Raw genomic sequence first — 115,343 nt, 5'->3', positions numbered from 1 at the left:
CGCGACGCACAGCCTGCCGATATGGTGCAGCGCGGGCGTTGGTGGGAAGTATTGCAAGATCCCTTGTTAAATCAACTCGAGACGAAGCTCCTTAGTAGCAATCCTGATTTGCAGGCCGCGGCTGAAGCCTTCACACAAGAGCGAGATATTGCTCGGGAAACAGAAAGCCAGCTCTACCCTCAAATATCAGGGTCGGGGCGTATGAGCCGCAATAAAAGCTCAAGGAGGCGCCTCTATTTAAGCCGCAACAGTACATCACCCATTTATGAATCAAATGTGATGTATAGTGGGGCAGCAACGTGGGAACCAGATTTCTGGGATTCTATTCGTAACTCTACGCGCATGCAGAAGAATATGGCCCAAGCGAGTGCTGCAGAATATGCACTGACGCGATTGAGCCTTGAGGCAGAATTGGCGTCTCACTATGTAGCTCTACGTGGGCTTGATGCACAGCTTGCTGTTTATGCCGATTCCATTCGTTACTTCCAAGATGCTGTTGAGATAACGCGCCTTCGTCAAGGGGGAGCTATTGGTGATGGGTTGGATGTATCGCGTGCGGAAAATCAACTTTATGCGGCACAAGCCGGACAGAGCCGACTATTGGCACAGCGGCAGGTAGAGGAGCATGCGATTGCCGCCTTATTAAACACGGTGCCAGCAGGTTTTCATATCGAACCGATCAATGATGTAAGAATGCATTTTGCGACCGTGCAGATTAAGACCGGTCTTCCCTCAACACTATTGGAGCGTCGTCCAGATATTGCGATGAGTGAGCGACAAATGGCGGCAGCGGCTCGTTCTATCGGGGTGTCACGTGCGGCCTTTTATCCGCATATTACATTCAGTGCGACGGGTGGATTTGAAGATAGCGGGTTCGATCTGGCAAGTATTTCGCGGGCCTTTTGGACTGTCGCGGTTCAAGCTGTAGAGCCTTTGTTTACAGGAGGTATGCGCCGGGCTGCCCTCCAACGGGCTTGGTCGCAATATCGAGAAAGGGTTGATGACTACCGCTCTGTCGTGCTGGGTGCTTTTCAAGATGTTGAAGATGGTATCAGTCAGACACGTCTTTTTCATCAAGAGCAATTGCAACAAAAACGGGCCGTTGAGGCTGCTTTGCGAACACAAAGCATGACGATGTCCCTCTATACAGGAGGGTTGACGAACTATTTGGATGCTCTCGTTGCGCAGCAGGATGCATTACGTGCTCGATTGCTTGAGGTTCAAGCGCAGATGTCGCAAATCCAAGCGACGGTTCGTTTGGTAAGAGCTCTTGGTGGAGGCTGGGATTCAAGCGTTCTACCGAAAGTGAATGAAATAGATCCGTTTGGTCCTTTCCAATATGATAACCTCCATCATGCGCGTGCTGCGGGAGAGGTTCCTGTTAAGGGACAGGGGAAAGAGAATGGATTGGAACCGTCGAAGGAAGATAGTGATTTGACGGGGCATGATATAGGGCATCCTTAAAGGCTATTCTTGACAGTATGCCCAAATCGGTCTAGGGGAGCCATCCATGTCGAACGCGGGAGGGGGCTATTGGTTGGCCTCCGTATAGACCGCGGTTCGGGAACTAAAAATTAGGGAGTCCCGGATATGGCCAAAAAAGTTGTTGGCTACATCAAGTTACAGATTCCGGCTGGTAAGGCGAATCCGTCTCCACCAGTTGGTCCCGCGCTCGGTCAGCGTGGTCTGAACATCATGCAATTCTGTAAAGAATTTAATGCTAAGACGCAGAGTCTTGAGCCAGGTATGCCGATTCCAGTCGTCATCACGGCCTATGCGGATCGCACTTTTACCTTCATCACGAAGACTCCGCCAAACACCTACTTTCTTCTGAAAGCAGCGAAGATCACCAAGGGTAACTCTGAGGTCGGTAAGACGGCTTCTGTTGGTTCTGTAACGGTGGCTCAGCTTCGTGAGATCGCAGAAACCAAGTTCAAAGACATGAACGCGAATGACATTGATGGGGCTGTCCGTATGTTGGCAGGTTCTGCAAAGTCAATCGGTCTCGATGTGGTGGAGGGCTAAGACTGTGGCAAAAAATAAGCGTTTAGCCGCTCTGCGTGCCAAGGTAGACAGCAACAAGGTATATCCTCTGACAGAGGCTGTTTCTTTGGTAAAAGGTAATGCCGTTGCGAAGTTCGATGAGACCATTGAACTTTCTGTTGGCTTGGGTGTTGACCCACGTCATGCGGACCAGATGGTAAGGGGACTGATTTCTCTGCCAAATGGTACGGGTAAGACATTGCGCGTTGGCGTTTTTGCACGAGGCGCTAAAGCTGAGGAAGCTTTGGCTGCTGGCGCAGAAGTCGTAGGTGCAGAGGACCTTGCCGAAAAAATTCAGGCTGGTGAGCTGAATTTTGATCGCTGCATTGCAACGCCTGATATGATGGCTCTTGTTGGTCGTCTGGGTAAGATCCTTGGTCCACGTGGTCTGATGCCAAACCCACGTTTGGGGACCGTGACAATGGATGTTAAGGGTGCTATTGCGGCAGCTAAATCCGGGCAGGTTGAATATCGTGCAGAGCGTGCCGGTATTGTTCATGCTGGGGTTGGTAAAGCGTCCTTTGACGAAGCTAAGCTGGTTGAGAATATTAAAGCGTTGATTGATGCTTTGCAGAAGGCTCGTCCTTCTGGTGCTAAGGGTACATATCTCAAGAATGCTTCACTAACGTCCACGATGGGGGTTGGTGTTCGTTTGGATGTGACGAATTTAGAGGGTTAACAGTCTAATAGGAATCGCCGCCTTCGGGTGGTGTCGGGGAGGTGTTCATGCTTCCCCTTCCTGTCCAAGAGCGCACGTAACGGTCGTTTTAATGCTTCGAAAGAAGCGCGGGTGTCAGACGGGTGAGGTCGTATTTTCATGTATTTTATAGTGCATGGTGCGGGTTCCCTTCTATGGACAGGCGAGCGGATCTCGTTGTGAGGAGATATTCTCGGGGCGAGATCTATGGGTAACTTAGTTTGAGTGATCAGACTGACGAGGAGACAGGTTTTGGACCGTACGGAAAAACGGGCCTTTGTCGAGTTCCTCACAAACGTGTTTGGTAGCACGTCGACGGTGATTGTCACCCATAATAAAGGGTTGACCGTTGCAGAGGCGACAGAGCTGCGTCAGCGCGTTCGTGCAGTGGGAGCGACATATAAGGTTGCGAAGAACCGGCTGGTCAGCCGTGCTCTGGATGGGACCCAGTTCGACGGCCTAGAGCCGCTGTTCAAAGGGCCGACTGCCATTTCATGGGCAGACGAGCCAGTTGGCGTGGCGAAGGTGTTGGTCGAGTTCGCCAAGAAGAATGAGAAGTTGGAGGTGCTTGGTGGCGCCCTTGGTAACCAGGTGCTTGACGCCAATGGAATCAAGGCTCTTGCCGAGTTGCCATCTCTGGATGAACTGCGTGGCCAGTTGGTTGGTATGATCAGTACCCCAGCAACACGTCTTGCAGTCCTCAGTCAGGCTCCGGCCGCCCAGCTTGCTCGTGTTCTTGGTGCCTATGCCAGAACCGGCGACAAGGAAGCCGCTTAATTAACTTAGGTTCCCTTTTTGTGGGGGGCCTGTTTAACATGCATTTATAGAGGAAAATACCATGGCCGACCTGGCGAAATTGGTTGACGAACTATCCGCTCTTAGCGTTCTTGAAGCTGCTGAACTTTCCAAGCTTCTAGAAGAGAAATGGGGCGTTTCAGCGGCTGCTCCAGCTGCTGTTGCTGCTGCTCCTGTCGCTGCTGCTGAAGCTGCTGTTGAGAAGACAGAATTTGACATCATCTTGGCAAAAGCTGGTGACAAGAAGATCAACGTTATTAAGGAAATCCGTGGCATTACAGGTCTTGGCCTGAAGGAAGCTAAGGATCTCGTTGAGGGTGCTCCAAAGACCGTTAAGGAAGGGGCAACCAAGGAAGAAGCTGATAAGATCAAGAAAGCTCTTGAGGATAACGGCGCTACAGTCGAAATCAAGTAAGAGTCGATCTAAAGCGGCCTTTGATATCAAAAGGTTGCTGAAGGTAGGTGGGCGGGTGCTGCATAGCGGTCCCGCCCCATTTGCCGTTGACGGGAAAAGCGCTTATATAATGAAGCGTTTCGTTATGCGTCACAGATATGGATAAATCAGCCGTTCAAGTCGTCTGACGTTTTGGCAGAGTTCTTTATAGATTTTATGCCAGACGAAGGCGGGCGACTCGGAGGTCTGGTGCAGGGGCAGGATGAGATGAACGCGATCACAAAATCGTTCACAGGGCGTAAGAGGATCCGCAAGAGCTTCGGGCGTATTCCCGAAATTGCGCCGATGCCAAATTTGATTGACGTGCAGCGAGCTTCTTATGAGGCTTTCTTGCAAATGAATATTCGCCCTGAGAGCCGTGAAATGGCTGGCCTTCAGGAGGTATTCCGTTCTGTTTTTCCAATTCATGATTTTGCTGGTCGTGGGCGACTGGATTTTCAGTATTATGAATTTGAAGAACCAAAATATGACGTTGAAGAATGCATTCAACGTGGTTTGACATATGCGGCGCCGCTGAAGGTTGTTTTACGTCTGACGACGTGGGATATCGACGAGGATACAGGGTCTCGTTCTATTCATGATTTGAAAGAACAGCCTGTTTACATGGGTGATATGCCACTCATGACCGATAACGGTACGTTCATTATTAACGGAACTGAGCGTGTTATCGTTTCTCAGATGCACCGTAGCCCTGGTGTTTTCTTTGATCATGATAAAGGTAAGACACATTCGTCAGGTAAATATCTTTTTGCCGCACGTGTGATTCCTTACCGTGGGTCATGGTTGGATTTCGAGTTTGACGCGCGTGATATCATCCATGTTCGTATTGACCGTAAGCGGAAATTGCCCGTCACGACCCTGCTTTATGCCTTAGAAGGGGAAAACTCTCGTAAGGCTCGCGAGGCGAAGCTCGCGGCTGGTGGTGATGTTGATATCCTTGAAGTAAGCGGCATGGATGAGGATGAGATCCTCTCGAGCTTCTACGGTATCGTGCCGTTCACACGTGCAGGGAATGAGTGGGCGCGTCCATTTGATCCTGATGCATTCCGTGGTCTAAAATTGCTGAGCCCCTTGGTGGATGCGGACACTGGAGAAGTGGTTGCTGAGGCCGGGACAAAGTTAACAGCACGCGTTGTAAGAAAAATTGCAGAGAAAACGCGTGTTGTGCATGTTGGTCGCCTGGATATCTTAGGCCGTTTCATTGCTCATGACTTGGTGAATGAGCAGACGGGTGAGATCTATGCGGAAGCGGGTGAAGAGTTAACAGAAGAAAATCTGACAGCTCTAGAAGAGTTGGGTCTGACAGAGCTGCCCATTCTTGCGATTGATGGGGCGCACGGCCCTTGGATCCGCAATACATTGATGGCGGATAAGAATACGTCGCGTGAAGAAGCATTGATCGATATTTATCGTATCATGCGTCCGGGTGAGCCCCCAACGCGCGAAACGGCGGAAGCTATGCTGCGTGGTCTGTTTTTTGAGTCAGATCGCTATGATCTTTCTGCTGTCGGCCGTGTGAAGATGAATATGCGTCTCGATGTAGATGCTCCCGACACACTTCGGACATTGCGTAAAGAAGACATCATCCGCACGGTTAAGGTTCTTTGTGATCTTAAGGATGGGCGTGGTCAGGTTGATGATATTGATAATCTAGGAAACCGTCGTGTTCGCTCCGTCGGCGAGTTGATGGAGAATCAGTATCGTATTGGTTTGCTTCGTATGGAGCGTGCCATCCGCGAGCGTATGGGGTCTGTGGATATTGACACGGTCATGCCACATGATCTGATCAACGCGAAACCAGCAGCGGCGGCTGTGCGTGAGTTCTTTGGTTCTTCGCAGCTTAGCCAGTTCATGGATCAGACCAATCCGCTCTCAGAAGTAACGCATAAGCGTCGTCTATCGGCCTTGGGGCCGGGTGGTCTTACGCGTGAGCGTGCGGGCTTTGAGGTGCGTGACGTTCATCCAACGCACTATGGACGTATCTGCCCGATTGAAACGCCTGAAGGGCCAAATATTGGGTTGATTAACTCGCTGGCAACGTATGCGAAGGTCAATCAATACGGATTTATTGAAACGCCTTATCGCCTGGTAAAAGATGGTGTTCTTCAAGATGGTTGGAAATATCTTTCCGCCATGGAAGAGGAACGGCTGATTGTTGCACAGGCCGATGCGAAGCAGCAGGATGGTCGCTTGGTTGACGAGCTTGTAGCTGTTCGTCAGACAGGTGACTTCCGCTTGGTGCCGCCGGCTCAAGTAACAGCGTGCGACGTTTCACCAAAGCAATTGGTTTCTGTCGCTGCTGCATTGATCCCGTTCCTTGAGAACGATGACGCGAACCGTGCGCTCATGGGATCCAACATGCAACGTCAGGCTGTGCCATTGGTGCGTGCTGATGCGCCGTTGGTAGGGACTGGAATGGAAGGCCCAGTTGCTCATGACTCCGGTGCTGCTATTGTTGCGAAGCGTGGCGGTATCGTAGATCAGCTTGATGGTGCGCGTATCGTTATTCGTGCGACCGATGAAAACGGCTCTACCCAAGGTGTCGATATTTATCGTTTGCGCAAATATATGCGCTCTAACCAGTCAACATGTTTGAATCAACGTCCTTTGGTGAGGGTTGGTGATCGTGTTGGCGCGGGTGATATTATTGCTGATGGTCCGTCTACAGAGTTGGGCGAATTGGCGTTAGGGCGTAACGTTCTGGTCGCCTTTATGCCGTGGAATGGGTACAACTTTGAAGATTCCATCCTGATTTCTGAGCGTATTGCGCGTGATGACATCTTTACTTCAATTCATATTGAAGAATTTGAGGTCATGGCTCGTGATACGAAGCTTGGACAGGAAGAGATTACGCGCGATATTCCTAACGTCGGTGAAGAGGCTCTTCGGAATCTTGATGAGGCGGGGATCGTTTACGTCGGTGCCGAGGTCAATCCTGGGGACATCCTCATCGGTAAAGTGACGCCTAAGGGTGAAAGCCCAATGACGCCAGAGGAAAAACTCCTGCGAGCCATCTTCGGTGAAAAAGCGTCAGATGTGCGTGATACCTCATTGAAATTGCCACCAGGAACGAGTGGTACAGTTGTCGATGTGCGTGTCTTCTCCCGCCGCGGTGTGGATAAAGATGAGCGTGCGATGGCGATTGAGCGCGCAGAGATTGAGCGTTTGGCAAAAGATCGTGATGACGAGCGTTTGATCCAGGAGCGTAGTTTCTTTAGCCGATTGCGCGAGCATTTGCTTGGTCAGAAGGCGGCTGCAGGTTTCAAGGGTATTCGTGCAGGGACGGATATTACGCCGCAAGTGCTGGATGAGCACCCACGTCGTGCATGGCGTAATATTCCGGTGGCAGATCCGGCTGTAAGTGCCGAGTTGGAAACGCTGTGCCGTGAGTTTGATGAAGCCGTACGCTCTATCAATGGCCGCTTTGACAACAAGGTTGAGAAGCTTCAGCGAGGTGATGAATTGCCTCCTGGCGTGATGAAGATGGTAAAAGTCTTCATTGCTGTGAAGCGTAAGCTTCAGCCGGGCGATAAAATGGCGGGTCGTCACGGGAACAAGGGTGTGGTTTCCCGCGTTGTTCCTGTAGAGGACATGCCATTTTTGGAGAATGGGCAGGCGGTTGACTTGGTACTGAACCCACTTGGCGTGCCGTCACGTATGAATGTGGGGCAGATTCTCGAGACGCATTTAGGTTGGGCTTGTGCCAATATTGGCCAGAGCATCGCGACTATTGTCGATGATTACCAGAGAACTGGTGAGCGTCGACAGGAGCTCTTGGATCGCTTGAAAGAGGTCTATGGTGAGCGTGTCTATCAAGATGATATTGCGACTATGTCCAATGATGAGCTTATCGAGCTTGCTAACAACCTGCGTAAGGGTGTGCCGATTGCGACACCTGTGTTTGACGGTGCCTCAATACCCGATATTGAAGAGATGCTGGTTAAGGCAGGGGTGGATAAATCAGGTCAATCCCAGTTGATTGATGGGCGGACGGGTGAGAAGTTTGAACGTCAAACAACGGTCGGCTATATCTACATGCTGAAGCTTCATCATCTTGTTGATGATAAGATTCATGCTCGTTCGATTGGTCCATATTCGTTGGTTACACAGCAACCACTCGGCGGTAAGGCTCAGTTCGGTGGGCAGCGTTTTGGTGAGATGGAGGTCTGGGCTCTGGAAGCTTACGGAGCGGCCTATACACTTCAAGAAATGCTGACAGTGAAGTCGGATGACGTGTCTGGTCGTACGAAGGTTTATGAAGCGATTGTGCGTGAGCAAGATGATTTTGAAGCTGGTATTCCAGAAAGCTTCAATGTCTTGGTTAAAGAGCTGAAGTCGCTTGGTTTGAATGTTGAACTTGAGCAAGGGGCATCGTGACAACGGTGCTTCCTTCTCTTTCGTTATAGTTCATTTTTAACGTGCCGGCGGGACGCCGTGCGGCACAGTGGGGTTTCGGCGCATGAACGAACTCATGAAGATTTTGGGGCAATCTGGTCAATCTGTTAGCTTTGATCAGATTCGAATTCAGCTCGCGTCCAGTGAGCAGATTCGTTCCTGGTCTTATGGTGAAATTAAAAAACCAGAGACAATTAACTACCGCACCTTTAAGCCCGAGCGTGATGGTCTTTTTTGCGCACGGATTTTTGGTCCAACAAAGGACTATGAGTGCCTGTGCGGTAAATATAAACGAATGAAATTTCGTGGCATCGTGTGTGAAAAATGCGGTGTCGAGGTTACGTTGGCAAAAGTGCGCCGCGAGCGCATGGGGCATATCGACCTTGCAGCGCCAGTAGCGCATATTTGGTTCTTGAAGTCGCTCCCTAGCCGTATTGCGACGATGCTTGACCTGCCTCTTAAAGATGTCGAGCCTGTCCTATATTTCGAGAAGTTTCTTGTTCTCGATAAAGGGGTCTGTGAGTCCGACCAGGTTGATTCTTATAAGCACGGGAAGCGCCGCGATCAGTACCTCTTGGATGAGGTTCGCTGTGAAGAGCTTCTGGATGAATATGCTGATTCCGGCCTAGATGTTGGTATCGGTGCTGAGGCGATTAAGCGCGCTCTTTCCAGCTATGATTGGGGTATACCCAACGAGCAAGAGCGTGCGTTAAGTCGAGCTGCACGTGAGCGTGGCGATCCAGACCCGTTCGACTATGACACAGAAGTCATGGAGGGCGATTCCGAAAAAACCATCATGCGTAAGAAATTGCGCAAAGCGACGTCAGAGGCAGCGCGTAAAAAGCTGGTGAAGCGTCTCAAGATGGTTGAGTCGTTTGTGGAAAGTGGTGCGCGTCCTGAGTGGATGATCATGGACATTGTTCCTGTGATTCCACCGGAATTGCGTCCACTGGTTCCACTGGATGGCGGGCGTTTTGCAACATCCGATCTGAACGATCTCTATCGCCGTGTTATCAACCGTAACAATCGTTTGAAGCGTCTCATGGAGCTTCGTGCGCCTGATATTATCGTGCGCAACGAGAAGCGTATGCTTCAAGAAGCTGTGGATGCCTTGTTTGATAACGGTCGTCGGGGACGGGCGATTACGGGAGCTAACAAGCGTCCGTTGAAGTCTCTTTCAGACATGCTGAAGGGGAAGCAGGGGCGCTTCCGTCAAAACCTTTTGGGTAAGCGCGTCGATTATTCAGGCCGTTCGGTGATCGTTGTCGGGCCTGAGTTAAAGCTACATCAATGCGGTTTACCAAAGAAGATGGCGCTTGAGCTCTTCAAGCCATTTATTTACTCCAAATTGGAGAAATATGGTCACGCAACAACCATCAAGGCTGCAAAGCGGATGGTGGAGAAAGAGCGTCCAGAGGTTTGGGATATTCTCGAAGAGGTCATTCGTGAACATCCCGTGATGCTCAATCGTGCTCCGACCTTGCATCGTCTTGGTATTCAAGCTTTTGAGCCAAGCTTGGTTGAAGGTAAAGCTATCCAACTTCATCCGCTTGTTTGCACCGCTTTTAATGCTGACTTCGATGGCGACCAGATGGCTGTTCATGTGCCATTGTCTCTCGAGGCGCAGCTTGAAGCGCGTGTGCTGATGATGTCGACCAACAATATTTTGAGCCCGGCTAATGGTAAGCCCATTATCGTGCCTTCTCAGGATATTGTTTTAGGGTTGTATTATCTCAGCTTAGAGGTACCAGAATATCGCCTGACGCCAGATGAAGCAGTGATCGAGGATGGTAAGGTTGTTAAGGCTGGTCCTCCTGCTTATGCAACGGTGTCAGAGATTGAAGCCGCTATGGCAGCGGGTGCTTTGAAGCTGCATGATAAAATACGTCTTCGCCTCGAAACGATGGGTGAAGATGGTAAGACTGTGCGTCAAACATTATTGACGACACCAGGGCGTGCTTTGGTTGCTCAGATTTTGCCACGTCATCCGGCCATTCCTTTCAGCTTGGTGAATAAGCAGCTGACGAAGAAAAATGTCTCTGACGTGATCGATACCGTTTATCGTCATTGCGGTCAGAAAGAGGCGGTTATTTTCTGTGATCGCTTAATGAGCTTGGGTTTCCGTCATGCTGCTATGGCGGGTATTTCCTTTGGTAAGGACGATATGATCGTTCCAAAGGAAAAGGCTGGTTTGGTGGACCGTACTGCGGCTGAGGTAAAAGAGTTCGAGCAGCAATATCAGGAAGGTCTGATTACGGCTGGCGAGCGTTATAACAAGGTTGTGGATGCGTGGTCTCGTTGCACGGATGAAGTGCAGGCGGCGATGTTGAAGGAAATCTCCAAGCAAGTCTTAGGGAAACCGACCAATTCTGTGTGGATGATGAGCCACTCAGGGGCTCGTGGGTCACCAGCACAGATGAAACAGCTGGCCGGTATGCGCGGACTGATGGTGAAGCCATCAGGTGAAATTATTGAGCAACCTATTGTGGCGAACTTTAAAGAAGGTTTGTCGGTTCTCGATTACTTTACCTCAAGTCATGGTGCGCGTAAGGGCTTGGCAGATACGGCTCTGAAGACCGCAAACTCGGGTTACCTGACACGCCGTTTGGTTGATGTTGCACAAGATTGCATCATTACCGAGGTGGATTGTGAAAGTGAACGTGGTCTTGTCGTTCGCGCGGTGATGGATAGCGGGGAGGTGGTTGCCTCCTTGGGTGAGCGTGCATTGGGTCGTACGTTGGCTCGCGATGTCCTGCATCCAACGTCGGGTGAGTTACTCTTGCCACGTAATACGCTTTTGGCAGAAGCTGACGTTGAACTTCTGGAAAGCGCAGGTGTTGAAAGTCTTGAGATACGGTCAGTTCTGACATGTGATAGTCAGGCGGGTATCTGTGCTCATTGCTATGGGCGCGACTTGGCGCGTGGAACACCTGTTAACATTGGTGAGGCTGTCGGCGTTATTGCGGCTCAGTCCATTGGTGAGCCTGGAACGCAGCTGACGATGCGTACCTTCCACATTGGTGGGGCCGCAACACGCGGTGCTGAACAGTCCATGGTTGAGGCTTTCCGTGAAGGTAAGGTGACGATCCGGAATCGGAATGTGGTGGAAAACTCACAAAACGTTCCGGTTGTGATGTCTCGAAACTGTGAAATCCTGATAACGGATGAGAATGGTGCCGAGCGGGGCCGTTATCGCGTTCCTTATGGGGCACGTTTGATGGTGTCCGAAGGGCAAGAGGTGGAGCGCGGCCATAAAATGGCTGAGTGGGATCCATACACATTGCCAATCATCACAGAGCAAGCGGGAACAGTTGAATATCTCGACTTGATCGACAGTATTACCCTTGTCGAGCGTGTGGATGAGGTAACGGGTCTGACATCGCGTGTGGTCGTTGACTACAAGCATGCCGCTAAGGGCGTGGATCTGCGTCCCCGTTTGCAGCTTAAAGATGCTGATGGGAATGTTGTGCGTCTGGCGAATGGTAACGAAGCGCGTTACTTCTTGTCTCCAGATAGTATTCTATCAGTGGAAAACGGGGCGCAGGTGCATGCAGGGGACGTATTAGCGCGTATTCCGCGTGAGGGCTCCAAGACACGTGATATTACCGGTGGTTTGCCACGTGTTGCTGAGTTGTTCGAGGCGCGTCGTCCGAAGGATCATGCGATTATCGCCGAAGGTGATGGACGTGTTGAATTCGGTAAGGATTATAAATCCAAGCGCAGCATCATTGTGAAGAATGATGAAACCGGAGAACAGACAGACTATCTAATTCCAAAGGGTAAACATATTTCTGTTCAGGAAGGTGACTTCGTACAGAAAGGTGACCCATTGGTTGATGGTCCTCGTGTTCCTCATGATATTTTGAAAGTCATGGGGATGGAGGCCTTGTCGGATTACCTGGTGAATGAAATTCAGGATGTTTACCGACTGCAGGGTGTGAAAATTAACGACAAACACATCGAAGTGATTGTTCGTCAGATGCTGCAAAAGGTTGAGATCTTAGAGCCGGGTGACTCGACATATCTCATTGGTGAGACGGTGGATCGGGTTGAGTTCGAGATCGAGAATAAAGAACTTCTCGCGAACGGACGTGAGCCAGCGAAGGCGATGCCGATTCTCCAGGGTATCACTAAGGCGTCTCTCCAGACGCAGTCCTTTATCTCTGCAGCATCCTTCCAAGAAACCACGCGTGTCCTCACTGATGCCGCGACATCAGGTAAGGTGGATACACTTGGTGGATTGAAGGAAAACGTCATCGTGGGTCGCCTCATCCCTGCAGGGACGGGTGGAACGATGCGCCGGTTGCGGAATCTGGCTGTAGGAGAGAAGCCAGCTCGGGTGAAGAAGAGTACACCTGCAGTTGAAGACGCAGCGGAGTAATGTTTTTTGATGATCAAGTCTCTCTCTTTTTAGGGAGAGACTTGACTCTTAGGACGACTCAACTTAGGCTCCGCGGCCTAGACAGTTCCCGCTCATTAGAGATGAAGGAATCGTCCCAAGAAAAAGAATCACGTCTGGTGCTACTTTCTTTTCAGAAGAAAAGGGGTTAAGCCCAGGGGTATGGAGTGTGGAAAGAGAGTGAGTGTCACTTTCTTTCTTTCGTGTTGTGCGAAGGCAGGCGGTTCAGCCGCGTGTCGGTTTGAACGGATGTCGAGACAGGAGAATGACTTCTGTCCGCATATGGACAAGGATTGGGAAGGGCGCATGCCGACCATCAACCAGTTGATCGCAAAGGGCCGCGAGCCGGCCGCCAAGCGGAACAAGGTTCCTGCTCTGCAGGGATGTCCGCAGAAGCGTGGTGTTTGTACACGTGTCTATACCGTAACACCGAAGAAACCGAACTCCGCCCTGCGTAAGGTTGCCAAAGTGCGTCTGACCAACGGGTATGAGGTGGTGAGTTATATTCCTGGTGAGGGACATAACCTCCAGGAGCATAGTGTTGTGCTCATCCGTGGTGGTCGCGTGAAGGATCTTCCCGGTGTGCGGTATCACATTCTTCGTGGTGTGTTGGATACGCAAGGTATCGCAAAACGTCGTCAGCGTCGTTCGCTGTATGGCGCTAAGCGGCCGAAATAAGGGGTATTTGGAATGAGTCGCCGTCATCGCGCTGTTAAGCGTGAGATCCTTCCCGATCCGAAATTTGGAGATGCCGTCATCACGCGTTTCATGAACGCGTTAATGTATGATGGTAAGAAATCCACTGCTGAACGTATTGTTTACGGGGCGTTGGAAGTGTTGCGTCGCCGTGGTGGTTCTTCAGCGGATCCAGTGGCTATGTTTCATTCAGCATTGGATAACGTAAAGCCGGCTGTTGAGGTGCGTTCCCGCCGTGTTGGTGGTGCAACCTATCAGGTGCCGGTTGAGGTTCGTGCAGAGCGTCGTCAAGCACTAGCGATTCGCTGGTTGATTGATGCATCTCGTAAGCGTGGTGAGAACACCATGCAGGACCGTCTTTCCAATGAGCTGATGGACGCGGTCAATAATCGCGGTTCTGCCGTCAAAAAACGGGAAGACACGCATCGTATGGCTGAAGCCAATAAGGCATTCAGTCATTATCGCTGGTAATTTGAACCAGTAATAGGGCTTCCAGTGTTTCTTTTGTTGAATGAGAAGCACTGGCATGAAGTTTCAGTCATACCTTGAGTTCATATGAGAGCTAAGGTTTTGGAGAGAGACGATGGCAAAGGCTAAGTTTGAGCGTAATAAGCCGCATTGCAATATCGGCACCATCGGTCACGTTGACCACGGTAAGACCACGCTGACCGCTGCAATCACGAAGACGTTGGCAGAGACCGGTGGCGCGACCTTCAGTGCTTACGATATGATCGATAAGGCTCCTGAAGAGCGTGCTCGTGGTATTACGATTTCTACAGCTCACGTTGAGTATGAGACGGAAAATCGTCACTATGCTCACGTGGACTGCCCAGGTCACGCTGACTATGTGAAGAACATGATCACCGGTGCTGCTCAGATGGATGGTGCGGTGTTGGTGGTGTCTGCTGCTGATGGTCCAATGCCACAGACACGCGAGCACATCCTGCTTGCACGTCAGGTTGGTGTGCCAGCGCTGGTTGTCTTCCTGAATAAGGTTGATCAGGTTGACGATCCAGAGCTTCTTGAGCTTGTGGAAATGGAAGTTCGTGAACTTCTTTCTTCTTACGACTTCCCAGGTGATGATATCCCCATCATCAAGGGATCTGCTTTGGCTGTTCTTGAGGATAGCAATGAAGAGCAGGGTAAGAAGGCTGTTCGTGAGCTGATGGCTGCTGTTGACAGCTATATTCCACAGCCAGAGCGTCCAATTGACCGTCCATTCCTGATGCCGATTGAGGACGTGTTCTCAATTTCCGGTCGTGGTACGGTTGTGACAGGTCGTGTTGAGCGCGGTGCGGTTAACGTTGGTGACGAAGTTGAGATCGTTGGCTTGCAGCCTACGGTTAAGACAACAGTTACGGGCGTTGAAATGTTCCGTAAGCTTCTTGATCGTGGTGAGGCCGGTGATAACATCGGTGCTCTTCTACGTGGAACGAAGCGTGAAGATGTGCAGCGTGGTCAGGTTTTGGCAAAGCCAGGAACGATTACGCCACACAGCAAGTTCAAGGCTGAGGCATACGTTCTAACGAAGGAAGAGGGTGGACGTCACACCCCATTCTTCACGAACTATCGTCCGCAGTTTTATTTCCGTACGACAGACGTTACAGGTGTTGTAACTCTGCCAGAAGGCACGGAAATGGTGATGCCTGGTGATAACGTTACCATGAATGTCGAGCTCATTGCTCCGATTGCCATGGATGAAGGCCTCCGTTTCGCTATCCGTGAGGGTGGCCGTACGGTAGGTGCAGGTGTTGTGGCTGACATTTCAGCCTAAGTCCTCTCTGGCCGTTATTTATGGAACCCCGGCTGAATTTTTTTCAGCCGGGGTTCCATTTCAGATGGAATAGCAGTAGGACAGCACCCGGTTTACTAAGTTGGATGAATTAAAACATGGACGACCAGAACATCCGCATTCGCCTTAAGGCGTACGATCATCGTGTGTTGGACAACAGCACGAAAGAGATCGTCAATACGGCGAAGCGTACGGGTGCGCGGGTTCGGGGTCCTATCCCTTTGCCAACGCACATTGCACGGTTTACCGTGAACCGTTCACCTCATGTGGATAAGAAAAGCCGCGAACAGTTCGAGATGAGAACTCACCGTCGGTTGCTTGACATTGTTGAGCCAACTCCGCAGACCGTGGACGCCCTCATGAAGCTCGACCTCGCCGCTGGCGTTGATGTCGAGATTAAACTTTAAGGTCCAGACGATGCGTACCGGATTGATTGCAAAAAAGCTGGGTATGTCCCGGCTCTTTAAGGAAGACGGCACACATGTGCCGGTGACGGTGCTGCACCTCGATAATCTTGAGGTTGTGGATGCCCGTACAAAGGAGCGCGACGGTTATACAGCCGTTCAGCTTGGTACGGTAAATGCTAAAGCAAAGCACGTTACAAAAGCGAACCGTGGGCATTTTGCTCGTGTGAAGGTTGAGCCAAAACGGAAGCTTGTTGAGTTCCGTGTGGCCGAAGATGCTGTGCTTGAGCCAGGCACTAAGCTTTCTGTGAACCATTTTGTGGTTGGTCAGAAAGTTGATGTGACGGGGCGCAGTAAAGGTAAAGGGTTTGCGGGTGTTATGAAACGCCACAACTTTGCCGGTCTAGAAGCCTCGCACGGTGTGTCCATTAGTCACCGTTCAGCAGGGTCGACGGGTCAACGTCAAGATCCTGGTAAGGTGTTCAAGGGCAAGAAGATGGCTGGTCACATGGGTGACGAGCGCGTGACGACGCAGAACCTTGAGATTGCAGCTGTTGATGAAGAGCGTAACCTGATTATGGTGCGTGGCGCCATTCCAGGCGCTAAAAACAGCTTTGTCCTGGTTCGCGATGCAATCAAGAAGGCCCGTAATACGGACGCGCCATATCCGGCAGCGACCGTTGAGGCCGCCGGGTGAGGGATATGGAATACGATATCAAAACCCTCGATAACGGGAGTGCTGGCAAAATCGCACTGCCGGAAGAGATTTTCGGGATTGTTCCGCGCAAAGACATTATGGCGCGTGTTGTGAACTGGCAATTGGCGAAACGCCGTGCAGGTACGCATGCGACCAAGGGTCTAAGCGCTGTTTCTGGAACGACTAAGAAGCCATACCGTCAAAAAGGCACAGGCTCTGCCCGTCAAGGGTCTTTGCGTGCGCCTCAGTTCCGTACAGGTGGCGTCGTCCACGGTCCGGTTGTTCGGGATCATGGTTTTAGCTTGCCAAAGAAAGTGCGTCGTCTAGGCCTGGCATCTGCCCTGGCTCAGAAAGCTGCTGAAGGTAAGCTTGTTGTGTTGGAGAACCTTTCCGGAGTTGAGAAAACACGGGATGCTTCTGTGCGATTGAAAGCATTAGGCTTCACATCTGCGTTGTTTGTAGATCAGGTTTCTGATCAACCATTTGCACGTGCAGTAGCTAATCTGCCTAAAATTGATCTGCTGCCCACGGTTGGTGCAAATGTTTATGACATTCTCAAGCACGATGTGCTGGTAATTACCCGCGCTGCTCTTGAGGGTCTCAAGGAGCGTCTGGCATGACAACGAAAATCGTTTTGAATGCACGTAAGACAGCGGCGAACCTGTCTGAAGAAGCTCTGTACGATGTGCTGCGTGCACCGTTGATTACTGAGAAAGCAACCATGCTCTCTGAGCGTAACCAGGTTGTATTCAAGGTAGCGTTGGGTGCGACAAAACCGCAGATCAAGACCGCTGTTGAGAAACTTTTTGACGTAAAAGTGGCTGGTGTCAGCACGCTGGTTCAAAAAGGGAAGACGAAGCGCGTCAAGGGTCGTCCAGGTCGCCGTTCTGACATTAAGAAGGCGTATGTTCAGCTTGTTGAAGGTCAGTCCATTGACCTTACTGCAAAGCTAGGTTGACGCGCGGGGTAGATAACCATGGCATTAAAGCACTTTAATCCCACGACGCCGAGTACTCGTGGCACGGTGCTGATTGATCGCAGCGAACTCTGGAAAGGGAAGCCGATCAAGCAGCTCACGGAAGGTAAGAGCAAGTCAGGTGGCCGTAATAACTACGGTCGTACGACGGTTCGTTTCCGTGGTGGTGGACACAAGCAGTCTTACCGTTATGTTGATTTCAAGCGTCGTAAATTTGACGTAGCGGGAACGGTAGAGCGTTTAGAGTATGATCCTAACCGGACGGCTTTTATCGCGCTCATTCGTTACGAAGATGGTGAGCTTTCCTACATTATTGCGCCACAGCGCGTTAAAGTAGGTGATCGAGTTGTTGCAGGACATCATGTTGATGTGCGTCCAGGCAATGCGATGCCGCTTGGCTCTATGCCGGTTGGTACGATTGTCCACAACATTGAGCTGAAGCAGGGTGCTGGCGGTAAGTTGGCTCGCTCAGCAGGGACATACGCGCAGCTCGTCGGTAAAGATGCTGGTTACGCTCAGGTGAAGTTGCAATCTGGCGAGCTACGTCTTGTTCGCGGTGAGTGCATGGCGACTGTTGGTGCGGTTTCTAACCCAGACAACATGAACCAGCATATGGGTAAGGCCGGTCGTAGACGTTGGTTGGGTCGTCGTCCACATAACCGTGGTGTCGTGATGAACCCAGTTGACCATCCACACGGTGGTGGTGAAGGACGTACTTCAGGTGGTCGTCATCCTGTGACGCCATGGGGTGTACCAACTAAGGGCTACAAGACACGTGTAAACAAGAAGACGGACAGTCTGATTATCCGTCGTCGTAAGTCCGGCAAGTAAGAGAGGGCAAAACAGAGATGGCACGTTCCGTCTGGAAAGGCCCGTTCGTCGACGGGTATCTGTTCGGTAAGGCTGAGAAGGCTCGCGCCTCAGGCCGGAATGAAGTGATCAAAATCTGGTCACGTCGTTCTACTATTCTTCCGCAGTTCGTCGGACTGACGTTCGGTGTTTATAATGGTCATAAGTTCCTGCCCGTGCAGGTCTCGGAGCATATGGTTGGTCATAAGTTCGGTGAGTTTTCACCGACACGTACTTATACCGGTCATGGTTCCGATAAGAAGTCAAAGCGAGGCTGATCATGAGTAAGCCGAAGCATATTCGTACCCTTGCTGACACTGAAGCTCAGGCTGTCGCACGTAACATCCGTGTAAGTCCGCGTAAGCTCAACTTGGTCGCTGCTACGATTCGCAATCAACCCGCTGATAAGGCAATTGCGGCATTGACGTTCTCACGTCGGCGTATTGCCCAGCAGGTGAAGATAGCTCTCGAGAGTGCTGTTGCGAATGCAGAAAACAACCATCAGCTTGATGTTGATCGCCTGGTGGTTAAGACGGCAGAAGTTGGCAAATCAATCGTCATGAAGCGTTTTCATGCACGTGGTCGTGGTCGTTCAGCACGTGTTGAGAAGTTCTTTAGTCATCTGAAGATTGTTGTTGCTGAGCGTTCTGAGGATTCTGAGGAAACCTCCAACTCTCGTAAAAACAACAAAGAGCAGAAGGCAGCCTGATCTATGGGACATAAGGTTAATCCGATCGGGCTCCGGCTCGGCATTAATCGTACTTGGGATAGCCGTTGGTATGCGGGGAGTGATTATTCCCGCCTACTGCATGAAGACCTGAAGTTGCGTGCATTTTTGCGTCGTAAACTTTCTGGTGCCGGTGTCTCTCGTGTGGTCATTGAACGTCCAGCGAAGAAGCCACGCGTCATGATCTATGCTGCTCGTCCTGGTGTTATCATCGGGAAGAAAGGGCAGGATATTGATGCGCTGCGCAAGACTCTGAGCCGCATGGCTAAGACAGATGTTGCGTTGAATATCGTTGAGATTCGTAAGCCAGAAATCGATGCAACGCTTGTAGCCGATAATATTGCACAGCAATTGGAACGTCGTGTTGCTTTCCGTCGGGCTATGAAACGTTCTATTCAGTCTGCGATGCGTCTGGGTGCTCAGGGTATCCGTATTACCTGCAGCGGTCGTCTCGGTGGAGCAGAAATTGCTCGCGATGAGAAGTATCGTGAAGGTCGTGTGCCGTTGCATACGTTGCGTGCAGATATCGATTATGGGACATCTACAGCACATACCACCTATGGTTCTTGTGGCGTAAAGGTTTGGATCTTTAAGGGTGAGATTCTTGCTCATGATCCTTCTGCGCAAGATCGTCGTGCTGCGGAGCAGGCTCCACAACGCTAAAACGGGGGAATCCCTGTTTTTCCTGCGGTGCTTGATGTGAGGAAAGAAAACTATGCTTTCTCCAAAGCGGACAAAGTTCCGTAAAGCCCATAAAGGGCGTATTCATGGGATGGCCAAAGGTGGTACGCAGCTAAATTTCGGTGCGTATGGCCTGAAGGCTCTTGAGCCGGAGCGGATTACGGCTCGTCAAATTGAGGCATCTCGTCGTGCTATTACGCGTGCGATGAAACGTGCCGGTCGTGTTTGGATTCGTATTTTTCCTGACACTCCGGTCTCGACAAAGCCGGCAGAAGTGCGTATGGGGTCCGGTAAAGGTAACCCTGAGTACTGGGCGGCCCGCGTAAAGCCGGGGCGTATCCTCTTCGAGATCGAAGGGGTTCCTCCTGAGGTTGCCCGCTTGGCTCTGAGTCTGGCTGCTGCAAAGCTGCCAATTAAGACCAAGTTCATTCAGCGTATCGGGGAGGCTTAATAATGGCTGAAAGCTATAAGGTTGCTGATCTGCGTGCTAAGAGCGAAGATGAGTTGAAATCTCTTCTTGTTGAGCTAAAGCGCGAGCAGATTAACCAGCGTTTTGCTGCGGCCACGGGCCAATCCGAGAATACCAGCCACGTTAAGGTCGTGCGTCGTGCTGTCGCACGTATCAAGACGGTGCTGCATCAGTCGAAGAACCGGGCGGGCGCACAAACGTCCGCCGCTAAGTCCTGAGAGGAGACGGACGATGCCCAGGCGCGTCCTGACAGGTCGGGTAACCAGCGATAAGATGGACAAGACGGTGACCGTTCTTGTTGATCGTCGCGTTATGCACCCGCTGTACAAGAAGTTTATCCGCCGTTCCAAGAAATACGCAGCTCATGATGAAGCTAATGCGTGTCAGATTGGAGATGTTGTGCGCATTGTAGAATGCGCACCTCTTTCCAAGCGTAAGACGTGGACGGTTGTTTCCCGCAATGGGGCCGATGTCGTTGAGACTGCATCGCCCTCAGCCGGCGCATAAGGGGGTAGACACATGATTCATCCCGAGACCAACCTTGACGTGGCCGATAATTCCGGTGCACGTCGGGTGCAGTGCATTAAAGTACTGGGTGGCTCCAAACGGAAGACCGCCTCGGTCGGCGACGTCATTGTCGTATCCGTTAAGGAAGCTATTCCACGCGGTAAGGTGAAGAAGGGCGACGTACATCGTGCTGTAGTCGTTCGTACATCTTATCCAGTGCGACGCCCTGATGGTTCGGCTATTCGTTTTGATCGGAACGCTGCTGTGTTGTTGAATAATCAGCAAGATCCGATTGGAACTCGTATTTTTGGACCAGTGGTTCGTGAATTGCGTGCTCGTAAATTCATGAAGATTATTTCTCTGGCTCCGGAGGTACTGTAATGGCTGCACGTATCAAAAAAGGTGACCAGGTATTGGTGTTGAGTGGCCGTTCTCGTGGCACACGCGGCGAAGTGCTTTCTGTTCTACCAAAGGTAGAGAAGGCTGTTGTCCGTGGTGTTGCTGTGGCGAAACGTCACACAAAGCCAAATCGCATGGGTGAAGGTGGTGGCATTGTCGATCGCGAAATGCCGGTTCATCTTTCTAACCTTAAGCTGATTGATCCTAAGAGCGGTAAGCCAACACGCGTTGGTTTCCGTGTGTTAGAGGATGGTCGTAAAGTTCGTGTTGCTAAGGCAACCGGCGAAGTGATCGAAGGCTGAGGAGAGAACGATGAGCGACAATAAGGGTACCGTTCTGCCTCGTCTGCAGCAGCATTATCAAGACGCTCTTCGGGCGAAACTGCGTGAGCAGTTCGGCTATAAGAACGACATGCAAATCCCTAAGCTCGAGAAGATCGTGCTGAATATGGGGGTTGGTGAGGCTGCGGCTGATCAGAAAAAGCTTGATGCTGCTGTGGCAGAGATGGCGCTTATTTCTGGTCAAAAGCCTGTGAAGACGCTGGCGCGTAAGGCTGTAGCTGGTTTTAGAATCCGTGAAGGGTTGCCAATTGGCTGCAAGGTGACGTTACGTCGTGCACGTATGTATGAGTTTTTAGATCGTCTTGTGACGATTGCTATGCCTCGTATCCGTGACTTCCGTGGTCTTCCGGCAAACAAGGGCTTTGATGGTCGTGGTAATTTTGCCATGGGTCTCAAAGAGCAAATTGTTTTCCCGGAAATTGATTACGATAAGGTAGATGCCATTCGCGGAATGGACATTATCTTTGTAACGTCAGCTAAGACAGACGCAGAAGCTAAAGCATTGCTGAAAGCTTTCGATCTGCCGATTGCGTCTTAAGCGATATTTTTCGTAACAATCACGGAAAAACGGGATTTCCCCCTTTTCAAAAGGGGGGGAATACCGTTACAAGACCGCTGATTGGAAAACCGTCGGGATAGGCCTGACAGGTTCCGGGAGAAGATTCGAGATGGCGAAGACCTCTGCGGTAAACCGTAATAACCATCGCGCAGCTTTGGCAAAGCGTGATAAGGAAAAGCGGACCGCTCTCAAAAATATTATTAAGAACCGTTCCCTTCCGATGGAAGAACGCTTCGAAGCTTCGTTGAAGTTAGCACAATTGCCTCGCAATGGCTCTCAGACGCGTGTGCGTTTGCGTTGCAAAATTTCTGGTCGCCCACGTGCGAACTATCGGAAATTTGAGTTGAGTCGTATCGCGTTGCGCGATCTTGCTTCTACGGGACAGATTCCCGGTATGGTCAAGTCCAGCTGGTAAGTAAGGGTAGTCTGAATGTCTATGTCTGATCCATTGGGTGATATGCTCACCCGGGTCCGTAATGCTCAGCGTGCCCGCCATGCTGCTTGTGTTGCGCCGGCATCCAAATTGCGTGCTAGCGTTCTTGAAGCGCTAAAGCGTGAAGGGTATATCCGTGGATTTACAACTGAAGAGGTTCGTAAAGGAATTTCTCAGTTTCGCATTGAGCTGAAATATGCTGAAGGTCAGCCAGTGATCCGCGAGATTCACCGTGTTTCCCGTCCAGGACGTCGTGTTTATTCTAAAATTAAAGAATTGCCACGGGTCTATGCTGGTTTGGGTGTTTCTATCCTCTCGACACCGCGTGGCGTTCTTTCCGACGTCGAGGCTCGCGCTGCCAATGTTGGTGGCGAGATTCTTTGCCGCGTCTTCTAAGGAGGAAACATGTCTCGCGTAGGTAAATATCCTATCGCGCTCCCCGCAGGAGTGGAAGCTTCCGTTGTGAACGGGATGTTCTCTGTCAAGGGAAAGCGCGGTGAATTACAAGTGCCTGTTTCGCCTCATATTGATGTGAAGGTGGAAGAGGGGAATATCACAGTTAGTCCTCGCGGTGGTCGTTCACGTGATAGTTGGACGATGTGGGGTACCTCCCGTGCTGTTTTCGCCAACATGGTGAAGGGCGTTTCTGACGGATTTACGAAGACGTTGGAAATTCAAGGGACTGGTTTCCGTGCTGCTGTGCAGGGTTCTAACTTGGTTATGAATCTTGGTTTCTCACATGATGTGGTTTATCCAATTCCATCTGATGTGAAGATCACCACGCCTCGTCCGACGGCTATCACCGTCGAAGGGAATGATAAGCAGCGCGTTGGTCAAGTCGCTTTGGATATCCGGAGCTTCCGTAAGCCTGAACCTTATAAAGGTAAGGGTGTTCGGTATGAGACTGAAGTTCTGCGTCGTAAGGAAGGTAAGAAGAAGTAATGGCATCGCTGCAAGGATTGCAGGAGCGTCGCCGCAAGCGGTTGCGTTTCCAGCTTCGTCGCAAGAGCGGCGGCCGGCCGCGTTTGTCGGTCTTCCGCTCTAACAAGCATATTCATGTTCAGGTCATCGATGATGCTCGTGGTCACACGTTAGCTAGCGCTTCTACATTGGAGAAGGCTATTCGTGAGGCCGGTAAAGCGGGTTCTAACATTGAGGCGGCTACCGTTATCGGGAAACTTGTTGCTGAGCGCGCTGTTGAAGCGGGTGTCAAGGAAGTCGTTTTCGACCGTGGCGCCTATCTTTATCATGGTCGGGTAAAAGCCCTGGCTGAGGCTGCCCGCGAGGGCGGGCTGTCGTTCTAAGGAGGATCACACATGGCACGTGAGCCAAGAGAAGGCGGCCGTGGTGGTCGTGAGCGCGAGCAAGGTGATGAGCTGGTTGATAAGCTCGTAACCATCAACCGTGTTGCAAAGGTGGTTAAGGGCGGACGTCGCTTTGCCTTTGCTGCTTTGGTTGTTGTTGGCGATCAGAAGGGACGAGTCGGGTACGGTGCCGGTAAAGCACGCGAAGTGCCTGAAGCAATCCGTAAAGCCACAGAGCATGCACGTCGTACGATGATACGCGTCCCCATGAAAGAGGGCCGTACATTGCATCATGATGCAGTTGGTCGTTTCGGTGCGGGTAAGGTGATTGTTCGTGCTGCGGATGCCGGGACAGGGATCATCGCTGGTGGTCCAATCCGTGCGGTATTTGAAAGCCTAGGTGTAAGCGATGTTGTCGCTAAAAGCTTGGGAAGTCGGAATCCGCACAACATGATTAAGGCTGCTTTTGACGCTTTGGAGCGTGCAAATAGCCCACGTCAGGTTGCTGCTCGTCGTGGCAAGAAGACCTATGAACTTTTCGGGCGTCGTGAGCATTCAGAGACGGAGAATGCTAATGTCTGAAGTTCAGGGTAAAACTGTTCGGGTAACGCAGATTGCTTCTGTAATCGGTGCTAAACCTGGTCAGGCGGATACGATTAAGGGACTGGGGCTTCGTGGCATCGGTTCTTCCCGTGTTCTAGAGGATACCTTGGCTGTGCGAGGCATGATCCGTAAGGTATCCCACCTGTTGAAGGTGGAGGGTTGATATGAACCTGAACGAACTGCGTGATAATGCTGGTGCTCGCTACCGTAGCAAGCGCTTGGGACGAGGAATCGGCTCAGGTAAAGGAAAGACCTCGGGTAAAGGCCATAAAGGTCAGAAAGCCCGTTCAGGTGTTTCTATAAACGGTTTTGAGGGTGGTCAGCTTCCAATTTATCGTCGTATGCCGAAGCGGGGCTTCGTCAACATCTTCCGTAAGGAATATGCGACGATTAATCTTGGTACTGTAAGTAAAGCTCTAGAGGCAGGTAAACTTTCTGCTTCTGCGCCGGTGACAATTGAAACTCTTCGTGAGGCAGGCCTCGTGGGGAGTCGCAGGGTGGCTGGTGTTCGTCTTTTGGCGAAGGGTGAGCTTTCCCAAGGACTACACTTTGAGGTTGCCGGGGCTTCTGCTTCAGCGCGTGCTGCTGTTGAAAAAGCTGGTGGCTCTGTCAAAGTTTTGGCCACAAAGAAGGAAGCTCAGGCTGACGCTTGATGTCTTTTGTGCCAATATGAATTGGCATGTGGTGATTTAGTGAACGGCGTCCCGCACAATGTGCGGCGGCGCTGTTTTCATGAAAGGATGGGGAGATGGCTTCTGCAGCTGAACAGTTGGCCGGCAACCTCAGTATGAGTTCCTTTGCAAAGGCAACGGAGCTCAAGAAGCGGATTTTGTTTACGCTTGGGGCGCTGATCGTTTATCGACTGGGAACGTTTATCCCAGTGCCTGGTATTGATGCGACTGTTTTGGGGCAAATTGCGTCTCAGCAGCAAAATGGCATTTTGGGCATGTTTGATATGTTTACAGGGGGTGCGCTGGGGCGCATGACGCTGTTTGCATTAAACATTATGCCCTATATCAGTGCGTCTATTATCATTCAGCTTCTTTCGACGGCTTTACCTTCGATGGAATCGCTTAAGAAGGAAGGGGAGAGTGGACGTAAAAAGCTCAATCAATACACGCGCTATTTAACCGTTCTCATCGCTATTGTTCAGTCATATGGCTTTGCGATGGGGCTGGAACATATGACGTCTCGTTCTGGGGCGAGTGCGGTTATTGATCCGGGTCCGATGTTCCTGGTTTCCTATGTTGTGATGTTGGTAACAGGGACCATGTTTTTGATGTGGCTTGGTGAGCAGATCACATCACGTGGGCTTGGGAACGGTATCTCGCTGATTATTTTTTCGGGTATCGTGGCGAACTTACCGAATGCCTTAGGGAATCTTTTTGAGCTGGGACGGACAGGCGCTTTGTCACCTTTTTTTGTGGTGATTTTTTTGCTGCTTGCCCTAGCTGTGATTGTTTTCATTGTATTTATGGAGCAAGCTCAGCGTCGCGTTGTTATCCAGTATCCTAAACGACAGGTTGGGAACCGCATCTATGGTGGTGACTCAACGCATATGCCGCTTAAGGTGAACACTGCAGGCGTTATCCCGCCTATCTTTGCATCATCCGTTTTGCTTATTCCGACGACTCTTGCCGGGTTTATGCATAATAATGGTGGTGTGTTGGGGCGTGTGAGCCAATGGCTTTCACAAGGCCAGCCGCTTTATATGGCGTTTTATGCCGCAATGATTATATTTTTCTCATATTTTTATGCGGCTGTGACGTTTAATCCTGAAGAAACAGCTGAAAACTTACGGAAACAGGGTGGGTTCGTTCCAGGTATTCGTCCTGGGGCCAATACTGCTGTGTATTTTGACCGAATTCTATCACGCCTGACAGCCATTGGCGCAGGTTATATGGTGTTGGTGTGTTTGTTACCGCAGTTTTTGATAAGTCATTACAATGTTCCGTTCTACTTCGGCGGGACAAGTTTGATTATTATCGTTTCTGTCACCATTGATACGGTGACACAGGCGCAATCTCATCTTGTTGCTCATCAATATCAGGGATTGATTCGTAAGCAGCGTGGTCGCAGTGGTCGTTCAAGGGAAAAAGGTCTGCAACGATGAATGTTATTCTTCTTGGTCCCCCAGGTGCTGGGAAAGGGACTCAAGCAAAGCGTTTGGAATCACATTACGGGCTGAAGCAAATCTCTACGGGCGATATGCTACGGGCTGAGGTTGCTGCAGGAACACCGATCGGTTTGCAAGCAAGAGAACTTATGGAGAAGGGGCAGTTTGTCCCTGATCCTATTATGGTTCAAATGATCGAGAATCGTATTACTGAGGCTGATTGCGCGCAGGGTTTTATTCTCGATGGTTTTCCCCGTACGGAAAGCCAGGCGTTTGCTTTGGATTCTATGCTGAAGCGTAAGAATCTGAAGATTGATGTAGTTATTCTTCTTGAGGTGGATGAAGAAGCTCTGGTGGAACGTCTTGCGGGCCGTCAAAATGACGATGGATCGCGACGTGCGGATGATAAGCCAGAAGTTGTTCGTTCGCGTTTAGAGGTTTATCAGGCGCAAACAGCGCCTATCTTGCCGTATTATGAGCAAGGTGGACGCCTAAAGCGTGTTGATGGTATGCAAGACGTAGGAACGGTTGGAAAGCATATAGACGGCTTGCTGAAAGAGGCAAAAGCATCGGGATATGAAGCTTGATCACGAAAAAGTGATTGTTATCGTTTGACTTGTGCGGCTAGGCGGTATATTTCGCCCAGCACGTAGTAAGCACGGCTTGTCAGTAAGGCCGGAATCGTTTTGTGGAGAGGCAGGACCGATAAGCGGTGCTGTTTAAGTCGAATAAAGATTTATGGGGACGCGGTGCAGGCGCCGCGTTGATGGGAGAATTGGCGTGGCACGTATTGCCGGCGTAAACATTCCGACCAACAAGCGGGTGGTCATTGGTCTGCGCTATGTCTATGGTATTGGTCCATCGAGTGCGCAGACGATTTGCGCAAAACTCGGTATTGCCGATGCAAAGCGCGTGAATGAGCTTTCGGATGATGAAATCGTTAAGATTCGTGAGCTGATTGATAGTGAGTATCGCGTTGAGGGTGACCTCCGTCGTGAGCGTGCGATGAATATCAAACGTTTGATGGATCTTGGTTGCTATCGCGGCCTACGCCATCGTCGTAGCTTGCCTGTACGTGGTCAGCGGACACATACAAATGCCCGTACGCGTAAAGGTAAGGCCGTAGCAATTGCGGGTAAGAAGAAGTAAGACTTCTCCTTTCTGAGCATTAGCGAAATTAGTAGGACGGATAAATTATGGCGAAGGCTGCCGCACCGCGTATTCGTAAGAAGGAACGTAAGAACATCATTTCTGGTGTTGCCCATGTTCTTTCAACTTTTAATAACACGATGATCACCATCGCTGATGCCCAAGGCAATGCGATTTCGTGGTCTTCGTCAGGCGCTCAAGGTTTTAAAGGCTCTCGTAAGTCTACACCTTATGCGGCTCAGGTTGCTGCTGAGGATGCAGGTCGTAAAGCGCGTGAGCATGGTATGGAAACGTTGGAGATTGAAGTTTCCGGTCCAGGTTCAGGACGTGAGAGCGCTCTGCGTGCTTTGCAGGCTGTTGGTTTCACGATCACGTCGATTCGTGATATGACACCGGTTCCACACAATGGATGCCGTCCGCGCAAGCGCCGTCGCGTTTAATGTGTTGCTGTGGCTACCCTGGTAAAGGGTAGCCTGATGTTGGTGGGTTTTTACCGCACGATTTTGTGCGGGCCTGGCGCCGCCATTTTTTGGCGGGCTTCGTTGTTTGAAAGGCCATGACCTTGGTTCTCCAGAAAAACTGGCAGTCCCTCATCAAACCGGAGAAGCTTGAAGTCGAGCCCGGCCCGGTTCCTTCGCGTGTTGCGACGATCGTGGCTGAGCCGCTTGAGCGTGGTTTCGGTTTGACGATGGGCAACGCTTTGCGCCGCGTGCTTCTCTCCTCTCTGCAGGGTGCTGCTGTGACAGCAATCCAGATTGATGGGGTGTTGCATGAATTCTCGTCCGTTGCTGGGGTACGGGAAGACGTTACGGACATCGTGTTGAATGTGAAGCAGCTTGCTTTACAGATGCATGGCGAAGGGCCGAAACGTATGATCCTCACGGCAACTGGGCCAGGTGAGGTGAAAGCAGGGCAGATTCAGACAGGACATGACATTGAAGTCATGAACCCTGATTTGGTCATTTGTACCCTCGACGATGATGTTAAGTTCGGTATGGAACTTACCGTTAACATGGGTAAGGGCTATGTGCCGGCTTCTATGAATCGTCCGGAGGATGCACCAATTGGTTTGATTCCTGTTGATGCTATTTATTCTCCGGTGCAGCGCGTATCATACAAGGTTGAACCGACCCGTGTTGGTCAGGTTACAGACTATGATAAGTTGCTTTTGACGGTTGAGACAAATGGAGTTGTAACTCCAGAAGATAGTTTGGCATTAGCTGCGCGTATTCTTCAGGATCAACTTCAACTCTTCATTAACTTTGAAGAGCCACGTCCGGTTCAGCATGAAGAACCGCAGGATGACCTTCCTTTCAGTCGTCATCTTCTGCGTAAAGTGGATGAACTTGAACTTTCGGTTCGTAGTGCAAACTGCTTGAAAAACGACAATATTGTCTATATTGGCGATCTCGTGCAGAAGAGCGAGCAGGAAATGCTGCGGACTCCGAATTTTGGTCGTAAGTCGCTGAATGAGATCAAGGAAGTGCTCACCAGTATGGGGCTATCGCTGGGTATGAATGTCCCTGCTTGGCCGCCAGAGAGCATTGAGGATCTGGCCCGGCGTCTCGACGAGACATTCTAATAGGCCTTGGCTGGGAAGCTTTGGGTAAAAGGATTAGGGAGAGAAAATGCGTCACAATCTGAGCGGGCGTAAGCTTGGTGTTACTTCTTCTCATCGCGCGGCAATGTTCCGCAACATGGCTGTAGCTCTGATCAAGCATGAGCAGATCACGACAACTTTGCCAAAGGCGAAAGAACTTCGCCCTGTAGCGGAAAAATTGATTACGCTTGGCAAACGCGGAACGCTGCATGCGCGCCGTCAGGCTTTTGCCCAGTTGCGTGATGAGACCATTGTGTCCAAGTTGTTTTCAACGTTGGGTGAACGTTATGGCAACCGTGCTGGAGGTTATACACGTGTTCTGAAAGCTGGCGTTCGCTATGGCGATAACGCTGATATGGCTGTTATTGAACTGGTTGACCGTGATCTCGCAGCACGTGGGAAGGACAGCGGTCCATCTCAAAAAGCTGAAGGTGAGCAGGAAGCCGCTTGAGGTTTTTCTCCATAAGGAGAATAAAGGAGGGGTCGGTGTTTTACACCGGCCCCTTTTTTGTAACTCTGGGGTCATATCCCTTGGTTGAAAGGCGAGGCTATGAGCAACGGTATTAAAGAAAAACTCTGTCCAATGACGGGCTTTGTTCATGATCTTATTGAAGATTTGGTGTTTGACCATCCGTGGTTATGGACGGGTGGTGCGTTATTCGTAGGACTGCTCACAGGGCGCAGTGCTACATGTAACTGCTCTAAAAAAGTCGAACATTAAGGATACGCTTCATGAAGCGTATCCGCTTGTCTAAAAACCCCGCTTTCCTTTGAGAGCGGGGTTTTTGTTTAAGAACTACTTAGTTTTGTTTTTTTGGATAAAGCTTGGAATGAGGGGATTATTGGTCTGGAGAGATCCTTTGCTGGGGATTTCATCTGTCGTCCATCCACCCCCAAGATCGGCAAGTAAACGAATTTCAGAAACCAAGCGTTGTTGTTGAACTTGGAGCTGTGTCTGTTCGTATTGTAACGCCGTTTGTTGGGCCGTGATGACTGTTGTATAGATTTGCGTGCCGGCAAGATATTCATTCATAGAGACTTCGGCAGCGCCACGTGCGCTTTTGACAGCCTCTTTTTCAAGCTTCATTTGATCCTCTAGATAATGCAAATTGGAGAGCTGGTCTTCCGTGTCCTGCAACGCGTTAAGGACTGTCTGCCTATAATTGGCAACGGCATTATCGTAGTCGGCTTCGGCACCACGGACAGCAGCGGTACGGGCACCACCCTGAAAGATTGTTTCAGAAGCTGCAGCACCGAGGGACCATGTTCGTGTGGCGAGTTGGATAAGATGTTGTAGAGGGTTACCGCTATAGCCATAGCTCGCACTCAAGTTGATTTGTGGGTAGAACGCACCGATTTCATAGCCGATTTCCGCGTTATAGCTTTCCATTTGACGTTCAGCTTGCGCAATGTCAGGCCGGCGCTCTAGGAGCTGGCTAGGAACGATTTGAGGAGGTGGAGGTAAGTCGTCAGGGAGATGGCCTGGGGGTATTGTCAAATCGGCAGGTGGACGTCCTGTGAGAACAGCAATAGCATGCTCATATTGAGCTCGAGCGATATGAGCATTGGCGAGACTCGCCTCTGTTGATTGAAGTTGATAGCGCGCTTGGAGCACATTGGTCGGATCAGCAACGCCAGCATCAAATTGGTTGGTTAAAATCTCAAGATTGTGTTTGTAGAGTCTGACATTGCGTTGGAAGAGATCAATGAGGCTATCTTGGTAGCGTAGGTTCATATAGTCGCTAGCAAGAGTGAGTTGGTAAGAAAGGCGCATGTTAGCAACCAGTGCAGCACTTGCCTGTGTTGCGGTGACTTGCTGCTGAATTTGGCGACGAATCATGCCCCACACATCAATCGTCCAATTAACACTAGGTCCGGTCGACCATGTGCTGGTTGTGTTCGTGACGGCATGAGTGCCACTGTCAATTCCGTCAGGGACAGTGGCCCCTTGCGAGTTACGGTTAAAACTAAAATGTCCGCTGAGTGTTGGGTAGAGGTTGGCCCGCACAGAATCAATCATGGCCCGCGCTTTGCGATATTGCGCTTCATAGGCTTTGAGGCTTTGGTTCGAACGGCTTACGTCTTCCTCGAGTTGATTTAAAAGTGGGTCGTTAAAGATTGACCACCAATTTCCTTTCGGAAGTTCGCTTCGTTCTGGATGTGCTTTGTCCCATCCTCGAGGTGGTGGGGCTTCCTTGAACTGCTCGGAAATAATTGCTTTAGGGCGATGATAGTTAGGCCCGACCATGCATCCACTTAAAAATGGGAGAAAAGCCGCAGAGAGAAAAAGGGCTATTCGTGGAGAAGAAAAGGAGAGCATGGTATGGGTGGGGCTCCAGTGAGAAAAATTTAGGATAGCACGATTAACGGATGTTAATTCGGGGATAACCGGTGGCTCAGTTTGTCTAGATAAAGATAAACAACCGGTGTTGTGTAAAGCGTGAGAAGCTGACTGAGGCAAAGCCCGCCGAGAATAGAAAGACCAAGTGGATAACGCATTTCACTTCCATCACCGCCACCTATGAGGAGAGGCACTGCCCCTAAAGCAGCGGCAAGAGAGGTCATCAAAATGGGACGGAAGCGTAGTTCGCTGGCTTTTATGATGGCTTCAGAAGCTGAGGCGCCTTTTCTTTGGGCCGTAATGGCAAAATCGACGAGCATAATGGCATTTTTTTTGACAATTCCGATCAGGAGAAGAATTCCGATGAGTGTTAAGAGCGAGAAGGGCTCATGAAAGATGGCCAGGGTTAAGAGAGCACCAACGCCAGCTGAAGGAAGGGTTGAAAGAATGGTAAGAGGGTGTGTCAAACTTTCGTAAAGAATGCCGAGAACAACATAAATGGAAAATAATGCGGCCATAATCAGGAGAGGTTCTTGTCCGACTGTTTTTTTCAATGTTGCAGCATTTCCCGCAAAATCGCCATGGATAGACCGGGGTAAATGAAGGCTAACAATAGCACCTTGTACTGCTTGGATGGCCGGGCCAAGAGCAGAACCAGGAGTTAGGTTAAAAGAAATCGTTGTAGCAACGAATTGTCCCTGATGATTCACCGCAAGAGGTTCATTGACCTCTTTGAGCTTACCTAATTGATTAAAGGAAACCATAGGGTCGCTTTGGGTTGTAACGGCGGCACCGCTAGAGGCTGATTTCCCTCCAGCAAGCGCATTGGCCATTGCATTTTGGTAAGAAAGCTGGCTTTGGGACAATATTGTTGGAGCTTTTTCGGTTTGTCTTACTCGAATATTGTTAGAGGCATTACCACCATTAGCAGTTCCTCCGGTGACGCTCACCCACATTTGATTGAGAAATGCAGGATTGGCCCAATATTGAGGAGCGGCTTCCATGATGACACGGTATTGGTTAAGTGATCCGTAGATAACCGATGCGGAACGTTGCCCGAAGGCGTCATAGAGGGCATTCCCGATCAATTGAGGGGTAATTTTATAGCGAGCCTCTACGTCACGATTGATAAAAAGGGTAATCCCACGCCCATTTTGTTCTACATCAGAAGTAACGTCGCTGATCATGGGGAGAGCTGAGAGCGCTTTGACGATACGTGGTGTCCATTCATAGAGTTCTTCGGCTGAACTTCCCTGTAAACTATATTGGTAAGCTCCATCGGTTGAGCGTGCGCCACCGCCAATAAGACTAGGTAAGCGTAAACGTAGACTGGCACCCGCTTGATGGCGGAAAAGACGATTTAATCGCTGTATGGTTACAGAGATATCATCTTGGCGTTGGTCACGAGGCTTCAGCGTAATGAAAAGATTAACAGAATTTGCTGACCGTTTACCAAGTCCACCAATGACACTTTCTACATCGGGATCGCGCGAAATACGGCGTTCAACATGTTGTGTCATGAGTTGTAATGCATGAAAAGAAATAGACTGGTCGGCTACGAGGCGCCCCATGAGCATGCCTTGATCCTCTTGGGGAAAGAGCTCTTTAGGCAATGTTTGAAAGAGAAGCGCGGCGAGAATAAGGCTTAGAGGAAGAGAGAGGATAACTAATTTCGGATAACGTAAAATGTTCGTCAAAGAACGAGCATATCCACGAGTGAATGCAGTGAAAATATGCTCAAATTTCTGATCAATAAGAAACCAGAAACCTGAGGTTTTTGTGTGGGAAGGAGGAGAGGAGAGCCATAAAGCGCTGAGCATAGGGGTCAGGCTTAAGGATAAGATCAGAGAAACACCTAAGGCACATATAATGGTCATGGCAAATTCATGGAAAAACAATCCTGAAATACCATCCATGAGTAAGATAGGGGTAAAAACGACCATGAGAGAGAGCGTGATGGAAATAACCGTAAAGGTCACCTCTCCGGCACCATGAATAGCAGCGTCTTGGGAGGAATATCCCATTTCTAAATAGCGTGATATATTTTCAATGACGACAATGGCATCATCCACAACAAAACCTGTCACGATGGTTAGAGCCATCAAAGACATGATATCAAGCTGGTACCCTAAAAGTTGCATAATCCCGAAAGTTGTAATGATCGAAAGAGGGACAACAATCGCGGGAATAAGTGTAATAGAAATATTACGAAGAAAGAATAAGACAACGAAGATTACTAAAATAACAGCCAGAATAAGGGTTGTTTGTGTGTCAGCAAGGGATGCACGGATCATCGTAGAACGATCTAAACGGAGATCTAGATGCGTGTTATTGGGAAGAGCTGTGCGGAGTTCAGGGAGGCGTGCTTTGAGTGCATCGGTCGTTTTGATGATATTTGCACCACTTTGTGGGTAGATTGTACAAATGATATCTGGTTGTCCGTTGACATAACCTGCTTGACGAAGGTCTTCAGCACCGTTGCGAATATCAGCAATATCGGAGAGTTTTATGGGACGTGAATTGCGGTATGCAATAACGAGATCGTGGTAATCTTCTGCTTTGGTGGCTTGGTCATTTGTGGCCAAAATCATGCGTTGGCCATTAATTTGTAAGAAACCTTTTGGGGTATGGGCGTTGGCTGAGGCTAAGGCTGCCCGGATATCTTCAAATCCAATACCATATCGGAAAAGACGAAGTGGATTGAGTTCAACACGGACTGCCGGAAGAGAGCTGCCTTTGAGATCAACATTTCCAACCCCCTGAACTTGGCTAAGTCCTGGAAGTAAAATGTTGCTGGCCATGTCATAGAGTTGTTGTGGGGTGCGTGTTGTTGAGGTGAGTGTGAGCACCATAATGGGTGGGCCATTGGAGTTGGCCTTGATATAATTAGGGTCACTGCGTAACGTTGTGGGAAGGTCTTGTCTTGAGGCCCGTAAAGCGGATTGTACATCGCGAGCTGCGCCGTTAATGTCGCGTGACAGGTCGAATTGTAACAGAATACGTGTCTGGTTAACGGTAGATTCTGATGTGATTTCTCGAATGCCTGCAATGGCCCCTAAATGTCGTTCAAGGGGAGCGGCAATTGTGCTGGCGATTTCTGATGGCGCTCCCCCAGGTTGATTCGCCATGACCATAATAACTGGGAAATCAACATTGGGGAGGTCAGAAACGGGGAGCTGAGTATAGCCCAGGCACCCTGCCAAGAACATGGCAAGCGCCATGAGCGTTGTCCCAACAGGCCGGAGAACAAAGAAGCGAACGAGCTTCATAATGCGTCAGATGATGATGTATGAGATGACAAACGGCGCCACCAAGAACGTACCGTTTCAGAACAATGATTCATGAAAAGGTAAATGACGGGGGTCGTGAATAATGTCAGAAGTTGAGAGAGCGAAAGACCAAAGACAATAGCGATACCAAGAGGGCGTCTTAATTCGGAACCTGTTCCACTACTCAGAACGAGGGGAAGCGCACCAAATAATGCCGCTAAGGTTGTCATCAGAATAGGGCGAAAGCGTAATAAGGCAGCCTGACGAATAGCGTCGAGAGGGGAGCTCCCTTCATTGCGCTCAGCATTAAGAGCAAAATCAATCATCATGATTGCATTTTTCTTAACGATACCAATGAGCAGAACAATTCCGATAATGCCCATAATATCGAGAGGCATATCGAAGGCATAGAGGCCTAATAAGGCTCCAATGGCCGCAGAGGGGAGTGTTGAGAGAATTGTAATGGGATGAATGAAACTCTCGTAAAGTATGCCGAGTACAATGTAGACAGCTACGATGGCTGCAATCACAAGGGCGAGCTCGTGGCCGAGAGATGTTTGGAAGGCCGCTGCCGTCCCTTGGAAAGCGGTTTGGAATGAAGCAGGAAGACTAATCCTATGGCTTGCTTGTTCAACAGCGCGTGTTGCATCACCCAGAGCATGACCAGGTGCGACGTTGAAAGAAATGGTTGTTGCGGGGAATTGCCCGTAATGTGTGATAAGGAGCGGAGATAATGTGCGAGACAGCACGGTGACTTGATTGAGGGGAACGAGCCCAGATGTTGGTTGGCGGCTAGGTCCAGAGGTGCTTCCGCCTGCTGAAGAAGAGATTCCAGGAAGATAAAGTTGTGAAAGACTACTTTCACTTTTTTGAAAAGAAGGTTCTGCTTCCAAAATGACACGGTATTGATTGGATTGAGTATAAATCGTTGAAACCTGGCGTTGGCCAAAGCTGTCATAAAGAAGATTATCAATCGTCTGCGGTGTGATGGAGTAGCGGGCTCCATTGGTACGATCGAGCGTAATCATAGCTGTGAGACCGCCAGCTTGAAGGTCGGAGGTTACACCGTCCAGAGAGGGCTCCCCCTTAAGAGCATCAAGAAATTTAGGCACCCAAATGTTAAAATCATCATAGTCTGGTGTTTCAAGAATGAATTGATACTGCATGGCTGAGACTGTGGAATCTAATGAAAGATCTTGAACTGGCTGTGTGTAAAGCTGAGTTCCTGTCACCTCATGACTGACAGTCGAAAGACGTTTTAGAATCGTATCGAGATCAGCGCTTCGTTGCTCTTTAGGTTTAAGATTAATGAGAAAACGCCCAACATTGAGCGTCATATTCTGCCCATCAACCCCAATAAAAGAGGAGAGACTTGTGACATCAGGGTCAGCTAAAAGTTTTGCGCCCAAGGCTGTTTGCCGATTGGCCATTCCTTCAAATGAAATATTGGGGTTCATGGAAGAAATCCCCTGAATGACACCTGTGTCTTGCCGTGGGAAGAATCCTTTTGGGATGGTCCATGCAAGGAGGCCCGTTAGGGCGATGGTGCCAAGTGTTACGATAAGTGTCAGTGGTTGATGCCGTAAGACAACATCCAGTCCGCGTGCATAGAGTGCAAGGACACGAGCTAGAATGCGATTAACGATATGGGGAAGGCGACGCCAGCCTTTTGGAGGCGTTGAGGACTCTTGGTGGCGCTTTTCGCTCAGCATACGAGCGCACATCATGGGAACAAGGGTAATGGAAACAATTGCCGAGAGGACAATTGTCACGGCCAAAGTCATGGCGAATTCATGGAAGAGGCGACCAACAACATCACTCATAAAGAGCAGTGGAATGAGTACGGCAATGAGTGAAACTGTGAGTGAAATGATGGTAAAACCGATTTCTTGAGCGCCTTTTAGGGCGGCTGTATAACGGTCATCTCCAGCTTCAACAAAACGCGCAATATTCTCAATAACCACAATAGCGTCATCAACAACAAAGCCCGATGCAACGGTCAGAGACATCAAAGATAAATTGTCGAGAGAAAAATTAAGCATATACATCAACGCTAAGGTGCCGATCAGCGAGAGAGGTACAGACAGGCCTGGGATGATTGTTGCGGGCACGTTAAAGAGGAAAAGGAAGATAACCCCAACGACGAGAATCATCGCTAAAACGAGTTCAAACCCTACGTCATTGACAGAAGCACGAATGGTTGTTGTTCGATCTGTAAGAGGGGTGATGTCGATTCCTGGGGGAAGATCTTGCCGCAAGCGTGGTAAGAGGGCACGAACATGATCGGCTACATTGAGGACATTGGCGCCAGGTTGACGCTGAACGTTAAGAATTAAGGCGGGTGTATTGTTAGACCAAGCGGCGAGTTGATTATTCTCTGCACCTTCAATAGCGGTTCCTACGTCACGTAAACGGATCGGTCCGCCATTTTGATAGGCAATCACTTGATTCATTAATTGTTCAACAGATTTGATCTGACCGTCAATTCTTAAGGATGTCGCATGTTGCGGCCCATCAAACGTACCTGTTGGGGAATTGACATTAATCGTACCAATAATGGTTCGAACGGTATCAAGCGCAATACCGTAAGAAGTGAGTTTAGGAATATTAATCTGAACGCGATAGGCTTTACGGTTTCCACCTGACAGAGTTACCAGCCCAACCCCAGAAACTTGGCTTATTTTTTGCTCCAAGCGCGTATTAACATAATCTTCTACCTCGGGGAGTGGCATTGTTTTTGAGGTAATGCCGAGTGTGAGAATAGGCGTATCAGCCGGGTTTACTTTGGCATAAATTGGAGGGGCAGGGAGATCGCTAGGGAGGAGAGAGGTGGCGTTATTGATGGCCGCTTGCACTTCTTGTTCGGCGATATCCATTTTCATATCTAAACCGAAACGAAGAGTAACGACAGATGCTCCCCCAGAGGATTGCGATGTCATTTGCTCCAGCCCTGCCATCTGCCCTAATTGTGTCTCGAGAGGAGCCGTTACGGACGTGCTCATTACATCGGGACTGGCACCGGGATAGAAAGTAGAGACCGTGATTGTTGGGTATTCTACTTGTGGCAAGGCTGAAATAGGAAGGAAATGATAGCCTAAAATCCCTGCCAAAAGTATCGCGACCATCAACAAGCTTGTCGCAACGGGACGTTCGATAAAAAGACGAGAAGGATTCACGTAGAAGGACTTTCAAACGTCAGGAACATGATACAATCAAGGGGTGCTTTGCGTACCGGCAGAGGTGGAACTACTCGGGGCAATAAAAACCTTACTCCCTGGTCTTAAATGGTTGATTCCATCGGTAATGACACGTTCTCCATCAGAAATGCCTGAAAGAACAACGGTTTGCGTATCATCGCTATATCCAGTTTTGATATTTTTGATGGCAACGGTCATATTGCTTTGGACGACGTAGAGGAAACTACCATCTGGTCCAGTTTGTATGGCTTCTCCTGGGACAACCAAAACATGCTGTAAGGTTTGAACGAGGAGATGTGTATTGACGAATTCGTTCGGGAAGAGACGCTCATCGTCGTTGGGGAAGATGCCGCGTAATCTCACTGTCCCTGTTGCAGTATCAATTTGACTATCGAGTGCATTTACACTGCCGGAAGAAAGTTTTTGTGCGTTATCACTGCTCCATGCTTCCACTTTGAGGGAGCCATGTTGGCTTAATTGTGTTTGGACATCCGGTAGGTCATTTTGAGGGAGTGTGAAAATGACGGATATAGGCTGCATTTGAGTCAGCGTGGTCAGCCCTCCGGATTGCCCTACCGTAACGTAATTTCCTGCATCTAAAGCGCGGATGCCGACGCGGCCATCCACTGGCGCGATGATATGGCAATACATAACGTTGAGTTCAGCATTACGGACATTGGCTTCATCAAACTGAATTTGTCCTTCAAGCTGTTGGACGGTAAATTGCTGATCGCGCGCGGTCATAGCTGCGATTGAGTTTTGGTGGATAAGCCGTTGATAACGGGCATTATCAATCCGAGCTTTAGCAAGCTGAGCACGATCCGCCTCTAACGTTCCTTCATATTGATGGAGGGTTGCTTCATAGGGACGAGGATCGATCAACTCGAGTAAATCACCTTTATGTACGTGCTGACCTTCATGGTAATATACTGAGAGAATGTGTCCGCTCACGCGTGGGGTAATCGTTACGTTTGTGATAGGGACTACTGTGCCGAGCAGTTGAAGAATGACGGGAACGTCAGCTCGATGCACTTGCGCAACGGCAACAGCTTGAGCTGTCTCAAGTCCGTTTGTCTTGTGTGTATCTGCTTTGTGAGAAACACCATGTGATCGTGACCATATAACCGCGACGATCATGAGAAGGGCTATCCCTCCGCCAATTAGCCATTTTTTTTTACGTCTAGGACGGGCAGGAGGAGGGACAGACATAATATGTGCTTTTTCCTTACCGAGATGGGCCGATCACTTTCATACATGCCCTGTGTTAGAGAGTGTATAAAGCGTCATCGTGACATTTTTAACTTAATACTTTTTATAAAACCGGTTCTTAGGGTGTGATCAGTTAAGCATGCATTGATGAACTGATGATAGGTAGATTTTTTTCGTATATGACCTGCCGTTAGAAAGAAAATCGTGACCATTATGTGGTATATGGAATTGCCCCTTGCAGTTTGCAGAGGGGAGTTTCATATCTTTACGTAGTTGGATTGAACCTGATGTGAAGGGTTGGATGTTGTCTGACCCTGGGGAATTTCTAAACAAGAATTAAGGAGAGTGTCATGGTTGAAACGGCGCGCGCAAAAGCCGAAGGGCTGCTGGATGAAACAAAAGGCCGTGTGAAGGATGCTGTGGGTGGCCTTACAGGTGATGTTGGCACTCAGGCAAGTGGTAAGCTTGATAAGTTGGCAGGGAAGGCTCGCAGTGAGTTTGCCGATCTTTATGAGGCTGAAGAGACGAAGCTTGAGGCAGCGGCTTCCTTTATTAAGGAACGCCCGGTTGTTTCGTTGGCAATTGCATCAGTTGTCGGGCTTATTATCGGCCGTCTTCTGTTGAAAAAACGAAGCTAGTAAGAGCCACTTTAACTGCGTTAAAGTTAATGACGGGCTTCCAGGGCGTTGTTGTCGCTTTGGAGGCCTGTGCTGTGATAGGGCTCCCTTACCGGAAATAGAAAGCGTCGAAAGAGGCCTGGTTGTTACTTATGGAATGGTTTTACGAACAGGATGGTCAGCAGGTTGGGCCTGTTTCTCGAGCTGACATAATTCGTTTGATTGTGCAGCGTCGTATCCAGCCTCATACGTTAGTGTGGACTCCTGAATTCGGAGATCAATGGCGCCCGGCGATTAAGGCAGGGTTGATGATATCTTTGCCAGGTCGTCTTCGTGGCGCTATGGATGGCCGTCCAGGTCCTGAAGCATGGCCGGATGGGAGAAGTATCGCTGCAGTACCGTCGCTGTGGGCGTGGATTTTTCTTCTTGTGCCGCATGGTTTGACGATCATCGAGCAGGTTATCGCCTATATACAAGGGAATGCGCAGCCTTCGTATGTGGCACAATTTTTCATATTCATTATTTTCTTCATGTCACTGTCGTTGGATCGGCGTGTGTTAGGGATGGCGGGTATTCGTCCTCCCTCATTTTGGTGGTTTCTCTTTTTCCCAGGCTATTTCGTCATGAGAAGAGAGCGGTTAGGGCGTGGGAAAGGCCTCGTCACCTGTAGTATTGCTATGATGATTTTGGTGATGATAAGCACTCTTATCTTTCGAGTGCCCTCGGACATGGATGGGAAAAGAGATTGGCTTTTTTCGAATCCATTTCAGACAGAGCATCATGAGGCGCCTTCTGCGCATAAAGATAAGCCATCATCTTCACAGGATGAGAAAGATTCACCGAACGGGAATGATCAAATGAGTATATAGCGTTACGATATAGTATATTATACTAAATCGCAGCGCGAAGAATATGCCCCTCCCATTCGGGAGGGTTTTTTGTATGCAATAGGGATAAAAATATTTATTTTATAATTGACAGCATATTTTTTATAAAAAAAGACTTTCTTTTCGACTCGGAGTGATTCAGAACCGACTCGTTGGGTGACGATGCCCTATTGTAGAGACGTTGAGGGATTGCGCATGCCAGATTACAGCCTGGAAATGGAATATGAAGGGTTGGTAGCGGGCGTGGACGAAGTAGGGCGAGGTCCTTTAGCGGGTCCTGTAGTGGCAGGGGCTGTGGTATTTCTCCGTCCGCCATCCGTATCATTGGCGTCTCAGCTTGATGATTCTAAAAAATTGACGTTTCGCCGTCGTGAGAAGGCTTTTCGGGCACTGCAAGAATGTGCCTCAACAGATGTGTGCTTTGCTCTAGGCGCGGCTTCGGTAGATGAAATTGATAAACTGAATATTGGGGGGGCGTGTCTTCTAGCGATGCAGAGGGCGGTAGCGCGTTTACGCGTTCAACTTGGTGCATGGCCGCAGTTGGCGTTGGTCGATGGTAATCGTGCGCCAACCTTACCGTGCCCTGTAAGGACAGTGATTGGTGGTGATGGGATCAGTTTATCAATTGCTGCGGCTTCTATTCTGGCAAAGGTTGTGAGAGATCGCCTTATGGCGCGCTTGGCACAGCGTTACCCAATTTATGGATGGGAGCGAAATGCAGGTTATGGCACAGCAATTCATATGATGGGTCTTAAAACTGAGGGGGTAACTCTTCATCATCGGCGTGCTTTTGCCCCTATACGTCGTTTAGTCGCAAGGGAGGGTCACGTAGCATGACTGTTGAAATGCCCTTTAATCGTATTTTACGTGGTGAATGTGTAGAGACAATGAAAACACTTCCAGATGGAAGTGTAGACTGTGTTTTTGCTGATCCACCGTATAATTTACAACTTCGTGGAGAGTTGCGTCGCCCTGATGAGACGATTGTAGATGGGGTCGATGATGCATGGGATAAATTTGCTGATTATAAGACGTATGATGATTTTACGCGTAATTGGCTGAGCGAAGCGCGTCGTGTGCTTCATAAAGATGGCACGATCTGGGTTATCGGTTCTTATCATAATATATTTCGTCTTGGTGCTATTCTTCAGGATCTAGGTTATTGGATTTTGAATGATATTATATGGCGGAAGTCGAATCCCATGCCGAATTTTCGGGGTCGTCGTTTTACCAATGCTCATGAGACCCTCATCTGGGCAGCGCGCAGCCCACAAAGCAAATATCGTTTCAATTACCAAGTTATGAAGGCGCTTAATGATGATTTGCAAATGCGCTCTGACTGGTTTTTACCGCTTTGCACAGGTCATGAACGTTTGCGGAATGAGCATGGTTTAAAGCTTCATCCAACGCAAAAACCAGAAAGCCTTCTTCATCGTGTGCTTTTGGCCTCCACGACAGTTGATGATTTGGTCCTTGATCCTTTTTGCGGCACCGGGACAACACCTGCTGTGGCGAAACGGTTAGGGCGCCGTTATCTCGCTATTGAGCGGCATCCTGACTACGTAAAGGCTGCTGAAAAACGTTTGGATGGCGTTTTACGTCTTCCAGATGATCAGTTGGAGGTCACCCCCGCTAAGCGAGAAATGCCGCGTATTCCGTTTGGCTCCTTTGTTGAAAGTGGCACGTTACCAGCAGGGTGTGTTGTTTATGATCGACAACGTCGTCTCAAAGCAACGGTTGCCCCTGATGGAACCCTCGTATCAGGGAAACATCGTGGGTCTATTCACAAGTTGGGCGCCTTATTGACCAATGCAGCGTCATGCAATGGTTGGACCTTCTGGCATTTTGAACGTGAAGGAGAGTGGCTGCCGCTCGATGTGTTACGTCAAGAAAGCCATAGGTTGCGGCAAACTGCCTGAAAATATTCCCGGGAAAATTCTTTCCCGGGAATATTCTATAGTAGAAGAATTATTTAGTTGATGAATGCGTTGTTCGTGTGACGACGTGCCGCCGAGACCGCTGAATGTGGTGAGGGGGCGCCCTATGGGGAGTATAGGTGGCTGGTGTTGGCTCGGCACCAAATCCTAAAAACCCATATTCTGGCTGAGGGTGGCCGCCATCACTCACGATATGTTTTGCTGGTGCAATAGCAGAAATACCATTCTTCGCGTTGACATTAATATGCCCATTGCCATGATCCTGAGAAATATCGCCATGACTTACATCCGTCATGATACGACCATCAGGGTTATAAGTGCGTAACGACAGAAGTAAGAACATGATGTCGTTGCGACCTAGATCAATGGCTAAATCTAGAGGGGTTTGTTCCAATACATTGCGTGCCTCTAGGTCTGCACCTCGGTTGAGGGCTTCTTTTGCGGCAACGAGCGAACCGCGGTTAATAGCATCAAAGAGAGCGGCTGTTGGGTTCACATCCATGCGTGAATGCCCAGAGTCAGAGTCGTCTGCATCAGCTCCTGGGAGGGCTGACGGAGGGGCAGCACGGCGTGCTGCTTTCCGTGCTTCAGCCTTTTTTTGAGCATCCATCGCTTCTTGCTCTGCTTCTGCCTCGTCAGAGGCAGATTGCGCATGAGCCGCATGCCAGGGTGCCCAGACAAAAGGGGTCGTCGCAAATGCCGCTATTAGCAATAAGTGCGGCAAACGGAGCAAAGGAGAAATAAGCAATCGCATAGTCGGGAAGTATATCCTCCTCTTGCAATAAGTGCGAGTCCAAGCTGCCATTAAAACAGTAACGCTTTCATCTTAATACTCAGAACTTTCTATTTGCTTAACGTCCCTCACGCCACCAGCCAAGAGCGAGCAAGCATAAAACGCCTAGAAGAACACTCCATGCGGGAAGGAGTGGGGTTGTTTTGCTGGCACCGCTGAGCATTTCTTGATGGATGGGCAGGCCGGCCCAGTCAGAGCCAGCGAGAGATGTATTTTCGGCAACTTGGCGAATGGTAGGAAGAGTATTGGTGCCAATCCAGAAAAGTCCCCCGTGTGATGATGTGACGAGTGGAGACAAAATTTTGGCTGTACTACGAAGGTCACTGTCTTCAAGAGGGTTTTGTTCTGGAGCGGCAGCAAAAGCGACGAGCGCATTTTGGCGAATGGTCCAAATACGGTTTTCATAGGTGTCGGGCGTCGGAAGGGGGAGCACTCCGCGAAGAAGGCCATAGGTGGCTTGTGGAACAAGAGTAAGAGAGTGATGCTGCCCTGAGGGAGACATAATATCCGCTTGTAAGGGGGGAGAGCGCGTTATGAGATGGCGCTCAACAATGAGTTGGTTATGCTCAATATGCGCATCGAGACGATTTTCTTCTAAGTCCGGCTCTTTCATGAGCCAGTGTGCAAGGCGGCGGAGCAGTTCTTTTTGAGGGCCGCCTCCTTGCTCGCCTCGTGACCAGAGCCAAATTTGATCAGAGAGGAGCATGGCCACGCGTCCCTGACCCTGATGTGACAAGACGAGAAGAGGTGTTCCATCTGGTGTGGAGAGAAGACTTTCACCTTGGACGGAATCTGGCTTTAAATAACGAAACCAAGGTCCCCATTCTTTTCCCCACGGGCCATTAAGGGGTAAGCCACTTGTCACAGGGTGTCCTTCCCCCTGTGCGGTTAGGCGAGGACGAAATGCACGTGTTACAACGCCGTTGTCAGGAGGGACATGGGCTGGGAGAATGTCACTCAATGGTGTGTCTTGAAGGCTGCCTGTCTGTGTGAGTTCTGGTCCCGCAGTGACGAGAAGTGCTCCTCCCTGGCGGACATAGTGGCTAATGTTACGTAAGTAGGATTCCGGTAAAATGCCCTGATTACGAAAGCCATCGAGAATGATGAGGTCAAAACTATTTATCTTTTGTTCAAATAATTCATGCGTTGGGAATGGGATTAAGGCAAGGTCAGAGAGAGGGGTATCATCTTCTGTTTCGGGAGATCGTAGAATGGTAAAATGGATGAGATCAACAGAAGGATCGGCCTTTAATAATTGACGCCAAACACGAGCTCCTTGATTAGGAACCCCTGAGACTAGTAAAACGCGTAACCGATTACGAACGCCCTGAATTTTTAACAGAACGCTATTATTGCGCAATGATACTTCATCGGCGCGTGGAGTGGCATAAACTTCTTTGAGTGTTGTGCCCGCATGGGTGATGGGGACAGTAAGGTCAACGGGATGATTGGTTACGGTATGGGCTAAGACGACAGAACGACCATCATCGAGATGTTCCATGATGTCGACAGGCTTTCCTGGAGATGCGCCGAGGTCGTCAACTTGGAGGCGAATATGTGCTTCTTGCCCAAGAAGCACATAGGGGGGTGAGCTGAGGACACGAAGGCGGCGATCTATTTCTTCACCTTTGGCCGTGAGAAGGACGTGCAGTGGTAAAATGCGGCCAGAGCTGTCTTTTAAGCTTGTGGGCAGCTGGGCCGGCGTATCGTGATTCATCCCATCTGTTAATAGAAAGACGCCTGCGAGATTGGGGACGTTAAGGGCTTCGCGTTCAATTGTTTCAAATAAGCGGGTGCCGCGTCCGTTCCCCCCGGAGGCATCAACATAGTGCAGGTGAAGGTTGGGGAGATGTTGTGCTTGTTCACTGAGTTGCCGGGCTGCGTGGTCTGCGAGTGAATGACGGTTTTTGATCTCCATAGAAGGAGATTGATCCACAACAATTAAGGCGTCTTGTGGTTGCGGATGCAGAACCGGGTGCAAGAGGTGTGGCCCACTGAGCCACCCTATGATCAGTAAGACAGCTAAAGAGCGCCAGATGAGACCGGGGAGGCGGCGCCATAGGCTATAAAGGGCTATGAGGACGACCAAAAGAGCTATGATGCCAAGCCACACGAGCGGGAAGCTGGGGGTCCAATCCAATGTCATTATGGGCTGTCCTCGCTTTCTGAAGAGGGACTATCATCTTGTGTGCCTTTGAGGCGATGGAGCATTTCTGGATAGTGGCGCTGGTCATTCTTGTAGTTGCCTGTCAGGGCGTAAATGACGGCGTTGAAGCCAAAGCGGTAAGCAAGGGCGCGCTGACTTTCTCCATCAGGGATGACGGCAAAGGGGGCATTTCCGTTAGAGTCTTTGGCCCAGGCGTGCGCCCAATCGGCATTGCCTATGATGACGGGACTGACATCTTCAGTACTATCATCGTTGTCTGAGCGTGCCACATAAACGGTTTGACCAGCAATGCGGCCCGGGTAGTCGCGCAAGAGATAAAAAGTGTGGGAGAGTGTATGTTGATCTCCGAGGATGGCAAGGGGCGGGATAGAAAGCCCAGCCGTGACACGTTTTAAAGCCATGCGGGTTGCCTGGCCGTCACTGTTATCAAGTGAGCTTCCTGCGCCCATTTCATCAATGAGGAGCATACCGCCATGTTTCATATAATCATTTAAAGCGGCATCTTGAGCGGGGTTTGTTTTAGAATGGGCCGTTATCGGCCAGTAAATAAGTGGATAAAAAGCGAGATCATCACGACCAGGAATGACCCCAAGGGGTGACCCAAGATGGGCAGTACTGCGTTGATTGACAAAACGCGTTAACCCCTCAAGTCCTTCTTGGACAGCTGAATCGAGGTCAGGATCCCCTGTTTCAATATAAGCCAGGCGAATATCTAAGGCACTTTGAGGAACGTCTGTGTGGGTTGTATCAGCGTAAGCATTTGGAAGGCAGTGAATGACAAATAATATGCTGAGAGTGCGGAACAATGTGAGGCTTAAAGCGCCCTGCCTTTTTAAAGACAGAACCATATCAAGGGCGAGCATAAAGAGGCCGAATAATCCTAAATAAGGCCAAAGAGCTTGTTCTGGTGTGATGCGATCTGGTGAGACTTCAAGACCGAGTTTCAGTTCGTCTTGGAGTGGTGGTAAGGCGTCGGCCAGATTTAAAGGGCGTGCATGTGATTCATCTCCATAAAATCCAGCGGGATGGTGCTCATCAACGCGCAGTAATGTGTGAGTGGATAGTGGTTGTACGAACGATGCGGGGGCAACTAATGTTCCCTCTGGGGAGAGTATTTTCCATGCGGGCCACGTTGTGGTGGTGCTTGGTGAGTGGATCACATCCTGCGCAAGGGTTGGGGCATTGATGATAAGCTGATTCAGCATTTGTGGGAAAAGGCCGGATAGAGGAAGGTTAGACCAATCTGCTGTAGGCGTTATGTGGAACAGTATGACAAGCCCATGTCCTTCATGGCGCGCTGTGACAAGCGGGGTGCCATCGGCCAATGTGGCCCAAGTGTGCTCTGACAAGTCACTGGTGGGTTGGGCGAGTACCTGGCGTGATATAGTGACGTCTTTTGGGATAGTGATTCCAGAGAAAGGTGAGGCGACGGGAAATGGTGCAAGGCTCTGTGGAGAACCCCAGGACATGGCACCGCCTAATTGGCGTGTGCCATGGAGTAAGGGAACGGGAAGAAGAGCTTTTGCCGTTGGAGAAAGAGCAGAATCGTCATGATTAGCCATTTCAGTGCCGGCAAAACGAACAAGTACACCGCCTTGACGCACCCATTTTAGCGTCTGGGAAAGATCTGCCTCTGATGACAATGTGCCGTCAGGGGCGATGAGAAGGGACAATGGGTGCGAAAGAAGCGATGTGAGGCCGTCATTATGGACCGTACTAATAGTGTTAAGAGCTTGTGTTAGATAAAAATCACTTCCAACGAGGGGGGCCGTATCGCCGTTAAGATGTAACAGCCCCACAACATGTTGATGATGCCCACTTTTTAATAAATCCATTCCTGCGGGAACTGGCGCGCCAGGAATGGAGAGCGCATCAAGAGAGTCTACAAGGACTTCTGGTAAGTTTAAATTTTGTGCGTGATTACTGAGGAGCGTCCAATGGGCAATGGTGTTAAATTGCCCGTGTTCATCAAGGGTCAGACCATTGAGGGGGAGAGACCGCGAAGGGCAATGGGGAAGCGTTTCGGCAAGGACAGTTAGATGGGCACGTGATGTTGTGTCGTGACGCAGCAGAATGAGATCACAGCGGGGCCAGCGTATTTCCTCAATATGATGAGCCGTTGAGAGAGACGTCTTTAACGTGAGGTCGTGGTCCTGAGCCAGAGAGTCAGACAGAATAACGACTGTCGCTTGTGGAATGGTCTGCTGATATTCCGATTGTGTTAGCTGCGTAGCAAGACTTTGGCGGTCAACGGGCCAAGGATGAGGGTGAAGTTCATGCACATAGCGCTCAAGGGATAGTGTATCGCTGGGCGTGAAGGGAGGGGGGAACCGACCATCGGCTTCCCTGGCGCTAAGGAAGAGGGTGACATGTCCCCCTGCGCGGAGGGTTTGAGCGCCTAAAGTCAAGGCTGTCTGCTGGCGTTCATGCCAGTGAGGGAAAGCCGCCCATCCGTCATCAAGAATAATAACCAATGATTGAGGCGTGTTTTGATCACGATGGGATACGAAAACGGGTTGAGCAAAGGCAAAGACAATGAGAGCGACGGCGGTTAGGCGGAGCAAGAGTAACCAAAGAGGGGCGTGAGCAGCATCGTGGCGCTTTGGTTGCAGACGACGGAGTAAGAGAAGAGAAGAAAATTCTTGCTTGCGTGGCTTGGGTGGTGTGGCGCGAACAAGCCACCACAATGCCGGGAGCGTGATAAGGCCAAGAAGGAGAAAAGGAGCCAGAAAAATCATCGCTTTCCTCCCAATTTCTGGTGCAGGTCGAAGAGAACGGGCTTAATCGAATGGTTCGTCATATGAAGTGAAAAAGGCATGATGTGTTGTAAAGGAGCCTCTGTAAATTGTCTCAAATGGTGGTCCATCGTTTGTTGATAGTGTGTTTGGAGACTTTCAACGGCAGGAAGAGTGACGGGTGTTTCGTTTTCCAAACTAGAAAATGTAAGATGTCCAGAATAAGCAAGATCTCGTTCTTCTGGATCTAGGATACAGAGCAGGAATGTTTTTCCTGGTCTGTGCCGGCATTGATTAAGAAAATTTTTTATTTCTTGTTCAGGCCACAGGAAGTCACTGATGATCAGGAGCTGAGCCCGTGGTGATGTGGTCCGTAAATCGGGAATGTTGTTTTGTTGATGTGTAAGGTCATGGGCAAGGCGTGATAGATTTTGAGCCCCGTAATAGCAACGTTTGCTTCCTAAAACACCGACATACTCCCCGCCATTGAGGGCGGCTTTCCCTAAGGTAAGTGCCGCCATAAGGGCTTCATCTTTTTTTATTGGGAGATCGGGTGAGGAGCGCCATTGCATGGATGCGGAAGGATCCACCCATAGTATGAGTGTATGAGGCGTATGGCGCTCTCGCTCTCGCACCCATAATGTATCGGGGTTGGGTGACCGTGCTGATTGTTTCCAATCAATTGATGAAGCAGGCTCTTGCGGTAGGTGTGGCCGAAACTGCCAAAAATCTTCTCCTTGTCCTGCTCTCTGACTGCCATGCTGGCCCTGCGCCAAAAGAGAAGCAAATTTTCCGGCCTGTAGAACCAAATCAGGCAAAGAAGATGTATGCTCCGAAGAAGCCGCTTGTTTCTTTGATGGATTCAGTAACTGGCGGAAAAAAGATGGGATATGCACAGCAGAGCCTGATCTTTAGGGTTAAGAGAGGGCCGCAAGGCGATCGCTAATGAGGCTTTCAGCTGTTATGCCGTCCGCTTGAGCTGCGAAATTGAGACCAAGTCGATGGGCTAAAACCGGTATCGCCAGAGCCTGGAGGTCATCAAGGCTTGGGGAGAGACGGCCATCCAATAGGGCGCGAGCACGCGTGGCAATCATTAAGGTTTGAGCAGCACGGGGGCCTGGACCGTAGTCTATAGCGCGTTGGACGTCAGCAGGAGCACTGCCATCCTGAGGGCGTAGACTTCTCACAAGGTTCAAAATAGCGTCAACAAGTTTTTCCCCTATTGGAAGGCGTCTTACAAGGGACTGCGCGTTGATCAGTTCTTTTGTCGAAAGGAGACGAGGAGCCGGTTGAGTTTGATCTCCAGTGGTTTGAAGTAACATCTGCCTCTCTGAATCCCGGTCGGGGAAATCAAGCGTAATGCGGAGCATGAAGCGATCAAGCTGAGCTTCTGGGAGGGGATATGTGCCTTCCTGCTCAATAGGGTTTTGCGTTGCCAAAACATGGAATGGTTTGGGGAGTGTCCAGGTCTTTCCACCTTGAGTGACTTGTTTTTCTGCCATGGCTTGTAGCAAGGCAGATTGCGTCCGTGGGCTGGCTCGGTTGATTTCGTCAGCAAGAACGAGTTGACCAAAAATAGGGCCCGGTAAGAAGCGGAAGTGGCGTTGCCCCTGTTCGTTTTGTTCTAAAATTTCAGCCCCAGTAATGTCGGACGGCATGAGATCAGGCGTAAATTGGATACGCGAACTTTCAAGTCCCATAACAGTGGCACAGCTATTAACCAGGAGCGTTTTTCCTAGTCCTGGAGCTCCCATTAGAAGTGCGTGCCCACCACTCAGCACGGTTATGAGAACCTGCTCAATGACATGGTTCTGTCCCAGCACGATATGTCCAATGGCTTTACGTACTGCCTGGAAAGTTGGGGCAAGGAGATCTACCTCAGCGATGTCTTGCTTGCCCTGTTCTAGGGAAGTCATCGTGGTGGTGGAATGGTTTTCTTCTGTCATGCTCACCCTAGATTTATAGTTAGAAATTAGTCTCTGGACAGTCGCGTTTATGCCGGAGATTTTTTAAAAGATCGCCCGACTTTTGTATTCTATGACGAGGAGGGGGGTTTCATCAAAGGGGTTTCGTCACCAGTTTGCTATGCATGACATTTTTGTCATTGAGGAGATGGAGGGAGAGTTGAGCGATCGTGCGATGCGGAGGATAACTTCTTCTTTGGAGGGTTCAGCAGGAGAACGCCATAGGGGTGAGTATACTCAACGCCTTCTTCCTTTTCATGTATGTCGCAATGGGACATGGCTTTATCGAGGACAAGAAATTAAGCGAAGGGCAATGTTGTGTCTTTTCGCGTCATTAATAGATCGAGATGAACAAGGTCGCTATTGGCTAACGACGCCGACAGAATCAGGAATTATTCACGTTGATGATGTTCCATTTTTGGCAGTAGAGCTTGATTTCAGAAGCGGATCAAATGGGCAACAAAATTTATGTTTGCGGACCAATATGGATGAATTGCTCTGCGTTGGCGATAAACATCCGCTTGTGTGTGACTGGGATCGTCCTTCAGATGATGGGACTGTGCCTTATGTTCATATTCGCTCTGGAAGTGGTGGAAAGCCCATCTTAGCGCGTGTTAGTCGGGCCGTTGTCTTTGAGTTGGCGGCATTGGCGGTGCCAGGGCATGTGGCTGGACGGCCATGTTTGGGGGTGTGGAGCCAAGGGCATTTTTTCCCTCTTTCTCGATTGCCACAAGATGATGATGCCTCTTTGTGTGAGGAGGAATAATTCGGCGTGGAAACAAGTCCGTCCTTTCTAAAGGAATCGTTGTCTCGTCTTTCAGGATATGAGGGTTTACAAAGAATTTGGGATGCCATTCCAAGCGCACGTCTTGTTGGAGGATGTGTGCGCGACCTTCTTTGTGGCAGGGCTGTGCGTGATGTCGATGTTGCAAGCCCTCTTCATCCGCACGATGTGCAAGAGCGTTTGGAAAAGATAGGGGCAAGGGTTGTTCCAACAGGCCTTTCTCATGGGACGGTCACAGCGGTTATCAATCATCAACCTTACGAAATAACGACGTTGCGGCGCGATGTAGAAACAGACGGGCGTCATGCTGTCGTAGTTTGGACGAATAGCTGGGAAGAAGATGCCGCACGGCGGGACTTTACGATCAATGCTATGTCGATTGATCACGAGGGTGTTCTTTATGATTATTTCGGTGGGAAGACCGATTTAGAAGCACATAAAGTAAGGTTCGTCGGGAATGCAGAGAGTCGTATTGAAGAAGATGCTCTTCGATCGTTACGATTTTTCCGTTTTCAAGCACGTTATGGCGATGAAGAGGTGGATCCGTGCGCTTATGCGGCCATCGCAGAAAAACGTGACCTCATAACGCGGTTGTCCGTTGAACGCGTAGCGTCTGAGTTGCTGAAAATTTTAAGTGGCCCACATGTGGGGCGTACGATTCGCCTTATGTTGTCAGCTGGTGTTCTGCCGGAAATTTTACCGCACCCTCATGTAGATCTGTTAGAGGATTTGCTTAAAACGGGTCATCCATCAGAACCGTTACCACGTTTATATGTATTAAGCGGTGGAGACCGCTCCGTTGGTGAACTGTTGAAACTGTCGAATGCGGAGCGCAGTGCATTGCAGGCTTTTGCGCGCTCTGAACCAGAGTTATTTCTGTCAGCGTCTGATGATGATTTACGAAGAATTCGTGCGTCGCAGTCATTACCGCTTTTGGTTTCACGGAGCTGGTTACAGCAAGCGCGTTCGGTTATAGGTCCCGATCCGCAATGGGATCAGTGGCGCCAACGGCTTGAGGCATTGCCGCAACCCGTTTTTCCCCTTTCTGGGCGTGATGGTTTAATGATTGGTCTTGCTTCTGGGCCTCAGTTGGGGAGGTGGCTCAAGAAGGCGCAACAATGGTGGATGGCGGAAGGGTGTCGCCCAGACCACGGTATGTGTCTTACATGGCTTAAGGAGCAGGTTTCGCGGGAAGGGTGAGACTGCTACAGTCTGCCCCATGAAGCAGCAGAAATACGCGGACCTCGCCAGCCTTCCTTTGATACGCCGAATATGGAAAGAGGAGGTGAGCCGTCACTGGGGGCGTGTCTTAGCCGTGCTGGGGCTTACCATCGCTATGGCGTTATTGACGGCGGTCTATCCGCTGGTAATTAAGCGTGCCATCGACATGTTTGCGGCCCATGACCGGCGTATCCTGTATCAAGTTCCCATTCTTGTAGTCATTGTGACAAGTTTAAAAGCACTGGCGCAGTATGGACAAAGTGTTGCTGTTCAGGGGCTTGTGCTTCAAGTTATCAGAGGACTGCAAGAGCGTATGTTTTGCCATACGCTGGAAGTGGACGTTGCGCGTATTGAACGCGAAGCCCCTGCACAGTGGGCTGCACGTTTTACCAGTGATGCTCTTACGATTCGTGAGGCTCTCATCCGATCGGTTAATGCGTTGGGTGATGTCGTGACGGTGATTGGTTTGGTGGCGTCCATGATTTGGACGGACTGGGAGCTGAGCCTTATCGCTGTCATTTTATACCCTCTTGCCACAGTTCCAGTGCAAAAATTAGGGAAGCGTGTTCGCCGGGCATCAGGTGGGATGCAGGAGCAGGTTGGCCATACCTCGACATTGTTAAATGAAAGCTACGCCTTAGCACGGCAAATTCGCATTTATCGGATGGAGAAACATGAGCATAGGCGTATTGGGCGGGAGTTAGACCGTCTGCATGATACGTTTCTCCGCATAGCCTGTAACCGGGCTCGGTTAGATCCCATGTTGGAAGTGATTGGGGGAGCTGCCATTGCTTTTGTCTTGGGTTTTGCTGGATGGCGCGCTGCTATGGGAGGGGCGACATTAGGCGATTTTACAGCTTTTATTGCGGCACTCTTCGCTGCTTCTCGTCCGTTGCGCGCTCTTGGATCGTTGCATCACGCGTTACAAGAAGGTCTGGCTGGGATGAGTCGGGTTTTTGCGGTTATTGATGAACCGTCATCTATTCATGAGCATGAAGGGGCAGTGGCTTTACCCGATGGGGACGGACATCTGACTTTTAGCGATGTATCGTATCATTATGGGAATGGGCAGCATGGGCTTCATGATGTGACGTTAGATGTGATGCCGGGCCAAACCGTGGCGATTGTTGGGCCAAGTGGTGCCGGTAAGTCTACAGCCTTATCCCTGATTCCACGTCTGCATGATGTGACGAGCGGGGCGATTACAATAGAGGGCGTTGATCTCCGTTATCTCACATTGGCGAGTTTGCGTGATCATATTGCCTATGTCAGCCAAGAAACGGCACTGTTTGATATGTCCGTCATGGATAATATTCGCCTTGGGCGCCCCAGTGCATCGGATGAAGATGTTGAGGATGTCTGTCGGGCAGCCGCTCTCGATTTTATCGACGCACTTCCAGAAGGAATACACACACGTATTGGCGTGGGAGGGCAACGTCTTTCAGGAGGGCAACGTCAGCGTGTAGCCTTGGCGCGGGCTCTGTTACGGAATCCACGTATTCTCTTATTGGATGAAGCGATGAGTGCTTTAGATTCTGAAAATGAAGTACGCGTCCAAGAAGGATTACAGGCCCTAAGACAAGGGCGGACAACGCTTATTGTCGCTCATCGTCTTTCGACCGTGCAAACGGCCGATCAGATTGTCGTGCTTGATCAAGGGCGTGTTGTAGAGATCGGCACGCATGCCGATCTTCTACAAAAAGAGGGGCTTTATGCGCGTTTGGTGCGGATCCAGTCTTTAGGAGATGCGTGAAAAATTTTTTCTAGATCAGGAAGAATGGTCTCGTAAACGGTGCGTTTAAAGCCGAGATTATAGGTTCCGCTGAGGATGTCAGAAGGGGAGACCCAGCGCCATGTGTTGAACTCGGCGGGATCTTGCACATCAAGGCGGATATCTGAATCCTGTCCGGTGAAACCATAGACAAACCATTTCTGGCGTTGGCCGCGGAAATGTCCCCCGAGAGCTTTGCCAATAAGATGATCAGGAAGGTCGTAAGAGTACCAATCCTCACGCTCTCCTAAAAGAGTAGCGTGATTGGCCCCAATCCCAATTTCTTCCATCATTTCGCGTTGAGAAGCTTGATGAGGGGTTTCGCCCTCATCAATTCCGCCTTGTGGGCATTGCCAGATATTATCTGGCGTGTCTGCGCGTCGTGCAAAAAACAACTTCCCTTCTGGGTTGAAGAGAGCAATGCCAACATTGGGGCGGTAAGGAAGAGCAGAAGTTGATGTCATTTATGTGCTCCTTCTACGGGAGTTGTCGTCATCATATTGAGAAGGTGAAGGGCCTGCTGAAGTTGGAAGTCCGTTTCTGGTTTCTTCGGATCGTAAGCTGGCCATTTCTCCGGTGGAAGATGAGGGATGGTCTTAGCAGCCGCAGGAAGGTCCTGACGGAGTGTCTCTTTGGTGGTGGTGCTTCCGATATTAGTGAGCACATGAGCAAGATCAGACTCATGATAGGAATAAGCGCTATCGTCATCATGCGTTGCCTGTACGACAATATCTGGTGTGATCCCCAGCCCTTGGATGGAGCGCCCAGAAGGTGTGTAATAACGTGCCGTTGTAAGGCGAAGAGCACCTTGATCAGCAATTGGAATAATCGTTTGTACGGATCCCTTCCCGAAGGTTCGCTCTCCCATAATGATGGCACGGTGATGGTCTTTGAGAGCGCCCGAAACGATCTCACTGGCTGAAGCGGAGCCAGCATTGACGAGGACAATGATGGGCAGACCATTTGTAATGTCTGTGCCTTTTGCATCCCAATGTTGGTTATTTTCAGGATGACGACCGCGAATGGAGACGATCTCTCCTTCTTTGATAAAGTCACGGGAGACGGCAATGGCTTGATCAAGCTTCCCGCCAGGGTTGAAACGGAGATCAAGAATTACTCCGTTAAAGGTTTTTTCTGGTGTTTGTGCGATTTTCTTACGGAGTTGATTGTAAGCTTTGTGCATCTCACGCTCGAGAGAATCATCAAATTCGGTGAGGCGCAGATAGGCTGTACGTCCATAGAGGGCGGAGCGGACAACCTGTGTATGAATAATTTCTCGAGTAAGCGTGATTGTTTCAGTTTTCCCAGTTTTGGGGCGTAGAATTGTTAAGGTTATTTTTGTGCCAGGATTGCCGCGCATTTTTCGGACAGCCTGGTCCAGTGTCAGGTCGGCAATGCTTTTATTATTGACCATGGTGATGACATCACCTGGCTGGATGCCCGCGCGAGCACCAGGGGTATCATCAATAGGTGACACAACGCGGACATGCCCTGAGTCGGCTTGAACTTGCAGCCCGAGCCCACCGAATTGCCCAGAAATTTCATCCTGCATATCGTGCAGTTGCTGAGCATTCATATAGGCGGAATGGGGGTCAAGTTCGCCTACCATTCCATCAAGGGCATTTCCGATAAGTTTCTTGTCGGTAATAGGCTGGACGTATTCCGAATGAACGATATCCATAACCGTGCCGAGAAGAGTCAGCATTCGGATCGTTTCGGCGTTATTGTCTTTTTCAGGCTTCCCATCTTGTGCCGCTGCGGGAAGGAAAAAAGAAGGTAGGCCTGTAGACCAGATACCGGAGCTGGCACCCGCGCCAGCTACAAAAGCAAGACCCAGCATAAGGCCAGTTTTAAACTTCATAAGAGCGCCATCCTCGCCATGGAAGAGGAGAAAGATCAGATCAATCAAACGTAAGTGATAGAGACATGTAGTAAGCCTAGCTTACAGTCTTTCTGAAAAAGGTGAAACTCCTCCAAGAGCGCTTAGACCAAAAGAAAGAGAGATTACCCTTTAAATAAAGGGAAAAGACTATGGAGAGGAGGTCAAGAAAGGTGTGGGGTTTGTAATGTGGGAGCCTTGACGAAATTGAACAAACAAATCGCCTCCATGACTGGGCATATAACCCAAGAGGGCATTGCGTTTCACAGGTTGATCAGAGTGCACGACAATTTGTCCTAATCCGGCAAGAACAAAACGCTGACTATGACCACAATCTAAAATGACCATAGGGCCAAATGAACGGAAATCACCGGTAAAAAGGAGACGACCGGAGCATGGAGCGCTCACAGTGACGGCTGAGTTCGTACGATAGGTGAGGCCGGTAGAAGGACCTGCTTCAGTGTTTTCTCCCCAATGAATGAGTAAGGTTCCTTGAACAGGGGCTGCTCCTTGTCCTTTAGCCACACCGTTTCCGGCACTGAGATTCCGAGCGGCTTGTTCGGCTTGGCGTGCTTTGGCTTTTTTGTGGGCTTGTCGCAAGCGCCGGGCTTCCGCTTTGAGACGGCGGCGTTCTGCTTCTTCTCGGCGAGCAAGTTGTTCAATGGCATTTGTGAGTGACTGCATATTTTGTCTGGATTTTTCAAGCAAGGAACGAGCCTGCAATACGGCTTGTTCATCAGCTTGATGCATACGCTCGATTTGCTCTTTTTGAGATGCTTCGAGTGCTTGTTGTTTCTGTTGTAAGAGGCGCTGCTTTTCGATGTATTGGCTTGTGCGATCAAGTTGTGTTTGGCGTTGATGCAGTGTGCGGCGTTGATGTTCGAGTTGCGTCAGTTTTTGCTGAGTGAGGCGTATCTGTGTGGTTAAAAGCGGGAAAATGAGAGCAGGGTCATTTTCAGGTCCAGCAGGAGATGTTTCAGAAGGCAGTAAAAGGGGTGTCTCCGGCGCGGTATTAAGCTGCTGCAGTGTAGGAAGGAGCTGCGCCATCTCTATCGTTTTCTGATTTTCTTCATGCTCTAGCGACGAATCATGTGCTGTAAGACGAGAAATGAGCCGCGTTAGAGAGGTTAAGCGAGTTTGTGTGCGTAGAAGTGCTTGTTGTAAATGGCGCTGATGTAGTTTTTCGAGTTTGAGCTGGTGCTGGCTAAGGCGAGCGTGCTTGATGGCGTCTTGGGCCTGAGCTTCACGTTCTTTGAGCTGTTGAAGTTCTCGTTGTAAAGATTGTTGAAGGGCCTGGCGTGAGGCTAGGGATGCGGCCAAAGCCGGTGAGGTTTCATCACCGAGTGCTACGCCCGAGAGGCTTCCTGTTATGATAACAAGCGTTATCACGCGTCGTATTAGAGGTGAGAAGAGCAACGTTACCATTGTTAACGGTGTTGAACCTCTATCTAAGGAGGGTGGTAGACAGTATCGCTAAGAAGATCACAGTAACAGGTTTAGTATCTGCTGCTCCAGATCAGGGGAAAATCATATCGTCCTGAAAGAAGGCAATCGGATGGCGTTTAACATTTTTGTCGCTACATCGTATAGTTTATAAGGCATTCGTCTCTTTCGTATAGAGAGGATATACTGTCGTGTGATCAATAATGGAGTGATTTTGATAATGCCCAGTCAAAAAGAAGAGACGACAGAACTAAGTGACGAGCAGCTTCGTATTCTACGGGACCATGGTACAGAGCGCGCTGGAACAAGCCCGTTGAATGATGAAAAGCGCGAGGGTTGTTATTTTTGTGCTGGGTGCGGAGAAGCTGTTTTTAGTTCTGAGGCAAAATATGATAGCGGCTCAGGTTGGCCGTCATTTTTTCAAGCATTGGAAAAAGCGGTGGATCTCTCAGAAGATACTCGGTTTGGGATGTATCGTGTGGAGGTTCATTGTGCGTGCTGTCGTGGTCATTTAGGCCATCTATTTCCCGATGGGCCACGTCCTACGGGACAGCGCTACTGTATCAACGGACTTGCTTTAAATTTTGTTCCCAGTGATTCTCCCGAAAAATAAGGAGAGCTCATAGCGAGCTTGCTGGATAATTTTTGTATTTAGTTAATTAAAATGGAGATCAATCAGCGCGGCACTTAAGCCACGCTGATTGGACACAACTTACTTAACGAGGCGCTGCGTCAACTTAGCAACGTGCTCACCAAGGAAGCTTGCGCCTTCGCCTTCAGTGGTGCTAACGGCGCGTGAGCCATCTGGGCCAGCAATAGTGCTGGCACCGTAAGGTGTGCCACCTTCAACTTCGTTGATCGCCATTTGACCTTGGAAAGAGTAAGGCAGACCTGTGATGACCATGCCGTGGTGAAGCAGGTTGGTTAGCAAGGAGAAAAGTGTTGTCTCCTGACCACCATGCTGGCTTCCTGTAGAGGTGAAAGCAGCTCCAACTTTTCCAATAAGAGCGCCCTTGAACCACAAGCCGCCGGTCTGATCGAGGAAGTTAGCCATCTGAGAAGGAAGACGACCGAAACGTGTAGGCGCACCAAGGATGATAGCGTCGTAGTTTACGAGGTCTTCTGGGTTAGCAACAGGTGCGCTTTGGTCCAGCTTGAAGTGGTTTTTTTGAGCAATTTCTTCTGGAACGAGCTCAGGAACGCGACGAACGTCAACCGTTGCACCGGCACGTTTTGCACCTTCAGCAACCTTGTTTGCCATTGTTTCAATATGACCGTAAGTGGAATAATAAAGAACTAATACGCGAGGGCTAGACATAACTTAACTCCTAAAAATAAACCGAGTGACCCCGGCTCTATGGCAATGAAGCGTAAATGCGCTTTGAATGTAAGGGAATGTTCGAAACAGAAACCCTAGGTTTCAATTCGTTACATGTCTTTCCATCAGACACCCGCTGTGTAGGGGATACTAGTCCCGTTTAACGTCATAGTGAAGGGCAAGTTCGTGCTCAATTTGGAGAGCATGCTCTGTGTCGCGTGCTTCAATCATAACGACGAGCTCTGCTGTCTGGACGGAAGGAGAAGCAAAGAGTCGATGATGTGAAACTTCGATGATGTTCCCGCCAAAATCACCAATTTTTTGAGAAATATCGGCTAATAATCCTGGGCGATCGGGAATTTGGAAAATAAGACGCAGGATGCGTCCGTCCCGTAAAAGGGAGCGCAAAATAACGTTAGCGAGAATGCGCGCGTTGATATTGCCCCCTGAGAGTGGGAACCCGACGTTAAGGCCCTTAAAACGCTCTTGGTTAGCGATTAACGCTGCAAGAGGGGCGGCACCCGCTCCCTCACATACTTGGCGAGCTTTTTCCGCCAGGGTTGTGATGGCGCTTTCAACCTGTAGTTCATCAACTACAAAAACGCCATCGAGCTGGTTTCCAATGATGTCTAAGCAATGATGGCCTGGTTGAACAACGGCGATACCCTCTGCGATGGTAGAGCCGGCGCGTACAGCAACAGGCGGCTGCGGATAATCCCTCAAAGGTGAATAGGCAGCAACTTGAACGCCGAAGATTTTTACATGCGGACGAAGCGCCTTCAAAACAGTTACAAACCCTGCCATGAGGCCGCCGCCGCCAATAGGGACGATGACCGCTTCTAAGTCAGGTGCATCTTCAATCATTTCCAGAGCGCACGTACCCTGGCCTGCAATGACGGCAGGATCATTGAAGGGATGGATGAGTGTACGCCCTTCCTTATTTCGCAAGTCTTCAGCTGTTGCGCTCGCTTCATCAAAATTATTGCCAGCCAGAACAACACGAGCTCCCCAGCTTTGGGTCGCGCCGACTTTTGTTGCTGGCGTAAAGCGAGGCATGACGATGGTGGCGTCCAATCCAAGCAAGCTGGCTTGGCGTGCGACCCCTTGGGCATGATTACCAGCAGATACTGTGATCACACCGCGTTGGCGTTCTTCTGGCGTTAATAACGCCATGCGGTTCGCGGCGCCACGTTCTTTAAAAGAACCAATGGCTTGGAGATTATCGAGCTTTAATGTGACCTCTGCCCCTGTCATACGAGAAAGAGCAATATTGCGAATGGTGGGCGTCCGCGCAATGGTAGTCGCAATACGCTTTTGAGCATCGCGTACATCGCTCAAGGTAACTTTTCGAGTATGAGAAGCAGAGGTAGTTATCACTTATAGGTCACTTTCAAGATTTCATAAGTGCGATCTCCCCCTGGTGCAGGGACAGATACAGAATCACCAACTTCCTTGCCGATAAGAGCTTTAGCAAGGGGCGAAGAGATAGAAATACGATTCTCTTTAATATCGGCCTCGTGAGCACCGACAATCTGGTAACAGCGCTCTTTGTCCGTTTCCTCATCAACTAATTCGACCGTAGCGCCAAACTGAATGCGGTTGCCGGAGAGCGTTGCTGGATCAATGACTTCAGCCGTGGAAACGAGGCTTTCAAGTTCGATAACGCGTCCTTCAATGAAGGATTGACGCTCGCGAGCTGCATGATATTCGGCATTCTCCGAGAGGTCGCCGTGAGAGCGCGCCTCGGCGATCGCGCGGATCACAGCAGGTCGGTCTTCTGTCTTTAGCTGGCGTAACTCATCTTCAAGGCGTTTGAGCCCTGCGGCGGTCATGGGGCTTTTTTGCACGATGCATCCCTTAAGATCAGATTGTGAAAACGACAAACAAAGATACATCCCCGACCCCGTGCTCTAGGAAGTGGAATTTCTGGAACACGGGGTCGGGGATTCGGTACAGATGTTGAGGTTAGGATAACCAGCACAACCGGCAGGCTGCAAGTTTCCTGATGATGTTAGAAACCGCCGTGGAAATATGACTGCAGTGGAGCCACTCCCAAGGGGCCTTTCTTTAAAGCGGCGATGGCGTAAGTTGCAGCACGCGCCCCAGCGATCGTGGTATAGTGAGGAACGCCCATTGTCAGAGCCGAGCGGCGGATGTCAAAACTGTCACGAGCGGCTTGGCCACCTTGTGATGTATTGATGACCATTTGTACCTCGCCTGAGCGAATGGCATCGACGCAATGTGGGCGTCCTTCCAATACCTTATTGATGCGTGTGACAGGGATCCCAGATTCTTCTAGACGACGGGCTGTATTACGGGTCGCCAGAATGGTGAAGCCCATCTCGACAAGTTTACGCGCAACAGGTTGGACGTGAGCCTTATCGCTATCGCGCACAGAGAGAAAAACATTGCCTGTTTGCGGCAGGTTGACACCAGCTGCGAGCTGAGATTTTGCAAAAGCGGTCTCAAACGTGCTGTCGAGGCCCATGACCTCACCGGTGGAGCGCATTTCTGGGCCGAGGATTGTGTCCACACCAGAGAAGCGATTGAAGGGGAAGACGGCTTCTTTGACAGCAACATGAGGAGCGATGCTCCGCCCTTCAAGCGAGAATTCCGAGAGTTTGGCTCCAGCCATAATCCGTGCGCCAATTTTTGCGACAGGAACCCCTGTGGCTTTAGCGACGAACGGCACCGTGCGGGATGCCCGAGGGTTTACTTCCAGGACAAAGACTTCGTCATTTTTGATGGCATATTGCACATTCATCAGACCACGAATTCCGAGCTCTCGGGCCATGGCCTCTGTCTGCGCGCGGAGTTCTGTCACAAGAGCAGGTGATAGTGTGTAAGGCGGAAGAGAACATGCTGAGTCACCGGAGTGAATACCCGCTTCTTCAATATGTTCCATCACACCAGCGACGAAAACATTTTCCCCATCCGCGATACAATCGACATCTGCCTCAATGGCATCATTCAGGTAATGGTCAAGAAGGATCGGCCCTGTGGAGACTTCTTCCCCGGCTGTGCGGAGAACGGTGTTTAGATAATGTGTAAGGCCTGCAGGGTCGTAGACGATCTCCATAGCGCGGCCACCCAACACGTAAGAGGGACGCGCAACGACAGGGTAGCCAACTTCTTCAGCAATCTTAAGTGCTTTGTCAGGATGATGCGCAATGCCGTTCTTGGGCTGCCGCAAGCCGAGCTTACGAAGCATGGCTTGGAAACGTTCGCGATCTTCCGCACGGTCAATGGCATCAGCGGGTGTGCCGAGAAGGGTAATCCCGGCTTCTTCTAGAGCACGAGACAGTTTGAGAGGTGTCTGGCCGCCATATTGGACGATACAGCCAATAACGCGTCCTTTGGACTTTTCTGTGCGCGCGAGGGCGATAACATCTTCTGCTGTGAGAGGTTCGAAATAAAGGCGGTCTGAGGTGTCATAGTCTGTTGAAACCGTTTCTGGGTTACAATTGACCATGATGGTTTCAACGCCTGCTTCGCGCAGGGCATAAGCGGCGTGAACACAGCAATAATCGAACTCAATACCTTGCCCGATACGGTTAGGGCCGCCACCAAGGATGATAACTTTGTCGCGCTCTGTTGGGTGGCTTTCGCATTCAGGTGTCCCAAAACCACCCTCGTATGTGGAATAGAGGTAGGGGGTGTCAGAAGCAAACTCTGCAGCACATGTATCAATCCGACGATAGACGGGGTGAACATCAAGACGTTCGCGGAGAGATTGAACTTCCTTAACGTTTTTGCCGGAAAGACGCGCTAATTGACGGTCAGAGAACCCTTGAGCCTTCAGTTGACGAAGGCCGATAGTGTCTTGTGGTAAGCCGTTTTTCTCAATGTGACGTTCAGCGGCCACAATAGCCTCAACCTGCCGGAGGAACCAAGGCTCGAAGTGGCATGCATGTTGAATATCTTCGAGAGACAGCCCCGCGCGGAATGCTTGAGCAACCATCAGAATACGTTCTGGGCGTGGCTCAGACAGTGCAGCACGATATGCGTCAGGAGATCCATCGCCAGGTGGGTCTACGGGATCCAGGCCAGTAAGGCCGGTTTCCATAGAGCGAAGGCCCTTTTGAAGAGATTCGGCAAAGCTCCTTCCTACAGACATAGCTTCCCCAACCGATTTCATGGAGGTGGAGAGCAAGGCAGGCGTGCTAGGGAACTTCTCAAAAGTGAAGCGAGGGATTTTGGTGACGACGTAATCAATCGTCGGCTCGAAGCTTGCCGGTGTTGTTCCCGTGATGTCATTGGTAAGTTCATCAAGCGTGTAGCCAACCGCTAATTTGGCGGCGATTTTCGCGATTGGGAAACCCGTCGCCTTCGATGCGAGAGCCGAAGAGCGAGAAACACGCGGGTTCATTTCAATGACCACCATGCGGCCATCTTCAGGATTCACACCAAACTGTACGTTGGATCCGCCAGTTTCAACACCGATCGCGCGCAAGCAGGCGATAGAGGCATCGCGCATGCGCTGGTATTCTTTATCCGTCAGGGTCAAGGCAGGGGCAACGGTAATGGAGTCCCCTGTATGGACGCCCATTGGATCGATATTTTCAATGGAGCAGACGATGATGCAGTTATCTGCACTATCGCGCACGACCTCCATTTCGAACTCTTTCCAGCCGATAACGGATTCTTCAATCAACACTTCCGTTGTAGGCGAGGCGTCGAGGCCGCTCCGGACGATGTGATCAAACTCTTCAAGGTTATAGGCAATGCCGCCACCTGAACCGCCCATGGTGAAGGAGGGGCGGATGATAGCGGGAAGCCCTGTATTCTTAACGGCCTCACGGGCTTCTTCAAGTGTATGAGCAATGGCGCTGCGAGGGCTCTCAATTCCGATTGAGTCCATGACCTCACGGAATTTGAAGCGATCTTCTGCACGGTCAATAACGTCGGCGCGTGCGCCGATCAACATGACATTATGCTTTGCTAAAAAGCCAGATTTATCCAAGGCCATAGCGGCATTGAGCGCTGTTTGTCCCCCCATAGTTGGAAGAACAGCGTCGGGTTTTTCCTTGAGGATAATACGTTCGACAAATTCTGGCGTAATGGGCTCAATATAGGTTGCGTCTGCTAACCCGGGATCCGTCATGATCGTCGCAGGGTTAGAGTTCAGAAGAATGACACGGTAGCCTTCTTCTCTGAGCGCCTTACAGGCTTGGGCGCCGGAATAGTCAAATTCACATGCCTGGCCGATAATAATCGGGCCAGCACCAATGATGAGGATGGAGCGGATGTCAGTGCGTTTTGGCATGTTTTAGGCTCCCGTTTTCTGTGCTGTGGCTTGGTCGTTGGCGCGACGGTCCATAATGGTGACGAAACGCTCGAAAAGGTAGAAACTATCCGTGGGCCCTGGGCTGGCTTCGGGATGGTATTGTACGGAGAACGCTTCTTTTGTGGTGGAAGCAATCCCTTCATTAGACCCATCAAACAGGCTGATATGGGTTATTTTAACGTCGTTAGGTAAGGATTTCTCGTCGACAGCAAAACCGTGATTCTGGCTTGTAATTTCCACCTTACCTGTTGTGAGGTCTTTTACAGGTTGATTGGCTCCGCGGTGGCCGCGGTCCAGCTTGTAGGTTGAACCACCAAGGGCGCGTGCCAGGAGCTGATGCCCTAGGCATATTCCAAAAATTGGGACATCCGCCTTGAGGACAGCTTGAATGGCGGGCACAGCGTATTCTGCCGTTGCGGCGGGATCACCAGGGCCGTTAGAGAGAAAGACACCTTCAGGGTTTAGCGCCAGAATATCGTCCCCTGTGGCTGTGCCCGGAAGCACATGGACGTCGCATCCTACAGCGACGAGACAGCGAAGAATGTTATCTTTCGCGCCGTAATCCAAGGCGACAACACGGCGTTTAACTTTTTTCGCAGGATGGGTGTTCTGCCAGACTGTTTCTGTCCAGTGGCGTTTGCCTTGGGAAACGTCCTTGACAAGATCCATGCCAACAAGCCCGGGCCATTCCTGAGCTTTCTTTTGCAGCGCTACGACGTCGATCTGACCATTCTTGGGGAAGCTTAAGACGGCGGATTGGGCGCCATGGTCACGCAATTTGCGGGTGATGGTGCGGGTGTCAACGCCGCTAATTCCACTGCGATTTTGGGCAATGAGCCATTCGTGAAGAGGGCGTTGTGACCGCCAGTTTGCTGGGGCGGTTACGTCTTCTTTTACAACGAGCCCCAAGGCTGCCATGTGCGGGGCTTCGTTATCTTCTGAGTTAGTACCAACATTTCCAATATGAGGGAAAGTGAAGGTAATGATTTGTCCGGCAAAAGAGGGGTCAGTGAGTGTTTCTTGGTAGCCGGTCATCCCAGTGGAAAAACAAAGCTCCCCTACAACAGCGTCATTGTGGGCGCCAAATCCGCGTCCCCATAGGGTCGTGCCATCGGCCAGAACGAGGGCGGCTGTTGCGCCGGGAGGGCAGGAATTAGAAGATTGCGTCATGGAAGAGGTCTCCTCTGAACTATCGTTGAGATCTGCCAGAGTGATTCCCGGCACGTGGAGAAGGGCAGGCCAGTGTTTTGCTGGGATAGCACCAGACTGACGCCATTTGCGTACAGCCTCGCTACCAACGCCCGTGAGCTGGGCGATCGTGTTGACGCCACCAGCCTTTTTAATGATTGAATCAATATTCATGAAGTGTTCTGCCTCGTGCCGCATTTCGGAGACTGGTTGCACATCATAAGGGAAGAAGGAGGGGTTGGGAAGTTTTTTCCTGATCTGAAAGTAAGAAAGTGCCTAACATTTTTATTGGGAAGTTTTTTCCCATGAATGTGGCTTCTCATCGACAGCACTGATCGAATCCCTTAGACTATAGGCCTCAATTATAGTGCATTCATTTAAAGATGTTAGGAGCAAATGATGTCTATTCGTGTCCGTATTATGGATGATCTTAAAAGCGCTATGAAGGCAGGTCAGTCGGAGCGTGTTCAGCAGCTCCGGGCGATAACCGCTAAGATTAAGGATCTTGATGTTGCAGCACGTGCGACGAAGGCTGAGGTTGATGAAACAGCTATCCTTATGGCGCTGCGTTCCATGATTAAATCACGCACCGAGTCAGTTGCCCTTTACAAGCAGGGAAATCGTCCTGAATTGGTGGAGAAAGAAGAAAAAGAAATCGCGTTGATTGAGTCTTATCTCCCAGCGGAACCTGATGATGAAGCCTTAAAGGCAGCTATTGCTGAGGCTGTGTCAGAAACTGGGGCTAGCAGCATGAAGGATATGGGTCGGGTGATGGCTGTGCTTAAGGAGCGTTTTGGCGCAGCGCTTAATGCCGGAAAGGCCAGTGGGCTCGTAAAAGCTCAGTTGGGATGATGCTTCTGCTTTGAAGGTGAGGCGGAACATTTTACGCTCCACTGACTTTTAGGCGCTGTATTTCCTTCCATCTACTGAATGGGGTGGAGGGATTTATCTTCTTTTGCCGGAGATAAGAGGAGAGGCCCTCTATTCATATCATAATGAAGGAAAGGGCTTTTCAAGTTGCGTTTAAAGCCTCACATGGAGAGGTATGGCTCTTGATCCTGCTTTTCTTGACGAAATACGCCAACGAACGCCCCTGACGTCTCTTATTGGGCGCCGTCACAAGCTGACGCGTTCGGGACGGAATTGGAAGACATGTTGTCCGTTCCATGGAGAGAAAACCCCTTCTTTTTATATTTATGACGATCATTTCCATTGTTTTGGCTGTGGTGTGCACGGAGACGCGATTACTTTTGTGATGCAGAGCGATGGGAGTAGTTTCCCAGAGGCTGTTGAGCGGTTGGCATCAGAAGCTGGGCTGGAAATGCCTAAGGCAGATCCTCATCAAGAGGAACGAATACAAGAGCGTCTGTCACTTTTGGACGTCTTGGAGAAGGTGCAGGCATGGTATCGCCGGAAGCTCTATCAACCTGAAGGGCGGGCAGGTCTCTCTTACCTAGAAAAGCGTGGGTTGAACGAGGCGACACTTGAGCGTTTTGGGATTGGTTGGTCGGGTGATGGTCGCTCACTGATTGATGCGATGCATCAAGAAGGGGTAACGGTCGAACAGCTTACGCAAGTTGGCTTGTTGCGTGTCGATGATCAGGGGAAGTCCCGCGGGGAGCTGTTTTTTAACCGCGTAACCTTTCCTATTCGTGATCAAAAGGGGCGCGTCATCTCATTTGGCGGGCGTATCATTGGTGATGGCCAGCCCAAATATCTCAATGGTCCGGAGACGCCCCTTTTTTCGAAACGCCGGACATTGTTTAACCTCAACTATGCGATGACGGCTGTTAGGAAGCAGGAAGCAGAGCTCATCGTCGTTGAAGGCTATATGGATGTTATTGCTCTTGACCAAGGCGGCTTTAAAGGGGCTGTGGCGCCTTTAGGGACCGCTCTTGGAGAGCAACAGCTGGAGTTGTTGTGGCGTCTTTCTCCTGCGCCGATATTGTGCCTTGATGGTGATGCGGCTGGGATGAGGGCGGCGTTGCGGGTATGCGAAACGGCATTGCCATTTTTATCCCCTGAAAAAACACTTTGTTTTTGTCGTCTTGAAGCAGGAGATGACCCTGATAGCGTCATTCAGCGTGAGGGTAAGCAAGGGATGGCTGCCTATTTGGGTGCCGCACGTCCTATGGCTGATGAGTTATTTGCGCTACTGACGGCTCATGAAGTTGATCCTGGACCAGAACGGCGTGCAGCATTGCGAGAACGTCTTGTTGCGTTAGCCCAGAAAATTCCAGATCGTAATTTATCGAGTGAATATCGCAGCACCTTTTTAGACTTATTTTTCGCGCGTTTTCGGCGAAGGCGTGGTCTCCCCATGAGGCAAGAGAGAGGAAAGCCTGAAACGAGGCAATTAAATGGTCAGCTTGTTGCAGAGGGGGGGACAGAGCGTCTTAATATCATGACGGCTTTGCTTTTGAGGCACCCAGAGATACTTCCTCATGTTGAACATGCTTACATGCAGCTTGCCTTGCCTGACCCATTGGAGAGCATTCGAGCGGCTCTTTTAGATTGGGCAGGGCAGAGTGATGTTTTAAATGAAGAATCATGCCTTTTGTGGATGAAAAAGCAGGGGTTAGAAAACTATTGTCATTCCTTGATGCAAGGGCCACTCCCACGTAAGTGTCGTGTTGATGGTGGTTCAGATGACATATTCCGTGTTGGTATTCTGGAAAGTTGGTGGCATTTTTACGGTCTTGTGAATTTTGTCGATTTTGAACGGGATGTGCAACAATCTGTGCAGGAAGCGATCATGCATGCATATTCTTCCGCCGAATCGGAAGAGGGGGGAGAATTCCCGTCAGCTATTTTAGCCCGTATGCGTGTTCTAGAGGCTTTGAGAAGAGGAGAGCAACTTGAATTGGATAATGGGACGGATCCATCCTTATGAAGCGCACAGGACTGCGGCCAACGACCGAGAATAAGCAGACGGTTTTGGTCGAAATAAGAGATAGTCGTTATTAGGAAAACCGATTTATATCCCTATGAGCCCTTGACTTGGGGCTCAGGATTGCCCACTTGCACGCTGCCCGATTACTGGCTTTTGGGTAGAGTTGACGGAGAGACGCATGGCCATGAAATCAGCCTCTGGAACGGAACGAAATGCACCCGATCAGGATGCCTCTCCTCTTGATGTGCAATCGAGCGCCGTAAAGAGATTGATTGCAAAGGGGCGTCAGTCTGGAAATATTACGTTTGATGAGCTCAATACGGTTCTTCCTCAGGATAAAATGTCTTCAGAACAGATTGAAGACATTATGGCGGCCTTGTCCGAAATGGGCATTCAGGTTGTTGAAAGTGCAGAACGTGAGGAAGATGGAAGCGGTGATTCTGCGCCGGCAGAGAGCTCGGAGAGCAATGATGAACAAGAAGAAACAGGCAACATAGACGCCGCGGCGGCAAGTCGAACAGACGACCCTGTACGCATGTATTTACGAGAAATGGGAGCTGTGGAGCTTCTCTCTCGTGAAGGCGAAATTGCTATTGCAAAACGCATTGAGGCGGGACGTGGAGAGATGATTAACGGGCTGTGCCACAGTCCGTTGACGTTCCGTTCTATCCTGGGCTGGTATGCGCAGCTTAAGGATGAGAGCCTCCTTCTGCGTGATGTGATTGATTTGGAGGCGAGTCAGAGTGATCCAGAGGAAGCTGGTGAACTTGAGGAGTTGCCTGGAGATGCTTCCGAGGATGACACTGAGAGTGATGATGAAAACGTCGGTGACGATGGTGAAGAAGGTGCCGGTGAGGGGAGTAATTTGTCACTCTCTGCACTTGAAGAAAAATTAAAGCCAGAAATTATGCTGCTTTTTGAAGCTTTTGAGCCGCTTTATCAAAAGCTTTCTCGGATGCAGAGTAAACGTGTCGAGGCATTAATGGCGGGGGAGGAAGCCTCCGATCGTGCAGAGAAGAATTACGCTAAGTTGCGTGGGGAGCTTGTTGCTCTCGTGGGGCGCATGCGTCTTCATAATAATCGCATTGAAGAACTTGTTGAAGCGATCAAAGCACACGTAAAGCGTCTTAACACGCTGGAAGGGCGTATGTTGCGCTTGGCCGAGGGATGTAAGATTCCTCGTGAAGAATTCATGTCGCGTTATCGTTATCATGAGCTTGACCCAGAGTGGATTGAAGGCATCAAGATGTTGCCTGGGAAGGGTTGGAAGACGCTCACAACGAAGCATATTGATCAGCTCATTGGGTTGCGGAAAGAGGTTGCAGATTTGGCTTATGAGACAGGTCTGCCCGTTAGTGAGTTCCGTGGCGTGTATCAGACTATTTCGCGTGGTGAGCGTGACTCGACACGCGCGAAAAAAGAGATGATTGAAGCCAATCTACGTTTGGTGATCTCGATTGCTAAGAAATACACTAATCGTGGACTACAATTCTTGGATTTGATCCAGGAGGGTAATATTGGCTTGATGAAAGCGGTTGATAAATTTGAGTATCGCCGCGGGTATAAGTTTTCGACCTATGCAACGTGGTGGATTCGCCAAGCGATTACGCGATCAATTGCCGATCAGGCGAAGACCATTCGTATCCCTGTCCATATGATTGAGACAATCAACAAATTGGTGCGTACGTCGCGCCAGATGTTGCACGAAATCGGTCGTGAGCCTGCACCGGAGGAGTTGGCTGAGAAATTGGGCATGCCTCTTGAGAAGGTGCGTAAAGTTCTCAAAATTGCCAAAGAGCCTATCTCACTTGAAACGCCTATTGGTGACGAAGAAGACAGTCATCTTGGAGATTTCATTGAGGATAAGACGGCGATCATCCCACTGGATGCGGCTATTCAGACCAATCTTCGCGAAGCAACAACGCGCGTGCTGGCCTCGCTGACGCCACGTGAAGAGCGTGTGTTGCGTATGCGCTTTGGGATTGGGATGAATACTGATCATACGTTGGAGGAAGTTGGGCAACAATTTAACGTGACGCGTGAGCGTATTCGTCAGATTGAAGCGAAGGCTTTGCGTAAATTGAAGCACCCAAGTCGAAGCCGTAAATTGCGTTCTTTCTTGGATGATTGATCTCGATTGAATTTTCTTGCCTTTAGCCATTTTTCGTGGTTAAAGGCGCCTTTCCCTGCCGTGAGGATATGGCGTCTTCGCGGCTATACCCGCATTCTCTTAGTCATTATGGGGAGTGTGAGGCCAACATGGGTTGGCTTGGGTTGACTGTATCCGAAGGGAGTGTTCATGCCACTTTATGAGAGCGTGCTTATTGCACGAAATGACGTCTCTCAGGCTCAGGTTGAAGCCTTGGTTGAGAACGTTTCCTCACTGCTTGGTGAATATGGTGGTTCCATCAGCAAGCGTGAGTTTTGGGGCCTGCGTACGCTGGCTTATCGCATCAAGAAGAATCGTAAGGGACATTACGTCCTTTTGGGGATTGATGCTCCAGTTGAAGCAATGCGTGAGATGGACCGTCAGCTCGGTCTGAACGAAGATGTTCTTCGTGTTTTGACATTGCGTGTTGAAGAGATTGATGAAGCTCCATCGCCTGTTCTTTCCCGTAAGGGAGATGATCGTGGGGAGCGTAATTCCCGCGGTGGTGGCGGACGTGGCGGACGTTATGAAAGTGGCCGTGGTCGTCGCTCGAATGGCAACGATGCGTCTTCTGAAGCACGTGAGCATACGGCTGGAGCGGAGTAATCAATCATGGTTGATACAACTGTAACCCCCGAAGTGAACCCAGCGACACGCCGTATGGCTGTTGGGGCGCGTCGTCCTTTTTATCGTCGTCGTAAGTCTTGCCCATTTTCTGGGGCAAATGCACCGAAGATTGATTATAAGGATGTACGTCTTCTGAGCCGTTTTCTGTCCGAGCGTGGGAAGATTGTTCCAAGCCGTATCACGGCTGTCTCGGCAAAAAAGCAGCGTGAACTGGCGCAGGCGATCAAGCGCGCCCGCTTCCTCGCTCTGCTCCCTTACGTTGTAAACTGAGGAGCACGTTTATGTCTCAGACAGAACTCATTCTGCTTCAGCGCGTGGAAAATCTTGGTCAGATGGGCGATATCGTCCGTGTAAAACCTGGTTTTGCTCGCAACTTTCTTCTCCCTCAGGGGAAGGCTCTACGTGCTACGGCAATGAACCGTGCGCGTTTTGATAATGAGCGTGCCCAGTTAGAGGCTCAGAATCTGCGCAAGCGCGAAGAGGCTGAGCGTTTGGCCGAGCGTATGCAAGGATTGTCCGTTGTTCTGATCCGCCAGGCGGGTGACAGCGGTGGTCTTTATGGCTCTGTGACGCCACGTGACATTGCTGTTGCTGTGACAGAAGCAGGCTTGACGGTTGCACGTCAGCAGGTCGTGTTGGATGAGCCAATCAAGAATCTTGGTTTGGTTGAAGCACGGATTGCGCTGCATCCAGAAGTTTCCATTTCTGTAACGGTCAATGTGGCGCGTTCTCAGGAAGAAGCAGAGCGTCAAGCTCGTGGTGAAGCAGCGGCTCAGGAAGAAGAAGAAAATATCCTGGGTGAACTTCATGCTGAGCATGCAGCTGAAGAAGCTGCGGCTGAAGCAGAGCTTCATCAAGAAGAAACACACGAAGCTTAATAAGCAGCTCATTCGTGTGGGATGTTGAAAAGGGGCCTGGCGGATTTCCGCCCGGCCCCTTTTTCTTGGGGTTTCTTATGAAGAGAGACCATAAAAAAGAAATTTCTAGTGATAATAGTGTTAAAAATAGAGTGATTACTCTACTAACAGGGAAAATTTTCCTGCATGATTAAGGCGTTTACAGTATATTTTAAATTGGTTGAGTAGGAGAGGGAGCGTCTCACGATGAAGCGTATTCTGGGTATCCTTCTAAAAAAGCTTATAACGACTGGTAGTTTGACAGTAACGTATAGCGATGGGACGTCCCAACGTTATCAAGGTGCGCATCCTGGTGATGATGTTGGAATGCGTATTTGGACACGGGCTGCAGAAGAGGCCTTGATAGTGAAGCCGGCCTTAGCGTTTGGCGAAGCGTATATGGACGGGACCATCACGCCAGAAGAATGCTCGTTGGAGCAGCTGTTACGCGTTTTAATGTATAATATTGAGCAAGGTAATCTTCTTATTGAAGAAATTAATAGTCGCTTTCGATTTGTTGGTCGCCTTTTTAAACCACTTAATTCACTACAGCGATCCCGTCGTAATGTAGCGCATCATTATGACTTGAACGGGGATTTATATAAGCTTTTCTTAGATAAGGATTTACAATATTCGTGTGCTTACTTTGAGCGAGATGATATGTCGCTTGATGATGCACAAGAGGCAAAAAAGAGACATATTGCCTCTAAACTAAAGCTAGATCAGCCAGGGTTAGAAGTCCTTGATATTGGTTGTGGATGGGGTGGTATGGCCCTGACCTTGGCGAAGGATTATGGTGCCCAAGTTTTGGGTATTACGTTATCAAAAGAACAACTTCGCGTAGCGCGTGCTCGTGCTAAAGAAGCCGGTTTAGAGGGACAAGTAAGGTTTGAGCTGCTTGACTATCGGACGCTTCATCGCACTTTTGATCGCATTGTATCCGTTGGGATGTTTGAGCATGTTGGTGTCGCTCATTATGAATCTTTCTTTTCCAACATATATCGCTGCTTGAAACCAGATGGTGTGGCGCTCATTCATTCAATTGGCCGAATGGATGGGCCTGGCACGACGAATCCCTGGATTGAGAAATATATTTTCCCAGGGGGGTATTCTCCAGCCTTGAGTGAAGTACTAGCCGCGGTTGAAAGAACGGGTTTATGGCTGGATGACTGTGAAGTCCTACGACTGCATTATGCGAAGACACTTGCGCATTGGCGGAAGCGGTTTGATGCAAATTGTGAGAAAATTCGATCAATGTATGATGATCGTTTTATGAGGATGTTTGAGCTTTATCTTCTCGCGAGTGAGCTAGCTTTTCGTTTACAAGGGCATATGAATTTTCAGCTTCAATTGACACGCTCAATTGAAGCGCTGCCCTTAACGCGAGATTACATTTTCGAAGCTGATAGAAAACATCGCTCTGCATAGAGAAAATGAAGGTGAAAGTCGGCGCTTGTTTTAAGCACCGACTTTCGTTTGGGATGTTAAGTAAGTGCGTGCGAGGCGATCGAACTCTTCAATGGATAAAGTTTCAGCACGGCGTGTTGGAAGGATCTCCGCTTTTTCTAGAAGCTCTAAGCCACCAATAGCTTTTAAGGCGGTGCGGAGCATTTTACGTCTTTGACCAAAGGCTGCGGCTGTAACCTGTTCCATGGCCTTAAACAACTTTGCGGAAGGTTGTTGTGGGTAGGGACGGAGTACAACAACGGCTGAGTGTACTTTGGGGGGTGGGAAGAACGCTCCCGGGGGCAGAGACATGCCAATTGAACAGTCAGCACACCATTGTGCTAGGACGGCGAGGCGTCCATAGGATGAAGAGTCGGGTGGTGCGCAGACACGCTCTGCAACCTCTTTTTGGAACATGAGAACCAAACGTTCCCAAGCCCGGCCTTGTCGTAACCAATTTACGAGAAGTGGTGTAGCGACATTATAGGGTAAATTAGCGATAATTTGACGTGGTTCTGAAGCCAATGAGGTGGCATCAATCTGAAGCGCATCATGCTGAATGATGGTCAGACGTTCAGGATCGTGCGCCCGCAGTTCTTCTAAAAGGGGTAATGCTCGCTCATCAAGCTCGATAGCATGGATGGAAGAGGCTTGAGAGGCCAGGAGTGCGCGCGTCAACCCACCAGGCCCTGGGCCAACTTCGATAATATGCCTTCCATTTAATGACCCACCAAGTTCTGCAATACGTTGGCAAATTGATGGATCTAGGAGGAAATGTTGACCAAGGGACTTCCGTGCATCGAGGCCATGCTTGTGGATACTCTCACGCAGCGGGGGGAGCTCACTTTGAGAAAAATGCTTTGATGTCATCCGTGTGAGAGTACCGTCTTAGCTGCTGGGCGCATTTGAATAACGGCATGGCGCTGAAGAGCCCGTTGGAGCTGTTGGGATGCTTGCTCAACGCGTTCATTCATGAGCTGATCGGCAATTTGGCCAGGAGATTGTTGCGCAAGGTTACGTTGCTCTTTTGAGCATACCATCAGAAGAGCGATCCCATCAGTCGCAATGAGAGGGTGAGAGGACCGGCCAATCGGCAGCTTTTCAACGATAGATTTCATTTGTGGAGCAAGATGTTCCATGATTTGAAGCCCAGGATTGCTAGGCCGCTTATCGCCTAGGGATCGATTCAGAGCTTCTATAGCGTCACAGCCATGTAAAGATTGAGCGGCGCTGGTTGCTCTTTGCAGGGTTAATTTTTGTTGGTCTGTTGGATCTGCTGGGTTTAGTGGAGATGTAAAAGGGAAGAACGCCTGACGAAGGCTGACAATTGTCCCGAGTTGTTTGCCAACTGTTCGACGCGCGTGAACCGTCGCAATGACAAACCCTCCGGGAACTTTAATCGGGTTAGAAATCGCGCCAATTGGCATTTGACGGACAATCGCTAAAACTTCTGGTTCCAGACTGTCTTCTTGAACCCAGCCACGAGATCCCCCTTCAAGAGCTGATTGATCTTGTGAAAACTGAGCCGCAACGATGGGGAAGGGGGCACCATCACGCAATTGTTTAATAATCGTCTGGGTAAAGGCTAGCTCAGCTTCATCATGACGGGGATCTGCAACCGGAACAAAAATCTGGCTCATCATGTATTGAGGACGGCCAGCTTCCGCTTGTAATGCATTCTCACGCTGCGTGATTTGTTCAGGGGTAACACGACTTCGTGGCCCAAGCTCCTCACGAAGGACCTGCATCCAGCCAAGCTGAACGCGGATTTGGTCAATAAGCGTTGTGAGAGAAACACCGTCCGCTTTTAAACGATTACGCAACGCATTAGGTGGCATCCCGTTGCGGGCCTCAATATTGCTAATCGCTTGAGCAATTTGTTCCGGCTCAATGTTAATATGGCGCCTAAGGATTTCTTGCATCTTAAGGCGCTCATTAATGAGCTGATGAATAATTTGCACACGCATACGCTGCATGACAGAAGGGCTGATTGGAAGACCAGTGGACCTTACAAACAATCGTGCTCGATCCTCAACATCGTGCTGCGTGAGGATTTGGCCATTAATGACCGCGATAATCTGATCTTTTTCGTCTGACGCCCCGACGTCTGATGAAGAAATCACATCGTCTGCCGCAGGTTTGGCTGTTGCATGACAATGTGAAATGGACGCGAGAAAAAGCGAGGAACAAGCCGCCAGAGACAGCAGGGAAAGGCGTGAAGATAAAGACATATGGTCAGCCATTGATCCCGAAATTGCCGAGGGTTTTAAAGGAGAAGTTAAGTAAAACGGTAGAATTACGGCGTTGTCCACCGATATATGTGTATTGACGAATATAAATAACGTCTATTCCAAAGCAATCATTGGAGTAACCAATATCACCACCGGTTGCAACAAACTGCTTACGGGAAATACTGCGACGTGCATATGCTGAAAGATGATAGTCGCGCCAGCGCGCAGAGACGCTACCGCTCAGTTCACTTATTTCTGTTGAATAAGGGGTATTTACTCCGTAAGCGCGGTAGTTTGTGTAATTATAGTAGTAGGGCGTTACAGGTTCATAAACATAACCACCTGTGAAACGAAGCTGAGGCACCCCCACGCTGAAAAGGGCTTCTCCATAGTCGAACTTTTTACGCCAGGGGTTATAGCGGCCACGTGCTGTAACATCGAGATATTGCGTAGGCGTGACGGTAATACGCCCGATAGGATCAGATACATGGTGATCGAGCCCTGAATAGGCAGGGCGATTACGAGTGATGTGTTCTTGGAAGCTTTCTCCAACAAGCATGTCAACGGAATGACCATTCCATGTCCAGTTTTGGTGGATACCGACATTTCCACGGAGTCCACCATCAAGGCGGTCTGTGCCCATATAGCGATTGAGTGCAAAGAGAGTTGTATCACTAAATTCGTAAGCGAAGCTATCTTCGTTGGGTAGGTCACGGTCCGCAGCACCACCGGTGTTAGGGGCTGCAATAACTTGAACAATAGGTTCAAATAGTTGACTGCCGCGGCCTTTATTAAAGGTGCGCAGGAATGGCCAGTTCATTTTTAAAGAAACAGTGGGTTGAACTTGGCCACTCGTATGCGACCGGGCTGAACTATAGATTGGTTGCTGGTTCAAACGTGTGGCGTGATACAGCATTGAATCGAGGCGCGCTGTAAAAAGCCATTGTTGTCCCCAACTATTTTGGAAGGGTCGATCCCATTGAAGTGCAAGCTCACCGCGTTGATCGTTTACCCCTGTTTTGCGATAGACATAAAAATCTGTGCTATGGACCGTTAACCGGCCACCAAGAGCATCAGGCTCTCCTTGGAAATCATAACTGAACCGTGGAAGAGCGAAAGGAAGGTCAGAGTTCTTAATGATACCTCGGTTGAGGCCCTGGTAGCCTTCCAAGTCAAGCATGACGTGAGAACCAATTCCGAAGCCTTCTAAATAGGCATTCGAGGAAAGGGCATCGGACCCATACCCAGGCAGACGGTAGTCGCGCATATAGTTAGCGGCACTGGCGTAGTTGAAGTTGAAGCCGGTGCGCCAATGGCGGTCGAGGTTGAATTCACCATTCGCAAAGACATAGCCCTGTGCACCATGCTCTTTTCCACCATTGGAGAGCTGGTTAAAAGCGTTGTAGTAAGGCGAATTACGACGCGTATCATCGGCAATGCCCGCTGTGATACGCAGCTTGCCGAAGTTAAACCGACGGCGATATTGGGCGGACAGCTGAGGGCCTGTCTTCGATGAGATCAAAGGACGAAAGGTAATATCCTGTTGATCATCAATGACCCAGTAATAAGGGAGTGTGAAATAAGTTCCAAGATATCGGTCATGGGGGTTGATGTTCAGCATCAGAAATCCACTATGTCGCTTAACCGTGGGATCTGTTACCGCGAAATAGGGGAAGTAGAAGACAGGTACCCCAAGAATTTTCAGCCAGGCATGGTTAAATTCGATATTCTGGTGTTCACGGTCTTGTGCTGCTCCATAAGCTTGGAACTGCCAGAAAGGGAAAGAGTCGGGGTGTTTTACGCAAATTTCACAGGCCGTATAAACGGCATTTGAAAAATCAGTTACCGTACCATTTGTTCGGCGCATACCGGTGCTGGCCAGCTTAGCATTTTGCTGCATACGCATATAGATGGCTGTACCGATGCCATCTTTCATGCCATGAGCGAGTTCGACATGGTCTGCATACGTAGTACTGCCATCAGCTTGGACCATGGCAACATGGCCACGCGCCTGCATGACGCCAGAGGCACGGTCGTAGGTAATTTCGTCGGCCCGCATGGCTTGATCGCCCTGCCAAACGCGCACATTTCCCGTCCAGATAAGGAGGCCAGTTTTATCATAGCTTTCATGGTCAGCGAGATAAGTGAGAGGCTCTTGTGAGGAGGAGCTCTGAGTAGGTGGTGAAATAAAGCTGCCTGATGGGAGAAATGGCTTATTTTCGCTTGTGGCGGTGGATGCAAAAGCAGGGTCCCAAAAGCCGAGCGCCGAGGTGCCTAAGGCAAGCCCCAGAAACGAAAGGGGCTTTCCAGATAAAAATGGAAAGTCTCTCAGCAAAGGCATTAACCATCCTCCATGTGCAACAACAGCGTTGCAGCTAAACACAATCCCGCCCCTGCTGGCGCCCAAGAAGCAAGGAGCGGGGGGAGAGCTCCTGACTTGCCAAGTTGTTCTGCAACTTTTGATACCGTGAATAGAACAAAACCTGCTGTGATGCCAGCGCCTAACAAGCGAGTTACTCCGCCACGACGTGTTGGTCTCATTGAGAAACCAGCGGAGATAAGGGCCATCGTACCCGCTAAAATAGGTAATGCCAGCAAGGCCTGTAGGTGAAGCCGGTATTGAATGGTTGGAAAACCTGATTTTCCTAAAAGATTGATAAATTTGGGTAAAGCCCAAAAAGATAATGTGTCTGGAGGGGCTGATCTGCTGCGAATTCGTTCAACGGTTAATTCCGACGGGAGAGAAAAATTATTAATATTTTGTGGAGGGTGGGCTGGTAAGAGTTGCATGGCGTGAGGAAAAAACCATCGCTGATGGAATAATTCACCTTGAGGGGCTTCAATCCGAGCTAAAAAATGAGCGTGCGAATCGAGGCGAAAAATACTGATACCACTGACATAGAGGTGGTCATGTTCGAGGTGTAGGTTGTTGATATGAAGAACGGCTTCACCAGATGGCGTTAGGCCTGTATCGCTTTGTTTCAGCCAAAGAGAGCCATGACGAAGTGTCATTGGGCCCTCCCCACCACGAAGTAAGGTTTCATCCAAGATTTCAGCGTGTCGATACATCATAGATGAAAGAGGGGAAAGACAGGTTGAGACGAATCCCCCCATGAGGACCGCGCAACCGATAGAGGTTGTAAGAAACTGCCATGCTGAGAGTCCAGTCGCGCGGGCAACGATAAGCTCGGAAGAACGTGAGAGGCGCGCAAAGCAGACGATTCCTCCCAGTAATATGCCAAAAGGCAAAACGTAGATGATATAATATGGGGTATGGAGCCCAGCGATAAAGAAAATAGACGTGAGGTTGACCTCGGGATGCGAACTTGCACGTCTGAGGAGGTCAATAAAATCAAAAAGAGAGATAAGCCCGGTAAGAGCAAGAATGGTTGCTATGGTTGTAAGCGTAAAACGTGTGGCAAAATAACGGCCTAATATCCATGGGAAATAACGCCATGCTGTTTGTGCAGAGCGAATCATGAACGTTGTTCCTGACTGCGAACAGCAATTTCATGAGCATGACCACGATATTGATCATAGGTTAAAAGCGATAACCCTACGATAATAGGGAGCAAAAACTCCCCCCATAGGAAGATTATAAAGACAGGCGAGCGTGCGACCATGCCTTTAAGCATAAGAGAGAGGGTTAGAAGGCCGACGACACATAAAATGGCGCAAAAAGGGCGGATAATGGAACCGTGTCGGGAGAAACGCCCCCGCAGGACACAAATAAGCCCGATCATAGCATAGGAAAGAGTGGATAGAGGAGAGGTAAGACGTTGCCATCCTTCTGCAAGTAATTTGCCACGATAGCGTGCTGGAAGATCGGCCGGTGGAGAAAAAAGAGTATGAAGTGACAGTTCAGCAGCGTCTTCATCGAGTTTCTGAGCGGTATGTGAGGGGCCAAGTTCAATCATGTCATGCGAAAAATTAAGCATACTTAGCTGACCATTGCGTGAATCAATTTCTTGTCGTGAGCCATTATAAAGGACAAGTTGAATTGCATTATTATGGGGAAGTATAGCAGCACGTTCTGCTAAAATAGTGGTGGGATGAGCTGGAACGCGATTGTCTTGGATTAAAATTCCATCAAAAACAGTATCCGTTTCACGTTGGCGGACATAAATCGTCATTGTGCTTGAGATGGGCGTAAAGACTCCTTCCTCAAGGAGGAAGGCTGCGACACGGTTGCGAATTTCAAATTCATAACGGTGAAAAGCATGATACGAGGCAGGCGCTCCCCATAAGCTGAGGAAGTAGCATAATCCGGTTGCTAGAAAAGCGCATATAAGGCCCGGCCGTGCCAGTCTAAAGGGCGAAAAGCCCGCAGCCTGCATGACGGTTAATTCTCGATCGCCTTCCAGCTTTTGATAGACAAAGAGAATCACGAGAAAAGTACTGATGGGGAGAATGATGCTGACGAAATTTGGCACCATCAAGGATGTGAGATGAAGAAAAGCACTGAGTGATAGCCCGTGCTCCACAACCATGGAGATAAAATGTAAAGACTGTGTCAGCCAGATCAACGCAACGGCACCGCCAGTAAGAGCGGCAAGCATCAGAAAAAGATAACGGAGAATATATCGATCTAACAGGGGGAGTGATCGCGGAAGGGAAGGGCCAGGCATGTGCCAAATCTACGTGTTAGAAGGGAAAGGAAAAAGACGGAGAAGTGTTACCGCGTGCCTCAATGGGTAAGTTCTTCGGGGCACCATTAATGGAGGCACAGTGCAGGGTTGATTCTAGGAGGGTCTACAAACGTATGTACAAGTTGGGTGATAGCGATACCAATGACTGAGCCAAGTAGAAATGTAAGGATAAGAGCCATCCGGCGAAAAGGTATCTGTTTACGGTGATGGGCATTATTTTGGCGTAAAAGAGTGTTCTCTTCTTGCAGAGAAGTATAGTCCCTCTGAAGTTGGCGATGGCGTGTGGTCAGTGCTTCTAAAGCGTTTTGCTGTTCATGGAGTTCTTGTCTGAGCTCATCCTGAAATGCTTCCGGGGAAGTGCGCGCTTTTCGTTCTTGCTCAACAAGGGTTTTGAATAACGTCTTGAGTGTTTCGCCGCTGATTTTTCGATTGCGTGCTTGTTGTCGTAAGGATTCAAGGGCAACCCCAGCCTGGCCAGCTTCTTCATCCAAGATAAGAGCTAAAACATTCGCGAGAAGGCGTGTCTCTTCTTGGTCTTCTGTAGAGAGGGGATGATCCATGAAGCGACCTTTTTAATTCTGATGCGGGCGAGGCGCTGCGGCGCGGCGCAATCTGTCGAGAAGAGCTAATCCCATACCATGCGATGGAAGTGGCATTGCAGCGATTCCAGATAAATTCCGACGCTTTCCCTCATAGTCCAGAAAATGAAGGCCTGCGAAGAGACGCGCAGCGGCCTCAGCGAGATCTTCGTTTTCACTCAAATTCCATATGAGTGGGCTGTGACGTAGAGCTCCTGGAATATGCCCGAAAGCCAACAGAGCCTCACTAGCCTTTATATGATCAGCATTAAGGCGGAGGGGTAGGTGAGGGGCGTAATGGGATGATAACTGCCCCGGCGAGCGGGGCTGATGATTGTCCGACGTTTGTGTATCAACTGGACCACATATTTCTTCTAAGGCTTCACGCGTTATGCCGCCAGGGCGTAGGAGAAGAGGGCGCGCTCCAGAGAGATCAACGACTGTACTTTCCACACCAACAGCACTTGGGCCGGTATCGAGGATGGCATCAATCTTTCCATCAAGACCACTTAAAACATGGGAAGCAGTTGAGGGGCTGATAAGACCAGAACGATTAGCAGAAGGAGCGGCCACGGGTGCGTCGATGAGACGAAGCATTTCTTGTATTGCTCGTCCTTGGGGCACACGTAAGGCGAGGCTTGGAAGAGCAGCTGATGCCGTATCACAGATGCGACTGCCTTCATGGCGTGGCAGCACAAGTGTAAGGGGGCCTGGCCAAAAACGTTCTGCGAGAGCAAGGGCCTGCTCGCGAAGAGGAATATCGAGCGTTACTTCTGCGAAAGCACGGTCTGGTGTTGCGAAGTGGTTAATAAGCGGATTGAATGAAGGGCGTCCTTTGATATCAAAGATGCGGGCAACGGCCTTACGTGATGTTGATAATGCTCCGAGGCCATAAACGGTCTCTGTGCCAAAGGCGACGACCCCACCGTGGCAGATAATCTCAGCTGCGCGGCGTATACCGTCATAGCTAACGGTGAGTCGCTCGGTGGCAGAAGGTAGTGAAAAGGATTGGAGTGTCATGAAGGCGTGTTTAGCTTTTCTGTTTCAATGTATCCCGTGCAGTAAAAAGGCGGATTTTTCCATCCTTTTTTCCCGTAACGCATGACATGCCCATTCTCATCGTAGAGGCAACCCCCAGCCTCCTCTAAAATGGCATGAGGTGCAGCCGTATCCCATTCCATTGTGGGGCCAAAGCGTGGGTAAAAATCAGCATTTCCTTCCGCAACACGGACGAGTTTCGCGGCAGACCCCATACGTTGAATAGAGCGGATCGAACGGCCTGAAAGCCAGCGTTGCAAAAGAACTTCAGAGCCGTGATGGGATGAGGCGAGAACGCGTAATCCGTCAGATGGAGGCGGGGATGTATGAATGATATGTTGCCCATCGGGGTCTCGGCGAAATGCACCCAGCCCTTTTCCGCCGCCATAAATTTGAAAAAAAGCCGGAAGAGCGACGGCTCCAAGAACAGGTCTATGATTGTGAATTAAGCCGATATTAATTGCAAAATCATCGCCACCTTTAGCGAAACCTTTTGTTCCATCAAGAGGGTCAATAAGCCAATAGGTGTCACCAGGTTGGATTTGGACTCCAGCAGCATTTTCTTCTTCGGCTATTGCTGCAATATCTGGACAGGCTTTCCGGAGTCGTTGAAGAATATGCTTCTCTGAAGCTTGATCAGCTTCGGTCACCGGAGAGGAGTCGGCTTTTATAGCCGTTTCAAAACCTTTATGTCGGATAGATCTGACGATTTCTGCTGCCTCAGCAACAACCTCAACGGCTAGGGCCAGCAACGCACGGTTATCGTATGGTATGTTAGAAGAAACGCTCATGGCGTTAACTTTAACTGATTGCACAACATTCGTCACTTGCCCTCTTGTCTGAAAGCCCTCCTCTGCCGATAAGATAGAGGTAGATACACGGTGATTATGTGTGTCTGAGGGTTTTCTTTATTTATCCCGGATATTTCATGCTCCAGCTTTCCTTTGATGTTTTTTCTCCGTCTGACGTCAATACGCCATTGTCGGTAGCGCTCCTTTGCTTTGGCGAGGATGCGACAAAAATGGCGGCGTTCAAGCGCCTTGATGAGATAACAGGCGGCGCACTTTTGCGTGCCGTGACGTTGCGAGGTTTCAAAGGAAGTTATGGACAGAATCTGAGTGTCCTTGCTCCTGTTGAACAAATTGCTCAGGTGCAGTTGATCGGCTGCAAAACCACGAATGAATTTAATCTGAGCGAATCATACCTCATGGAAGAGGTAGGAGGAGCTGCGCTGCGTGCTTTAGAGAAATCATCTCTTGCAGGCACTCAAGGCGTGATTGTTCTCCCCGAGGGAATGGCAGCGCATGCCGCGGATGTGGCCCTTGGCGCACGGTTAACAAGCTATCATTTCACGAAATATTTATCAGAAAAGCAAAAACCGGGCGTATTCGATACTCTGAGCATCGCGCTGTCGACAGAAGAAGAGGTTGAAACAGCCTTGTCACGCTGGGCTGAATTGGAGGCCGTGGGAGATGGTGTCCTGTTAACGCGTGATCTCGTTAATGAACCGTCTAACGTCCTTTATCCAGAGAGTTTTAAAAACCGTATTGAAGCGCTGCGTGACCTTGGTCTGGAGATAGAGGTTTTGGATCAAACCCAAATGGAGGCATTGGGGTTTGGTGCTCTGCTCGGTGTGGCTCAAGGAAGTGAGCGCGAGCCTTATACAGTCATTATGCGTTACCAAGGAGCTGCCTCTGCGCAAGAGGCGCCACTTGCCTTTGTTGGTAAGGGGGTCACGTTTGATTCCGGTGGTATTTCGATTAAGCCCGCCGCTGGAATGGATGAGATGAAAAATGATATGGGTGGTGCTGCGACTGTTGTCGGCGTTATGAGCACCTTGGCGCGTCGCAAAGCAGAAGTGAATGCTGTGGGGGTTGTCGGGCTGGTGGAGAATATGGTCTCCGGTAAGGCCCAACGTCCTGGGGATATCGTCAAGAGCTATAGTGGTCAGACTATTGAAGTATTGAACACGGATGCGGAAGGGCGTCTGGTTTTGGCTGATTTGCTGGCTTATACGCGGAAGACTTATGCGCCGTCTTTTATGATTAATTTGGCCACTCTAACCGGTGCTATCGTTGTTGCGCTGGGTGCGGAGCATGCGGGGTTGTTTAGTAATCATGATCGGTTAGCTCAAGCCCTTGAGGATGCTGGTAAAGAAGTGGGTGAGAAATTGTGGCGCATGCCAATGGGGTCTGCTTATAACCGCCAGCTTGATTCTGATATTGCTGATGTTAAGAACATTGGCGGGCGCCCGGGGAGTGCTATTCTAGCGGCCGAATTCTTGAAGCGTTTTGTCGGTGATACGCCATGGGCTCATTTGGATATCGCCGGAACAGCGTGGCTTGATAAAGAGTCAGCTCTAGCGCGTCGGGGCGCAACAGGGTTTGGTGTACAGCTTCTTGATCGCTTTGTGCAGGATCACGAGACACAAAACTGAGATGGAGTTACGACAGAGGATCTTATGGCGGCAGAGACTCACGACAGAGGGGATGATGGTGCCGAGGATTCTCTGGCAGAAAAGCGTGTTCAGGTGGGGTTCTACCATCTGACACGCACTTCTTTGGACGAAGCTCTTCCAGCTTTGCTCGGAAAAACACTCGATGCGCGAGAAAGAGCGGTTGTCCGTTGCTCGGATGACGCTATGGTAGCGCATCTTGATAAAGTTCTGTGGGCGTGCCGTTCTCCCATTTGGTTGCCGCATGGATGTGCCGCCACAGGGAAAGCCGAGAGACAGCCTATTTGGTTAACCGCCGAGAGTGACGTGCCTAATCAGGCGCAATTTTTATTCCGCATTAATGGTGCGGGAGATGATGTCATGACCTCTTTCGTGCGTGTTTTTGATTTGTTTGATGGTCGTGATGAACACATGGTGGAGCAGGCGCGGGTGCGTTGGCGGGCTATGAAAAAGGCTGGTTGTTTAATGACCTACTGGAAACAAGAAGCCCGTGGTTGGCGACGGGCAGGATAAGCAGCAGCGTGTTTCATGGTGATCCTTTAACCCTATTTTTAGCGGGGTTGTTGCTGTGCCTTTTGTGGGGTGAGTGCTACGAACCGCTAGGCGTAAAAAGAGTGTTGTGGGGTGAAGGGCGTGCTTTTTCCCTTCGTTATGAGGAATGGCATCGTATCATAGCCCTTCTTGTGGCTTTGGTAGCGCTCATCGTTGGGCAGACGGGTGTCATTGCTTTGTCGCTTGCCGTGATGATGGTGCTTTTGGGCGGCAAGGCGGGGGATGTCTTTTTGCCTTTTTGGGGCGTTCCTGCTCTTGTACTATACGGGCTTTTTCCAACAACCGGGGGTACGGTTCTTATTCTGCCGGTTTTGTTGTGGCCAGGGCAGGGGAGGGAAATATCACCTTATCAGCGATGTGTCGGTGTCATTTTAGCACTTGGCCTTGCGTCACATGTTATGCCGAGCCACCCGGTAACATGGATACTCGGTTCAGGAAGCGTTATGCTTCTTCTGGGGATATGGGCCTATATTAAAGGTTGGGGGGCACTCTTAAGTGTTATTTTAACGCTGAGGCCGCTCTTACTCCTTGGCATTATTGAAGCAGCACAACAGGAAGGATTGGACGAAAGCGCCCAAGCGGCGGTTCGGGCTTTGGTGCTTGATCTTACATTGCAGGTGATTGGTACGTTGCGGCCTTCATGGCGGTCTTTAAGTTTACCTATTCCACCTCTTCCAGGCTTTTTAGTGATGTGGCTTGGGATGCATGCTGCTTTGGGTATGGCAACAGGAACACCAGGCTGGACGATTGCAGGGGTTGGACTCGCGTTGATCTTGGTTGGTCTTTCTGTGGTGGAAGGTGTTCGGCTGATTCCAGCATTACGAGAACCTGTGAAAAGCAAAATTTTTATCGTGAGTGCTGTGGTCTTGCCGTCTCTGGTATTTTTAGCAAGCTGGGCTGTGTTGAAACAATTTGGAGCTACGTTTGATAGGCAATCTCTTGGGGCAATCTTGTGGTTTTTCCCAGGAGGTGACGGTGCTGTTGTTGCGTATCCTGTGTTGTGGGTTCTGTTGTGTTTTTTTTGGTTTTTGTCGACGCGGCGATCGTCACGCCGCGTGTTGGGCGATATTTTCATAGCGGCTTCGGTTCCGTTGTCTGAAAAACAAAGCTGGGGACTATGGTTTGCGGGAGAGAGGCCTCATCTCATGTGGCAATGGCGCCGCTGGATGGTAGGAGGGCGCGGTTATTGGGACGTACTGGCGGGGGATGTTCGTCGTTTTAATGCGCCACTTTCTGAAGTCGGATTAGCGTTCTGGCTCCTATTCCTTGGCAGTGTTCTCGCTATCATAGGGCTAACGGCATGAGCCATCAGGTGATAGAAGTTCTTCAAGAAGGAGCGGTGAGTTTTTGCCAGCTCGTCATTTTATGTCTTCTTACACCGTTCTTTACATGGGCTCTTGAGGTGTCTCCTGTCCTGCTCTCAGGGCGGACTGTTCCTCGTCTTGGACAGATTTATCGACAGTTCATATCATTTTTTCGTCATGTCATGAGGCAGGGCCTTCCGCCAGCAGAAGGAGTGTCTTTCTCACTGGCGATGATTGTTTTTATTGCGCTCCCTGGCTGTGTTGTTATTCCAGGCTTAGGGGATATGATGCTCTTTCCTGGCCCGTTGGGAGATATTCTTCTGGTTGGAGGAATACTTCTTTGGGGTGGCTTTTGCTTAATGCCAGCGTTTTTTTTAGGACGCTATGTTGGAGCTATCGTCCCACTCTGTATGGCAGAGGCCCTTCTTGTCCTAGCGGCACCAGGGGTATATGGGCTTTCGGGTATCCATACTGTGCTGCGTTTGCTTCCAGGATCAGGATTGGCTGGTGCAAGCATTTGCTGTGCGTTGGCGCTGGCTGTGTCGTCTCCGTTGCCAACAGTGTCTGAATTAACAGAACTTATGATGAGCTACCGTTATGTTCCTACGCGTGATGGGCGGGATTGCCGGCGTGTTTTGGTACGTTTCTTGCAAATGGGATGGTTATTGCTCGTTGCGGATTTGCTGTTCCCCGTTCTCAGCGATAGCGATGGATGGGCGAGCATCGTGGAGTTGGTCATTCGGCTAGCCTGTGCTTTGTTTGTAACGGTTCTGTTACGTTTAATCGGTGTAGAGCGGCATGTGCGACTGATTGCTTTATTGATCGGGTTGGGCTTTTTGATCGCTCTCGCAGGAAGGTTCGCGACATGACCGTTGGTTTTTCACTCGCGCTCGTCATGGTTTTATTAACATTAGGGCGCGATGGGCGTTGGCTCCCTGTCTACGGGGTTATTTGTGCCTTTACATCGGCTTCGTTGGGTGGGGGCGTTCTTATTGTCGTCGCTGTTGTGGCTTTGTTAGTCTTTAACATGCTCGCATGGCTCGGTCTGAGAGGGTTTGCTGTTTCCTCTCATGCTGAGCGCCTTTCGATGATGAAAGCAACGGCCCCAGTACTTGCGATATTGCTCATGCAGCTTGTGTTGGCGTTATCAGGTGCAAGCCTTGGATTAGTGCCAACATTGGGTGTGGGGCTTGTTTTGGCAGGTTTATGTTCCGCAGCCTATGGCGTTCCATTGTCGCAGTTTTGTGGGTTGTTAATGGCGGTTGATGGCTTGTTGGTCATGGCGTGTGTGCTGTCGTCATGGGGGCTTCTTGTGATGGCTGTGGCTCTGTGGGGGGTTCTTGCGGTGTTAGGAGCTACATTGTTGCCACGGTTAGCGTGGCGGCGTGTGGAGGATCAATGACACCTCATCCTATGATCCCACCGGGTTTATTTGCATCGCCTATTTCGTTTGCAATCTTTTGCTGGCCTTTTTTAGTCGCATGGTTGTTGTGGATATCGGGACGCGTGGGGCACGCTCAGGAATTTTCATATATAGGGCTTGGGTTAAGTTTTTTAGCGCTTATTGGGTGTGCTCAAGGGTTGGAACCAGCCGAAATGGTTGCCCTTGGGTTAGAATCCTTCGTTCCATTTCTACTGTTTATGCAGCTTTTTTTTCATGATTCTAGCATTGGGCGTTTAGGCGGGGGAATAGGAGAGCGGCTACCTTTTTTGGTGGTTGGTTGCTCTTTTATGGGGTTTCTTTTTCGCTCAACTTTGGCAGTAACAATTGCTGTTGGGGCAGGGTCTGTACTTCTTGCATGGTGGGATGGTCGCGCAACGAGGCGAGCAATGCCGGCTTGGGTCATGGCGCGTCTTCGCCTTTGTGGGGTCGTTCTTGGCGGGTTAGGGGCCACCTTATTGCATGGTGGGGCTGCGGTTGTGACGCCAGAATCAGCTCAGACATTAGGTATTATTCTTTCTGTTGTTGGCGTTGGTATGATGGCAGGCTTGGGGAGTGCTGCGACGGCCGCCCCAGAACTTGATTTGCTTGATGTTGGCTTACGTTTTGCGGCTCTAACATTAATGCTTCATTTGGCCTTTTATCCATTGGCTCGTCATTTAATGATGGTTGCTGGGTTGTTGGCTTTGTTTGTAACGATGGTTGGTCGAGGGCATGTATTTCCTCTTTTGCCTTGCTTAACAGGGTTAGGCGCTTTAGCGGCGGCAACAGAACAAGAGATTATTTTATTACTTCTACAAGCTGCGGCGTTGCTGAGTACAAGTCTTCGCTTAGGTGTTTCTCTCAAAAATGATGAATATAATACGTTGCCTGAGAGGGCTGTATTGCCAGTTATTGGGGTTGTGTTGTTACAATTAGGGCATGTGCTTTCCATTGTTGTCTTGGGGATTTTGTTGCTTTGCATTGCCTTAGGGATAAGGGGTTTGAGGCTTGTCCCAATGCGTGAGGGGAGTGCGCTGTACCGGGGAAAGCAAGGTAGGTATACGCAAGTGCTTGTTGCTTTACTGATGGTTGTGGCTGTCGTGGGGGTTTGTTTGTCCGGCCAAAATATTCTGCCAGAGTGGCATCCATGAGTTTATTATCTGCCATCATGCAGCATGGTGAACGTGTTGGATTGTCGCATTATCGGGTGGATAATCAGATATGGCAGGGGGTATTGCAACATGCTGATAAAACGGTGTCGCTCATCGCCTCATGGGCTGATGAAGACTATGCGACAATGCTTTTATTGGAAGATGAACTCCCTTTTTTGTTGAGCGTCCCAGTGGAAAAGCGCCGCTATTATGCCCCTTCAATGCGTTTCCTAGCCGCTCAGTGGGGAGAACGTATGGCGCGTGATTTGTGGGGTGTTGAGCCTCTTTTCGCGTTGGATGATCGCTCTGCTCTGGATAATGGCAGTTGGACTCTAACATGGCCCATGGCGCGTGAGCCGATTCCTGTTCAAGGGAAAGTCCATGACGAACGCGAAGAAGGGTACGAACTGAAAGCTGCGTGCCTGGCTGTGCCCGGCTTGCTTGACCTGACGTATAACGTGTCAAAGGGGCTTATAACAAAGCTGGACGTACACATTGCGAGTGGGCATCGGGGTATTCTATCTCAAGTGAAGGGATTGTCTCCTCAAGAAGCGTTGCCACTGATTAGCCGTGTCAGTGCAGGGGGGTTTGTTGCACATCCTTTGGCATTTGTGCGGGCCGTTGAACAAGCGCAAGCGAAGGTGCCCTTGCCGCAGGAGCGTGATATACGTTTTATTCTTTTGGAAGTTGAACGCATTAGCCTTCATTTGTTTGATATCGGTTTGGTTGCCCGTTGTGTAAAGGCTGACCTTTTGGCAACGCATTGTGACCATGCACGTGAAGTCTTGGCGCAGTTATGCAGTCAATATGGTGTTTCACGTCGCTTAACGGATACGGTCCGTTTTTGGGATGAAGGAAGTAAGGTTTCAGAAATAGTTCCATTTGCACAGGCTGTGACGGAGACTATGCAGCCGTTACTTCCACGTTTAACAGGTTTGAACCGTCTTTTCTCGTCTCGGATGGAAGGCATCGCCATTCTGTCACCTGAGCATGTATGGGGATATGCTATCGGTGGGGTTACGGGTCGTGCAAGCGGACGCTATATTGATATGCGCTCAATGGATGTTGGTATGCGTCTTGATGCTTTGCGTGCATCAGGCCGTCATGAAGGGTGTGCTCTTGCGCGAAATGGACAGCGTTTGTTGGAGATACGGGATTCTCTATATCTTATCCAACGTATCATAGCGAGCTTAGGGATAGAGGATGAGGCTCAGACCATTCCTATGACAGGGGAAGGATTGGGCGTAGCCGAAGGTGCCCGCGGAGACATTTGGTATTGGGTAAAACTCTTACATGGGAAAATAGAAAATCTACAAGTAAGAGACCCTACGCAGCCAGTATTGTGTGTGTTGGAGGGTATTATGCGAGGGCATCAACCTGATGATATCCCATTGGCGTTAGCCTCGTTAGGCATTTCTCCTGCAGGAGTTGTCTTGTGACGGTGCGTTCTGGCCCATCAACATTACTGTTGGCTTTAATGGATGCGTATCGATGGCGTCCTGCATCTGTAAAAAATCGAGCCGGTTCGATCATTCGTCTTTATCCGATAGAGACGGGGAGCTGTGAGGGATGTGCTATGGAGATTTCTGCCCTAAATGGGAGCACAATCCCATTAGAAGGCAGTGGCTTCCAAATTGTCAAAGCGCCGGAAGAGGCGGATTGGTTGCTCGTCACAGGGGCGGTAACGCGCAGTCGTATCGGAGCACTGGCTGAAGCATGGAATGCAATGCCACAACGGAAGTCTTTGGTCGCCATTGGGGCCTGCGCCCAGAATGGTGGGCCTTTTAAGGCTGATTACGCAACGTTGGGAGGGGTTGAAGGGCTTATCCAGGTATATCGTTCTATACCTGGGTGCCCACCCTCTCCACATGAAATTTTTCAGGCGTTGCTCGCTTTAGCGGAAGGCTGATCTGCTTTATTTTCTTCATTGATCTCTTCACGAGGCGCTTCAGCTTCACGTCTTAATCGCCAATAAGAGCGGCGTGAAAGCGGGATCATGATAAGATAAAATAAGCCTGCTGCAGCAAGTGCGCCCCACGGTTCAGCGACTAATACAGCGACATAAAGCCCGGTGCCGAGAAGCAGTGGCAAAATGTAGCGTGAGGGAACCTTAAAATTCTTAAAAGACCAGATTGGAAGTGTCGATACTAACAATAAGGCCGTACCGATGAGGCATAAGGCTGATAGCCATGACGTGTGCGCTAACCGGCTGATATCATGGAGGCCATTCCGTTCAGCCTCTAACCCTACGAAGACAGGGAAAAGTGCTAAACCAGCTCCTGCTGGGGCGGGCACACCACTAAAGAAATTGGCTGCGTATTCTGGCTTGCTCTCGTCGTCGAGGGTGGCATTAAAGCGGGCAAGGCGTAGTGCCATGCAAACCGTGAACATAATGAATGGCACGAACGAAAAACGACTTGTGGTTGGAGGTAATGCCCACATCATTAAGACAAAAGGCGGGGCTACGCCAAAACAAACGAAGTCGGATAAACTATCAAATTCGGCGCCAAAGCGTGATGTTCCATGCAGCATTCGTGCGATGCGACCATCAAGGCCGTCCATACATGCTGCGACAAGCAGGGCAATAGCAGCATGTGAAAAACGTCCCACGAGAGCAAATTTAATTGCATTGAGTCCGGCACAAAGGCCGATCATGGTTAGAATATTGGGGACGAGCCGGTTGAATGACAGCCCGCGGACACGCTGTCGTCGTCGCCGGCGTTTCATAAGCGGTTTAGAAGAAGTAGGATTAATCATTAAATGGGCCTTACAATTTTGCCAGAACGGTTTCGCCTCCAATCATGGTCTGTCCTTCTTTGACCAAGGGCGTGATGCCAGGAGGGAGATAGACATCTGTACGTGAGCCAAAACGTATAAGGCCAAATCGATCTCCTGCTTGCAAATATTCATCTTCTTTGACATCGCACAGGATACGGCGGGCAATAAAACCAGCAATCTGGACAACGCCAACTTGTCGACCATCACCAAGTGTTACGCGGAGTTCATTGCGTTCATTATGTTCAGAGGCTTTGTCGAGGCTCGCATTAAGAAAACGGCCAGGATGGTAAGCAATTTTAGTGACTGTGCCGCTGACGGGCATACGATTTACATGAACATCAAGGACAGAAAGAAATGTTGAAACACGCCAAACAGGTTCATTTCCCATCTCGAGTGCGGATGGAGGCACGACCTGGGAAATGGAGGTGATACGTCCGTCAGCACTGGCGAGGACTAGCTGATCAGTGTCTGGAGATACCCGTTTGGGGTTGCGAAAGAAATAGAGGCAAAATCCGGTAAAGGCGAAACCAGCAGTACCAACAGCACGCGTCAAACGCCAACGGGTGGATCGACCGATGATACCGGTGAGTAGACCTATGCCCAAAAACGGGTAAGCGGCACGATGTGGAGGAGAGAGGACAAGTTTGAAAGATTGAATAAGTGACATAAACCTACTCTTACGTTACCAGCGGTGTGGGTCAAGCATTTGACACACGCCGATCATACGAGAATATAACAAAGTGTGTCGTATGAGGGATGATTCATAATGATTAATATTCAGCCTATCCCTGTTTTAAAAGATAATTATACGTGGTTTGTCAGGAGTTCTGACGGGCGAGGGATTTTGATTGATCCTGGTGAGGCCGCTCCCGTTGAGGCGGTGGTGAATGATAATCCAATCGAGGCGATTTTCCTGACTCATCATCATGCTGATCATATTGCCGGTGCGAATGCCTTACGTGAACGTTATGGGGCCGCTGTTTATGGTCCATCCAATGCTTACGCGACATTGGACCATATTTTACAAGGCGGTGAAACACTGACTGTTGCCGGAATAGCGATTCATGTATTGGCGAGTCCAGGTCATGCTGTGGGGCATCTTTCATATGTTCTTCCTGAAGTGCCGGCGCTGTTTTGCGGTGATGTTTTATTTAGTGGCGGCTCTGGACGATTGCTTGAAGGAACGGCGGAAGAGCTTTATCGCAGCTTACGAGCCTATGATTCACTGTCAGATGAGACACTTGTTTGCGCTGGGCATGAATATACAGCAAGCAACATGGCCTTTATTGCCTCACTGGGTATAGAGACAGAGGCTTTTCGTAAGCGTAGAGATGAGGTAACGGCTTTGCGTGCAAAGGGTCTACCGACGTTACCTGTAACGTTGGGTATTGAGCGGAAAACCAATCCGTTCCTTCAGGCAAAAGACAGCCAAGAATTTGCCCGTCTTCGCCAATTAAAGGATCATTTTAGGGGGTAGTTTCACCCCGCGATGATATCAAGCCCGATATCAAGGGCTGTCACGCTGTGGGTCAGCCAGCCAAGGGAGAGGACATCGACGCCTGTTTCAGCTTTGGAACGGGCATTATCAGGGGTGATCCCTCCAGAAGCTTCGGTAATGGCGCGTCCGTTGATCATTTTGACGGCACGGCGTAGCGTTTCTGGGTCCATATTGTCGAGAAGATAGGCATCAGCACCTCCCGCAGACAGAGCGGTTTCCAGCTGTTCAAGAGAATCTACCTCGAGTTCAATTTTCATCAAATGGCCGGCTCTCTGGCGTGCTGCTTTGAGGGCATCCGTCAAATTGCCTCCCAGAAGCGCGATGTGATTATCTTTGAGCATGATGGCGTCATCTAAACGGTGGCGGTGGTTGCTTCCGCCTCCTGCGCGGACAGCGTATTTCTGGAGAGCGCGCAAGCCAGGAAGAGTTTTTCGCGTGCAGCAGATTTGTACACCTGTTCCCTTAACACGGTTTACGATTGTGGCTGTTGTTGTCGCAATACCGCTGAGATGAGATAGAATATTTAGAGCCACGCGCTCACCGCCAAGAAGCGCAGCAGCATCTCCCTTAACGGTTGCTAAGATATCACCCGGGGCGATGGTATCACCATCGTGCTTATAGGCGTGGAAATGAAGAGATGGGTCAAGCTTTTCAAATGTCAGGCGAGCACCAGGAAGGCCCGCGACAACACCGTGCTGTCGAGCACGGAAAGAGGCTTGCAGTGTGGTTGCCTGTCCGAGGAGAGCTTGTGTTGTCACATCCCCTCCTGTGCCAAAATCTTCACGAAGGGCCGTGGTCACGACGGGTTCCCAAAGAAGATCGGGTAGGAAAAGAGTAGAGTGCATAAGGTTACTTTATGTTGAGTGGAAGATCGACCAAGCTCAAGCTAGAGCGTTGGGGTGTGTCGGATTGCGGGGCATCATCGCGATAATGCCCGCCGCGGGATTCGTGACGCTTGAGAGCGGCCCATGCGATAAAAGAGGTCGTAAGCGCGCAGGCATTATGGGAAGCAAGCGGAAGTGTCTTCTCCAATAAATGGGTGAGGCCGTCTTTGTTGCGAAGAATACCAGCTCCCTTCTCCATGTCCTCTTGTAATGTCCATTCTGTGGAAAGGAACGTTGGTCGATGTTTGGGGAGAGTGCATACAGAAGGCGGCGGAGAGTAAGCGGCAATATCCTTAGCAACCCATTCTCCGCAGATCAGTGCTTCAAGAAGGGAGTTGCTTGCAAGGCGGTTAGCCCCATGAAGGCCGGTGCAGGCCACTTCTCCGCAGGCCCACAGACCAGGTATTGAGCTTCGACCGTTCTGGTCTACAGCGATTCCGCCCATATGATAATGCATCGCAGGCCGTACAGGGATGAGCTGTGTATCAGGGTCTATTCCGATTATGTGACATGCTGCTGTAATGCTGGGGAAGCGCTCGCTGAATGTGCCATTTTTTAATGCGCGGCCATCCAAAAAAACATTATGGCCTTCTTTAAGTTTGGCAGCGATTGCACGGCTAACAATGTCCCGAGGGGCGAGTTCCTCAGTGAAGCGTTCATGCGTGTCGAGGACAAGGGTTGCGCCTGCACCGCGAACAGCTTCGCTAATCAAAGAAAGACGATTGTGTGTTTCTGGTCCTTTGAGCGCGGTCGGATGGAACTGAGTAAATTCCATGTCGGCTAGTCGTGCTCCAGCATGTGCCGCTAACGCAATCCCAACGCCTCTATTCGTAAGAGGAATGGTCGTATGACGATATAGGCCACCACAACTACCTGTCGCCAGAACGCAGCATGATGTTGGGATATAGCCTGCACTGGTCCAGACACCACGAAGGAGCCCGTCTTCTACGTGGAAACTTACAAGATGATGGCCAGACAGCTTGTGAATATCAGACTGTTGTTCAACTCTATGTGAGAGTGCACGTGTAATAAAAGCGCCGCTCTGATCCCCGCCTGCATAGACAACACGCGGGTGACTGTGGGCGGCTTCAAGATGTAAGGCTAACGAACCTGTTTTGGGATCACGTGCAAGTGGAACATCCCATTTTAGCAGTGTTTCAACAGCATGTGGCCCTGCTTGGGTAATGGCTCGTACAATCGACTCATCGCATAGTCCTGCACCAGCCTGAATCGTGTCGTTTGCGTGAGATTCAGGGCTGTCATCAGGAGAAATGGCGGCAGCCATACCGCCTTGTGCAAGTGCTGTTGAGCGATTTTCGTGTGGACTTGGAGAAGGCGCAATGAGGAGGCAGGGGCGATTGAGGTGAAGGGCTACAGATAAACCACCCAACCCAGAACCGATGATAATAGGCCATCCAGCATAACGAGAAAGAAGAGAATCAGTCATGGAGGTGCCTAGGTGAGAGGGAAAGAGATTGTGGAAGAAGATGTTTTCTCCCAGCAGAATGCGTTAAATTGCCAGCATACGCTCCACAGCGAGGCGAGCTGGTGCTTGTAGTGCATCAGGGATGAGAACTTCCGTACTCATCGTTTCGAGTGCCTGGCGAATATTCTTTAATGTGATTCGTTTCATATGCGGGCAAAGGTTGCAGGGACGAACAAAATGCGTCTCAGGATACATGGCGGAAAGATTGTCGCTCATGGAACATTCTGTAATGAGCATAACTTTCTCAGGTTTATTGTCCTCAATGTAATTGATCATGCTGGCTGTTGAACCGGCGTGGTCCGCCGCGGCGACGACATCGGGGGAGCATTCAGGGTGAGCGATGACGCTGAGTGGTCCCTGTAACCGTCTGTATTGGCGAATTTCTTGAGGGGTAAAGAGCTCATGCACCTCACAGCGTGCTGACCAGGTATGCATTTTAATGCCCGTTTCGTTTTCAATATTACGTGCCAAAAATTCATCGGGGATCATGATCACTTCTGGAACCCCGAGGCTTTCAACCACACGGCGTGCGTTTCCGGAGGTGCAGCATATGTCAGTCTCCGCTTTTACCGCAGCAGAGCTATTGACGTAGGTCACGACAGGGACGCCGGGATGTTGCGCTTTTAGCGTCCGTACATTTTCAGCGGTGATCCCTTCTGCAAGAGAGCAGCCTGCTTGATCATCAGGGATGAGAACAGTTTTCTCCGGATTAAGCATTTTCACGGTTTCTGCCATGAAATGTACACCCGCCATAATGACGACTTTTTGCTTAATGTCTTGAGCGGCCCGTGCGAGGGCGAGACTGTCGCCACGGATATCTGCAACGCAATGAAAAATTTCGGGTGTTTGGTAATTATGAGCAAGAATTACGGCATCGCGCTGACGTTTCAGCTCCATGATAGCGGCAATGTCATCCGCAAAAAGAGCATCCCAATCTTCCCGTGCCATGAGAGATTTAACAGGACGATAGAGATCATCGCGAGAAGGAAGGGCCGCAGTATCCTGCAACATGTCCGAAAATCCTTACAGTTTCTTTTATACTCATAGTGAGCATAAAAGAATGAAAAGAGGAAGAGCTTTCTGCACTATTCTTCTTAAAAGGAATGTAACGTTCAGTGAGTTTATGGAGGTGACTGCTGAACTGTCTTAACTCAGCGGAAGCATGGCCCCACTGAGATAGCAGGATGTCGCGGCTGAAGGGCGAAAGCGGTAGAGTTTCGCTGGGCGGCCAGGCGCCGTTGCATCACGGGCTCCCGTTTCTTCTACAAGATTTTGGTGAAGGACGAGGCGTCTGAAATTGGGTTTATGCATTGGACGGCCAGAAAGATTCTCCATCGCTTGTTGGAGCTGCAAAAGAGTGAAGGCTTCTGGCAATAAGTCAAAAACAATGGGGGTATAGCGAATTTTGGCACGCAAACGAGAGAGTGCCGTCGCGAGAATGCGTCGGTTATCATAGAGAGTCGTTGCCGTCACGGTATCTGAAGAAGCGCGTGATACAAGTCCAGCCTCCCAAAGAAGTTCATAACGGTCCAGCACTTTTTCATCATCCCATGGAAGATCATGGAGTCCGAAGGCTGATGCTACACGTCCCATACGTTCCGAGTTGCTGCGTGCCCAGAGTGTAATCTCGTGGCGGAAGCGCTCGAGAAGTGAGGCGTTATGGCTTGAACGGCGATCCTCCCAGGGGAAATAATCATAAAGGGAATGGGCGTCATGCAGTGCAGGGTCAAGCACTCTGGCGAGAGCAAGGTACGAAATACGGATAAGCTGACGTTGAGATGCTTTTTGGGTGTGATCAGTGAATGTGTAGAGCTGCTCCATATGTCCAATTGCGCAGCCTGTATGGCGTTCTGCCCATTGATGGAGCCCTTTTTGCAGAGAACGATGACTGATGGTGAGCGGACCAGATGGGAGTTCCTGTCCTTGGTTAACAGTAAGGATATGGGGGGCGAGAGGCCCTAAGGTGATGACAACGGTGAGAAGATCAATTTCACAGAGTTGTTTTTGAGTCATTGGGTTATTTGGGCGAGTGGAGGAGCATTTGATACAGGGCGCGAACTTTCTCAGGAGGTAGTCCAGACAAATGCCATTGGGCAAGAGGGACGCTGAGCGTTATGGGATGTTCTTCTAACGTATCGTCATTAGGAGATGGCACAAGGTAGCGTTTTAAACTTGCGAGAATATTTGGAGCAAGGCGTTGCTGGAAAATGGGCAGATCAAGAGCGCTGTAAAGCCCCAGGCGCCAATGTGTGAATTGAAGAAAAAGAAGACCATTCCCGTTGGGTAGATTCAATGTCCCACTGAGAGAAATGTGCGTAGGCGGAAAACGAGGAAGGTTTCCGTTAGGTTGTGCCGTGAAAGGAATATCAATGCTGATATCGTGGATGTGAAGAGGAATACCTTGTTTCAAGGAAACAGAGAGTGGCGTATTTGCTCCAGCAAGAGAGAGAGCCATATGGACATTATGCAGTGGCAGATTCAAAGGGAAAGAAGCCTTTTGTAGGGTGGCAAGCCCTATAGTGAGTTGTAGGCCTATACGGCTTTCATGAGGGTTGGCAGAGGGATTAACAAACAGCGTTCCCTCTATCGGGGCGAGGTGTAGTGGGTAGGGGCTGCCATTATAAGAGAGCGCGATATCACTGCTGTGGAATGTTAGTGAGAAAAATGCATTTTTGGTGGTTATCGCTGAAGGTGAAAGTGTCAGATCATTCAGATGTAACGTTATAATGTGATCATCTTGCAGAATTCTAATGATGAGTGGATTGGGGAAATGAATAGGTGGCATCGTGTTGTGGAGGCCATACCACAGCCACGTCCACCATGTGCCCCCTAACTTAACAGAGGATGAAACACCACCAATTTGGATGTTGTCATGGTGGTAGAGGAGCTTGGGCATAACGCTGTATAATTCAGCTCCCCAAGGCCAGCCTTTGCGTTGTGTTGTTGAGAAAGAAAGCTCCACACCATAAGCAGCACTGGATTGCTGGAATGAGACGAGCTGGTGTGCAAGGAGAAGCGTGGAGCGGTAATAGATCCATAAAGAGACGAGAAGCAGTAGGGAGCTGACGAGAGTGCCTATCGCTACGGACCGGATGAGGTATTTTCGCAGCATCTGGCTTCCTTAAATGTGGCGCGTGAGAGAGCGTGAGCGGCTCTAATATGTTATCAGAATGGAGTAGATAGGGATATTTTATGGGGTCTCGCGTGGTAAATGATGGGCGTTAGACAAATCATCCCACGCTTTTTCAAGAGCCGGGATGAGATCACGGCCTTTCATTGGAGGTAAAGGGTTACCGATCGCGACGATAAGAGACCCTGGATATTTACGCCAAGGAGAGCGTGGCCAGAAAAGGCCAGAATTTGTTGCGACAGGAATAATAGGTGCTTTGGCCTGTCGGGTAAGCGCGATGATACCATTTTGAAGTGGCACGCGTTCCCCCGGACGAACACGTGTGCCCTCGGGGAAAAGAATAATTTGACGGCCCATTGTTTGCGCATGAGCGACGGTGTCCATCATCTTACGAAGGGCTTGAGATCCACCTTGTCGATTTATAGGGATCATGCCGCTTAGGAGTAACATGGGGCCAACGAGGGGAATTTTGGTGAGCTCTTGTTTGATGACATAAGCTGGAAGAGGCACGGTATTCATCCAGACAAAGCCATCGAAAAATGATTGATGCTGAGAGGCGATCAAAACAGGCCCAGCAGGGATATTCTCTTTTCCTGTGATGGTAATACGTATGCTGCAGAGATGTTGGAGGCCCCATAAGACAGCGTGTGACCATAATTGAGCATAGCGAAGGGCTAAGTCATGTTTCTTCATCAAGCGTATGGGAAAAGCAATGATCCCCATAATGAGAGTGAGAATGATAAGATAAATGTTAAAGAGAGTACCGCGTATTAAGCTCATCATAGTTCAGTGCATGACCTAAAATACTGTTTCCAAGCAAGCGATTTTTTATGGGCTAAGGTCATAAGGGCGTTGAGGGGCGTGGATGACAGAACGAAGAAAAGCACCGAGTAGTTTAATATATTCACGTGCGAGGATCCGCCATGTGTGGCGGTGCCATAGGGATGTCGTATCTTCAGGTTTGACGGGATAGGGGAAGAGCTGAATCCCTGGTGCAAGCTCATGAAATTCGATCATTGCACGCCTCATATGATAATCCGCCGTAACGATTGTAAGATGAGAAAGTTGGTAATGATGTGCCCAATCGGCCGTTTCACGCGCATTGCCAACCGTGCTAATGGCACGGCGGCCTAATGTAATGTGAGGCAATAATTGTGGTGAGATGGGGTGCGCCCGCAGGTCGACAATTTGGTTGAGTTGGGCATGAGGTGCAACACCTGAGATTAGGAGCTGCAGAGAGGGATGTTTTTCCAGGAGGTATAGAGACGTCGTGATACGATCTTTACCGCCTGTTAAGGCAACAATACCGTCACATTCGGTAGGGAGGCTATCGGGCTGTGGTGTCGATTTTAGGAGGGTATCAGAGCAAAACCAGAGAAAGCCGCCCGGCCCGATGATAATGAAAAGAATGGCGCCGATTTTTATAAGATAGCGGGAAATGTGAGATAGGGCCTTCATAAGGAGGATCGTGTCGCCTGTAAAAGCCGACGATGGCTGATAAGCGCACTTATTATTCCCTGTAAGAAGGGGAGGAAGAGCAGCACCATAATATGCAATGGGGTGATAGAAGTGGATGTGAGCCAGGTCTGTGATTGTGTTGTGAGGTGCAGAAAAGGTCTTACTAGGGATGATATAGAGGTCAGTAACGTGAAGAGAATGCCCAGACCGACGAGACCTCCAGCAAGTGCTGCCCCACCAAAATATATTGCACGAGAACGATAAAATTTTGATAGAGGGTAGCCAAGCTTTTCAAGAAGAGAGAGATTTTTGTCTTGGCGTAAAGAGAGCGTATTGAGTGATAAAAATAAAGCTCCAAGGTTAGAAAGAATACCTGACATAAAACAGAGCCCAGCAATAAGAGATGAGCCCCTTTTTAATACGGCTAATAAGGGTTGGAGTGTTTCGCTCTGTGGATTGGGTGGGAGGATGAGCGTGTTCGTATCGAGATGGTGTACCGCGTTCTCTAAAACACGATAATCACCATTGTAATGGAGTGTTATGATGGCCGGTACGGGATCAGGCCACGGTGTTGCACTCCAATGTGCGAGGAGGGTGTTGATTTCGGCTTTACTCAGAAAATGGACGTGATCACTACCGGGTAGTTGGCTTACAGCACGCATGATGGTGGCGATATGTTCATTGGAGGTTGAACGTCCATCAAGAGTAGGAACGGTAATGAACGTAGTATGATCAAGCCGTTGTTCCCAGCTTGCACTGAGTGTTTGCCCTCCCCATAGGGCAGCGAATCCCAAACCAAGCCAAAGAGTGCTTAGGGCGGCACAGATGGCGAACCATCCATAGCGAAGCGAGGGAAGACTACGTGTAATGAGAGAGGAATGTCTCATGATAACCGAGGTTCGCGTCGTTGGTCGGAGTAAGGTGCAGAGAGATTGGGCGAAAGAGTGTCTCTTTCAGAGTCACGCTTTGAAGGGGTGTTGGAGGGTAGATGAAGTATAGAGGCGGGGGGGTCTGAGCATATAGAGTCATCATTCGTTGTTAAAAGAATGGTGCTTCCCGACTGAGCAAGGTCATTTAAAACAGAGAATAAGCGTACACGAAAATCCGGTAAGCTTATGAGAGGCGATGCCTCAATAAGGAGAAGGGGTGGTCGTCTGATTAATGTGCGTGTGCAAGCGAGCTGCCAACGGACAAGGAGTGGGAGAGACGCTGGGAGGCGATCTGCATAGAGATCGAGTTGGAACCAGCTGAGAATTGTTGATGTTTCACGTAAATATTCGCTGCGTTTCACCCCATTAATTTCGAGCGGAAGCGCAATATTTTCACAAACGGTCAGCGTATCGCAGAAGAGGGGGTTCTCTTCGAGAAATCCTATACGTTGCCGAAGCGATGTAAGAGTACGAGACGAGGTTCGCGGCGTGATATCTTGATCAAAAAGGCGGAATACGCCTTTGAAGGGGCGTTGGAGCGCTAGTGTTTCTAGTAAAGCCGTCTTTCCACTGCCACTGGAACCGACGATCCAGCATAAAGCGCCTCTTTGTAAGGTCAAAGAAACACGTTGCTCCGTTCCTACATGGTGATGAGGGGCGACAGGAAGAGAGAGATCATGCAGATTGATCATGGTCATATCATGCCGGAAAAGAAATTAGAGGCGACGGCCGATCCACGTTGAAAGTGTTGCGGCAGCAGCGGCAAGCGCCATGAGAAAAAACCCATCGACGATTAAGCTATGCGGTGTGAAGACATGGCCAGAGAATGTGAGCTGGGTTGGAAATGAATGCGTTATATGGTCAATGAGATTGCGTGTTTGTGGGTCATGTGTAGCGGCATCCATGCTTTCGCTTGCTAAGCCGATAATATGTGGGACTAAGGACCAACCAATACCTACGATGAGGAAGAAGGGGGCAAAAAGCTCAGCGATTTGTAGCAGAAAGCAACATGCAAAATGGGAGACTACCCAGCATCCTTCCCAGACGAAGGGAAGATAAGACCGAGAAACGTGGGAGTGTTTTCTTTCTGTTACCATGCGTTCATCAGCATGATGGGGAGTGTTCTGGTTCATGATGGGTAGTCATCCATTCGTAAGGGAACTTTAGTGCTCTATAGCGAAAGATTAGCTGTATGTAGAGGAAGACGTTCGTTAATACGAGCCTCTTATATAGCATTATGTCGCGGGCATGTCTTTCTGGTTACTATATCTCAGTAGGATAGTAATCGTTTTCACTCGTTAATCATATTTCCATAGAGAGAAAATAAAGAGCCTTCTTCTGTGGGGCCTTGTCTTCTCTTATCAGTCGCCCAATTTGGAGAGGTATGATGAATCAAACTGTTTCGCATGATCCGGTCGGCTGGCGTGGCACGACCATCTTATGTGTGCGTCGCGGCTCACAAGTGGCAATGGCAGGGGACGGGCAAGTGAGCCTCGGCTCGACTATTATCAAAGGGAATGCTCGGAAAGTCAGGCGTATTGGTCCTGGCGGGAAGATCCTAGCAGGCTTTGCGGGCGCGACTGCGGACGCATTTACGTTGTTGGAGCGTTTGGAAGGCAAGTTAGAGCGTTATCCTGGGCAATTGGAACGCGCCTGTGTTGAGCTGGCAAAAGATTGGCGGACGGATCGGTATCTTCGTCGTCTAGAGGCCATGATGGCTGTTGCGGATGAACATCGTTCTTTCACGCTGACTGGGAATGGTGATGTTTTAGAGCCTGAAGATGGGTTAATTGCTATTGGGTCAGGAGGGAATTTTGCCCTTTCTGCCGCGCGCGCTTTACTGGATATTGAAGGGCTGACTGCCGCGGATATTGCGCGCCGGGCCATGAAGATTGCTGGTGATATTTGCGTTTATACGAATCATTCTGTTCGGCTTGAAATTTTAGGTGATGAAGAAGTGAGGCGTTCATGAGTGCTGTTGAATTTGCGCCCCGGCAGATTGTGAGCGAGCTGGATCGTTTTATTGTCGGGCAGAATGACGCAAAGCGGGCTGTGGCGATCGCGCTGAGGAACCGTTGGCGGCGAGCCCAGTTGCCTGAAGGGCTGCGTGAAGAAGTTGTCCCCAAAAATATTTTAATGATTGGCCCAACGGGGTGCGGTAAGACGGAAATAGCGCGGCGTTTAGCACGTCTGGCCAATGCACCTTTTTTAAAGGTTGAAGCAACAAAATTCACGGAAGTTGGCTATGTAGGCCGAGACGTTGATAGCATCATTCGAGATCTTGTTGATGCTGCGCGGACGATGCTGCGTGATCAAAAACGTAAAGAATTTAAACCTCAAGCAGAGGAGGCTGCAGAAGAGCGGTTGTTAGATTCTTTGGTTGGTAAAGAAGCAACAGCGGATGAGCGGTCACGTTTCCGTAAATTGCTGCGTGATGGTGCTTTAGAAAATAAAGAAATTGAGATTGAGGTGATGCCTGATGCGTCATCCCCATCTGGGGCAGGTAGTAGCGGCGAATTTCCACCAATTCTTCCTGGGCAGGTGATTAATCTGGGAGAGATCATGCGTGGAGCGATGGGACGCGAACCTTCCCGGAAGAAAATGACCATTGCCCATGCGCGTGAGCATTTGATTCGTGAAGAAGCGGACCAATTGTTGGATGAAGACGCTTTGGCGCGAGAAGCTGTGCGCTATACGGAGCAGCACGGTATCGTTTTCCTGGACGAAATCGACAAAGTTTGCGCGAGATCGGAGCCAGGGGGGCGCGGTGGAGATATTTCACGTGAGGGTGTTCAGCGTGATATGTTGCCGCTTATTGAGGGGACGACGGTTAATACACGATATGGGGCGGTAAAAACGGACCATATTTTGTTTATTGCTTCGGGAGCTTTCCACTTAGCGAAACCGTCTGACTTACTGCCTGAGCTCCAAGGGCGTCTCCCCATTCGGGTAGAGCTGTCCGGTCTAACGCGTGATGATTTGCGCCGCATTCTGCTTGAGCCTGAGCATTCATTGATCAAGCAATATATTGCGTTGATGGCAACAGAAGGCGTGTTGTTAGAGTTTGATGAAGCGGCTATTGATGCTTTGGCTGAATTAGGTGCGGAGATTAATGAGCGTGTTGAGAATATTGGTGCGCGTCGTTTGGCGACTGTTATCGAACGTTTACTTGAGGAAGTTTCTTTTACGGCGTCTGAGCGTTCTGGGGAAGTTATTCGCATTACTGCTGAGGATGTTCATGAAAAGGTGGCGCCATTAGCCCATAAGGGAGACTTGAGTCGTTTTATTCTCTGATGCACTAAGTGTCTGAGTTTTGACCAATATGGTAGTGATAAGGGGTCGTTTGAAATGTCTGATAATGTTGGGTCGCCTTTTGTCATACCAGAGGAGGGGCGTGCATCGGAAGCGATTGAGAATATAGGCGATGAGTTAGCGCTTTTTGATGACTGGATGGCACGCTATCAATATATCATCGAGTTAGGCCGGAAGATTCCGGCCTTTCCGTCTCAATGGCAAGACGATACTCATCGCGTTCCAGGATGCCAAAGTCAGGTGTGGCTAGAGGCAACGGAGAAGGATGGAAAGCTGTTTTTCTCGGGAGCTTCTGACGCGGCGATTGTTCAAGGTCTCGTGGCATTGTTGCTTAGGGTCTATTCTGGGCGTAGCCGTGAGGAAATTGTGGATACCGAGTCCTCTTTCTTGCATGATCTGGGCCTTGTGCAGGCGCTCTCGACAAATCGGGGTAACGGTGTCGAAGCGATGGCTCAAGCCATTAGAAAGAGAGCAGCAACGGCATAATCGCTGTTCCAGTAATGTAAAATTTCTTACAAAAAAGCCCTCGCCCATTGGAAAGGCGAGGGCTTTTTCTGTTGGGGAGGAAGCATCAATAATAACGAGCTTCCTTCTTCTTGTTTGATTAAGGCGCGTTAACGCTTTGTTTGTTACTTGGCAGCTGGGTTCTCTGCAGGCATTTTTGCATCAGGCATATCAGGCTTTAATGGCATGTCTGACTTCATATCAGATTTCATGTCTTTCATTGCCTTCATGCCGTCTTTTTTATCGCATTTCGCGAACTGACCTTTTTCGTTACGGCAAGGCTTAGGTTTGTGGTCCTTCTCGCATTTTGCGAATTGGCCTTTTTCGTTACGGCAAGGATGGGCATGGCCTTGTGCAAGAGCTGCTTGCCCTGCCAGGGTGCTAACAGCAAGAGCGGCTAAAGCGAAGCGGCGTAACATCATTCTCAATTCCTTCCGAGAGGTATGATCTTCTTTCATTCTGCCTCTGGAGCAGATGTTTTCTTCTCTAAACTATGTAAGAGGCAAATAATAGTTAAGCCTCTGTCATATATTGTTAACGATCAAAAAAGGGGAGGAGCACTAAGCTCCTCCCCTCGTCCGATACATCAACAGTATGAAGTTCTTACTTTTTATCGGCAATCGCGTCATCCGGTAGCTTATAAGCGATTAAATAATCGCCCATACGGCTCAGGAATGAACCATGTCCACCGGCATAGGTGACGATATATTGGTGACCATTAACGGAATACGTCATCGGTGTGGATTGCGCTCCAGCTGGAAGGCGATCTTTCCAAAGAACGTGGCCGGTCGTGATGTCATAGGCACGGATGTAATAATCCATGGTTGATGTCAGGAAGGCGACATCACCTGCCGTGGACATGGAACCACCCAAGCTTGGTACCCCGACTTTAAGAGGAGGTAGTGGGATTGGGAGAGAGGAACCATGCATCGCGTCACGGATTGTTCCGTTACGGTGCTGCCAAACAACCTTGTTCGTGCGCAGATCAATACCTGCAACAGTACCCCAAGGTGGGTTACGGCAAGGAAGGTTAAGCCCAATTGGCGTCAGGACTGGGTTTAGGAACGCATGCAAGTTAATGGCATATGGAATACCATAATTGGGTTGCAATCCTGCTTCACCACCTTTTCCTTTGGCTTCTTCTTGGGGCCATAGTGGGTTTTTAGGCCCGCGAGGCACAAGTTGGGAAACGAAGGGAAGATAAATTGGGTTTGTGAAAGCGACCTGTCTTTGTGGATCGACAGACAATCCGCCCCATTCGAATACGCCGAGGTCTCCAGGGAACACAAGTGTGCCCTGCAGTGATGGTGGTGTGAATGGTCCATCATAGCGAAGGGTGTGGAAATAGATGGTGCAGACCATCTGATCAAAGATCGTAGCACCCCACATATCTTTGTCAGCTAGCGGTTTTTTAGGACGCAGGCTTAAGTCAGAGAAAGGTTGTGTTGGGCTTGTTCTGTCGCCTGGTGCAGGTTGTTGAGGAACAGGTCTCTCCGTCACAGGTACGATAGGCTTACCGGTGCGGCGGTCGAGAACGAACAGATCACCCGTTTTTGTTGGAATATAGATCGCTGGTACGTTGGTGCCATCTTTTTGCGTGATGTCAACTAAGCTTGGCTGAGAAGGGACATCCATATCCCATAAATCGTGATGAACTGTTTGGAAGAACCAGACAAGTTTACCCGTATCTGCATTGAGAGCGATAATACCTGGAACGAAGCGTTCAGCTTCTTTAGAGCGGTAACCACCCCATTGATCTGGCGTTCCAACACCCATTGGAATGTAAACTAGATTTAGGTTCTTGTCGTAGGACGAAACAATCCAGGAGTTAGGAGAGTTAGCATGGAAATGAGGATGCTGTTCGCTGGGCATCTCATTGGGGTCTGGGTTTGCAGCATCAAAGACCCAAGCTAGACGACCTGTATAGACGTCATAGGCACGTGTAGCCCCAGATGGTTGGTGGACTGAACCATTATCACGGACCGCGCTGTTAACGATGATATATTTGTCCGTAACAACAGGTGGGGATGTTGGCTCATATTCACCAAGGGTTGTGTAAGGCTGATGAGAGAAGCGGAGATCAACTTCGCCATCGTTTCCGAAAGCGTGGCAGCGCTGCCCAGTAGCCGCATCAACTTCCAAAACGCGACCATCATTAACCATCAGGATGATTCGGTCAGCGCAATCTGTACCAGAAACAGCTTTACCTTCGGAGTCTACTGGGTTCGCAGGTTTTGTGAACTTGCTAACACCGCGGCAGGTAAGATGTTGATAGCTAGGCTTAATAACGACTTTTGGATCAAAAACCCATTTTGTTGTACCTGTTGCGGCATCAACAGCAAAAAGTTTCTGATGGATTGAGCAGAAATAAAGCGTTCCATTAAACTCAATCGGTGTCGCTTCGTTTGTTGCTTCACCCGGGTCGGTTGGTTGAGGCAGGTCGTGGGTACGCATGACCCAAGCAACCTTAAGTTTATTAACATTTTTGGAATTAATTTGTGTGAGTGGCGACCACCGATCACCCGCTTGGGTGCGACCATAGGCGTGCCATTCTTCATCAGGTACATTTTCAGGGTTGGCTGGGTGCATGTTAGCGATCGTCGTAGGCAATGAGCCGGCCTGATCGCTAGGGTCCATAAAGAAGGTTGTTCCTAAGAGTAGAACACCTAAAGCAACGCTTCCATAAAGAGGAAGAGTTGCGGCACGACTTGCAGAAAGTGGACGAACGGTGATGGGGAGAAGGAGTACGACCCCCAAGATGACAACAACGTCAAGTCGTGGAACAAGAGCCCAGAAATCGAAACCAACTGAGCTTAATGCCCAAATGAAGGTGCCGATCAGGATAAGAGCGTAAAGTGCTAATCCTGTGGGATTTCGTTTAAATAGAAGCACTGCGGTCAAAAAAAGACCAACACCGCTTATAAGGTAATAAAAGGGGCCTCCATCGACGACAGACCAAATGCCGCCAACAGCCAGGATAAGGCCAATAATTGCTACCACCGCGGCAACAAATTTTAGCCAAATGCCCCCCGTTTGGGATGTAGAAGACATGAGAAACCTCAACCTACGACTAAAAAGCGCGTAACTAAAAAAGATTAAAACGGGTTCACCTTTGTTTAAAGCACAGAGATAGGGCATGGGGTCAAGTTATGATAGGTCCCAATTTTGATCTATGTCATAAAAATGACGCGAAATTTAGGGATTGTGGGGGTCAAAGGGATTTTTTAAGGAATGATGGCGTGAGGCGATGATTCGTCCTTGAGATTGTTAGGGAAACCCCCTATAAGCACGCCACTAATTCACGCGCCCGGGCTCTAGTAAGGCATGCCCGGCCGTGGGGTTGCTCGGTTCTGCTGGGGAGCCTACTTGTATAGAGGAGATCAAAATGCCTAAGATGAAGACGAAGTCTTCGGTCAAAAAGCGGTTTAAAATCACCGCGACCGGTAAGGTGACGTGTGGTCCGGGTAACAAGCGCCATGGCCTGATTAATCGCCCTCAAAAGATGAAACGCAGCAACCGTGGTCCTCAGACAATGACGGACATGGATGCGCGTACCGTCAAGCAGTGGGCACCCTACGGGCTGTCATAAGGAGTTAAGAAACTATGGCACGTGTTAAACGGGGTACAACAACCCACGCCCGTCATAAGAAAGTTCTCGAGCTCGCTAAGGGCTATCGTGGGCGTTCTTCCACAAATTACCGTATTGCGTTAGAGCGCGTTGAAAAGGCGTTACGTTACGCTTATCGCGATCGTCGCAACAAGAAGCGCGAATTTCGCTCTTTGTGGATTCAACGTATCAGTGCCGCTGTGCGTGAACATGGCCTGACCTATAGCCGCTTCATTAACGGGCTCAATAAGGCTGGTATTGAAATCGATCGTAAAGTGCTTGCTGCTATCGCTTATGATGATGCAGCTGCTTTTGCTGAGATCGTACGTAAAGCCCAGGCGGCCCTGTAAGAGAAATTTTACAGCTGGTATCTGGCTGCCTTTCTATAATTAACTGTATAGAAAGGCCTATGACTGGCGGGCTGCCCTGCAAAAGCGGGGTGGCCCGTCTTTTTTGGTGGTGGAAGATAAGCGTATGGCCAACGACCTCGAAACGTTGAAAAGAGAGACACTTTCGGCCCTTACGGCTGCTCACACGCAAGTAGAGTGGGATGCCGTTCGTGTGAGTACTCTAGGGCGTTCTGGTAAGCTGACGGCGTTATTGCGTCAGCTTGGTAGTTTTTCCCCGCAAGAGCGTAAAGAACGTGGGCAATCATTGAATCGTTTGCGTGATGAGCTTACGGCCTTGATTGAAGAGCGTGGAAAAGAAATTGAGGAAGAGGCCCTTCAACAACGTCTCCAGCAAGAACGTGTTGATGTTACGCAGCCACCAACAGTACCAGTTCAGGGGAAGATTCATCCTATCAGTCGTACGATTGAAGAAATAACAACAATTTTTTCTGCGATGAATTTTCGTGTCGCCGAAGGCCCGGATGTTGAAACGCAGTGGCATAATTTCTCAGCATTGAATACACCGGCACACCATCCTGCGCGTACAGAACAAGATACATTTTATTTGCCCCCAGAAGCGGGGAAGGAAGAAGCACGGGTCTTAAGAACACAAACGTCAGGGGTACAAATTCGTACGATGCTTGATGATGGCGCCCCTGTGCGGATCATCGCGCCTGGTCGCACGTATCGTGCAGATCATGATGCGACTCATTCTCCAATGTTTCATCAATGTGAGGGATTGGTCGTTGAGGAAGGCATTACCTTGGGGCATCTCAAAGGGTGTCTCATCGAATTTTTACGTGTTTTCTTTAATAAACCTGAGTTGCCTGTAAGATTTCGTGCATCCTATTTCCCTTTTACAGAGCCTTCTATGGAAATTGACATAGGCTGGTCAAAAACGAGTGGAGAGATTGGTGCGGGGGCTGATTGGCTTGAAGTGCTCGGTGCAGGAATGGTGCATCCGCGCGTACTGGCCAATTGTGGTTTGGATCCGCAGCGTTGGCAGGGTTTTGCCTTTGGGATGGGGGTAGAACGTTTAGCGATGCTGAAAAACGGAATACCTGATTTACGTTCTTTCTATGAAAGTGATTTACGTTGGTTACGTCACTACGGTTTTTCAGCGCTTTCCCCGGCAACCTTGACGGAGGGATTCTGATATGAAGTTCTCACTTTCATGGCTGCGGGATTATCTGGATTTTTCTGTATCGCTTGAAGAATTATGCGCCACACTTAATCGGATTGGTCTGGAAGTAGAGGGAGTCGATGACCCTTCTAAGCGTCTTTCCGGTTTGCGTACAGCGCTTATTAAAGAGGCTACACGGCATCCAGATGCGGATCGTTTACAGCTTTGTCGCGTCGATGGGGGTACGGGATTTGAGGATGTGCAAGTCGTGTGCGGTGCACCGAATGCGCGTTCAGGGTTGCATGTTATTTTTGCGCCACCCGGCACGTATATTCCAGGAAGTGATATCACGATCAAAGCTGGGAAAATTCGTGGGCAAGCAAGCGGGGGAATGCTGTGTTCTCTGAAAGAGCTTGGGTTAGGGGAAGAAAGTAACGGCATTGCCGAGCTCCCAGAAGAGGCTCCTATTGGGGCTGACTATGTGCGTTATGCTAAGCTAGATGATCCTGTCATTGATATTGCCATTACGCCTAATCGAGGTGATGCGCTCAGTGTGCGTGGCATAGCACGGGATTTAGCCGCAGCTGGGATTGGGACGTTAAAGCCCTATGTGCCGGCTAAAGTCGAACGTCACGGAGAAAGCTCCATTAAGTGGCATATTGACCATCCAGCTTGCTCCTATGTGACGGGAACGCTCATCCATGGTGTGACAAATGGACCGAGTCCGGCGTGGCTTAAACGCCGCCTAGAGAGTGTTGGTGTGCGTCCACAATCCGCGCTCGTTGATGTGACGAATTATCTCATGATCGCCCTTGGTCGCCCGCTTCATGTATTTGATGCACAGAAGCTTAAGGGGAAATGTTTGACACTCACCCATGCGGCGCGTGAGACATTTCGTGCTCTTGATGGGCAGGACTATGTGTTGGGTACACAAGATCTGGTCATTGTTGATGAGAACGGTGTGCAATCTCTCGCAGGTATTATTGGTGGGGAGCACAGTGCTGTTGATGACATGACAACAGATGTGTTCTTGGAATCGGCTTTCTTTGATGCGGTACAAATTGCGCTGACCGGGCGGCGTTTAGGTGTGCAAACAGACGCGCGTTACCGCTTTGAGCGTGGGATTGATCCAGCCTTTGTCAAAGAGGGATTAGAGGCGGCGACGGCTCTCATTTTGGAGCTTTGTGGTGGTATCGCAACAGAGGTAACAGAAGCAGGACAAGTCCCCCAGTGGCAGCGTCGTGCAGGTTTGCGTTTTGAACGGCTGAAGAGTTTTGGTGGGCTTGAGGTATCGGCTCGTGATGCTGTTGCTTCTTTAGAAAAGTTAGGCTTTGAGGTTCTAGAACAGACAGAAGAAAAGGCTGTTTTTTCTGTGCCGTCATGGCGCAACGACATTGCGTCAGGTCAAAGCTTGGATCAGGCAAGGAGTCTCTCTAAAGAGCAAGCGGAAATGGCGGCAGTTCATGTCGCGGATGTGGAAGCGGAGGTTGATCTCATTGAAGAGATCTTACGTCTTCGTGGTTTGGATGCCGTCCCTGCCGTACCTCTTCCTCAGACGACAATGGTTCCTGCTGCGGCCTTAACACCACAACAGGCACGTAATGGAGCATTACGTCGTCTTTGCGCGTCACGTGGTATGATGGAAACGATTGGCTTCTCCTTTGTATCGGATCAGGACGCCGCTCTGTTTGATGATGTGACGGAAAGCGAACGCTTGTTGAACCCGATTGCTACGGATTTAAATCAACTGCGTCCAACGCCGTTGATCAATCTTTTGTCGGCATTGAAGCGGAATATAGCCCATGGTTTTGGCGTAGCTGGGGAAGCTTCCTTTTTCGAATTAGGGCCATGTTTTGGCCAGAAGGGGGCACATCTGGTTTTGGCTGGAGTCCGTGGTGGGACAACGGCGCGAGCTCCTGGGCATGCTGCGATTGAACCGAGTTGGATTGATGCAAAAGCAGATCTAATCGCTGCATTAGAGAGTATTTCTATATCGGAGAGTTCGCTCAACACGACGGCAGATGCTCCAGCCTATTATCATCCAGGTCGGTCAGGGCAATTACGCCAAGGACCTAAAAAAATTCTTGGTCGATTTGGTGAGTTACATCCGCGTGTTGCCCGTCATTTCGGTCGAACAGGTAGTGTAGCGATCTTTGAATTACTGGTGGATGATATTCCGCTGTCTAAAACAAAGCGTAAAGCACCACCTATTTTGTCGGCTTTACAGCCTGTGCGGCGTGACTTTGCTTTCCTTGCAGGAAAAGAAGTTACCATTCAGGATGTTATTAGGGCTGTGCGAGGCGTAGATCGTAAGTTAATTGAGGATGTGAGACTATTCGATATTTTTGAGGGCGGGAGTCTTCCTGAAGGATACCGTTCATTGGGTATTGAAGTGGTGTTGCAGCCTCAAGGTGAGAGTCTCAAAGAGGTTCAACTAGAAGCTTTCTCTCAAGCGGTTGAAGAGGCTGTAAAGAAAGCGACTGGGGCGACATTGCGGCGCTAGACATAGCCAGAAGGCTGCAAGAAGAAGGAGAGACACGTTATGGTGCATATGGTTCCTGTTCAAGGACAAGTGCCACTGCATCATCATGGCCGTGTTATCTGGATTCTTGCAGGGGAGGCGAGCGGTGACATTATTGGTGCACGCCTTATGCAGGCGTTGCATCGCCGTGATCCTGCCTTGGTGTTTGCAGGAGTTGGAGGCGGTAGGATGGAAGTCCTCGGCCTCCGGAGCCTTTTCCCCATGAGTGATTTATCCGTTATGGGGTTCGTGGAAATATTACCGCGTTTACAACTTCTGTCTCAGCGGATGATTGAAGCTGTTCAGGATATTGAATTACGGCGGCCTGATATTGTCATTACAATTGATAGCCCCGGATTTTCACTGAGATTGTTGCGACGTATTGAGCCCTTAGGGGTAAGGCGCTTGCATTATGTTGCACCACAAGTGTGGGCGTGGCGAGAAAAACGGCTGCGTCGTTATAAAGGTTTGTGGGATCGCCTCCTATGCCTGTTGCCGTTTGAGCCCGAATGGTTTGCTCAACGTGGATTTGAAGGGCGTTTTGTTGGCCATCCGGTTCTTCAATCGGGGGTTATGGAGGGAAATGCAGAACGTTTTTTTGTAAGGCATGATATCGAACGGCACCGTCCCGTTATTATTCTTATGCCTGGTAGTCGACGTTCGGAAGTTCCCAAACTCTTGCCAATTTTCCGGAAAATGGTGGAGTTGTTACGCCGTGATTTTCCAGATATTTGTCCGGTTATTCCAGTAACGCCTGTGATGTCCTTAAAAGTGAGGAAGATGGTGGCGAAATGGCCCTGTCATCCCATTATCGTGGCGGATATTCACGATAAGCATGATGCTTTTCGGGCGGCACGTTGCGCATTGACAAAGTCAGGAACCTCCACGTTAGAACTGGCGATGGCAAACGTCCCGATGGTCGTTACCTACAAAGTGAATCTTCTTTCTGCCTTGATCGCGCGCTGGATGATTAAAGTGCCTTATGTCGCTATGGTAAATCTCCTTGCGGGGCGGGAAGTGGTGCCTGAAATGTTGCAGGAGAAATGCACGCCGAAGCAATTGGCGGAAAAAGTTTCAGAAATTTTGAAAAACCCAGAGATAGCCGATGCACAGCGTGCTGCTTTTGCGGATGTTTTAGGGCAGCTTGCCCCAACAGGGGAAAGAACCCCTGCTGATGCTGCTGCTGATGAAGTAATGGATTTGATGAATACCCCTCTCTCAGAGTTGGAAAGGTAGGCTCCTCGGCTCCGTGACAAAATTGAGATTTTTATTAGAAGTCGTTATCGGTTTAGGGGTGGAGCGATTTTCGGGAATAGTTTCAGGTAATATCATTTTCATAGTGAAATGATAATGTGAGCAGCGCGATGGCATTGCCGTTATGGGATCGACTACCGCGACCCCGAGGCCATGCTGTTTAAACTAGTTCGTGGGTTCAAAACTTGAAATCCTCCTATATTAAGATCAAGGATTTTGAGGTTGTGTACGTTCCGGAAAAGGAACAAATAAAACTCTTTCAGTTCTAGGGTGGCCTGATGGGAGGAGTGCGCCTTATTGAAAGGCAGTTTGGGGGGCGTCTAAAAACCAGTGAGCCTAGGGATTCAGCTTACCTACAGATTTAGACTGGAGCATCCAAATCTGCCTTTTGATATCGTTTATTCGCCAAGCTCTAAAAATAGAGTTGCCACAAAGAAAGGGATGGCATATTTCGCATAAATAATTTGTTAAGGAATCGTTTTGATGAATGAAAACCATATTTTTTCTGCCGGCCCACACCATAAAAACATTTCGACACCATCATCATTAAAATCAGATCATGATTCGATCTTTCAAAGAAGTGCTGCTGCTGGTTTTTCTGATGACGCAACGTCATTGGATAACAAAACTGGGGGAAGTCATCCTTCTTTATTGCCAAATAGCAATAATCAAGGTCATTCTATTGAGGACATGGCTTTTACCGTTAAAGCCGATGGGACATCGCTCTTAAATACGTTGAATATTCCTCATGCCATTTTAGAAAAACACAACATCTTACAGGAGTTAGATAGCCCAACGCTATATTTCGGAAATTTTGATTATGATGAGTATGGAAATCAGTCCCAAGTAAACAACTTTAGCCCTATGACCTCACCTGATAGTGGTTGGGGGAATCCATGGGATCTTCCCATCCGCCCGCCAAAACATTCATGGTATTCTTATAATGGGCATGAGTTTGAAACGGTGCGTCACCATCATCGTCGTCATAGAGTTGATTATCTCATCTCTAAACAAACAGGTAATATTGCAACCTATCAGGCGTCAGATGGCTCGACCCAACAACTATCCTATGGTGTGATGGCAACATCACTGACACAAGACACACAAGACATCTTAGGGCGTGATCCAAGTGATGGCGAACAAGATAAGATGTTTAGTATATTGGAAAATGGAGGGAGTTTTTCAGATGTTCGAGCAATGATTGCTCACAGCCCTCAAGTAACCACTTCTATAAATATGCTCTATCATAATGCGACAGGAGGAGATGCTCCTGACTCATTAAAGAATAGTATTGCAGATAAATTAACAAATGGTCAAAACTGGTCTCAGACTCAAGGGAGCATACTTGACAGTAAAGAATTACAAGGTTGGTTGCATAATACACTTCAAGATAAGCTTGGTTTTGTTAATGATGCCCAACAACAACAGATATTCTCAGAAATACAAGCGGGACAATCTTACCAACAAACAATTCATGAAATTGCTTTTTCCAAAGAAGGCCGTGAAGCGGTCGAGAACATGTTTAAAAGCCTCGACTTAGGTCAACCTGACGATCGTCAATATGGTGTATTTCAAGGTGCGCTTGCACAAGGCGATAGCTCTTCAGAAATAAGAATATATGCGTCTCAGGGGCCGGAGGGCCATGAAGTAGTCGATAAGATGTTCCAGAGCCTTGAGTTAGGGAAGCCAGATGCACGTCAATATGGTGTTTTCCAAGAGGAGCTTGCCCGAGGGAACACACCTGAAGAGATCAGGAAATATGCGTCTCAGGGGCCGGAGGGCCATGAAGTAGTCGATAAGATGTTCCAGAGCCTTGAGTTAGGGAAGCCAGATGCACGTCAATATGGTGTTTTCCAAGAGGAGCTTGCCCGAGGGAACACACCTGAAGAGATCAGGAAATATGCGTCTCAGGGACTAGAAGGCCATGAAGTGGTCGATAAGATGTTTCAGAGCCTTGAGTTAGGGAAGCCAGATGCACGTCAATAT

Annotated in this window: 110 protein-coding genes (1 of these 110 running past the window's edge); 71 read left to right on the top strand and 39 right to left on the bottom strand. The window is 49.7% G+C overall.

Annotation, left to right across the window (positions count from 1 at the left end; genetic code table 11):
• From GS501_RS07310 to GS501_RS07125, 38 genes are all read left to right on the top strand, one after another.
• Positions 1-1,464 carry the 3' portion of an efflux transporter outer membrane subunit gene (locus tag GS501_RS07310; protein ID WP_160831217.1) on the top strand. The gene continues 141 nt to the left of window position 1, outside the view, so the window shows 1,464 of its 1,605 coding nt (coding positions 142-1,605); its start codon lies beyond the left edge, outside the window; its stop codon occupies positions 1,462-1,464.
• A gap of 126 nt (positions 1,465-1,590) precedes the next feature.
• The gene (gene rplK / locus GS501_RS07305) at positions 1,591-2,025 is read left to right on the top strand and encodes a 50S ribosomal protein L11 (protein WP_160831216.1); all 435 of its coding nucleotides are present in this window, start codon (positions 1,591-1,593) and stop codon (positions 2,023-2,025) included.
• A gap of 4 nt (positions 2,026-2,029) precedes the next feature.
• Positions 2,030-2,722 carry a 50S ribosomal protein L1 gene (rplA, locus tag GS501_RS07300; RefSeq protein WP_160831215.1) on the top strand — a complete coding sequence of 231 codons (693 nt, stop codon included), beginning with the start codon at positions 2,030-2,032 and terminating at the stop codon, positions 2,720-2,722.
• Between the two features lie 270 nt (positions 2,723-2,992).
• Positions 2,993-3,517 (top strand): 50S ribosomal protein L10, encoded by a 525-nt coding sequence (rplJ, locus tag GS501_RS07295; protein WP_160831214.1) that lies wholly within the window; start codon positions 2,993-2,995, stop codon positions 3,515-3,517.
• Positions 3,518-3,578: 61 nt separating this feature from the next.
• On the top strand, positions 3,579-3,950 hold the full coding sequence (gene rplL, locus GS501_RS07290; protein ID WP_160831213.1) for a 50S ribosomal protein L7/L12: 372 nt from the start codon (positions 3,579-3,581) through the stop codon (positions 3,948-3,950).
• A gap of 246 nt (positions 3,951-4,196) precedes the next feature.
• Positions 4,197-8,366 carry a DNA-directed RNA polymerase subunit beta gene (gene rpoB, locus GS501_RS07285; RefSeq protein WP_160831442.1) on the top strand — a complete coding sequence of 1,390 codons (4,170 nt, stop codon included), beginning with the start codon at positions 4,197-4,199 and terminating at the stop codon, positions 8,364-8,366.
• A gap of 82 nt (positions 8,367-8,448) precedes the next feature.
• Positions 8,449-12,765, top strand: coding sequence for a DNA-directed RNA polymerase subunit beta' (gene rpoC, locus GS501_RS07280; RefSeq protein WP_160831212.1), 4,317 nt, complete (start codon positions 8,449-8,451; stop codon positions 12,763-12,765).
• 324 nt (positions 12,766-13,089) lie between these two features.
• Positions 13,090-13,461 (top strand): 30S ribosomal protein S12, encoded by a 372-nt coding sequence (gene rpsL, locus GS501_RS07275; RefSeq protein ID WP_023979007.1) that lies wholly within the window; start codon positions 13,090-13,092, stop codon positions 13,459-13,461.
• A gap of 12 nt (positions 13,462-13,473) precedes the next feature.
• Complete coding sequence (gene rpsG / locus GS501_RS07270) at positions 13,474-13,950, top strand: 30S ribosomal protein S7 (protein WP_160831211.1); 477 nt, start codon at positions 13,474-13,476, stop codon at positions 13,948-13,950.
• A 112-nt stretch (positions 13,951-14,062) separates the two neighbouring features.
• Positions 14,063-15,253, top strand: coding sequence for an elongation factor Tu (gene tuf, locus GS501_RS07265; protein ID WP_160831210.1), 1,191 nt, complete (start codon positions 14,063-14,065; stop codon positions 15,251-15,253).
• A gap of 116 nt (positions 15,254-15,369) precedes the next feature.
• Positions 15,370-15,678 (top strand): 30S ribosomal protein S10, encoded by a 309-nt coding sequence (gene rpsJ, locus GS501_RS07260; protein WP_018980179.1) that lies wholly within the window; start codon positions 15,370-15,372, stop codon positions 15,676-15,678.
• Between the two features lie 10 nt (positions 15,679-15,688).
• Positions 15,689-16,372, top strand: coding sequence for a 50S ribosomal protein L3 (rplC, locus tag GS501_RS07255; protein ID WP_160831209.1), 684 nt, complete (start codon positions 15,689-15,691; stop codon positions 16,370-16,372).
• 5 nt (positions 16,373-16,377) lie between these two features.
• A complete protein-coding gene (gene rplD / locus GS501_RS07250; RefSeq protein WP_160831208.1) occupies positions 16,378-16,992 on the top strand; it encodes a 50S ribosomal protein L4 in 615 nt (204 codons plus the stop codon).
• 41 nt (positions 16,993-17,033) lie between these two features.
• Complete coding sequence (locus GS501_RS07245; RefSeq protein ID WP_202405363.1) at positions 17,034-17,330, top strand: 50S ribosomal protein L23; 297 nt, start codon at positions 17,034-17,036, stop codon at positions 17,328-17,330.
• 18 nt (positions 17,331-17,348) lie between these two features.
• Complete coding sequence (gene rplB, locus GS501_RS07240) at positions 17,349-18,179, top strand: 50S ribosomal protein L2 (protein ID WP_160831206.1); 831 nt, start codon at positions 17,349-17,351, stop codon at positions 18,177-18,179.
• Positions 18,180-18,196: 17 nt separating this feature from the next.
• Positions 18,197-18,475, top strand: coding sequence for a 30S ribosomal protein S19 (gene rpsS / locus GS501_RS07235; protein ID WP_018980184.1), 279 nt, complete (start codon positions 18,197-18,199; stop codon positions 18,473-18,475).
• Positions 18,476-18,477: 2 nt separating this feature from the next.
• Positions 18,478-18,906 carry a 50S ribosomal protein L22 gene (gene rplV, locus GS501_RS07230; protein ID WP_160831205.1) on the top strand — a complete coding sequence of 143 codons (429 nt, stop codon included), beginning with the start codon at positions 18,478-18,480 and terminating at the stop codon, positions 18,904-18,906.
• A 3-nt stretch (positions 18,907-18,909) separates the two neighbouring features.
• On the top strand, positions 18,910-19,587 hold the full coding sequence (gene rpsC, locus GS501_RS07225; RefSeq protein WP_160831204.1) for a 30S ribosomal protein S3: 678 nt from the start codon (positions 18,910-18,912) through the stop codon (positions 19,585-19,587).
• A 52-nt stretch (positions 19,588-19,639) separates the two neighbouring features.
• Positions 19,640-20,056: a 50S ribosomal protein L16 gene (rplP, locus tag GS501_RS07220; RefSeq protein ID WP_043557840.1), complete on the top strand. Its 417-nt coding sequence runs from the start codon at positions 19,640-19,642 to the stop codon at positions 20,054-20,056.
• 2 nt (positions 20,057-20,058) lie between these two features.
• Positions 20,059-20,292 (top strand): 50S ribosomal protein L29, encoded by a 234-nt coding sequence (gene rpmC / locus GS501_RS07215; protein WP_160831203.1) that lies wholly within the window; start codon positions 20,059-20,061, stop codon positions 20,290-20,292.
• Positions 20,293-20,305: 13 nt separating this feature from the next.
• Positions 20,306-20,581 (top strand): 30S ribosomal protein S17, encoded by a 276-nt coding sequence (gene rpsQ, locus GS501_RS07210; protein ID WP_160831202.1) that lies wholly within the window; start codon positions 20,306-20,308, stop codon positions 20,579-20,581.
• Between the two features lie 12 nt (positions 20,582-20,593).
• Positions 20,594-20,962, top strand: coding sequence for a 50S ribosomal protein L14 (gene rplN, locus GS501_RS07205; RefSeq protein WP_160831201.1), 369 nt, complete (start codon positions 20,594-20,596; stop codon positions 20,960-20,962).
• Positions 20,962-21,282, top strand: coding sequence for a 50S ribosomal protein L24 (gene rplX / locus GS501_RS07200; protein WP_160831200.1), 321 nt, complete (start codon positions 20,962-20,964; stop codon positions 21,280-21,282). The genes rplN and rplX overlap by 1 nt, the downstream gene beginning before the upstream one ends.
• A gap of 10 nt (positions 21,283-21,292) precedes the next feature.
• Positions 21,293-21,859: a 50S ribosomal protein L5 gene (rplE, locus tag GS501_RS07195; RefSeq protein WP_160831199.1), complete on the top strand. Its 567-nt coding sequence runs from the start codon at positions 21,293-21,295 to the stop codon at positions 21,857-21,859.
• Positions 21,860-21,989: 130 nt separating this feature from the next.
• A complete protein-coding gene (gene rpsN / locus GS501_RS07190; RefSeq protein ID WP_160831198.1) occupies positions 21,990-22,295 on the top strand; it encodes a 30S ribosomal protein S14 in 306 nt (101 codons plus the stop codon).
• 15 nt (positions 22,296-22,310) lie between these two features.
• Positions 22,311-22,709: a 30S ribosomal protein S8 gene (gene rpsH / locus GS501_RS07185; RefSeq protein WP_160831197.1), complete on the top strand. Its 399-nt coding sequence runs from the start codon at positions 22,311-22,313 to the stop codon at positions 22,707-22,709.
• 9 nt (positions 22,710-22,718) lie between these two features.
• Positions 22,719-23,255 (top strand): 50S ribosomal protein L6, encoded by a 537-nt coding sequence (rplF, locus tag GS501_RS07180; RefSeq protein ID WP_160831196.1) that lies wholly within the window; start codon positions 22,719-22,721, stop codon positions 23,253-23,255.
• On the top strand, positions 23,255-23,617 hold the full coding sequence (gene rplR, locus GS501_RS07175; protein WP_160831195.1) for a 50S ribosomal protein L18: 363 nt from the start codon (positions 23,255-23,257) through the stop codon (positions 23,615-23,617). Before rplF ends, rplR begins: the two co-directional genes overlap by 1 nt.
• A 12-nt stretch (positions 23,618-23,629) precedes the next feature.
• On the top strand, positions 23,630-24,199 hold the full coding sequence (gene rpsE, locus GS501_RS07170) for a 30S ribosomal protein S5 (protein ID WP_160831194.1): 570 nt from the start codon (positions 23,630-23,632) through the stop codon (positions 24,197-24,199).
• The gene (gene rpmD / locus GS501_RS07165) at positions 24,192-24,383 is read left to right on the top strand and encodes a 50S ribosomal protein L30 (protein ID WP_160831193.1); all 192 of its coding nucleotides are present in this window, start codon (positions 24,192-24,194) and stop codon (positions 24,381-24,383) included. Before rpsE ends, rpmD begins: the two co-directional genes overlap by 8 nt.
• Position 24,384: 1 nt before the next feature.
• The gene (gene rplO / locus GS501_RS07160) at positions 24,385-24,873 is read left to right on the top strand and encodes a 50S ribosomal protein L15 (protein ID WP_160831192.1); all 489 of its coding nucleotides are present in this window, start codon (positions 24,385-24,387) and stop codon (positions 24,871-24,873) included.
• Positions 24,874-24,968: 95 nt separating this feature from the next.
• The gene (gene secY / locus GS501_RS07155; protein ID WP_160831191.1) at positions 24,969-26,333 is read left to right on the top strand and encodes a preprotein translocase subunit SecY; all 1,365 of its coding nucleotides are present in this window, start codon (positions 24,969-24,971) and stop codon (positions 26,331-26,333) included.
• Positions 26,330-26,923, top strand: coding sequence for an adenylate kinase (locus GS501_RS07150; RefSeq protein ID WP_160831190.1), 594 nt, complete (start codon positions 26,330-26,332; stop codon positions 26,921-26,923). The genes secY and GS501_RS07150 overlap by 4 nt, the downstream gene beginning before the upstream one ends.
• A gap of 193 nt (positions 26,924-27,116) precedes the next feature.
• On the top strand, positions 27,117-27,485 hold the full coding sequence (rpsM, locus tag GS501_RS07145; RefSeq protein ID WP_160831189.1) for a 30S ribosomal protein S13: 369 nt from the start codon (positions 27,117-27,119) through the stop codon (positions 27,483-27,485).
• 47 nt (positions 27,486-27,532) lie between these two features.
• Positions 27,533-27,925, top strand: a complete 393-nt coding sequence (gene rpsK, locus GS501_RS07140; RefSeq protein WP_160831188.1) for a 30S ribosomal protein S11 — start codon at positions 27,533-27,535, stop codon at positions 27,923-27,925.
• Positions 27,926-28,047: 122 nt separating this feature from the next.
• On the top strand, positions 28,048-29,067 hold the full coding sequence (locus tag GS501_RS07135) for a DNA-directed RNA polymerase subunit alpha (RefSeq protein ID WP_160831441.1): 1,020 nt from the start codon (positions 28,048-28,050) through the stop codon (positions 29,065-29,067).
• A 46-nt stretch (positions 29,068-29,113) separates the two neighbouring features.
• Entirely contained in the window at positions 29,114-29,536 is a 423-nt protein-coding gene (rplQ, locus tag GS501_RS07130) for a 50S ribosomal protein L17 (RefSeq protein WP_160831187.1), read from the top strand.
• 99 nt (positions 29,537-29,635) lie between these two features.
• Positions 29,636-29,806, top strand: a complete 171-nt coding sequence (locus tag GS501_RS07125; RefSeq protein ID WP_160831186.1) for a hypothetical protein — start codon at positions 29,636-29,638, stop codon at positions 29,804-29,806.
• A 75-nt stretch (positions 29,807-29,881) separates the two neighbouring features.
• Here GS501_RS07125 and GS501_RS07120 read toward each other — a convergent pair whose 3' ends face one another.
• From GS501_RS07120 to GS501_RS07105, 4 genes are read right to left on the bottom strand one after another with little or no spacing between them, the layout of a single operon-like run.
• On the bottom strand, positions 29,882-31,405 hold the full coding sequence (locus tag GS501_RS07120) for an efflux transporter outer membrane subunit (protein ID WP_160831185.1): 1,524 nt from the start codon (positions 31,403-31,405) through the stop codon (positions 29,882-29,884).
• Between the two features lie 53 nt (positions 31,406-31,458).
• A complete protein-coding gene (locus GS501_RS07115; RefSeq protein WP_160831184.1) occupies positions 31,459-34,695 on the bottom strand; it encodes an efflux RND transporter permease subunit in 3,237 nt (1,078 codons plus the stop codon).
• The gene (locus GS501_RS07110) at positions 34,692-37,871 is read right to left on the bottom strand and encodes an efflux RND transporter permease subunit (protein WP_160831183.1); all 3,180 of its coding nucleotides are present in this window, start codon (positions 37,869-37,871) and stop codon (positions 34,692-34,694) included. Before GS501_RS07110 ends, GS501_RS07115 begins: the two co-directional genes overlap by 4 nt.
• A 36-nt stretch (positions 37,872-37,907) precedes the next feature.
• Positions 37,908-39,101: an efflux RND transporter periplasmic adaptor subunit gene (locus tag GS501_RS07105; protein WP_160831182.1), complete on the bottom strand. Its 1,194-nt coding sequence runs from the start codon at positions 39,099-39,101 to the stop codon at positions 37,908-37,910.
• 350 nt (positions 39,102-39,451) lie between these two features.
• Here GS501_RS07105 and GS501_RS07100 point away from each other — a divergent pair, with 350 nt between their 5' ends.
• The 4 genes from GS501_RS07100 to GS501_RS07085 all read left to right on the top strand — a co-directional run bounded on the left by GS501_RS07100 (position 39,452) and on the right by GS501_RS07085 (position 42,524).
• Entirely contained in the window at positions 39,452-39,739 is a 288-nt protein-coding gene (locus tag GS501_RS07100) for a CsbD family protein (protein ID WP_160831181.1), read from the top strand.
• Between the two features lie 131 nt (positions 39,740-39,870).
• Complete coding sequence (locus tag GS501_RS07095) at positions 39,871-40,587, top strand: DUF4339 domain-containing protein (protein ID WP_160831180.1); 717 nt, start codon at positions 39,871-39,873, stop codon at positions 40,585-40,587.
• A 213-nt stretch (positions 40,588-40,800) separates the two neighbouring features.
• A complete protein-coding gene (locus GS501_RS07090; protein WP_160831179.1) occupies positions 40,801-41,442 on the top strand; it encodes a ribonuclease HII in 642 nt (213 codons plus the stop codon).
• On the top strand, positions 41,439-42,524 hold the full coding sequence (locus GS501_RS07085; protein ID WP_160831178.1) for a DNA methyltransferase: 1,086 nt from the start codon (positions 41,439-41,441) through the stop codon (positions 42,522-42,524). The genes GS501_RS07090 and GS501_RS07085 overlap by 4 nt, the downstream gene beginning before the upstream one ends.
• Before the next feature lie 49 nt (positions 42,525-42,573).
• On the opposite strand, the gene GS501_RS07080 is transcribed toward GS501_RS07085, so the two are convergent.
• The 5 genes from GS501_RS07080 to GS501_RS07060 all read right to left on the bottom strand — a co-directional run bounded on the left by GS501_RS07080 (position 42,574) and on the right by GS501_RS07060 (position 50,183).
• A complete protein-coding gene (locus GS501_RS07080) occupies positions 42,574-43,296 on the bottom strand; it encodes an ankyrin repeat domain-containing protein (RefSeq protein WP_160831177.1) in 723 nt (240 codons plus the stop codon).
• Positions 43,297-43,393: 97 nt separating this feature from the next.
• Positions 43,394-45,481, bottom strand: coding sequence for a VWA domain-containing protein (locus GS501_RS07075; RefSeq protein WP_160831176.1), 2,088 nt, complete (start codon positions 45,479-45,481; stop codon positions 43,394-43,396).
• On the bottom strand, positions 45,481-48,240 hold the full coding sequence (locus GS501_RS07070) for a DUF4159 domain-containing protein (protein ID WP_160831175.1): 2,760 nt from the start codon (positions 48,238-48,240) through the stop codon (positions 45,481-45,483). Before GS501_RS07070 ends, GS501_RS07075 begins: the two co-directional genes overlap by 1 nt.
• Positions 48,237-49,133: a DUF58 domain-containing protein gene (locus GS501_RS07065; protein ID WP_160831174.1), complete on the bottom strand. Its 897-nt coding sequence runs from the start codon at positions 49,131-49,133 to the stop codon at positions 48,237-48,239. Before GS501_RS07065 ends, GS501_RS07070 begins: the two co-directional genes overlap by 4 nt.
• A gap of 21 nt (positions 49,134-49,154) precedes the next feature.
• Positions 49,155-50,183 carry a MoxR family ATPase gene (locus tag GS501_RS07060; RefSeq protein WP_160831173.1) on the bottom strand — a complete coding sequence of 343 codons (1,029 nt, stop codon included), beginning with the start codon at positions 50,181-50,183 and terminating at the stop codon, positions 49,155-49,157.
• A 139-nt stretch (positions 50,184-50,322) separates the two neighbouring features.
• Here GS501_RS07060 and GS501_RS07055 point away from each other — a divergent pair, with 139 nt between their 5' ends.
• From GS501_RS07055 to GS501_RS07045, 3 genes are read left to right on the top strand one after another with little or no spacing between them, the layout of a single operon-like run.
• Positions 50,323-50,967 (top strand): DUF1285 domain-containing protein, encoded by a 645-nt coding sequence (locus GS501_RS07055; RefSeq protein ID WP_237442464.1) that lies wholly within the window; start codon positions 50,323-50,325, stop codon positions 50,965-50,967.
• Positions 50,968-51,006: 39 nt separating this feature from the next.
• Positions 51,007-52,185, top strand: coding sequence for a CCA tRNA nucleotidyltransferase (locus GS501_RS07050; RefSeq protein WP_202405349.1), 1,179 nt, complete (start codon positions 51,007-51,009; stop codon positions 52,183-52,185).
• Positions 52,186-52,204: 19 nt separating this feature from the next.
• On the top strand, positions 52,205-53,959 hold the full coding sequence (locus GS501_RS07045) for an ABC transporter ATP-binding protein (RefSeq protein WP_160831171.1): 1,755 nt from the start codon (positions 52,205-52,207) through the stop codon (positions 53,957-53,959).
• On the opposite strand, the gene GS501_RS07040 is transcribed toward GS501_RS07045, so the two are convergent.
• From GS501_RS07040 to GS501_RS10135, 3 genes are all read right to left on the bottom strand, one after another.
• On the bottom strand, positions 53,917-54,441 hold the full coding sequence (locus tag GS501_RS07040; RefSeq protein WP_160831170.1) for an RNA pyrophosphohydrolase: 525 nt from the start codon (positions 54,439-54,441) through the stop codon (positions 53,917-53,919). The genes GS501_RS07045 and GS501_RS07040 overlap by 43 nt on opposite strands.
• Positions 54,438-55,838: a S41 family peptidase gene (locus tag GS501_RS07035; protein WP_160831169.1), complete on the bottom strand. Its 1,401-nt coding sequence runs from the start codon at positions 55,836-55,838 to the stop codon at positions 54,438-54,440. The genes GS501_RS07040 and GS501_RS07035 overlap by 4 nt, the downstream gene beginning before the upstream one ends.
• 168 nt (positions 55,839-56,006) lie before the next feature.
• Positions 56,007-57,245, bottom strand: coding sequence for a peptidoglycan DD-metalloendopeptidase family protein (locus tag GS501_RS10135; RefSeq protein WP_160831168.1), 1,239 nt, complete (start codon positions 57,243-57,245; stop codon positions 56,007-56,009).
• A gap of 274 nt (positions 57,246-57,519) precedes the next feature.
• On the opposite strand from GS501_RS10135, the gene msrB reads away from it, so the two are divergent.
• Entirely contained in the window at positions 57,520-57,912 is a 393-nt protein-coding gene (msrB, locus tag GS501_RS07025; protein WP_160831167.1) for a peptide-methionine (R)-S-oxide reductase MsrB, read from the top strand.
• A 99-nt stretch (positions 57,913-58,011) separates the two neighbouring features.
• Here msrB and wrbA read toward each other — a convergent pair whose 3' ends face one another.
• The 5 genes from wrbA to carA form a co-directional block, all read right to left on the bottom strand.
• The gene (wrbA, locus tag GS501_RS07020; protein ID WP_160831166.1) at positions 58,012-58,617 is read right to left on the bottom strand and encodes an NAD(P)H:quinone oxidoreductase; all 606 of its coding nucleotides are present in this window, start codon (positions 58,615-58,617) and stop codon (positions 58,012-58,014) included.
• Between the two features lie 150 nt (positions 58,618-58,767).
• The gene (locus GS501_RS07015; protein ID WP_160831439.1) at positions 58,768-59,991 is read right to left on the bottom strand and encodes a threonine ammonia-lyase; all 1,224 of its coding nucleotides are present in this window, start codon (positions 59,989-59,991) and stop codon (positions 58,768-58,770) included.
• Complete coding sequence (greA, locus tag GS501_RS07010; RefSeq protein ID WP_160831165.1) at positions 59,991-60,464, bottom strand: transcription elongation factor GreA; 474 nt, start codon at positions 60,462-60,464, stop codon at positions 59,991-59,993. The genes GS501_RS07015 and greA overlap by 1 nt, the downstream gene beginning before the upstream one ends.
• A 164-nt stretch (positions 60,465-60,628) precedes the next feature.
• Complete coding sequence (gene carB, locus GS501_RS07005; RefSeq protein WP_160831164.1) at positions 60,629-63,883, bottom strand: carbamoyl-phosphate synthase large subunit; 3,255 nt, start codon at positions 63,881-63,883, stop codon at positions 60,629-60,631.
• A gap of 3 nt (positions 63,884-63,886) precedes the next feature.
• Positions 63,887-65,266, bottom strand: a complete 1,380-nt coding sequence (gene carA, locus GS501_RS07000) for a glutamine-hydrolyzing carbamoyl-phosphate synthase small subunit (protein WP_160831163.1) — start codon at positions 65,264-65,266, stop codon at positions 63,887-63,889.
• A 225-nt stretch (positions 65,267-65,491) separates the two neighbouring features.
• Between carA and GS501_RS06995 the strand changes: the two genes are divergently transcribed.
• From GS501_RS06995 to GS501_RS06965, 7 genes are all read left to right on the top strand, one after another.
• Complete coding sequence (locus GS501_RS06995; protein ID WP_160831438.1) at positions 65,492-65,944, top strand: GatB/YqeY domain-containing protein; 453 nt, start codon at positions 65,492-65,494, stop codon at positions 65,942-65,944.
• Between the two features lie 193 nt (positions 65,945-66,137).
• Positions 66,138-67,985 carry a DNA primase gene (gene dnaG / locus GS501_RS06990; RefSeq protein WP_160831162.1) on the top strand — a complete coding sequence of 616 codons (1,848 nt, stop codon included), beginning with the start codon at positions 66,138-66,140 and terminating at the stop codon, positions 67,983-67,985.
• A gap of 178 nt (positions 67,986-68,163) precedes the next feature.
• Positions 68,164-70,116, top strand: a complete 1,953-nt coding sequence (gene rpoD / locus GS501_RS06985) for an RNA polymerase sigma factor RpoD (RefSeq protein ID WP_160831161.1) — start codon at positions 68,164-68,166, stop codon at positions 70,114-70,116.
• A gap of 168 nt (positions 70,117-70,284) precedes the next feature.
• Positions 70,285-70,740: a 30S ribosomal protein S6 gene (gene rpsF / locus GS501_RS06980; RefSeq protein ID WP_160831160.1), complete on the top strand. Its 456-nt coding sequence runs from the start codon at positions 70,285-70,287 to the stop codon at positions 70,738-70,740.
• A 6-nt stretch (positions 70,741-70,746) separates the two neighbouring features.
• The gene (gene rpsR / locus GS501_RS06975; protein WP_160831159.1) at positions 70,747-71,031 is read left to right on the top strand and encodes a 30S ribosomal protein S18; all 285 of its coding nucleotides are present in this window, start codon (positions 70,747-70,749) and stop codon (positions 71,029-71,031) included.
• Between the two features lie 11 nt (positions 71,032-71,042).
• Positions 71,043-71,639, top strand: a complete 597-nt coding sequence (gene rplI, locus GS501_RS06970) for a 50S ribosomal protein L9 (RefSeq protein WP_160831158.1) — start codon at positions 71,043-71,045, stop codon at positions 71,637-71,639.
• 225 nt (positions 71,640-71,864) lie between these two features.
• Complete coding sequence (locus GS501_RS06965) at positions 71,865-73,085, top strand: cyclopropane-fatty-acyl-phospholipid synthase family protein (RefSeq protein ID WP_160831157.1); 1,221 nt, start codon at positions 71,865-71,867, stop codon at positions 73,083-73,085.
• Positions 73,086-73,115: 30 nt separating this feature from the next.
• On the opposite strand, the gene rsmA is transcribed toward GS501_RS06965, so the two are convergent.
• The 8 genes from rsmA to GS501_RS06925 form a co-directional block, all read right to left on the bottom strand.
• A complete protein-coding gene (rsmA, locus tag GS501_RS06960; protein WP_160831156.1) occupies positions 73,116-73,973 on the bottom strand; it encodes a 16S rRNA (adenine(1518)-N(6)/adenine(1519)-N(6))-dimethyltransferase RsmA in 858 nt (285 codons plus the stop codon).
• Positions 73,970-75,334 carry a peptidylprolyl isomerase gene (locus GS501_RS06955; protein ID WP_160831437.1) on the bottom strand — a complete coding sequence of 455 codons (1,365 nt, stop codon included), beginning with the start codon at positions 75,332-75,334 and terminating at the stop codon, positions 73,970-73,972. The genes rsmA and GS501_RS06955 overlap by 4 nt, the downstream gene beginning before the upstream one ends.
• A 4-nt stretch (positions 75,335-75,338) precedes the next feature.
• Positions 75,339-77,675, bottom strand: a complete 2,337-nt coding sequence (locus tag GS501_RS06950) for an LPS-assembly protein LptD (RefSeq protein WP_160831436.1) — start codon at positions 77,673-77,675, stop codon at positions 75,339-75,341.
• Positions 77,675-78,814 carry an LptF/LptG family permease gene (locus GS501_RS06945; protein WP_160831155.1) on the bottom strand — a complete coding sequence of 380 codons (1,140 nt, stop codon included), beginning with the start codon at positions 78,812-78,814 and terminating at the stop codon, positions 77,675-77,677. The genes GS501_RS06950 and GS501_RS06945 overlap by 1 nt, the downstream gene beginning before the upstream one ends.
• Positions 78,811-79,962 (bottom strand): LPS export ABC transporter permease LptF, encoded by a 1,152-nt coding sequence (gene lptF, locus GS501_RS06940; RefSeq protein ID WP_160831154.1) that lies wholly within the window; start codon positions 79,960-79,962, stop codon positions 78,811-78,813. Before lptF ends, GS501_RS06945 begins: the two co-directional genes overlap by 4 nt.
• Before the next feature lie 86 nt (positions 79,963-80,048).
• Positions 80,049-80,543: a hypothetical protein gene (locus GS501_RS06935; protein ID WP_160831153.1), complete on the bottom strand. Its 495-nt coding sequence runs from the start codon at positions 80,541-80,543 to the stop codon at positions 80,049-80,051.
• 12 nt (positions 80,544-80,555) lie between these two features.
• Positions 80,556-81,581 (bottom strand): L-threonylcarbamoyladenylate synthase, encoded by a 1,026-nt coding sequence (locus tag GS501_RS06930; RefSeq protein WP_160831152.1) that lies wholly within the window; start codon positions 81,579-81,581, stop codon positions 80,556-80,558.
• Positions 81,578-82,390, bottom strand: coding sequence for a 3'(2'),5'-bisphosphate nucleotidase CysQ (locus tag GS501_RS06925; protein ID WP_160831151.1), 813 nt, complete (start codon positions 82,388-82,390; stop codon positions 81,578-81,580). The genes GS501_RS06930 and GS501_RS06925 overlap by 4 nt, the downstream gene beginning before the upstream one ends.
• A 137-nt stretch (positions 82,391-82,527) precedes the next feature.
• Here GS501_RS06925 and GS501_RS06920 point away from each other — a divergent pair, with 137 nt between their 5' ends.
• The 8 genes from GS501_RS06920 to GS501_RS06885 are packed head-to-tail and all read left to right on the top strand — an operon-like array spanning position 82,528 to position 90,393.
• Entirely contained in the window at positions 82,528-84,036 is a 1,509-nt protein-coding gene (locus GS501_RS06920; protein ID WP_160831150.1) for a leucyl aminopeptidase, read from the top strand.
• A 24-nt stretch (positions 84,037-84,060) separates the two neighbouring features.
• Entirely contained in the window at positions 84,061-84,567 is a 507-nt protein-coding gene (locus GS501_RS06915; protein WP_160831149.1) for a DNA polymerase III subunit chi, read from the top strand.
• Between the two features lie 8 nt (positions 84,568-84,575).
• Positions 84,576-85,910, top strand: a complete 1,335-nt coding sequence (locus tag GS501_RS06910; protein WP_160831148.1) for a hypothetical protein — start codon at positions 84,576-84,578, stop codon at positions 85,908-85,910.
• The gene (locus GS501_RS06905; RefSeq protein WP_160831147.1) at positions 85,907-86,779 is read left to right on the top strand and encodes a hypothetical protein; all 873 of its coding nucleotides are present in this window, start codon (positions 85,907-85,909) and stop codon (positions 86,777-86,779) included. Before GS501_RS06910 ends, GS501_RS06905 begins: the two co-directional genes overlap by 4 nt.
• Positions 86,776-87,312 carry a hypothetical protein gene (locus GS501_RS06900; protein WP_160831146.1) on the top strand — a complete coding sequence of 179 codons (537 nt, stop codon included), beginning with the start codon at positions 86,776-86,778 and terminating at the stop codon, positions 87,310-87,312. Before GS501_RS06905 ends, GS501_RS06900 begins: the two co-directional genes overlap by 4 nt.
• Complete coding sequence (locus tag GS501_RS06895; RefSeq protein ID WP_160831145.1) at positions 87,309-88,484, top strand: hypothetical protein; 1,176 nt, start codon at positions 87,309-87,311, stop codon at positions 88,482-88,484. The genes GS501_RS06900 and GS501_RS06895 overlap by 4 nt, the downstream gene beginning before the upstream one ends.
• Complete coding sequence (locus GS501_RS06890) at positions 88,481-89,923, top strand: hypothetical protein (RefSeq protein WP_202405348.1); 1,443 nt, start codon at positions 88,481-88,483, stop codon at positions 89,921-89,923. Before GS501_RS06895 ends, GS501_RS06890 begins: the two co-directional genes overlap by 4 nt.
• Entirely contained in the window at positions 89,920-90,393 is a 474-nt protein-coding gene (locus GS501_RS06885; protein ID WP_160831143.1) for a hypothetical protein, read from the top strand. The genes GS501_RS06890 and GS501_RS06885 overlap by 4 nt, the downstream gene beginning before the upstream one ends.
• Here the strand turns inward: GS501_RS06885 and GS501_RS06880 are convergent.
• Together GS501_RS06880 and GS501_RS06875 are read right to left on the bottom strand one after the other, a co-directional pair.
• Positions 90,363-91,241 (bottom strand): phosphatidylcholine/phosphatidylserine synthase, encoded by an 879-nt coding sequence (locus tag GS501_RS06880; RefSeq protein ID WP_160831142.1) that lies wholly within the window; start codon positions 91,239-91,241, stop codon positions 90,363-90,365. The two genes, GS501_RS06885 and GS501_RS06880, sit on opposite strands and share 31 nt — an antisense overlap.
• A 10-nt stretch (positions 91,242-91,251) precedes the next feature.
• The gene (locus tag GS501_RS06875) at positions 91,252-91,929 is read right to left on the bottom strand and encodes a phosphatidylserine decarboxylase (protein ID WP_160831141.1); all 678 of its coding nucleotides are present in this window, start codon (positions 91,927-91,929) and stop codon (positions 91,252-91,254) included.
• Positions 91,930-92,028: 99 nt separating this feature from the next.
• On the opposite strand from GS501_RS06875, the gene gloB reads away from it, so the two are divergent.
• Entirely contained in the window at positions 92,029-92,739 is a 711-nt protein-coding gene (gloB, locus tag GS501_RS06870; RefSeq protein ID WP_202405347.1) for a hydroxyacylglutathione hydrolase, read from the top strand.
• Positions 92,740-92,741: 2 nt separating this feature from the next.
• Here the strand turns inward: gloB and nadC are convergent, their stop codons facing one another.
• From nadC to GS501_RS06820, 10 genes are all read right to left on the bottom strand, one after another.
• Entirely contained in the window at positions 92,742-93,605 is an 864-nt protein-coding gene (nadC, locus tag GS501_RS06865) for a carboxylating nicotinate-nucleotide diphosphorylase (RefSeq protein ID WP_160831140.1), read from the bottom strand.
• Positions 93,606-93,609: 4 nt separating this feature from the next.
• Positions 93,610-95,091 carry an L-aspartate oxidase gene (locus GS501_RS06860; protein WP_160831139.1) on the bottom strand — a complete coding sequence of 494 codons (1,482 nt, stop codon included), beginning with the start codon at positions 95,089-95,091 and terminating at the stop codon, positions 93,610-93,612.
• A gap of 63 nt (positions 95,092-95,154) precedes the next feature.
• Complete coding sequence (gene nadA / locus GS501_RS06855) at positions 95,155-96,141, bottom strand: quinolinate synthase NadA (RefSeq protein WP_160831138.1); 987 nt, start codon at positions 96,139-96,141, stop codon at positions 95,155-95,157.
• Positions 96,142-96,276: 135 nt separating this feature from the next.
• A complete protein-coding gene (locus tag GS501_RS06850; RefSeq protein ID WP_160831137.1) occupies positions 96,277-97,143 on the bottom strand; it encodes an NrtR DNA-binding winged helix domain-containing protein in 867 nt (288 codons plus the stop codon).
• Positions 97,144-97,147: 4 nt separating this feature from the next.
• The gene (locus GS501_RS06845; protein ID WP_160831136.1) at positions 97,148-98,242 is read right to left on the bottom strand and encodes a hypothetical protein; all 1,095 of its coding nucleotides are present in this window, start codon (positions 98,240-98,242) and stop codon (positions 97,148-97,150) included.
• Positions 98,243-98,320: 78 nt separating this feature from the next.
• Entirely contained in the window at positions 98,321-99,040 is a 720-nt protein-coding gene (locus GS501_RS06840; RefSeq protein ID WP_160831434.1) for a lysophospholipid acyltransferase family protein, read from the bottom strand.
• Between the two features lie 48 nt (positions 99,041-99,088).
• Complete coding sequence (locus tag GS501_RS06835; protein WP_160831135.1) at positions 99,089-99,718, bottom strand: YdcF family protein; 630 nt, start codon at positions 99,716-99,718, stop codon at positions 99,089-99,091.
• Positions 99,715-100,605 (bottom strand): hypothetical protein, encoded by an 891-nt coding sequence (locus GS501_RS06830; RefSeq protein ID WP_160831134.1) that lies wholly within the window; start codon positions 100,603-100,605, stop codon positions 99,715-99,717. The genes GS501_RS06835 and GS501_RS06830 overlap by 4 nt, the downstream gene beginning before the upstream one ends.
• Positions 100,602-101,345 (bottom strand): ATP-binding cassette domain-containing protein, encoded by a 744-nt coding sequence (locus GS501_RS06825; protein ID WP_160831133.1) that lies wholly within the window; start codon positions 101,343-101,345, stop codon positions 100,602-100,604. Before GS501_RS06825 ends, GS501_RS06830 begins: the two co-directional genes overlap by 4 nt.
• Positions 101,346-101,363: 18 nt before the next feature.
• The gene (locus GS501_RS06820; protein WP_160831132.1) at positions 101,364-101,780 is read right to left on the bottom strand and encodes a hypothetical protein; all 417 of its coding nucleotides are present in this window, start codon (positions 101,778-101,780) and stop codon (positions 101,364-101,366) included.
• Between the two features lie 251 nt (positions 101,781-102,031).
• On the opposite strand from GS501_RS06820, the gene hslV reads away from it, so the two are divergent.
• The 3 genes from hslV to GS501_RS06805 are packed head-to-tail and all read left to right on the top strand — an operon-like array spanning position 102,032 to position 104,445.
• Entirely contained in the window at positions 102,032-102,619 is a 588-nt protein-coding gene (gene hslV / locus GS501_RS06815; RefSeq protein ID WP_160831131.1) for an ATP-dependent protease subunit HslV, read from the top strand.
• Positions 102,616-103,941 (top strand): ATP-dependent protease ATPase subunit HslU, encoded by a 1,326-nt coding sequence (hslU, locus tag GS501_RS06810; RefSeq protein WP_160831130.1) that lies wholly within the window; start codon positions 102,616-102,618, stop codon positions 103,939-103,941. The genes hslV and hslU overlap by 4 nt, the downstream gene beginning before the upstream one ends.
• Positions 103,942-103,995: 54 nt before the next feature.
• Complete coding sequence (locus tag GS501_RS06805; RefSeq protein ID WP_160831129.1) at positions 103,996-104,445, top strand: SufE family protein; 450 nt, start codon at positions 103,996-103,998, stop codon at positions 104,443-104,445.
• Between the two features lie 143 nt (positions 104,446-104,588).
• Here the strand turns inward: GS501_RS06805 and GS501_RS09965 are convergent, their stop codons facing one another.
• Together GS501_RS09965 and GS501_RS06795 are read right to left on the bottom strand one after the other, a co-directional pair.
• Positions 104,589-104,885, bottom strand: coding sequence for a hypothetical protein (locus tag GS501_RS09965; protein WP_237442462.1), 297 nt, complete (start codon positions 104,883-104,885; stop codon positions 104,589-104,591).
• Between the two features lie 181 nt (positions 104,886-105,066).
• A complete protein-coding gene (locus GS501_RS06795; RefSeq protein ID WP_160831128.1) occupies positions 105,067-107,514 on the bottom strand; it encodes a membrane-bound PQQ-dependent dehydrogenase, glucose/quinate/shikimate family in 2,448 nt (815 codons plus the stop codon).
• A 334-nt stretch (positions 107,515-107,848) separates the two neighbouring features.
• Here GS501_RS06795 and rpmI point away from each other — a divergent pair, with 334 nt between their 5' ends.
• From rpmI to GS501_RS06765, 6 genes are all read left to right on the top strand, one after another.
• A complete protein-coding gene (rpmI, locus tag GS501_RS06790) occupies positions 107,849-108,052 on the top strand; it encodes a 50S ribosomal protein L35 (RefSeq protein WP_160831127.1) in 204 nt (67 codons plus the stop codon).
• 14 nt (positions 108,053-108,066) lie between these two features.
• Positions 108,067-108,420, top strand: coding sequence for a 50S ribosomal protein L20 (rplT, locus tag GS501_RS06785; protein ID WP_160831126.1), 354 nt, complete (start codon positions 108,067-108,069; stop codon positions 108,418-108,420).
• A 124-nt stretch (positions 108,421-108,544) separates the two neighbouring features.
• Positions 108,545-109,615, top strand: a complete 1,071-nt coding sequence (pheS, locus tag GS501_RS06780; RefSeq protein ID WP_160831125.1) for a phenylalanine--tRNA ligase subunit alpha — start codon at positions 108,545-108,547, stop codon at positions 109,613-109,615.
• Position 109,616: 1 nt separating this feature from the next.
• Positions 109,617-112,085, top strand: coding sequence for a phenylalanine--tRNA ligase subunit beta (gene pheT, locus GS501_RS06775; RefSeq protein WP_160831124.1), 2,469 nt, complete (start codon positions 109,617-109,619; stop codon positions 112,083-112,085).
• Positions 112,086-112,124: 39 nt separating this feature from the next.
• Positions 112,125-113,339 carry a lipid-A-disaccharide synthase gene (lpxB, locus tag GS501_RS06770; protein ID WP_160831123.1) on the top strand — a complete coding sequence of 405 codons (1,215 nt, stop codon included), beginning with the start codon at positions 112,125-112,127 and terminating at the stop codon, positions 113,337-113,339.
• A gap of 501 nt (positions 113,340-113,840) precedes the next feature.
• A partial coding sequence (locus tag GS501_RS06765) for a hypothetical protein (protein WP_160831122.1) occupies positions 113,841-115,343 on the top strand: 1,503 nt, incomplete at its 3' end.

This window comes from Saccharibacter sp. 17.LH.SD, from assembly GCF_009834805.1.
In the GTDB taxonomy this organism is placed as follows: Bacteria; Pseudomonadota; Alphaproteobacteria; order Acetobacterales; family Acetobacteraceae; genus Saccharibacter.
The sequence above is the reverse complement of the archived record's forward strand: the minus strand, read 5'-3'. Positions and strand labels throughout refer to the sequence as shown.

Bases quoted from the DNA above. Each gene is read 5' to 3' on its own strand.
- rplL (WP_160831213.1), top strand. From the start codon at position 3,579: ATGGCCGACCTGGCGAAATTGGTTGACGAACTATCCGCTCTTAGCGTT.
- GS501_RS07115 (WP_160831184.1), bottom strand. From the start codon at position 34,695: ATGAAGCTCGTTCGCTTCTTTGTTCTCCGGCCTGTTGGGACAACGCTC.
- GS501_RS07045 (WP_160831171.1), top strand. From the start codon at position 52,205: ATGAAGCAGCAGAAATACGCGGACCTCGCCAGCCTTCCTTTGATACGC.
- rplI (WP_160831158.1), top strand. From the start codon at position 71,043: ATGTCTCAGACAGAACTCATTCTGCTTCAGCGCGTGGAAAATCTTGGT.
- GS501_RS06875 (WP_160831141.1), bottom strand. From the start codon at position 91,929: ATGTCACTTATTCAATCTTTCAAACTTGTCCTCTCTCCTCCACATCGT.
- GS501_RS06915 (WP_160831149.1), top strand. From the start codon at position 84,061: ATGGCGGCAGAGACTCACGACAGAGGGGATGATGGTGCCGAGGATTCT.
- GS501_RS06965 (WP_160831157.1), top strand. From the start codon at position 71,865: ATGAAGCGTATTCTGGGTATCCTTCTAAAAAAGCTTATAACGACTGGT.
- GS501_RS07075 (WP_160831176.1), bottom strand. From the start codon at position 45,481: ATGACATTGGATTGGACCCCCAGCTTCCCGCTCGTGTGGCTTGGCATC.
- GS501_RS06905 (WP_160831147.1), top strand. From the start codon at position 85,907: ATGAGCCATCAGGTGATAGAAGTTCTTCAAGAAGGAGCGGTGAGTTTT.
- GS501_RS06920 (WP_160831150.1), top strand. From the start codon at position 82,528: ATGCTCCAGCTTTCCTTTGATGTTTTTTCTCCGTCTGACGTCAATACG.
- rplK (WP_160831216.1), top strand. From the start codon at position 1,591: ATGGCCAAAAAAGTTGTTGGCTACATCAAGTTACAGATTCCGGCTGGT.
- rplV (WP_160831205.1), top strand. From the start codon at position 18,478: ATGAGTAAGCCGAAGCATATTCGTACCCTTGCTGACACTGAAGCTCAG.
- GS501_RS06925 (WP_160831151.1), bottom strand. From the start codon at position 82,390: ATGAGCGTTTCTTCTAACATACCATACGATAACCGTGCGTTGCTGGCC.
- GS501_RS06820 (WP_160831132.1), bottom strand. From the start codon at position 101,780: ATGAACCAGAACACTCCCCATCATGCTGATGAACGCATGGTAACAGAA.
- rplP (WP_043557840.1), top strand. From the start codon at position 19,640: ATGCTTTCTCCAAAGCGGACAAAGTTCCGTAAAGCCCATAAAGGGCGT.
- GS501_RS06945 (WP_160831155.1), bottom strand. From the start codon at position 78,814: ATGATTCGCTCTGCACAAACAGCATGGCGTTATTTCCCATGGATATTA.
- pheS (WP_160831125.1), top strand. From the start codon at position 108,545: ATGGCCAACGACCTCGAAACGTTGAAAAGAGAGACACTTTCGGCCCTT.
- hslV (WP_160831131.1), top strand. From the start codon at position 102,032: ATGATGAATCAAACTGTTTCGCATGATCCGGTCGGCTGGCGTGGCACG.
- msrB (WP_160831167.1), top strand. From the start codon at position 57,520: ATGCCCAGTCAAAAAGAAGAGACGACAGAACTAAGTGACGAGCAGCTT.
- rsmA (WP_160831156.1), bottom strand. From the start codon at position 73,973: ATGACATCAAAGCATTTTTCTCAAAGTGAGCTCCCCCCGCTGCGTGAG.
- rpsC (WP_160831204.1), top strand. From the start codon at position 18,910: ATGGGACATAAGGTTAATCCGATCGGGCTCCGGCTCGGCATTAATCGT.
- GS501_RS06930 (WP_160831152.1), bottom strand. From the start codon at position 81,581: ATGACACTCCAATCCTTTTCACTACCTTCTGCCACCGAGCGACTCACC.
- GS501_RS06845 (WP_160831136.1), bottom strand. From the start codon at position 98,242: ATGCTGCGAAAATACCTCATCCGGTCCGTAGCGATAGGCACTCTCGTC.
- GS501_RS06795 (WP_160831128.1), bottom strand. From the start codon at position 107,514: ATGTCTTCTACATCCCAAACGGGGGGCATTTGGCTAAAATTTGTTGCC.
- rplR (WP_160831195.1), top strand. From the start codon at position 23,255: ATGGCATCGCTGCAAGGATTGCAGGAGCGTCGCCGCAAGCGGTTGCGT.
- lptF (WP_160831154.1), bottom strand. From the start codon at position 79,962: ATGCCTGGCCCTTCCCTTCCGCGATCACTCCCCCTGTTAGATCGATAT.
- carA (WP_160831163.1), bottom strand. From the start codon at position 65,266: ATGAATATTGATTCAATCATTAAAAAGGCTGGTGGCGTCAACACGATC.
- GS501_RS06850 (WP_160831137.1), bottom strand. From the start codon at position 97,143: ATGACTCAAAAACAACTCTGTGAAATTGATCTTCTCACCGTTGTCATC.
- rpoD (WP_160831161.1), top strand. From the start codon at position 68,164: ATGGCCATGAAATCAGCCTCTGGAACGGAACGAAATGCACCCGATCAG.
- GS501_RS06860 (WP_160831139.1), bottom strand. From the start codon at position 95,091: ATGACTGATTCTCTTCTTTCTCGTTATGCTGGATGGCCTATTATCATC.
- secY (WP_160831191.1), top strand. From the start codon at position 24,969: ATGGCTTCTGCAGCTGAACAGTTGGCCGGCAACCTCAGTATGAGTTCC.
- lpxB (WP_160831123.1), top strand. From the start codon at position 112,125: ATGGTGCATATGGTTCCTGTTCAAGGACAAGTGCCACTGCATCATCAT.
- GS501_RS06805 (WP_160831129.1), top strand. From the start codon at position 103,996: ATGTCTGATAATGTTGGGTCGCCTTTTGTCATACCAGAGGAGGGGCGT.
- rpsG (WP_160831211.1), top strand. From the start codon at position 13,474: ATGAGTCGCCGTCATCGCGCTGTTAAGCGTGAGATCCTTCCCGATCCG.
- rpmC (WP_160831203.1), top strand. From the start codon at position 20,059: ATGGCTGAAAGCTATAAGGTTGCTGATCTGCGTGCTAAGAGCGAAGAT.
- rpsL (WP_023979007.1), top strand. From the start codon at position 13,090: ATGCCGACCATCAACCAGTTGATCGCAAAGGGCCGCGAGCCGGCCGCC.
- nadA (WP_160831138.1), bottom strand. From the start codon at position 96,141: ATGTTGCAGGATACTGCGGCCCTTCCTTCTCGCGATGATCTCTATCGT.
- pheT (WP_160831124.1), top strand. From the start codon at position 109,617: ATGAAGTTCTCACTTTCATGGCTGCGGGATTATCTGGATTTTTCTGTA.
- rpsF (WP_160831160.1), top strand. From the start codon at position 70,285: ATGCCACTTTATGAGAGCGTGCTTATTGCACGAAATGACGTCTCTCAG.
- rpsN (WP_160831198.1), top strand. From the start codon at position 21,990: ATGGCGAAGACCTCTGCGGTAAACCGTAATAACCATCGCGCAGCTTTG.
- hslU (WP_160831130.1), top strand. From the start codon at position 102,616: ATGAGTGCTGTTGAATTTGCGCCCCGGCAGATTGTGAGCGAGCTGGAT.
- rpmD (WP_160831193.1), top strand. From the start codon at position 24,192: ATGTCTGAAGTTCAGGGTAAAACTGTTCGGGTAACGCAGATTGCTTCT.
- rplT (WP_160831126.1), top strand. From the start codon at position 108,067: ATGGCACGTGTTAAACGGGGTACAACAACCCACGCCCGTCATAAGAAA.
- dnaG (WP_160831162.1), top strand. From the start codon at position 66,138: ATGGCTCTTGATCCTGCTTTTCTTGACGAAATACGCCAACGAACGCCC.
- GS501_RS07150 (WP_160831190.1), top strand. From the start codon at position 26,330: ATGAATGTTATTCTTCTTGGTCCCCCAGGTGCTGGGAAAGGGACTCAA.
- GS501_RS06890 (WP_202405348.1), top strand. From the start codon at position 88,481: ATGAGTTTATTATCTGCCATCATGCAGCATGGTGAACGTGTTGGATTG.
- rpoC (WP_160831212.1), top strand. From the start codon at position 8,449: ATGAACGAACTCATGAAGATTTTGGGGCAATCTGGTCAATCTGTTAGC.
- gloB (WP_202405347.1), top strand. From the start codon at position 92,029: ATGATTAATATTCAGCCTATCCCTGTTTTAAAAGATAATTATACGTGG.
- rpsR (WP_160831159.1), top strand. From the start codon at position 70,747: ATGGTTGATACAACTGTAACCCCCGAAGTGAACCCAGCGACACGCCGT.
- rpmI (WP_160831127.1), top strand. From the start codon at position 107,849: ATGCCTAAGATGAAGACGAAGTCTTCGGTCAAAAAGCGGTTTAAAATC.
- GS501_RS06955 (WP_160831437.1), bottom strand. From the start codon at position 75,334: ATGTCTTTATCTTCACGCCTTTCCCTGCTGTCTCTGGCGGCTTGTTCC.
- rpsQ (WP_160831202.1), top strand. From the start codon at position 20,306: ATGCCCAGGCGCGTCCTGACAGGTCGGGTAACCAGCGATAAGATGGAC.
- GS501_RS07035 (WP_160831169.1), bottom strand. From the start codon at position 55,838: ATGAAGTTTAAAACTGGCCTTATGCTGGGTCTTGCTTTTGTAGCTGGC.
- rpoB (WP_160831442.1), top strand. From the start codon at position 4,197: ATGAACGCGATCACAAAATCGTTCACAGGGCGTAAGAGGATCCGCAAG.
- GS501_RS07105 (WP_160831182.1), bottom strand. From the start codon at position 39,101: ATGTCTGTCCCTCCTCCTGCCCGTCCTAGACGTAAAAAAAAATGGCTA.
- carB (WP_160831164.1), bottom strand. From the start codon at position 63,883: ATGCCAAAACGCACTGACATCCGCTCCATCCTCATCATTGGTGCTGGC.
- GS501_RS07090 (WP_160831179.1), top strand. From the start codon at position 40,801: ATGCCAGATTACAGCCTGGAAATGGAATATGAAGGGTTGGTAGCGGGC.
- rplF (WP_160831196.1), top strand. From the start codon at position 22,719: ATGTCTCGCGTAGGTAAATATCCTATCGCGCTCCCCGCAGGAGTGGAA.
- wrbA (WP_160831166.1), bottom strand. From the start codon at position 58,617: ATGTCTAGCCCTCGCGTATTAGTTCTTTATTATTCCACTTACGGTCAT.
- GS501_RS07055 (WP_237442464.1), top strand. From the start codon at position 50,323: ATGCATGACATTTTTGTCATTGAGGAGATGGAGGGAGAGTTGAGCGAT.
- GS501_RS07060 (WP_160831173.1), bottom strand. From the start codon at position 50,183: ATGACAGAAGAAAACCATTCCACCACCACGATGACTTCCCTAGAACAG.
- GS501_RS07100 (WP_160831181.1), top strand. From the start codon at position 39,452: ATGGTTGAAACGGCGCGCGCAAAAGCCGAAGGGCTGCTGGATGAAACA.
- GS501_RS06835 (WP_160831135.1), bottom strand. From the start codon at position 99,718: ATGAAGGCCCTATCTCACATTTCCCGCTATCTTATAAAAATCGGCGCC.
- GS501_RS06935 (WP_160831153.1), bottom strand. From the start codon at position 80,543: ATGGATCATCCCCTCTCTACAGAAGACCAAGAAGAGACACGCCTTCTC.
- GS501_RS07040 (WP_160831170.1), bottom strand. From the start codon at position 54,441: ATGACATCAACTTCTGCTCTTCCTTACCGCCCCAATGTTGGCATTGCT.
- GS501_RS09965 (WP_237442462.1), bottom strand. From the start codon at position 104,885: ATGATGTTACGCCGCTTCGCTTTAGCCGCTCTTGCTGTTAGCACCCTG.
- rpsK (WP_160831188.1), top strand. From the start codon at position 27,533: ATGGCGAAGGCTGCCGCACCGCGTATTCGTAAGAAGGAACGTAAGAAC.
- rplD (WP_160831208.1), top strand. From the start codon at position 16,378: ATGGAATACGATATCAAAACCCTCGATAACGGGAGTGCTGGCAAAATC.
- GS501_RS07070 (WP_160831175.1), bottom strand. From the start codon at position 48,240: ATGATTTTTCTGGCTCCTTTTCTCCTTCTTGGCCTTATCACGCTCCCG.
- rplE (WP_160831199.1), top strand. From the start codon at position 21,293: ATGAGCGACAATAAGGGTACCGTTCTGCCTCGTCTGCAGCAGCATTAT.
- rpsE (WP_160831194.1), top strand. From the start codon at position 23,630: ATGGCACGTGAGCCAAGAGAAGGCGGCCGTGGTGGTCGTGAGCGCGAG.
- GS501_RS06950 (WP_160831436.1), bottom strand. From the start codon at position 77,675: ATGCCTTTGCTGAGAGACTTTCCATTTTTATCTGGAAAGCCCCTTTCG.
- GS501_RS06895 (WP_160831145.1), top strand. From the start codon at position 87,309: ATGACACCTCATCCTATGATCCCACCGGGTTTATTTGCATCGCCTATT.
- GS501_RS06825 (WP_160831133.1), bottom strand. From the start codon at position 101,345: ATGACCATGATCAATCTGCATGATCTCTCTCTTCCTGTCGCCCCTCAT.
- GS501_RS07080 (WP_160831177.1), bottom strand. From the start codon at position 43,296: ATGCGATTGCTTATTTCTCCTTTGCTCCGTTTGCCGCACTTATTGCTA.
- rplN (WP_160831201.1), top strand. From the start codon at position 20,594: ATGATTCATCCCGAGACCAACCTTGACGTGGCCGATAATTCCGGTGCA.
- GS501_RS06840 (WP_160831434.1), bottom strand. From the start codon at position 99,040: ATGAGCTTAATACGCGGTACTCTCTTTAACATTTATCTTATCATTCTC.
- rpsJ (WP_018980179.1), top strand. From the start codon at position 15,370: ATGGACGACCAGAACATCCGCATTCGCCTTAAGGCGTACGATCATCGT.
- GS501_RS06830 (WP_160831134.1), bottom strand. From the start codon at position 100,605: ATGAGACATTCCTCTCTCATTACACGTAGTCTTCCCTCGCTTCGCTAT.
- rplQ (WP_160831187.1), top strand. From the start codon at position 29,114: ATGCGTCACAATCTGAGCGGGCGTAAGCTTGGTGTTACTTCTTCTCAT.
- rplB (WP_160831206.1), top strand. From the start codon at position 17,349: ATGGCATTAAAGCACTTTAATCCCACGACGCCGAGTACTCGTGGCACG.
- GS501_RS07120 (WP_160831185.1), bottom strand. From the start codon at position 31,405: ATGCTCTCCTTTTCTTCTCCACGAATAGCCCTTTTTCTCTCTGCGGCT.
- nadC (WP_160831140.1), bottom strand. From the start codon at position 93,605: ATGCACTCTACTCTTTTCCTACCCGATCTTCTTTGGGAACCCGTCGTG.
- rplO (WP_160831192.1), top strand. From the start codon at position 24,385: ATGAACCTGAACGAACTGCGTGATAATGCTGGTGCTCGCTACCGTAGC.
- GS501_RS06880 (WP_160831142.1), bottom strand. From the start codon at position 91,241: ATGATTAATCCTACTTCTTCTAAACCGCTTATGAAACGCCGGCGACGA.
- rpsS (WP_018980184.1), top strand. From the start codon at position 18,197: ATGGCACGTTCCGTCTGGAAAGGCCCGTTCGTCGACGGGTATCTGTTC.
- tuf (WP_160831210.1), top strand. From the start codon at position 14,063: ATGGCAAAGGCTAAGTTTGAGCGTAATAAGCCGCATTGCAATATCGGC.
- rpsH (WP_160831197.1), top strand. From the start codon at position 22,311: ATGTCTATGTCTGATCCATTGGGTGATATGCTCACCCGGGTCCGTAAT.
- GS501_RS06995 (WP_160831438.1), top strand. From the start codon at position 65,492: ATGTCTATTCGTGTCCGTATTATGGATGATCTTAAAAGCGCTATGAAG.
- GS501_RS07095 (WP_160831180.1), top strand. From the start codon at position 39,871: ATGGAATGGTTTTACGAACAGGATGGTCAGCAGGTTGGGCCTGTTTCT.
- rplC (WP_160831209.1), top strand. From the start codon at position 15,689: ATGCGTACCGGATTGATTGCAAAAAAGCTGGGTATGTCCCGGCTCTTT.
- GS501_RS07125 (WP_160831186.1), top strand. From the start codon at position 29,636: ATGAGCAACGGTATTAAAGAAAAACTCTGTCCAATGACGGGCTTTGTT.
- rplX (WP_160831200.1), top strand. From the start codon at position 20,962: ATGGCTGCACGTATCAAAAAAGGTGACCAGGTATTGGTGTTGAGTGGC.
- GS501_RS07085 (WP_160831178.1), top strand. From the start codon at position 41,439: ATGACTGTTGAAATGCCCTTTAATCGTATTTTACGTGGTGAATGTGTA.
- GS501_RS06900 (WP_160831146.1), top strand. From the start codon at position 86,776: ATGACCGTTGGTTTTTCACTCGCGCTCGTCATGGTTTTATTAACATTA.